Below are 115,343 nucleotides of genomic sequence, written 5' to 3' on the forward strand. Positions count from 1 at the left end.
TGTCGTCTGGATCGCCTTCTCGGCCTGCGGCACGATCCGCTGGTTGCCCTGGACGATGAAGTCCGCGCCCACCGACCTGTCCAGCTCGTCCGTCGCCGAGGCCACCATCGAGGAGCCCACCACCGACAGGCACGCGACCAGCGCGAGCCCGATCATCAGGGCGGCGCCGGTGGCGCCCGTGCGCCGCGGGTTGCGCAGCGCGTTGCGCTCGGCCATGCGCCCCACCGGGCCGAACATGCGCAGCAGCACCGCGCTGATCACCCGGACCACCCCGCCCGCGAGGAGGGGGCCGATCACCACGAAGCCGACCAGGGTCAGCACGACGCCCACGCCGAGCACCAGCGAACCGTCGCTCGCCTTCTTCACGGTCGCCGCCGCGTAGAGCGCGAAGCCGCCGGCGGCCGTCAGGACCAGCCCCACGATCCCCCGTACGAGACCGGCCTTTCCGTCGGCCGGGGTGCCGGCGTCGCGCAGCGCGGCCATCGGGGAGACCTTGCCGGCCCGGCGCGCGGGCAGATAGGCGGCCAGGACCGTCACGACGATGCCCAGGAGCACTCCGGCCACCGGGGTCGTCGCCTTGACCGTCAGGTCGCGAGTGGAGAGGTCCATGCCCATGGACGACATGAGCTTCATCAGGCCGACCGCGATGCCGACGCCCGCGCCGACACCGAGCACCGAACCGACGAAGCCCAGCAGCAGGGCCTCGATCAGCACGGACCGGTTGACCTGCTTGCGGGACGAGCCGACCGCCCGCATCAGGCCGATCTCGCGGGTGCGCTGGGCGACCAGCATCGAGAAGGTGTTGATGATCAGGAAGATGCCCACCAGGAACGCGATACCGGCGAAGCCGAGCATGGCGTACTTGATGACGTTCATGAACGCGCCGACGTTCTTGCGGTTCTCGTCGGCGTTCTCCTTCTGGGTCTGGATCTTGAAGGAGCCGGTGCCGTCCAGCGCCCGGGCGACGTTCCCCTTGAGCTGCTCGTCCGAGACGCCGGGCGCCGCCGTGACGTTCAGGTTGGTGAACCGGCCGGTGGCGCCGAGCAGTTCGCGCTGGGCGGTCGGGGTGTCGAAGTAGACGATCGCGGCGCCCGGGTTGGTCACCTTGAAGGTGGCGACACCGACGATCCGCGCCTTGAGGTCACCGGTGACCGCGATGGTGCGCAGTTCGTCGCCGAGCTTCAGGTGGTGCTTGTCGGCGGTGTCGTTGTCGACCATCACCTCGGTCGGGCCACGCGGGGCGTGCCCCTTGGTGATCTCCATGGACCGCAGGTCGTTCTTCGTCCAGTTGCCCGCGATGGTGGGCGCGCCGGAGGACGACCCCATGTTCTCGTTGCGGCCGTTGACGACGGTCACGTTCATCGAACTGACCCCGCCCTCGGCCGACTTCACGCCCTTCGCCTTGCGGGCACGCTCCAGCACGGAGGCCGGCATCGACTCGGGCCTGCCGCTCTCCGGGGCCTTGTTGACGTCCGACGTCCTCGGCGAGACCGTCACATCGGACGCGGTCGCCGCGAAGAGCTTGTCGAACGTCGTGTTCATGGTGTCGGTGAAGACGAGCGTGCCGCACACGAACGCCACCGACAGCAGGACGGCGACGGCCGACAGGGCCATGCGTCCCTTGTGCGCGAAGAAGTTGCGCAGCGAGGTCCTCAGGACGGTCATGACGTGCGCCCCCGGGCGTCGAAGTCCTTCATACGGTCCAGGACCTGGTCCGCGGTGGGCTGGTGCATCTCGTCGACGATCCGGCCGTCGGCCAGGTACAGCACGCGGTCGGCGTACGAGGCCGCGACCGGGTCGTGCGTGACCATCACGATGGTCTGGCCGAGCTCGTCGACCGAGCGGCGCAGGAAGCCCAGCACCTCGGCGCCGGCCCGCGAGTCGAGGTTTCCGGTCGGCTCGTCACCGAAGATGATCTCGGGGCGAGCGGCCAGTGCACGGGCCACGGCGACGCGCTGCTGCTGGCCGCCGGAGAGCTGGTTGGGCCGGTGCTTGAGCCGGCCGGCGAGACCGACGGTCTCCACGACCCGCTCCAGCCACGCCTGGTCGGGCTTGCGGCCCGCTATGTCCATGGGGAGGGTGATGTTCTCGATCGCGTTCAGCGTCGGGAGGAGGTTGAACGCCTGGAAGATGAAGCCGATGCGGTCCCGGCGCAGCTGCGTGAGCTTCTTGTCCTTCAGGCCGGTGATCTCGGTCTCGTCGAGGAAGATCTGACCGCTGGTCACGGTGTCGAGCCCGGCCAGGCAGTGCATCAGCGTGGACTTGCCGGACCCCGAGGGGCCCATGATCGCGGTGAACCGGCCACGGGCGATGTCCACGTCGACGTGGTCGAGGGCGACGACGCGGGTCTCCCCCGCCCCGTACGCCTTGACGACCTGGCGCGCCCGCGCGGCAACGGCCGTACGCCCTCCAGTGCCCCCGTGCCTGGGAATGGTAACGGCCGATGTCATGGCAACTCTCCTATGTCTGTCAGCTGTGAGGTAAGAAGCGTGCTGTGCTGCGGCATGTCCCGGTCCGGCACGTCGTCGAATTCCGCGCCTCGGTGCCTCGACGAGTCTCGCGTCGAAGGCGGCCCGGCGCGCTGGTGCCCGGCCCCGTCTTCCGCTGGGGAAATCCCCACCCCCTCCGGTGCGGCCGGCACGACCCCCGTGCGTGCCGGCCGCTCCCCAGCGGCGTGAAGCCAGGTTAAGGACGACCCCGGTCCCCTCTCGTCATCCGCCGGGACGAACCCTCCCCGAGCCCGGATACGGAGGTCCCCCTAGGGGCTGTCCATCGGCGGGTGGAGCTTCTCTCAGGGTCGTATCCACCTTCCGACGTAGTCAGCCTCCACCCTCCCGTCGCGTCAGGGTCAAGTGGGAAGCTTGCGTGCGGCGGACAAGTGCAGGGGAGGGCATCCGGTGGGCCGTACACGACCCGCGCTACACGAAGCCGCACAGCGCACCGCACCCGGCCGGCGCGGCGCGGTCGTCGCCGCGCTGATGCTGGCGATGGCGCTGGCCGCGCTGGACTCGACGATCGTGTCGACGGCCGTGCCGCAGATCGTCGGAGACCTCGGCGGCTTCTCCGTCTTCTCCTGGCTGTTCTCGGGCTATCTGCTGGCCGTGACGGTGACGCTGCCGGTCTACGGCAAGCTCGCCGACACCTTCGGCCGCAAGCCGGTGCTGATCGCGGGCGCGTTCGTCTTCCTGCTCGGGTCGCTGCTGTGCGCGCTCGCCTGGAACATGGGGGCGCTGATCGCGTTCCGCATCGTGCAGGGCCTGGGCGGCGGCGCCCTCCAGGGCACGGTGCAGACGCTCGCCGCGGACCTCTACCCGCTCAAGGAGCGCCCGAGGATCCAGTCCAAGCTGTCCACGGTGTGGGCGGTGTCCGCGGTGGCGGGCCCGGCGCTCGGCGGGGTGCTCGCCGCGTACGCCGACTGGCGGTGGATCTTCCTCGTCAACCTGCCGATCGGGGCGGTCGCGCTGTGGCTGATCGTGCGCCATCTGCACGAGCCGCGCCGGGAAGCACCGTCCCGTCCCCGCATCGACTGGGCCGGCGCGCCGGCGGTGTTCGCCTGCGGGGGCGTGCTGTTGACGGCGCTGGTGCAGGGCGGAGTGGCCTGGCCCTGGCTGTCGGCGCCGTCCCTGGCGCTGTTCGGGACGGGACTCGCGCTGGTCGCGGTGGTGGTGGCGGTCGAGCGCCGGGCGGCGGAACCGATCATCCCCGGGTGGGTGTGGCGGCGCCGTACGATCGCGGCGGTCAACCTGGCGTTCGGCGCGCTGGGGTTGCTGATGGTGGCCCCGGCGGTCTTCCTTCCGACCTACGCGCAGGCGGTCCTCGGGCTCGCCCCGGTCGCGGCCGGGTTCGTGCTCTCCGTCTGGACGCTGAGCTGGCCGCTGTCGGCGGCGCTCAGCCAGCACGTCTACCGGCGCATCGGCTTCCGCGACACGGCGGTGCTGGGCATCGGCCTCGCGGCGCTGCTCCTGCTGGCCTTCCCGTTCCTGCCCTACCCCGGCTCACCGTGGCAGCCGGCCCTGCTGATGCTGCTGCTCGGCGGTGCCCTTGGCCTCTTCCAACTGCCCCTGATCGTGGGCGTGCAGTCGACCGTCGGCTGGGCGGAGCGCGGCACGACGACGGCGTCCGTCCTGTTCTGCCGCCAGACGGGCCAGACGGTCGGGGCGTCGGTGTTCGGTGCGATCGCCAATGGCGTCCTGGCGTCCCGGCTGGGCGGCGCGAGCGACCTGGACACGGTGACGCGGGCGCTGGAGACGGGCACCGCGCCGGAGGCGACCCGCCGGGCGATCGCGTCCGCGGTCCACGCCGTCTACCTGGGCGCGTCCTGCGCGGCGGCGCTCGCGTTCGTGGTCCTGCTCGTGCTGGCACCGCGCCGCTTCCCGGTGCTCACGGACTGACGGCAACGACCGGAGCGTCGCCCTGCTGCGCCGCCCGGGCTTCGAGCCGGTGGCGGACTTCGGGACGTACGCCCGCTTCCGGCTCACCTCGGGTGCGGACACCACCAACAGCCCCTCGCCTCACACCCGTTGACTTCCCATTCCGCCGGCTCTACGTTCACCCCGCACACGTTCGGTTCGCCGATCCTTGTTCGACATATCGACAACGATTCGATCACGTCCGGCCGGGAGACGATCCCGCCCCCTCCTGGAACAAGGAGCCGCATGTTTCCCCCTCCCCCACCGCGACCCACCGGGCAGAGCCTCCTGAACCGGTGCGGAGCCGCCGCCGTACGCGCCCTCGCCCTCGCCCTGACCGCGACGGCCGCCCTCCTCTTCGTCCAGCCCCCGTCGGCACAACGCCGCCACGTCCAACGGCACGGCCCTCGTCCTGTGGTCCTGCAACGGCGGCACCAACCAGAAGTGGACGGTGTCGTAGGGAGATCGACGGCGCCGAGCTGACCGTGGTGCTCGGCGGCGCCCGTCTGCCGCACGTCAGGCGGTGGAGGCAGGAGCGGCCGAGCGAGGACCGGGCCGTGCCGGGGGCCTACTCCGCGGGGGTCCGGCCGGTCAGCATGGCCAGGCTGTTGCGCACATGGTCCATCTGCGCCTGCATACAGTCCCGTTCCTCGCCGTGCTCACGCAGCACCCGTTCCGTCTCCCGGGTGATGCGGTCCTCCCGCAGCCGCGCATCGGCGATCACCTCGGCGGCGCGCGCCTGGGCGTCCCGCTGGACCTGCCGGGCCGACTCCTCGGCCTCGGCGAGAGCCCGCTTGGCCTCGGACACGGCGGCCTCCGCGCGCGCCACCCGCTCCGCCTCCGACGCCTCCAGCTCCGCGGCCCGTTCGGCCGCCGCACGCTCCTCGGCCCCCAGGCGCTCGGCCTGCTCCCGCTCCTGCTCGGCGAGCAGCGCCTCGGTGCGCCGACGCACCTCGCGCAGCGCGGCCAGCGCCTCCCCGCGCCCCTCCTTCATCTCGCGCCGCGCCGTGACCCGTACGTCGTCGGCCTCGGCCTGGGCCGCCAGTAGCCAGGCGCGCACCCGTTCCTCGGCCTCGCCGCGTACCTCGTCGGCGTACGCCTGCGCGGCCTCGCGCACCCGCTGTGCCTCCTCCTCCGCCTCGGCGACCAGCTGCCGCGCACCCCGACGCGCGTCCTCCCGGACGGTCCCGGCCTCCTCCTGCGCCAGGTCGAACAGCCGCCGGGCCCGGTCGCCGAGCATCTCGTACGTCTGCGGACCCAGCCGCGCCACCGCCTCACGCAGCCGCACCAGCTCGGCCTCCATCTCCCTGGCCAGCACGGTCAGCCGCGCGGCCCGCTCCCAGGCCGCGTCGCGGTCCCGGGAGAGGGCCGCCGTGTACGCGTCGACCTGATCGGGTCGGTAGCCGCGCCGCACGGACACGAAGCCGTGCGGCGACCCCGATGCGCTGCTCAACGTGGAACCCCTCTCCGCCTGACCCACAACCGGTGATTTCGCGCACATCTTGATGGATCAGACGGAAGTGTTCATAACACGACACTCCGCGCATAAGCAATGGACAAGGCCAGGAACGAAGACGCACGCGGGGTGTTGCGCGCGAGGTCGCACAGGACGTCACGCACGCCGTCGCACACCACAGCGCACACCACAGCGCACGCAAAAGGGCCGGGTGCGGCCGTACGAAGTCGTACGGCCGCACCCGGCCCTTGAGGTCGCGTCAGGAACGGGTCGTCACAGCAGCCCGTCCCACATCTGCTCCAGCAGCACCGACCACCAGCTCTCCGGCGAGCCGAGCGCCGCCGGGTCCAGGGAGGCCAACTGGGCCTGGAAGTCGACGGTCCAGCGGCCCGCCTGCTCCTGGTTGAGCCCGAACCGCAGCCGCCACATCCGCCCGAGCAACGCAAGACAGCGCACGAACTCGGGCAGACCCGTGTTCACGAACTGCGGCGGTACGGGAGCGCCGCCCGGACCCGCCTCCACGGGCACCGCGACGATGTTCGCCGTGCCGTACTGCACACAGATCGCCTTGCCGAAGTCGCTGCCCATCACGAGGTACGAGCCCGCGTCCGCGGCCGGCTGCACCGCGCGCTCCTGCGCCAGTTCGGCCAGCGTCGGCACCGGGCGGCCCGGCTGCGCCTGCGCCCAGAAGAACGGGCCCATGTCGAGGGGCAGTCCGGCCACCACCAGGGTGTGCGCAACGATCGGCGGAACACCCTGCCGGGACACCGCGGCCTGGTCGAACCGGAAGATCCCGGGACCGAAGGCACCGGCCAGCTCCTGAGCGATGGCATCCGGCGGCAGCGGCGGCACCGGCTGCACCGGCGGCAGCGGTGCGCGCACCGGGGCCGGGCGCGCCGGACCGTCCGCAACCTGGTGCAACTCCCCCTGGTGAGCGAGCAGTTGCTGCATGCCCTGCTGACGCGAGGCATGGTCGGTGCCGTACGGGGCGATGCTGGTGATCCGGGCCTGCGGCCAGTTCTCCCGGATCATTCGCGCGCAGTAGGCGCCCGGCAGCGCGCACGACTCGAGCTCCGTGTGCAGCTCCAGCACCTGGTCCGGCGGAACGTTCATCGCGCGCAGCTCATGGAAGATCTGCCACTCGGGGTGCGGGGTGCCCGGCGCCGAGCGCCGGATCAGCTGCTGCTCGGAACCGTCCTGGGCGCGGTAGCGCAGCACGGCCTGGTAGCCGGGACCCACAGTCGGCTGCCCGGAAGGCGGATAGCCGTACGCCGGCTGCTGCCCGGGCATCGGCTGCCCCGGCATCGGCTGCCCGGGCATCGGCTGCGGAGCACCCGGCGGCATGCCCGGCGCGGCCGGGGGCGGCGGAGGCGGAGGCGCACCGGGACCACCGGCCGGCGGCCCGGCCAGCATGGTCTCGGCGTGGTGCACGGCACCGGGGGCGCCGGGAGCGCCGGGGACGCCCGGACCGCCGACCGACGGACCGGCGAGCATCGTGGCCGCGTGGTGCACACCCCCAGGAGGCGTACCACCCGGCGCATTCGGCACACCCGGAGGCTGCGGGGCGCCGGGCGGAGGTGTGCCCGGAGCACCCGGCCGACCGGGCGGGACGGGAGGGTTGGGGGCGCCCGGGGCACCGGGAGGCATGCCCGGCACACCGGGGACACCCGGAGGCTGCGGGACGCCGGGAGCGCCGGGGACACCCGGACCGCCGACCGACGGACCGGCCAGCATCGTGGCCGCGTGGTGCACACCCCCAGGAGGCGTACCACCCGGCGCATTCGGCACACCCGGAGGCTGCGGGGCGCCGGGCGGCTGCGGAGCACCGGGCGGAGGCGTGCCGGGGCCCATACCGGGCCCGTCCGGGCCGAGTTGTGAGACGAGTTGTGTGGGCACATAGCCGCCCGCCGGAGTGCCCGGCGCCGACGGCGGAGGCGTGGCACCCGGCCGCCCGCCCGGCGCGCCAGGAGCGCCGGGAGCTCCCGGGGGATGCAGCGCACCACCGCCGCGCACACCCCGCGGAGGCGCCGCCTTGCTGGTCGCGGCGTCGGCGATGTCCCCGGCGTTCGGCGGGAGCGGCCGCCCGGGCCCGGACGAACCGGCCGGGGGCTGCGGCGAGTCGGGCACACCCGGTCCCCGAGGCGTCCCAGGAGCACCACCGGGCCCTTGCGGATAGCCGTACGACGGCGCACCCGGGGGCGGCGTACCCGGAACACCCGGGGCACCCGGAAGCGGCGCACCGGGCGCGCCCGTCCCCGGCTCGTCCAGTGCCGGAGCCACTGTCGTGCGCGGCAGTTGGCTGCCGCCCGCCATCAGCGCGGTCTTCGCGTCCGGTGCCGACGCGGGCGGCGGCGTACCACCGTCGTCCACGTCGCTCAGCTGCGGCGCGAACACGGTCGCCGGCAGCGGCACCGAACGGTCCTCGCCGGCATCGGCGTTGGTGTCGGTCCCCGCCCACGGCGTCGCCCCCTCGGGCACACCCGGCGCCGCGTCCCGCACTTCTTCACCACCACCTGCGGCAGGCCACGGCATAGCGCCACCCGAGGAGGCCGGAGAGACCGGAGAGACCGGAGGAGGCGAGGGAGCCGGAGAGACCGCAGGAGCCGGAGAAGCCGACGAATCCGCCGCCGCGGTCGCCGCCGGGAGCGCACCCGCTCCCTGCGGCGCCCCGGATGACGAACCGGACGACGAACCGGACGACGAACCGGTCGACGAAGTGTCACCGCGCCGGCGATCCGGAATGCCCATCCTGTCCGCCGCCTCCTGGAGCCACTCCGGGGGGCTCAACAGGAACGAGGTCTGGTTCAGATCGACCCGGGCTGCGGGCGCCGGCGCCGGCTGCGCCGCCGCGTCCTTCGTCCCGTACTCCTCCTCGTACCGGCGGATCACCTCACCCACCGGCAGCCCCGGCCACAGCGTCGCCTCACCGCTGTCACGGGCGATGACCAGCCGCTGCGCGCCCCCGTCCGACCGAGGCCCGTCGGCCCGGTCCTCCGCCCACACCACGAACCCGAGCTCGAACTCCCGCACCAACACCTCACGATGCTGGTACGACGGCACATCCCCGTTGATCCACTCTTCCGCGCGCTCCTGCGCCTGTGCGAACGTCACCATCGCCCGAACTCACTCCCCCACCGAAGACGCCGACGACACCGGCACCGCACGCGCGAACCCGCCGTCCACCATCAGGTTCGCCACCGTCTCCAACTCCGGTGGATCACCCGCGAGCCGGGACAGGAACTGGTCGAAGTCCTCACCGCACGGCAGCAGCAGCCGCTGCACACGCTCCGCCGGCGTCCACGACGCATCCACGTCACGCGCGTCGTCGTACGCGCAGAACCAGACCGAACCGGCCCCGTCACCCTTCACCTTCACGGCCAGCAGACCGCCCTGCACGAAGCCGACGCCCAGGTAATCCTTCGTCAGATGGTCGCGCAGACACTTGTTCACATACACCAGGTCGTTGACCGCCGCCTCGTCGCGCACGGTGAAGAACGGCTGGTCGACCAGCAGCCCCAACTCCGCGTCGAGCGCCGTGCCCACCGGCGCACACCCGCCCGCCGCCTTCAGGAACGAGCGGTAGGCACCTGGCAGCCGGTAGCCCAGATCCTCCTCGACGCCCTGGACCTGCTGCTCCGTCACCGCCACCGAGGCCTTCGGCAGCCCGAAGTGCGCCGGGCGCGTCTCCTGCAACGGCCGCGTCCCCCGCTTGGCCTGGTCGACCCGCGCCGTCGCGATCCCGCCATGATGCCTGAGCAGCGCCTTCACCTCGACCGGAACGAGCTCCAGACGGCGCGTTCCCCGCACGTGATGCCACGTCCAGCCATGCGGCGTCGCCACCGCGGGAATCGTGTCCCACAGGTCATGACCGGACGCCGCCAGCGCCGCGTTCGCCGACACGTAGTCCGTCAGCCGCAACTCGTCCACGCCGAAGCCCTCCGGCGGCTCCGCGATCTCCGCGGCCGCACGCGCGTAGGGCGAGAAGTCCGGATAGCCGTGCGCGTCCACCCGTACCCCTCGCGGGTGACGGGCAGCCCTGACCGGGTCCGGAAAGTGCACGACCTGCCCGGCGTAGGCCGCGTTCGGCGGCGCGGCTTGCTGCCCGAGCCGACCTGTCGTCATGACGGTTGCCCCCTGCGGCGTTCTGTGTGGCCTGTACGGCGGTGTGGATCGCGGACATCGACAGCCTATGCGGTACGACGACACCGGTCACCGGGCCTCCGGTTCCCCCGCTCGACGGCCCACCGACACCGTGACCAGCCGTCACCCCACCGTGACCGTATGCCGAAGACCTGGCGTGTCGTGGTGCCCCAGCTTCCGCACCAGCCACGGCATTTGGCAGTCTGTGTCCCGCCGGGGGGATGCAAGGGAGGGGAAGACGATCATGAGCGCGACACAGACAGGCACCTCGGGCGACCCACGCATCGGCTGGAGCACCACCGAGGCGACCACCGCCCCCGCCCTCCGCCACCGTCGCGACGGCATACTCCCCACTGTCGCCGCCGCCCTCTCCGTCCGCGGCGCCACCCTCACCGGCACCGCCGCCCGCGGCGACCAGCCGCCCGTCCTGCACCCGCTCGTCCAGGACTTCCTCGACACCCTCACCAGCGGCCAGCGCGACCGCTTCACCGGACGCTGCGCCGAGGCGATCCTCATCTCGCGCCACATCGCCGCCGCCGACGCGGCACGCAGCAAGCGCGCCGCCCGCAAACCGATGACGAACGGCGAGGCCCGCAAGGCCCTCAAGCAGGCCAAGCTCACCGCCCGCCGCATCCGCGAGGACGGCGACCCGCTGCACGGCAGCTTCGCCGCGCCCTGTCGCGCCTGCACCGCGCTCAGCGACCACTTCGGCGTACGCATCGTCGATCCGGCGGCGCAGGGCTGACCCTCCCCACCCCACGCGCGACCCACACCACCCGCACCACCTCACACCCCCGCACACCGCACGACGGCCCCCACGCCGGTCCGTGGCACTCGACGAACGAAGGGCAGATGCACGCCGACCGCTCCTCCACCACACGCTTCTCCGTCCCCGTGGACGCCGCGCTGCGCGCCGCGGGCTGGCAACCGGGCCGCTGGGACATAAAGCAGGCGGAAGTCTGGGCCGACACCCTGCGCGGTCACCAATCCCCGGCGGGCCACCGGCACGCGGTGTTCCCCGCGGCCGTCGAAGCGTGGGCGGAGTTCGGCGGCCTGCGCATCAGCGCACAGGGGCCCGGCCGCCAACTCGCCCCCGCCACCCTCCACCTCGACCCCCTGCACGGCCTTCACATGGCCCGCACCCTCGGCGACCTCGGCCGCGCCCTCGACACCGACGTCTGCCCGCTCGGCGAGGAGTCGGACAGCCGCTCCGTGCTCGCCATCGACACCGAGGGCCGCGTCTACGCCCTCGACCACACCGGCGACTGGTACCTCGGTCCGGACATCGACCACGGCCTCACGACACTGCTGGCGGGAATCGAACCGGTACGGCTCACCGCTGGGTGAGGGCGCGGGACATACCAGCGCGCGGGCGTCGCACGGGGCACACGTGCGTACGTCGGCCCAGGTGCGGCAGGACGCCCGTCACGCGGCCCCGGCCGGGATCACCGCCGACACCCGGAACCCGCCGGCGTCCGTCGGCCCCGACACGAACACCCCGCCCAGCGCGCTGACCCGCTCCCTCATCCCGACCAGGCCGTTGCCCCCGCTCGGCAGCCGCGCGGCATGACTGGAACCCGGCTCCGGCGGCGGCTCGTTCTCCACCTGCATCGCGATCTCCGCGGAGCGGTGCGCGAGCCGCACATACGTCTTCGCACCGCCCGCGTGCTTGTGCACGTTGGTCAGCGCCTCCTGCACCACCCGGTACGCGGTCTGCTCGACCTCCGGCGGATACGGGCGCTCCTCACCCTCCACCAGCAGGTCGACCACCATCCCGGCCGCCGCCGACTGCCCGATCAGCTCCTCCAGCTCGGCCAGGCAGGGACCGTCGGAAGGATCGTCGACGGCGCGGGACGCCGCCGCGGCCGCCGCCGCACCCACCGCGGCCAACGGCACGGCCGACCGGGCTGCCCGGCCCCCTGCCCCCTCCCCGGTCCGCAGCACCCCCAGCATCTGGCGCAGCTCGGTCAGGGCCTGGCGCCCCATGTCCCCGACGAGCGCGGCGTTCCTGACCGCCTTCTCGGGATCCTTCCGCGCCACGGCCTGAAGGGCCGCCGCATGCACCACCATGAGACTCACCCGGTGCGCGACGACGTCGTGCATCTCCCGCGCGATCCGGGTCCGCTCCTCGTTCCGCGCCCACTCGGCGCGCTCCTCCGCCCGCTCGGCGAGCAGCATCAGCTCCCGCTCCAGCGAGTCGGCCCGCTCCCGCAGGCTCTCCATCAGCCGCCGTCGGGCGCCCACGTACAGACCGAGCAGCACGGGAGGCGCGGTCATACCGAGAGCGGTGGTCACGGACAGGAACGGGATGAACCCGCCCGCGATCGCCAGATCCCCCCGGACCATCCCCTGATGGGCCCGCACGTACGTCACGATGAACATCCCCAGGAACGACATGCACGCCAGCGCCCCGATGATCCGCCGGGGCAGCTCCGAGGCGGCGAGGGTGTACAGCCCGACGATGCCCATCAGGAACCCCATCTGGGCCGGCGTGATGGCGATGCTCACCAGCACGACGGCGATCGGCCACCTGCGCCGCAGCAGCAGCGTGACCCCCGCGAACAGACCGAACACCATGCCGATGGAGACCGGCAGCCCGGCGTCCCGCGAGAACTGGATCCCCTCCAGCGCGCACTCCACGGCGGACACCGCCGCGAGCGAGATGTCGAGCACGGCACCGCGCCACCGCACCCACCACCAGGGCCCGCCCCCGGCCCCGGTGTGAACTTCCCCCGTCGTGGTCATGCCTCCAGCCTACGGGCGCGGGGCCGGGGATTTCCGGGGAGTTCCGACTGGCGGCCCACACCACACTCCGTAACCGAACAGAAGCGAAAGTCGCCGGAATTGCCGGAATCACCGAATCGCACACCGTTCAACCCGGAGGCCCGAATTCCGCCCCGAGGTCGTGGTCTTCGGCGACGAGATCCCCAAGACGGTCCGCAAGGGTGCGGGCGACCGCCACCGAGGCCGTCTCGCCATCAAAGTCCCGAAGAGGGCCCACTTGGACCGTCGCACGGAGGGCTGCCGGTACGGCATAGTGGACTCCGCACGCGAAGCCGATCAAGTGAATCGGACATAGTGGAATAACCATCCCGGATCGTCTAAGGGCAGGACAAACGGTTTTGGTCCGTTGAATGAGGGTTCGAATCCTTCTCCGGGAGCCCACCGCAGCGGGCCCTGACAGCAGCGTCGGGGCCCGCCCTCATGTCGCTCCCGAAACACCCCGGTATCCTGCGGATGTCCACCCCACCCCATGAAGCCGAAGGGCATCCCCGTGAGTGCCAACCGCCCGGCAGCCGTCGTCGTTCTCGCAGCGGGTGAGGGCACCCGTATGAAGTCGGCCACACCCAAGGTGCTGCATGAGATCTGTGGCCGTTCCCTCGTCGGGCATGTCCTCGCCGCCGCACGCGAGTTGGAGCCCGACAACCTGGTCGTCGTCGTGGGCCACGCCCGGGAGAAGGTCACCGAGCACCTGACGCGGATCGACCCCGGCGTACGCACCGCCGTGCAGGCCGAGCAGAACGGGACCGGACACGCCGTCCGGATGGCCCTCGAAGAGCTGGGTGGGTCCGTGGAGGGGACCGTCGTCGTCGTATGCGGGGACACTCCCCTGCTGACCGGCCAGACCCTGCGCAAGCTCGCCGCCACCCACGGCGAGGACGGCAACGCCGTCACCGTGCTCACCGCCGAGGTGCCCGACGCCACCGGCTACGGCCGTATCGTCCGCGACGGCGCCTCCGGTGCCGTCACCGCGATCGTCGAGCACAAGGACGCCGACGACGCCCAGCGGGCGATCAAGGAGATCAACTCCGGGGTGTTCGCCTTCGACGGGCAACTGCTCGCCGACGCCCTCGGAAAGGTCCGCACCGACAACAGCCAGGGTGAGGAGTACCTCACCGACGTGCTCGGGATCCTGCGTGAGGCCGGGCACCGGGTGGGCGCGTCCGTCGCGGCCGACCACCGTGAGATCGCCGGCATCAACAACCGCGTGCAGCTCGCCGAGGCCCGCCGCATCCTCAACGACCGCCTGCTCACCGACGCCATGCTCGCGGGGGTGACGATCGTCGACCCCGCCACCACCTGGATCGATGTGACGGTCGCCTTCGAGCAGGACGCGATCGTGCATCCGGGTACGCAGCTGCTCGGTTCCACCCGTCTCGGCGAGGGCAGCGAGGTCGGCCCCAACTCCCGGCTCAAGGACACCGAGGTGGGTCCGGGGGCCCGGCTGGACAACACGGTGTCCGACGGCGCCACCGTGGGTCCGCAGGCCTCTGTGGGCCCGTACGCCTATCTGCGTCCCGGTACGCGTCTCGGCCTCAAGGCCAAGGTGGGCACCTACGTGGAGACCAAGAACGCCTCCATCGGCGAGGGCACGAAGGTGCCGCACCTGTCGTACGTCGGCGACGCGACCGTCGGCGAGTACACGAACATCGGTGCGGCGAGCGTCTTCGTGAACTACGACGGACAGGACAAACACCACACGACGGTGGGGTCTCACTGCCGTACCGGTGCGGACAACATGTTTGTGGCTCCCGTCACGGTCGGGGACGGCGCCTACACGGCAGCCGGCTCGGTGATCACCAAGGACGTGCCGCCCGGCTCGCTGGCCGTGGCCCGTGGTCAGCAGCGGAATATCGAGGGTTGGGTGGCCCGCAAGCGTCCCGGGAGCGCGGCCGCGAGGGCGGCCGAGGCGGCTTCGCGGGAGCCGGATGCCGAGGACTGACCAGGAACGGGCGCCTCTGACACGGCGTACCGTGATAAGTGCACACCCGCACCCCGACCAGCCGAGATGGCGGTTCGCATCCGCCGCAACGGCTGGGACGGCCTCTCGACACCCAGCTGAAGACACCTCTGAGGAGACAGTGCTGTGACCGGGATCAAGACGACCGGCCAGAAGAAAATGATGTTCTTCTCCGGCCGCGCCCACCCCGAGCTTGCCGAGGAGGTCGCCCACCAACTGGGGGTCGGGGTCGTCCCGACGAAGGCCTTCGACTTCGCCAACGGCGAGATCTATGTGCGTTATGAGGAGTCGGCGCGTGGGGCCGACTGCTTCCTGATCCAGAGCCACACGGCTCCGATCAACAAGTGGATCATGGAGCAGCTGATCATGATCGACGCACTGAAGCGTGCGTCGGCTCGCTCCATCACCGTCATCGTGCCCTTCTACGGTTACGCGCGGCAGGACAAGAAGCACCGTGGACGTGAACCGATTTCGGCGCGTCTGATCGCGGACCTGATGAAGACGGCCGGTGCCGACCGCATCCTCACGGTGGATCTGCACACGGACCAGATCCAGGGCTTCTTCGACGGCCCGGTGGACCACCTGTTCGCGCTGCCGCTGCTGGCGGACTACGTGGGTCAGAAGGTGGACCGCGAGAAGCTGACCGTGGTCTCCCCGGACGCGGGCCGTGTGCGGGTCGCGGACCGCTGGTGCGACCGTCTGGGCGCGCCGCTGGCCATCGTGCACAAGCGCCGTGACAAGGACGTCGCCAACCAGGTGACGGTCCACGAGGTCGTGGGCGAGGTGAAGGGCCGGGTGTGCGTCCTGGTCGACGACATGATCGACACGGGTGGCACGATCTGCGCGGCCGCGGACGCGCTGTTCGCGCACGGTGCGGAGGACGTCATCGTGACGGCCACGCACGGTGTGCTGTCGGGTCCGGCGGGCGACCGCCTGAAGAACTCGCGGGTGAGCGAGTTCATCTTCACGAACACGCTGCCGACGCCGCAGGAGCTGGCCCTGGACAAGATCACGGTGCTGTCGATCGCGCCGACGATCGCGAGCGCGGTGCGTGAGGTGTTCGAGGACGGCTCGGTGACCAGCCTGTTCGACGAGCAGTGAGGATCCGCCGCGGGGAACCAGGGTGATTCCCCGCGGTGGAGATCCTTTTGGTACGGCCTCCCGCTCCGAGTAGACTGCTGCAGTTGCTCGGCGAGGGAGGCCGTACCCATCGAGGTACGGCGGTCCGTAATCGACGCGCTCTTCGTAGCAGGCCGTTCGTGGCCGGGTGACCACGTCCGTTCCAGTTCCTACGAGGAGTGAACATGTCCGAGGTGAAGCTCGCCGCCGAGGCGCGCACCGAGTTCGGCAAGGGTGCCGCCCGCCGTATCCGTCGCGCCGGCAAGGTCCCCGGTGTCCTGTACGGGCACGGCGTGGACCCGGTGCACCTGACGCTGCCGGGCCACGACCTGCTGCTGGCGCTGCGTACGCCGAACGTCCTGATCTCCCTGGCCATCGACGGCAAGGCCAACGAGCTGGCGATCCCGAAGGCCGTGCAGCGTGACCCGGTGAAGGGCTTCCTCGAGCACGTCGACCTGCTGCTGGTGAAGCGCGGCGAGAAGGTCACGGTCGAGATTCCGGTGCACGCCGAGGGCGAGCTGGCTCCGGGTGGCAACCTGCTGGAGCACGTGCTGTCCGCGCTGCCGGTCGAGGCCGAGGCCACGCACATCCCCGAGGCGCTGACGGTCTCGGTGGAGGGTCTGGAGGCCGGTGCCTCCATCCACGCCAAGGACGTCGCTCTGCCGTCCGGTGTGACCCTGGCCGTGGACGAGGACGCGGTGGTCCTTCAGGTCCTGGCCGCCCAGGCGGAGGAGGCCCCGGAGGGCGAAGAGGCCGCCGAGGGCGAAGAGGCCGCTACCGAGGCCTGATCCTCACCGTCGTCGTTTCGTCAGCCGCTGTTCCCGCGAGGGGCAGCGGCTGGCGCGTATCAAGGAGACATGGACGTGACCACCGCTGCCAACGCCCCCTGGCTCATCGTGGGCCTCGGCAATCCCGGGCCCGAGTACGCCATGAACCGGCACAACGTGGGGTTCATGGTGGCCGATCTGTTGGCCGAGCGGATCGGGGGGAGGTTCAAGCGGGCGGGCAGGGCGCAGGCTCAGGTCGTGGAGGGCCGGATCGGGCCGCCCGGTCCCGGGAACCGTCGGGTGATCCTCGCGAAGCCGATGTCGTACATGAATCTGTCGGGCGGCCCGGTCAACGCCCTGCGTGACTTCTACAAGGTGCCGGTGGCGAACGTCGTGGCGGTGCACGACGAGCTGGACATCGACTACGGCACGCTCCGTCTGAAGCTGGGCGGTGGCGACAACGGGCACAACGGGCTGAAGTCGATCACGAAGGCGATGGGTTCGGACTATCACCGGGTGAGGTTCGGGATCGGGCGTCCGCCGGGGCGGATGCAGGTGGCCGATTTCGTGCTGAAGGACTTCTCGCCTGCGGAGCGCAAGGAGCTGGACTACTTCGTGGACCGAGCGGCGGACGCGGCGGAGTGTCTGGTCATCGAGGGCCTGGAGCGGGCGCAAAGCACGTACAACTCCTGACTTGTCCCCTGCCGGAGTTGACCGGGTGCGGGGGCATGGCCAAGGATCGCCGCCATGCCTTCTGCCCTCTCCTCCTCTCCGGGCACGGTGTCCCAGGGCGCGGTCGCGGTGCTGCGGTTCGGGCGGCTCGCGGCGATGGGTACGGTCGCCGCGCTGATCCTGATCGGTGGCGTCTGGGGTTCCTGGGGCACCGCGCAGCATGTGATGCTGCCCAAGGGCCGCGAGCGGGGCACGATGACGGTGGCCCGGTGTTCCGGCGGTCTGTGCAGTGGCCCGTATGCGCCCTTGTCCGCGGGATCGACGGCGCGGAATCGGGTGGTGATCGACGAGTCGGTGGCCGTGCGGCAGGGCGAGGTTCTCGCGGTCGTGGTGAAGCCGGGCTCCGACGAGGTGGTGCGTTCGGGTCCGGCGGGTGTGCTCTGTGCCTGGCTTCCGCTGGCGGGTGCCCTGCTGCTCGCCTCGGTCGTCGTGGCGGGCGGGCTGCGTATGCCGCGTACGGCCTGGGTGATGGCCGGGTCGGGGATGGCGCTGCTGACGGCGGCGTTCGTCGCCCTCCAGTAGCTCCCGCGGACGGTCGCCGACCATCGGTGCCCCCGTACTCGTCCGGGTGACGGGTACGGGGGCACCGATGGTGTGCGGGGCGGACTCAGCCGGTGTTGCGCAGTCCTGCCGCGACGCCGTTGACCGTCAGCAGCAGTGCCCTGGACAGCAGCGGGTCGGGTTCGGCGCTGCCGGCCGCCGCGTCGCGCTGCCGCTTGAGCAGGGCGACCTGGAGGTAGGAGATCGGGTCGAGGTAGGCGTCGCGGATGGCGAAGGTCTGCTTGAGGACGGGGTTGACGTCCAGCAGTTCCTTCTCGCCGGTGATGCGCAGCACCTCACGGACCGTCAGCTCGTGTTCCGCCTCGATCGCCGCGAACACGTGCTTGAGCTCGTCGGGCACCAGGGTGTCGACGTAGTGGCGGGCGATGCGCAGGTCCGTCTTGGCGAGGGTCATCTCGACGTTGGAGATGAAGTTGCGGAAGAAGTGCCACTGTTCGTGCATCTCGTCGAGCACGGTGTCCAGGCCTGCCTCGCGCAGGGCCTTGAGACCGGATCCGACGCCGTACCAGCCGGGCACGATCTGCCGTGACTGGGTCCAGCCGAAGACCCAGGGGATGGCGCGGAGTCCGTCGAGGCCCGCGCCGGAGTCGGGGCGCCGCGAGGGACGGGAGCCGAGGTGGAGGTCGGCGAGCTGGTCGACCGGTGTGGAGGCGAAGAAGTAGGCGGGCAGGTCGGGGTCCTCGACCAGCTTGCGATAGGCGGCGTGGGCGGCGTCGGAGACCACGTCCATGGCCGCGTCCCAGCGGGCCAGTGCCTCGTCCGACTGGCGGGGGGCCGTGTGCAGGGCGGAGGCCTGGAGGGTGGCGGCGACGGTCAGCTCCAGGTTCTCCCGGGCCAGGGAGGGGATGAGGTACTTGTCGGAGATGACCTCGCCCTGCTCGGTGACCTTGATCTCGCCTTCGAGGGTGCCCCAGGGCTGGGCGAGGATGGCGTCGTGAGTGGGGCCGCCGCCGCGGCCGACGGTGCCGCCGCGGCCGTGGAAGAGCCTCAGCCGTACGCCGTAGCGGTGGGCGACGTCGCGCAGGCGGCGCTGGGCGCGGTGGATCTCCCACTGGGAGGTGGTGATGCCGCCGAACTTGGAGGAGTCGCTGTAGCCGAGCATGACCTCCTGGACGTCGCCGCGCAGGGCGACCAGGCGGCGGTAGGAGGGGTCGGAGAGCATGTCCTCCAGGATCGTGTCGGCGGCCCTGAGCTCGTCGGTGGTCTCGAGCAGCGGCACGATGCCGATCTTGGCCCAGCCGGCGTGCAGGTCGACGAGGCCGGCCTCACGGGCGAGGACGGCGGCGGCGAACACGTCGTCGGCGCCCTGGCACATGGAGATGATGTAGGACTCGATGACGTCGGGGCCGAAGACCTTCAGGGCCCGCTTGACCGTCTCGAACACGCCGAGGGTCTTGGTGCCGGCGGCGTCGAGGGGCGCGGGGGTGGGGGCGAGGGGCCGCCGGGAGCGCAGTTCCTTGGCGAGCAGCTTGTGGCGGTACTCGCGCGGCATGTCGTCGTACCGCCAGGACTCCTCGCCGAGCCGGTCGAAGAGCTGGCCGAGGGCGTGGTGGTGGGCGTCGGCGTGCTCGCGGACGTCCATGGTGGCGAGCTGGAGGCCGAAGGCGGCGAGGGTGCGGATGGTGCGGGCGAGGCGGCCGTCGGCGAACAGGCCGCCGCGGTGGGCGCGCAGTGAGGTCTGGATGATTCTGAGGTCGTGCAGCAGTTCGGCGGTGCCGAGGTAGTCGCGTCCGGGCTCGTGCTGGGTGCCCGCGGCGAGGCGCCGCTTGGTGTTGACGAGCTTCTGCCGGACGCAGGTGGCCTTGAGGCGGTAGGGCTCCTCCGCGTTGAGGCGCTTGTAGCGGGGGCTGATCTCCGGCAGCAGCCTCAGGTCGGCGCGCAGGGACTCCAGGAGCTCGTCGGTGGCGCCGGCGTAGCGGATGGAGTTGGACAGCAGGCCGCGCAGCTCGTCGATCGTGTCCAGGGCGTCGTTGATGCCGTGCTCGTGCTGGAGGATCAGCACCTCCCAGGTGACCTCGGGGGTCACATTGGGGTTGCCGTCCCGGTCGCCGCCGATCCAGGTGCCGAAGGTGAGGGGGCGGGTCTCGTCGGGCAGCTTGACGCCGACGCGCTCCAGTTCGGCGGTGAGGTCCTCCAGGACATCGCCGACGGCGCCGGCGTGCAGCTCGTCGAGGTAGTAGATGGCGTTACGGGCCTCGTCGGCGGGCTCGGGGCGCACGACGCGCAGTTCGTCGGTCTGCCAGACGAGGTCGATGTTCTCCGCGAGGCGGGTGTCGTAGCGGCGGCGGTCGGCCTCCAGGACGGGGGTCTCCAGGAGTGCGGCGATGCGCCGGAGCTTGTTGAGGACGGAGCGGCGCGCGGCCTCGGTCGGGTGCGCCGTGAAGACGGGGCGCACGTTGAGGTTGCGGACGGTGTCGCGCACATGCTCGGGGTCGGCGTCCTTGAGCTGGTCGGCCGTGCGGGCGAGGAGTCCGCCCTCGGCGGCGCGCTTGGCGCGCAGTTCCCGGCCACGGTGGACCTGCTCGGTGACGTTCGCCAGGTGGAAGTAGGTGGAGAAGGCGCGCACCAGCTTGGCGGCGGTCTCCAGTTCGGTGCCACGCAGGAGTTCCGCGGCGGCCTCCCCGTCCTCGCGGGTCAGCCGGCGGACGCGCTCGACCAGTTCCAGGAGCTCGGGGCCCTCCTGCCGGACGAGGGTCTCGCCGAGCAGATCACCCAGTCGGCGGATGTCGGCGCGCAGCTCACTGCTGGTCGTGGTGGTCTGGTCGTCGGCACTGCTCACAGGTGCGGCTCCTTGCAGTGTTGAAGCTCGTCTGGGAGGGGACCCGGACGGGTGCCGCGCGCGGCGGGTGCCGCATACGGACCGGGCATCCGGGAAGAAAACAGAGCGGACCGCGCTGTCCGACCGACTCCAAGGATAGGTGTCCACGCGGACGCGCAGGCTCACGGGCTCTTGCCGCCGCACAACGCACTGCCATACTTACGACGCCGTAGGTTACGGAACCGTAGGGTCTCCCGTCAGCTCCCGGGAGCACCCTGGGACCGTACCCGGGCACTCGCCTAGACCCTAGACCCCACAGGGGACGCCCCATGGCCACAAGCTCCGATGTGATCGAAGACGCCCCGAAGGCACACGACGACACTCCGCTGCCCTCCGCGACGCTGGGCGGCGAGCAGAAGCGCTCGATCGAGCAGATCGCGCTGCTGCTGTTCATCACCGTCCCGTTCCTGGCGCTCGTCGCTGCGGTACCGCTGGCCTGGGGCTGGGGCGTGAGCTGGCTCGATCTGGGCCTGCTGGTCTTCTTCTACTTCCTGGGCTGTCACGGCATCACGATCGGCTTCCACCGCCACTTCACGCACAGTTCCTTCAAGGCCAAGCGGCCCCTGAAGATCGCGCTGGCGATCGCGGGTTCGATGGCCGTGGAGGGCCCGCTGGTGCGCTGGGTGGCCGATCATCGCAAGCACCACAGGTTCTCCGACGCCGAGGGCGACCCGCACTCTCCGTGGCGTTTCGGTGACACGGTTCCGGCCCTGATCAAGGGTCTGTGGTGGGCGCACATCGGCTGGTTGTTCGACGAGGAGCAGACGCCGCAGGACAAGTACGCGCCGGACCTGATCAAGGACTCGACGCTGCGGACGATCTCCCGGCAGTTCATCCTCTGGACGGCGGTGTCACTCGCGCTGCCGCCGCTGATCGGCGGGCTGGTGACCATGTCCTGGCGGGGCGCGTTCACGGCGTTCTTCTGGGGCTCGCTCGTGCGGGTGGCGCTGCTGCACCACGTGACCTGGTCGATCAACTCGATCTGCCACGCGGTGGGCAAGCGCCCGTTCAAGTCGCGCGACCGTTCGGGCAACGTGTGGTGGCTGGCGGTCCTGTCGTGCGGGGAGTCGTGGCACAACCTGCACCACGCGGACCCGACGTCGGCGCGTCACGGTGTGGAGCGCGGCCAGCTGGACTCCTCGGCGCGGATCATCCGCTGGTGCGAGCAGCTGGGCTGGGCGTACGACGTGCGCTGGCCGTCACGCTCGCGTATCGATTCCCGCCGCGTCACCGAGGGGAGCGGCTCCCGGCGCAAGAAGGTGACCGCCGACGCGGCATGATTGACGGCGTGGCGACCGACTCCAGCATCCCCAGCAGCGACAAGCCGCGGCGCGTCCGCCGTACCCGGATGACCGGTGCGGAGCGCCGCCAGCAGTTGCTGGAGATCGGTCGGACGCTCTTCGCCACCAAGGGGTTCGAGGGCACGTCGGTGGAGGAGATCGCGGCGAAGGCCGGGGTCTCCAAGCCGGTGGTGTACGAGCACTTCGGCGGCAAGGAGGGGCTGTACGCGGTGGTGGTGGACCGCGAGATGCGGCGTCTGCTGGACATGGTGACCAGTTCGCTCACCGCCGGGCATCCGCGTGAGCTGTGCGAGCAGGCGGCGTTCGCCCTCCTGGACTACATCGAGGAGTACACGGACGGCTTCCGCATCCTGGTCCGTGACTCCCCGATCCCGCAGTCGACGGGCTCCTTCGCCTCTCTGATCTCGGACATCGCCACCCAGGTGGAGGACATCCTGGGCCGTGAGTTCAAGAGCCGCGGTTTCGACCCCAAGCTCGCCCCCCTGTACGCGCAGGCGCTGGTCGGCATGGTCGCGCTGACGGGCCAGTGGTGGCTGGACGTGCGCCGCCCGAAGAAGGCCGAGGTCGCCGCGCACCTGGTGAACCTGGCGTGGCACGGCCTGGACGGCCTGGAGCCGAAGCCCCGGCTGATAGGCCACCGCAAGAGCTGAGGAGCCGCGTCCGGCCTCCCGTACATCAAGGAGCCCCGCGACCTTCAAGGAGCCCCGGTGACCGGCTCCAGGAACTCCAGCCGGTTCCCCACCGGATCCTCGGAGTAGAACCGGCGGTGCCCCGGCAGGTTGTCGTCCCAGGTGACCGGCGCACCGCGGGCGACGAGCCGGGCCGCGTACCCCTCGATGTCCGTGACCCGCAGCCCGGGATGGGCCTTCTTCGCGGGCCGGAAGCCCTGCTCGATCCCCAGGTGCAGCTGGACGGCCCCGGCCTGGAACCAGCAGCCTCCGCGCGCGGCGAGCACGGGCGGTTTGGGGATCTCGGTCATGCCGAGGACGTCGGCGTAGTACGCGCGCAGCAGGTCCTCGGAGCCGGGCGGCGCGGCGAGCTGGACGTGGTCCATGGCGGTCAGCACCGGTCAGACCCCTTCGTCGCGACGGCGAAGACCCGGCGGAACGGGAACACGGTGCCCTGGTCGGTCGCCGGGTACGCCTCGCGCAGCGCCGTCCGGTAGTCGGCGACGAACTCCTCCGCCTCCTCGCCCAGCTCGGTCAGGACCGGCCGCAGCCCGGTGCCCTTCACCCAGTCCAGGACCGGGTCCTCGCCGGGGAGGAGGTGCAGATATGTCGTCTCCCAGACGTCGGCCGTGCAGCCGAGGGCGGTGAGGCGCTCCAGATACGCCTCGGGCGTGAGCACGGCGTCGTCGTGGCGCAGGGTGCCGGCGAGGCGGTCCTTCCAGCGGGCCGAGTGGGCGAGCTCCCGCATCAGCCGGTGGCTGGGGGAGCCGAAGTTGCCGGGGACCTGGAAGGCGAGGGTGCCGCCGGGGGCGAGGTCCGCGATCCAGTCCGGGAAGCGGTCGGCGTGTCCGGGTACCCACTGCAGGGTGGCGTTGCTGATGATCAGGTCGTACGGCTCCGTGGGCACCCAGCTGCGGGCATCGGCGAACGCGAAGTCGAGACGGCCGCCGCCCGGGGTGGGGCCCTCGTGGTCGGTGAACGCCTTGTCGAGCATCTCGGGCGAGTTGTCGTATCCGGTGATGTGTGCGGTGGGCCAGCGGTCGGCGAGCAGGACGGTGGCGTTGCCGGGTCCGCAGCCCAGATCGGCGATGCGGGGCGGGTCACCGGGCAACTCGGGGACGCGGGCGAGCAGGTCGGCGAAGGGACGGGCGCGGTGGCCGGCGTGGCGCAGGTACTGACCGGGATCCCAGGTGGGGGCGGCGGCAGGCATGGGTGTGGCCCTCCTAGAAGTCGCCGGGTGTCACCTCGGTGCCGACCCGGCGGTGGTGATCCCAGCTTCACATCCGCATATCTCGACGTCAAGACACTTGAAGTCAAGAGACTTCATGTCGACACAACCACTACACTGATCGTCATGGAGGACGAGGTCGATCGGCTGGTCGCGGCGTGGCGCCGGGAGCGCCCGGACCTCGACGTGGAACCGCTCGAGGTGCTCAGCCGGGTGAGCAGACTGGCCCGGCACCTGGACCGCGCACGCCGGCTGGCGTTCTCCGAGCACAGCCTGGAGCCCTGGGAGTTCGACGTCCTCACCGCGCTCCGGCGGGCGGGCAGCCCCTATCAGCTCTCCCCCGGCCAGCTACTGACCCAGACGCTGGTCACCTCCGGCACGATGACCAACCGCATCGACCGCCTGGCGAAGAAGGGCCTGGTCGAGCGGCTCCCGGATCCCAGCGACCGCCGAGGGGTGCTCGTACGCCTCACGGACGAGGGCCGGGACCGGGCGGACCAGGCGCTGGCCGGACTGCTCGACCAGGAGCGCGCGATCCTGTCGGAGCTGAGCCGGGCCCAGCGCAGTGAACTGGCCGCGCTGCTACGCCAGCTGACCGCCCCGTTCGACAATATCCCCGGCTAGGTCGGCCGGCCCGACGCCGGCCCGGCGGGCGAGGGCGACGGCGGCGAGGGTCGAGTGGACGCCCAGCTTCCCGAGGACGTTCTGCATATGGGTGCGGACGGTGTGCGGGGAGAGGAACAGGCGCTCGGCGACGGCCTTGCGGCCCAGCCCCGCGACCATGCACCGCAGCACCTCCCGCTCCCGCGGTGTCAGGGACTCCACCAGGCGCTCGCTCTCGGTGCGGTGCTTGCGGGCCGCGGTCAGCTCGCGCAGGACGCCGGTGAGCAGGGCGGGCGGAAGGTGCGTCTCGTCCCGCAGTACGCCCCGGATGACCGTCAGCAAGCGGGACAGCGAGCAGTCCTTGGCGACCCAGCCGGAGGCGCCGACCCCCAGGGCGAGGGCGGCGCGGCGCGCGTCGTCCTTCTCCGCGAGGACGACGGTGCGCACGCCCGGCTGCGCGGAGCGGACGCCCGCGACCAGGGAGATGCCGTCGACGAGTCCGTCCTCGTTGCCCTCCTGGACGGGGACCGCGGGGCGTGAGCCCGGCACGTTGCCGCCGAGGTCCGCGTCGACGAGCATCACGTCGAATCTGCGGCCCTCGCCGGCCGCCCGCTCCAGACAGCGCAACGCGGCCGGGCCGCTGCCGGCCGCGGACACCTCGACGTCGGGCTCGGCGGCCAGGGCGGCGGCGAGCGACTCGGCGAAGATGCGATGGTCGTCGACGACCAGGACTCGGATGCGAACCACTGAAACCCCCACTGCTCGGGGGACGACCGGCGCGGGTACGGCGCCCGAAGTGCTCCCCGGTTGTTCGCCTGGGACGGGGCGGCGCGACCGCACGGCCGCCGCCGTGCTGGAACTGCTACCCCCACTTCGGGCGTCGTACCCGACTGTCTCGCCCCCTGATCAGCACCGGCCCCCACCGGTGCTGTTCACAGGGTAGGGCCGCATGCCGGGAGCGGGAGGAAATTTGCAGAACTGGTTGGCCAGCGCGTTTATGGTGAGCCGCATGTTTCGTATCGAGACAGAAGTCGACAAGGAACGGCGGGATCTGCTCCGCGCTCGGCTGCACGAGACGAACACGGTGGCGTCGCCGGTACTGCGCGCACTGCGCGGAACGCCCGGTGAACGCGAAGTTCCGCTCCACGTCTGGGCGTTGGACGAGGTGGGGAGTCTGGTGGGCGGACTGGTCGGCCACACCTGGACGGTGTGGCTGCACGTCGCGTACCTGTGGGTGGACGACCGCCACCGGGGCGCGGGCCTCGGCTCGCGCCTGCTGGGGGAGGCGGAGCACAGGGCGCGCGAGGGGCGCGGCTGCACGGCCGCGCGCCTGGAGACCTGGGACTTCCAGGCCCCGGAGTTCTACCGGAAACAGGGCTACGAGGTGGTGTGCGTGATCCCCGACTATCCACCGGGGATCACGGAGTACACCCTGACCAAGCGGCTGCGCTGATCGCTCAGGCGCCGGGCGGCTCGACCAGCCCGTCCGGCCATTGCGGACGAGGCCATGACGAGGCCCTTGAGGACGAGGCCCTTCAGGCCGAAGCCGGGGCCTGGCGGCGGCAGCCCCAGAGCCTCAGCCCAACCGCCGGGCACCCGCCGCAGGAACCGCCACGAACACGCGAGGCGCCGTGAAACGGGCGGAGCCGAACGCCTCCTCGATCGCCTTGGTGATCGTGTCCGTGTCGGACGCCTCCGCGAGGACGATCGCCGAGCCCCCGAAGCCCCCGCCCGTCATCCGGGCGCCGAGCGCGCCGGAGGCGTTCGCCGTGTCCACCACCAGGTCCAGTTCCGGGCAGGAGATGCGCAGGTCGTCCCGGAGGGAGACATGGCCCTGCGTCAGCACGGGGCCGATCGCGCGGACCTGGCCCGCGTCCAGCAGTGAGATGACCCGCTCGACGCGGTGGTCGTCCGAGACGACATGGCGCACATAGCGGCGCACGCGCTCGTCGGACAGGCGCGCGAGCGAGGCGTCCAGGTCCTCGTACGCCACGTCCCGCAGATGCGAGACCCCGAGCTGCCGTGCGCCTTCCTCACACCCCTCGCGCCGCTCGGCGTACGCCCCGTCGCCCAGAGCGTGCTTCACGCGGGTGTCGACGACCAGCAGCGCCAGGCCCTGGGAGGCCAGGTCGAAGGGGACCTGGCGGATCGACAGATCACGGCAGTCCAGATGCAGGGCATGGCCCTCGGTGCAACAGGCCGACGCCATCTGATCCATGACGCCGCACGGCACGCCCACGAAGTCGTTCTCGGCGCGCTGCGCGAGCCGGGCCAGCTCGGGTCGGGTCAGGCCGAGGCCGTAGAGGTCGTTCAGAGCCAGGGCGGTGACCACCTCCAGCGCCGCGGACGACGACAGGCCCGCCCCCGTCGGCACGGTCGAGGACAGGTGGACGTCCGCGCCGGTGATCGCGTGGCCAGCCTCGCGCAGCACCCACACGACGCCCGCCGGGTACGCGGCCCAGCCGGCGTTCGTCAGGGGCGCCAGCTCGTCTACGTACAGTTCGACGATCGGGCCCTCGATGTCCGCCGAGTGCAGGCGCAGCACCCCGTCGCTGCGGCGCGAGACCGCCGCGACCGCCGTGTGCGGCAGGGCGAGCGGCATCACGAACCCCTCGTTGAAGTCCGTGTACTCGCCGATCAGATTGACCCGGCCGGGTGCCGCCCAGACGCCCTCGGGAGCCGTCCCGTACAGCTCCTCGAAGCCCTCGCGTACGTCCACCTACTGCTCCCTCGCGGTGTCCTGTGCGAACTCCCACGCGTCCGCGACGATGCCCGCGAGGTCCGCGCGGGACGGGTTCCAGCCCAGCCGCTCACGGGCCGTGGCCGCCGAGGCGACCAGGACCGCCGGGTCGCCGCCCCGGCGCGGGGCCACGACCTCCGGGATCGGGTGTCCGGTGACCTGGCGCACCGTCTCGATGACCTCGCGCACGGAGAAGCCGTTGCCGTTGCCGAGGTTGCAGATCAGGTGCTCGCCGGACGTGGCGGCGTCGAGGGCCAGCAGGTGCGCCTCCGCCAGGTCCGCGACGTGGATGTAGTCGCGGACGCAGGTGCCGTCCGGCGTCGGGTAGTCGTCGCCGAAGACGGAGATGGCCTCCCGCCTGCCCTGCGCGACCTGGAGCACGAGCGGGATGAGGTGGGACTCCGGGTCGTGCCGCTCGCCGCAACTGCCGTAGGCGCCCGCCACATTGAAGTAGCGCAGGGACACCGCGCCCAGGCCGTGCGCGGCGGCCTCACCCGTGATCATGTGATCGACGGCGAGCTTGGAGGCGCCGTACGGAGAGGTCGGCGCGGTGGGGTCCGTCTCGGTGATCGGAGTGCTGACGGGCTCGCCGTAGGTCGCGGCGGTGGAGGAGAACACGAGCTTGCGCACGCCGGCCTCGCGCATCGCGGCGAGCAGTGCCATCGTGCCGCCGACGTTGTTGTCCCAGTACTTCTCGGGCTTCACGACCGACTCGCCGACCTGCGAGAACGCCGCGAAGTGCAGGACCGCGTCGTACGAGGGGTCCAGCCACTTGGCGGCGTCGCGGATGTCGCCCTCGACGAAGGAAGCGCCCGAGGGCACGCCCTCGCGGAAGCCGGTGGAGAGGTTGTCGAGGACGACGACCTCGTGGCCCGCCTCCAGCAGATGCTGCGCGACCACGCTGCCCACATAGCCGGCACCGCCCGTGACCAGGTACTTCCCACTCATGAACTCGCTACCTCTCGCAGTCGCCGGGCCGCGGCTTCCGGCGGCACGTCGTTGATGAACACGTTCATGCCGGACTCGGAACCCGCGAGGAACTTCAGCTTGCCGGAAGTGCGGCGGATGGTGAAAAGCTCGAGGTGAAGCGCGAAGTCGTCCCTCGTCACGCCCTCGAAGTCCGCCGGCGTCCCGAACGGCGCCTGGTGCCAGGCGGCGATGTACGGCGTCGGAGGCTCGCCCACGGAGTTCTTCCCACCATCCCGGCGATCGAAGATCCGGTCGAAGCGCCTCAAGAGTTCCAGATACACCTTGGGAAACTCTGTGCGCGCCTCTTCGTCCAGCGCGAGCAGGTCTGGGACACGCCGCCGGGGGTAGAGGTGGACCTCGTACGGCCAGTGGGCGGCGTACGGCACGAAGGCCACCCAGTGTTCACCCTCCAGGACGACCCGCTCGTCGGCCAGCTCGCGCTCCACAACCGCGTCGAACAGGTTCTCCCCGCCGGTCGCCTCCTTGTGGGCGGCCAGCGAACGGAGCATCAAGGCGGTGCGTGGGGTGGTGAAGGGGTACGCGTAGATCTGACCGTGCGGATGGCCGAGGGTCACGCCGATCTCCTGGCCGCGGTTCTCGAAGCAGAAGACCTGTTCCACGGCGGGCAGGTGGGACAGCTCCGCGGTGCGGTCGGTCCAGGCGCTCAGGACCAGCCGGGCCTGCTCCTCGGTCAGGTCGGCGAAGGAGGCGTTGTGGTCGGAGGTGAAGCACACGACCTCGCAGCGGCCGGAGTCACCGGCGAGCGAGGGGAAACGGTTCTCGAAGACCACGACGTCGTACGAGGAGTCCGGGATCTCGCTCAGCCTCTCGCCCTGGGAGGGGCACAGAGGGCATTCGTCGGCCGGTGGGAGGTAGGTGCGGCCCTGGCGGTGCGAGGCGACGGCGACCGAGTCGCCGAGCAGCACGTCACGACGGATCTCGGAGGTCGTGACGGTCCGCTCCAGCGGCCGACGGTCCACCGCGTCCCGCACGGCGTCGTCGCGCAGGTCGTAGTAGATGAGCTCACGACCGTCGGCCAGCCGGGTCGAGGTCTTCTTCACGACACCTTGCCTCTCTGCAGCACTGCCCGACTCCTCATCCGCACCCGATCCGCTCTTCAAACATAACTCAACACAACAAACCACGAGCCACCAGGTGCGTCAACATCACAATCAAACAAAGAGCATCATCAGAAGTGTTCAAAGTTCGAACGCGGAGGCGTAGGTTCCGCACTGATTGGTTCACGCAACGAAGCGAGTAATCATGCAGACCCCCACACAACTGGCCCCCACATACCTGGCAGCCGGTCTACGGCTGCCGACCAACGGCCTGGACTACACGATCCTCGGGATCTACTTCGCCGTCGTGCTGGGCATCGGCTTCGCCGCCCGCCGCTCCGTGAAGACCAGCCTCGACTTCTTCCTGTCCGGGCGCTCGCTGCCCGCCTGGATCACCGGTCTCGCGTTCATCTCGGCCAACCTGGCCGCCACCGAGATCCTCGGCATGGCCGCCAACAGCGCCCAGTACGGTGCCTACACCGTGCACTGGTACTGGATCGGCGCCATCCCGGCGATGGTCTTCCTGGGCCTGGTGATGATGCCGTTCTACTACGGCTCCAAGGTCCGCTCGGTGCCCGAGTTCCTGCTGCTCCGCTTCGACAGGTCGGCGCACCTCCTGAGCTCGATCCTGTTCGCCTTCGCCGCCATCCTGATCGCCGGCGTGAACCTCTACGCCCTCGCGATCGTCGTCGAGGCGCTGCTGGGCTGGCCGCAGTGGGTGGCGATCGTGGTCGCGGGCTTCTTCGTCCTCGCCTACATCACCCTCGGCGGCCTGTCCTCCGCGATCTACAACGAGGTGCTGCAGTTCTTCGTGATCCTGGCCGCCCTCATCCCGATCACCGTGCTCGGCCTGCGGAAGGTCGGCGGCTGGGGCGGTCTGACCGACAAGCTCACCACGACCCACGGCCATGACTTCGTCACCGCGTGGGGCGGCACCGGGATCGGTCACCCCAACCCACTGGGCGCCAACTGGCTGACGATCGTCCTCGGCCTGGGCTTCGTGCTGTCCTTCGGCTACTGGACCACCAACTTCGCCGAGGTGCAGCGGGCCCTGTCGGCGAAGAACCTCTCCGCCGCCCAGCGCACCCCGCTGATCGCCGCCTACCCGAAGATCTTCATCGTCTTCCTCGTGATGATCCCCGGCCTGGTGGCCGCCGCCCTGGTGCCCAACATCGGCCAGCCCGGCTCGGGTCTGCAGTACAACGACGCCATCCCCTACCTGATGCAGGAGCTGCTGCCCAACGGCGTCCTCGGCATCGCGGTGACCGGTCTGCTCGCCGCGTTCATGGCGGGCATGGCGGCCAACGTCTCGTCCTTCAACACGGTGTTCACCAACGACATCTGGGCGAGGTACGTGGTCAGGCACCGCGAGGACGCGCACTACGTGCGGTTCGGGCGCCTGATCACGGCGATCGGTGTGCTGGCCTCGGTCGGTACGGCGTTCCTGGCGTCCTCGTTCTCGAACATCATGAGCTACCTGCAGACGCTGTTCTCCTTCTTCAACGTGCCGATGTTCGTGGTCTTCATCGTCGGCATGTTCTGGAAGCGCGCGTCCGCGAAGTCCGGCTTCTGGGGTCTGCTGGCCGGCACCACGGCGGCGATGGTGAACTACTTCGTCATCTACAAGCGCGGCATCATCCACATCCCCACCGACCAGGGCGCCAACTTCGTCTCCGCGATCGCCGGGTTCGTGGCCGGCGCGGTCGTCATGGTGGCGGTCTCGCTGTTCACCGCGCCGAAGCCGCAGGAGGACCTCCAGGGCCTGGTGTACGGCACCCGCTCGCCCGGGATGGCCGAACCGCCGGCCGCGGGCGACGACGCCTGGTACCGCAAGCCGGCCCTGCTCGGCTGGGGCGCCGTCGTCCTCGCCGCCGCCTGCTACATCCCGTTCTCGCTCTGACCGCGGGAGGATTGAGAGACCATGTCCGAGTACTCAGAGCGCGAGGTCCAGCGCGAAGTCTCCGAGCTGGAGCAAGAGTCCACGACCGCGGCCCGGATCTTCGACCTGCGCCGCATCATCGGCGGCCTGTTCGTCATCTACGGCATCATCGTGATGATCGCGGGCTTCACGGCCTCCGACGCCGCCATCCGCAAGGCCCAGGGCGTCAACATCAACCTGTGGACCGGCCTGGGCATGCTGCTCCTCGGCCTGTTCTTCCTCGCCTGGCTGAAGCTGCGCCCGACGGCTCCGCCGATCGCGCCGCTCGCGGACGACGCCCTGGACGAGAAGCCGGAGTGACGTGACCGGGCTGCGGCGGCCGCACGCCTGCCGTGGCCCGGACCCGGACCTGGGCCCGGCCCCCGGCCCCCGCTCACTCCGGCGCCGTGCCCGTCCGTGACGGTCCCGCACGGTCCAGAAGGCCCGTGCGGGCCGCGAGTGCCGCCGCCTCCAGGCGTGAGCCCACACCCAGTTTCATCAGCACCCGCTGGACGTGGGTGCGGGCCGTCGAGGGGGCGATGCCCATGCCGGCCGCGATCAGCCGCGTGTCCTCGCCGTCCGCGACCCGCACCAGGACCTCCACCTCCCGTGGGGTGAGCATCTGCAGCAGCCGCTGCCCCTCGTCCTCCGGCTGCGCCGCGGGATTGAGCAGTTCACCGAACGCGCCCTGCAGCAGCTGCGGCGCCACGGCCGCCTCACCCGCCCGCGCCTTCATGATCGCCCGCTCGACCCCCTCGATGCGCTCGTCGTGGCGTACATAGCCCGAGGCGCCCGCGGCGAACGCCGCCGCGATCCCACGAGGGCTCGGCACCGGCCCGAGGACCAGCACCGCCACCTGCGGGCGCTCCCGCTTGATCCGCACCACCGGGTCGAAGGCCCCCGGCTCCGCGGGTGCCGCCGTGCCGAGCAGGCACACCTCTGGCGCCCTGCTGATCACCAGGTCCGCCGCGCCCACGGCGGGCGCCGCCGCGGCGAGCACCCGGTGCCCCCGCAGCTTCAGTGCCGAGGCCAGCGCCTCGGCGAGCAGCCGGTGGTCGTCGACCACCATGAGCCGCACTCCCATCGAGCAACCCCCCAGTCCCCCCATGGATGCCCACTATGGATGCCCACTGGCCCGCACGGACAGAAGCCCCCCGGCGCACCCCCGCCCTTCATGCCCCCGGAAGCTACACGCTTGTTCGACATTGCGCTTCCCCTACCCGTGAGAAGTGCCCCGGATTTCCGAAATCCCTACCATTCGCGCCTGATGAGGGGTACGCGAAGGGCCCCGCCCCTGAACAGGAGCGAGGCCGTGCCGTGCGCGCCGTATGTGCTACTTCGCGCCGAAGCCGAGCGCGGTGTACGACTTCGCGTCCCCCGAGTAGGGCTTGCTGACCAGATCCTTGCCGAAGAACAGCCGGCCGTCGGTGTAGAGCAGCTCGGCCGACTTGGGGACCATGGCGCTGATGGCGCTGAGCACACCCGGGGAGGCCGGTGTCTCCAGCAGCTCGGTCTGCTTCAGACTCGCGCCGTCGACCGAGATCACCTGGGCGCCCTTGTTGTACGGGCCACTCTTGAATGCCAGCACGTTCCCGCCGTCCATACGGATCGGGAAGACGTCATAGCCGTCGCCGGCGTCGATCTTGTCGCCGGTGGTCTTCCCGGTGGCCAGCGAGAACGAGACGATCTCGTTGGTCCGGCTGCCCGCCGAGGAGCCGTCGTGGTCCTGGGTGGGCACGTACAGCTTGTCGTTGCCGACCGTGATCGCGTGGCAGTCGTGGACCTTGCCGACGCCGCAGTGGTGGTCGTACTTGCCGTCCGCCAGCGTGATCTTCGTACGCAGCTTGCCGCCGTCGTCCAGCGAGAAGACGTCGGTGGCGCCGGACGCCGTGATGCCACCGGAGTCCACACCGAACACCACCGGCTCGGTGGAGATCACCTTGGCGTTGTCGATGCCCTTGGGCAGCGGGTACGACCACTTGACGCCGCCCGTCTTCGGGTCGAGGAGCTGCACCTGGTACGTCTCGTTGCCGTAGCCGCCGCACTTGCGCACCGCGACGAGCTGCTCGCCGCCCGCGTAGCCGACGTCCGTGCAGGAGCCGGTCCTGGGCTGCCACAGCACCTTGCCGCTGGTCACGTCGAAGGCGGCGCCGCCGGTGAAGCCGCCGCCGGCCGCGACCGTGCTGCCGCTGATGGAGACCTCGTCGAACGCGACCGGGGTGTCACCCGTCCTGACCGACTGGGTCCACAGCTTCTTACCGGTGGCCACCTCGAACGCGGTGACCTCGGAGCACGGCTTGTGGTCCCTGGCGTTGGCCCGCTTGGCCGACTCGTGGACCACGGCGGCGATGCCGGACGAGGTGATCTCGGGCGAGCCCGCGCAGGTCTGGCCGTCCAGCGGCAGCGTCCACTTGGTCGCGCCGCTGTCGGGGTCATAGCCGACGATCTTGTAGAGGCCGGCCTTGGCGTAGACGGAGTCGGTGAGCCAGGAGCCGGCGACGCTGTCGATCTCCTCCTTGCCCGTGATCTGCGGTGCGGGCAGCTGGAAGAGCACCTTGGCGCTGGTGTTCGCCGGGACCTTCTCCTTCGCCCCGCCGCCGGAGCCGCCCTTGCCGTCCCGGCCGCCGCTGCCGCCGCTGCCGCCGCTGGTGCCGGACGCGGTGTCGTTCTTGCCCTTGGAGCCGCCGGAGGAGCTGTTCGCGTACCACATCCCGCCGCCGACGATCAGCGCGATGGCCACGACCGCCGCGACGATGATCCACACCTGGGCGGCGGGCACCTTGCGGCCGCCGCCCTGGGGGGCCTGCTGCTGCATGGGGACGGTCGGCGCCTGCGGATAGCCGTAACCGGGCTGCTGGTCGGGGTAGCCGTAGCCGGGCTGCTGGTTCGGGTAGCCGTAGCCGGGCTGCTGGTTCGGGTAGCCGTAGCCGGGCTGCGGCGGGGCGGGCGGCGGGGTCTGCGGCTGCGGATAGCCATAGCCCGGGCCCTGCGCGGGAGGCGGGGGCGTCTGGGGCGGCGGCGGGGGTGTCCCGGGCGTCCGGGGCGGCGTCTGGGGTGCGCCGAAACCTCCCGGCGGCGGCTGGTTGGGGGGCGGGGGCGGCTGGCTCATGACGTGGGTACCTCGAAGGACGGAAGAGGGGTGGGCGGGGCCGGAGGAGTCAGCGGCCGGGTCACTTGCCGTAGGCCAGCATCAGCTTCTCCTTCGACTGCTTGCTGCCCGTCAGCCGGGTCGTGGAGATGTAGAAACGCCCGTCCACGTAGGCGATGGCCTTGGAGAAGAAGCCGCTCTCGATCTGCGCCGCACCCGAGGGGTTCTGCAGCAGCCCGGTCACGCCGTGGCTGCTGCCGCCCGTCGCGATGGACACGATCCGGCCGCCCCCGCCGTACGACGGCTCGACGTACGCGATCAGGTTGGTGCCGTCCGCCTTCAGCGGCAGCATCGACCGGTCCGCCGGGGACTTCACCCGCCACTTCTCCTTGCCGGTGTCGAGGCTGATCGCGACGATCGCGTTCGGTCCGCTCTTCGCCTCGGTCGGCAGGTACAGGGTGTTGGCGTCGGCCACCGTGCCCGTGCAGCCCTGCAGGTCACGGTCGAGGATGGCCCAGGGGCACTCGGGCGCGAAGGACTCCTTGGAGTGGACGTCCGAGCGGGGAGTGCCGTCGTTCTTGAACGTGGAGATGGCCGCCGACTTCTTGTCATCGTTGGTGAGGTACAGGACGAGCGGGTCGACGGAGAAGGTACGCGCGACCCTCCATCCCTTGGGGATCGTCCTCGTCCACCTGGCCTTGCCGGTCGCGGGGTCGAGCTCCTGCACCTCGTCGTGTTCGTCGGAGCCGCCGGCGCCGCAGGAGGCGACGGAGATCAGCTTGGCGCCGCCCGCGAACGCGCTCGGGAAGCAGGCCTCGCCGTACCGCTGCTTGTCCCACAGCTTCCTGCCGCTGGTGACGTCGTACGCCGTGCCGGACTGTGAGCGGCCCACGAGCAGGGTCTTGCCGGAGAGGGTGAGGCTGACGGTCAGCGTGCTGTCGAACAGGGCGCCGTCGGCGACCTGCCCGCTCCAGCCCTTCTTGCCGGAGTCGAGGTCGATCTCCTGCAGCTGGTTGCACTTGGCGTTGTCACTGACGCCGCTCATGTAGGCCACCATGACCTTGTCGTCGGCCGTCTTCTGCCGGGTGACCGCGCAGATCTTCTGCGGGAAGGAGACGGGGCTCCAGGTGGGGTTGCCATCGCCGACGTTGTAGGCGAAGACCTGCTTGTACGCGGCCTTCACCGCCGTCCTGCCGGTGATCCACATGCCGGCGGCGTCGGCGCCTGAACCCGGCACGTCGGGTGCCTCCTTGTACCAGAGGACCTTGTCCTCACCCGCCTTGCGGCCCGCGTTGAGGTTCTGGGGGTCCTGGCCGCCGTTGCCGCTGCCGTCGCCCGGGTTGACCGGGGTGGAGGCCGTCGCGGACGGCGCGGCGCTCTGGCTCTTGTCCGCGACGGGCTTCTTGTCCCCGCCGTTGCCGCTGACCGCGTACACGGTGCCGCCTATGACGAGCAGCGCGGCGACGGCGGCGCCGACGGCCAGCGCCGGCTTGCCCTTGAAGGGGTTCTTGGAACCACCGCCGGAGGGCGGGGTGGGGGCGCCGGGGAACTGGGGCGGCTGCTGCGGGTAGCCGTAGCCGGGCTGGGGGGCCGCGTAGGGGCCGGGCTGCTGGGCGTACGGGCCGGGCTGGGTGTACGGGCCGGGCTGGCCGTAGGGGCCCTGCTGCTGGTACGGGCCCGGCTGCGGCTGGGGATAGCCGTACCCGGGCTGCGGCGGGGCCGGGGGCTGAGCCGGTGGCGGAGGTGTGGCCTGCCGCGGGTCCTGCGGTGCTCCGAAGCCGCCCTGCGGCGGCTGGTTGGGCGGCTGAGTCATCAGCGCATTCCCCCCTGTAACTGATGTGTCCCCACGCCCGTGGTGCTCGGTTTCCGCCACGCCGGTGGTCCTCAGACTGTTCTCAGACGGCCCTTTCTATCACTGCGTCGACTTCGAACACGGGGCCGGTGCTCCCCCTGTTCCCAAGGGAGGACCGGCCCGTGATGCCCTCGTTACGCGTGGCGGATCAGGGGGGGAATCCCCCAGGTGGAACCAACACGCTCCCTTCACGCCGCGCGCACGCCGTCCACCGAACTCCTAGACGTCCTCGGCCAGTTCGAGCCAGCGCAGCTCCAGCTCCTCGCGCTCACCGGCCAGTTCGCGCAGCTCCGCGTCCAGTTCGGCCACCTTCGCGAAGTCCGTCGCGTGCGTGGCGATGTGGTCGTGCAGCTTGGTCTCCCGCTCGGAGATCCTGTCCAACTGCCTCTCGATGCGCTGGAGTTCCTTCTTGGCGGCGCGGGCGTCGGCGGCGGAGACGGCGGGCTTCCCGGCCACGGGCGCCGGGGCCGCGGCGGCCGCGGCGGCCTCCTCCATGCGGTGGCGCCGTTCCAGGTACTCGTCGATGCCGCGGGGCAGCATCCGCAGCGTGGCGTCGCCGAGGAGGGCGTACACCCGGTCGGTCGTCCGCTCGACGAAGAACCGGTCGTGGGAGATCACGATCATCGAACCGGGCCAGCCGTCGAGGACGTCCTCCAGCTGCGTGAGGGTCTCGATGTCCAGGTCGTTGGTGGGCTCGTCGAGGAAGAGGACGTTGGGCTCGTCCATGAGGAGGCGCAGAAGCTGCAGCCGTCGCCGCTCACCACCGGACAGGTCCCCCACCGGGGTCCACTGCTTCTCCTTGTTGAAGCCGAAGGTCTCGCACAGCTGACCGGCGGTCATCTCGCGCCCCTTGCCGAGGTCGACGCGTTCACGGACCCGCTGCACGGCCTCCAGGACCCGCCAGGTGGGGTCGAGTTCGGCGACCTCCTGCGAGAGATAGGCGAGCTTGACGGTCTTGCCCACGGCGATCCGGCCCCCGGCGGGCTGCTCCTCCCCCTCGCTGCGCGCGGCGTCGGCCATGGCGCGCAGCAGGGAGGTCTTGCCGGCGCCGTTCACACCGACGAGGCCGATACGGTCGCCGGGGCCGAGCTGCCAGGTGACGTGCTTGAGGAGCACCTTGGGTCCGGCCTGGACGGTGACGTCCTCGAGGTCGAAGACGGTCTTGCCCAGTCGGGAGCCGGCGAACCTCATCAGCTCGCTGCTGTCCCGGGGCGGCGGCACGTCCTTGATCAGTTCGTTGGCGGCCTCGACGCGGAAGCGGGGCTTGGAGGTGCGGGCGGGCGCGCCGCGCCGCAGCCAGGCCAGCTCCTTCCTGACGAGGTTCTGGCGCTTGACCTCCTCGGTGGCGGCGATGCGCTCGCGCTCGGCGCGGGCGAAGACGTAGTCGGAGTAGCCGCCTTCGTACTCGTGGATCGTGCCCCGCTGCACGTCCCACATCCGGGTGCACACCTGGTCCAGGAACCACCGGTCGTGCGTGACGCAGACGAGGGCGGAGCGGCGTTCGCGCAGATGCTGCGCCAGCCAGGCGATGCCCTCGACGTCGAGGTGGTTGGTGGGCTCGTCGAGGACGATCAGGTCCTGCTCGGCGATGAGCAGCTTGGCCAGCGCGATCCGGCGCCGCTCGCCGCCGGACAGCGGCCCGATCACGGTGTCGAGCCCCTTGGGGAAGCCGGGCAGGTCCAGCCCGCCGAACAGCCCGGTCAGCACGTCCCGGATCTTGGCGTTGCCCGCCCACTCGTGGTCGGCCATGTCCCGGATGACCTCGTGGCGCACGGTGGCGGCCGGGTCGAGGGAGTCGTGCTGGGTGAGCACGCCGATGTGCAGCCCGCCGGAGTGGGTGACCCGTCCGGAGTCGGCCTCTTCCAGCTTGGCGAGCATCCGGATCAGGGTGGTCTTGCCGTCGCCGTTGCGCCCGACGACCCCGATCCGGTCCCCTTCGGACACGCCGAGCGAGACGCCGTCGAGCAGGGTACGGGTGCCGTACACCTTGCTGACGTTCTCGACATTGACCAGATTGACGGCCATTTCACTCCTGCGCACGGTGGACGGTCAGCCTCCCAGCGTAATGCGCGCGGAGAGGGGGCCTGGTCGGCGGTCGGTCGCCGGTGCGCGGGCGCCCCGCGACGGTCGTACAGATGGACGCCTTCCGGTCAGGCGGCGCCGCCCCGCCCCCGCCCGGCCCGCTCGACCAGCAGCCAGCCCGCGAGCGTCATCGCCACGGCCACGGGAGCGGTGACACGGACGGCTATCAGCAGCGCCGTACGCCCTTCCAGGAGCCCGCCGAAGCCGACCGTCGACAGCCCCAGCACCCCGAAGAGACACAGGGTGACGCCGAGCGCGGCGGCGGGTCCCGCCCAGGCGCGCGGCGCACTCGGCTCCCGCACCACCGAGGGTTTCTCGAAGCTGCGGAAGACGGCCACCAGGACCGCGGTGAGCGTCGCGGCGGCCACGATCCGCAATGGTACCTGTATCCACCACGTACCTGACCCGGGCTCCGGCAGCCGGGCGCCCGCGGCCAGCAGCACCCCGTAGACGCCGAGCATCGCCGTGAGGTGCCACAGGAAGGCGGTCATGGAGACGCCGTTGGCCGCGACGACCGCCCGCCACACGCGCGGGCGCCGCAGCCATCGAGTGGCGGGCGCGCGCAGCAGTTCGACCGCACCGACCAGCCACAGCCCGTGGCACAGCAGCGCGAGCGTGGGCGGCGCCATGTTGGAGACCTTCTCGCCGGGCATCCCCACCATCGACAGGGGATACGGCCCGTACGCGACCAGCAGCGCGGCCCCCACGAGTCCGGCGCCGGCGAAGAGGTACGGCCGGGCGAGCCGCCCGTCCGCGCGCAGGAACCCGAGCTGGTGGATCGCGAGCCAGACGAAGGCGAAGGCGAGGTACTCGACGTAGGGGACGCCGAAGCCGAAGCGGAGCAGGTCGACGGCCGCCGCCGCGGCGACGAGACCGCCGAAGGCGCCCCAGCCCCATCGGTCGTGGAGCCTGAGCAGCGGCGGGGTGAAGGCGACCATGGCGAGGTAGATGCCGACGAACCACAGGGGCTGCGCGACCAGGCGCAGACTGATGTCGAGCAAGCCGCCCCCGCGTCCGGCCAGTTGGAGGCCGAGTGCCGCGGCGCCCCACACCCCGATGAAGACGGCGGTCGGCCGCAGCAGCCGCTGGAGCCGGGCGCGCAGGAAGAGGGAGTAGGCCCTGGGGGTTCTGCGGCCGAGCGAGCGACAGGAGAGGGCGTGCGAGAAGCCGCCGACGAAGAAGAACACCGGCATCACCTGGAACACCCAGGTGAGGAGCTGGAGCCGGGGCTGGAGGGCGAGCAGGTTCCCGACCTGGACTCGGCCGTCCGCCCCCGTGGACACGGCCGCCATCAGCCAGTGCCCGAGCACGACGGTCCCGAGCGAGGCCACCCGCAGCAGATCGACGAAGCGGTCACGGGAGTCGGGGGTGGCGGCGGCGAGGTCGCTGGGTCTCATGGGGGTACGGTCGCGCGGACACCGGGTGCCGGGTCAGCGCGCCCGTACTCAAGTTCGGTCTGAGTACATCGAACCGCGGGTATCCGTGCCGTCCCCGCGGCAGGACCGCCCCGCAGCCGCGTCAGACCACCGTCGCCCCCTGCGCCGGTGACACGGCCACCCTCGCCGTCCGGCAGGTACCCGACGCCACCAGTGCCTCCGCGATCCTCTCCGCGTCGGCGGTGTCCCTCGCCAGGAACGCCGTCGTCGGCCCCGACCCCGACACCAGCCCCGCCATCGCCCCGGCGGCCCGCCCGGCGGCCAGCGTCCGCGCCAGTTCGGGGAACAGCGACAGCGCGGCCGGCTGCAGGTCGTTGGAGACCGCCGCCGCGAGCGCCCCGGCATCCCCCTTCACCAGCGCGTCGAGCAGATCCTGCGAGGCGACGGGCTCGGGAACGCGCACCCCTTCGTTGAGCCGGTCGAACTCCCGGAACACGGAGGGGGTCGACAGCCCCCGCCCGGCCATCGCGAACACCCAGTGGAAGGTCCCCCCGACCTCCAGCGCCGTGAGCCTCTCGCCCCGCCCGGTGCCCAGCGCCGCCCCGCCCACCAGGCTGAACGGCACATCGCTGCCCAACTCGGCGCAGATGGCGAGGAGTTCCTCGCGTGAGGCCCGTGTTCCCCACAGCGCGTCGCATGCCACCAGGGCCCCCGCCCCGTCCGCGCTGCCGCCCGCCATACCGCCGGCGACCGGGATGTCCTTGGCGATGTGGAGGTGCACGGCCGCCTCGAGCCCGCGGCGCTCGGCGAGCGCCAGCGCCGCCCGCGCGGCCAGGTTCGTACGGTCGAGCGGCACCTGCGCGGCGTCCGGTCCCGAGCAGGTGACGCGCAGCTCGTCGGCCGGGGTCGCCGTGATCTCGTCGTACAGGCCGACGGCCAGGAAGACGTTCGCCAGGTCGTGGAAGCCGTCGGGCCGGGCGCCGCCCACGGCGAGCTGCACATTGACCTTGGCCGGGACGCGTACGGTCACGCTCACTGCTGGGCCCGCTCCTCGTTCTCGGTGCCACGGTCATCGGCGCCGCGGCCATCGGCGCCACGGCCATCGGCGCCACGGCTGTCAGCGACTCGGTTCTCGGCGACTCGGTTCTCGGCGATGCGGGCGAACTCCTCGACCGTCAGTGCCTCGCCGCGCGCCTGCGGCGAGACACCCGCGGCGACGAGCGCGGCCTCCGCCGCGGCGGCCGATCCGGCCCACCCGGCGAGCGCGGCCCGCAGCGTCTTGCGCCGCTGTGCGAACGCCGCGTCCACGACCGCGAAGACCTCGGCCTTCGACGCGGCGGTCTTGACCGGCTCGGCCCGCCGGACCAGCGAGACGAGCCCACTGTCGACGTTGGGCGCGGGCCAGAAGACGTTGCGTCCGATGGCTCCGGCGCGCCTGACCTCGGCGTACCAGTTGGCCTTCACCGACGGCACCCCGTACACCTTCGACCCGGGCGCGGCGGCGAGCCGGTCCGCGACCTCGGACTGCACCATCACCAGCGTCCGCTCGATGCTGGGGAAGGTGGCGAGCATGTGGAGGAGGACGGGCACGGCGACGTTGTACGGCAGATTCGCGACGAGCGCGGTGGGCGCGGGCCCCGGCAGCTCCCGGACGTGCAGGGCGTCGGAGTGCACCAGCGCGAACCGCTCGGCACGCTCGGGCATCCGCGCGGTGATGGTCGTCGGCAGCGCCGCCGCCAGGACGTCGTCGATCTCGACGGCGGTGACGCGCTCGGCGACCTCGAGGAGCGCCAGCGTCAGCGACCCGAGCCCGGGTCCCACCTCCACGACGACGTCGTCGGGCCGTACGTCGGCGGTGCGCACGATGCGCCGCACGGTGTTGGCGTCGATGACGAAGTTCTGGCCGCGCTGTTTGGTGGGGCGTACGCCGAGGGCCGCCGCCAGCTCGCGGACGTCGGCGGGGCCCAGGAGGGCGTCGGGGGTGGGGCTGCTCACGGACCAAGGGTACGGGGCGGCCCGGGACGGTCGCGCAGGTGTGACCGCGGGCGGGGCCCGGGCCTCCGCTCGTCTTCGGGGCAGCGGCGGCGGCCTCGCGTCCCTTCGCTCACCGGTACAACCGCTTCCCGCAGTGCGGCCAGGGGCTGGTCCCCTGGCGCGCGAACAGCTTCTTCGCGCGGTACGTCTGCTCCTCGGCCGGGGCGTCCTGCGGCCGGCCGGAGCCGCCGAGGCTGTGCCAGGTGCGCCGGTCGAACTGGTAGAGGCCCCCGTACATGCCCGACCGGTCCACCGCGTTCGGCCGGCCGCCGGACTCGCAGGCCGCGAGCCCGTGCCAGTTCAGCCCGTCCGCACCGGCCATCGAGTCCGGATGCGGCTTGGTGCCCACCCTCACCAGCTGGGTCTGCGGCTTGCGCACCACCTCGTCGTCGAGCCGCCTCGGCTTCTGTCTGACCCCGTTGACGGTGCGCAGGGCGTAGGTCACCCGGCGCATGCCCGGCTGCCCGGCGCGCGCCACGACCTCGGTGCCCTTCAGCAGGGTCGGGTCGTGGGTGCGCCGCACGTCGAACGGGATCGGCTCCTCGCGGACCTCCTCGGATCCGGTCACCCTCAGCACGGTCACCGTCTGTCCGTCGCGCGGGAAGCTGCCGGGGGCCACGGACATCATGTCCTGCCCGCGAAGGGTGACCCCGGCCTGCTCGACGGCCTCGCCGACGGTCGCCGCGTTGGTACGGATCGTGCGCGCCCGCCCGTCCGCCAGCACCGTCACCGTGCGCTCGGTGCGGACGTCCAGCGCGAGCCCTTCGCGGCCGATGCGCCGGGAGCGCGATGTGGAGAGGTACGCGCCCTCGGGACGCACCCCGAGCTGCCGGAGTGCGCCGTCGACGGTGTGCGCGGTCGTCCAGACCTGGCGCCGCTGCCCGTCGAGGGTGAGGCGCAGGGGGCGTCCGTAGTGCACCGCGACCTCGTCCCCGCTGGCCAGCGGCGTCCCGAGCGAAGGCGCAACCATGTCGTGCTCCCCTACCCTCACACCCTCCTGGGCGAGCAGCTGACCCACGTCGTCGGCGAAGGTGTGCAGGGTCCGCGGCGTGCCGTCCACGGTCAGCTCGACAGCCTTGTCCTTGGCGACGAACGCGGTGGTGCCGCCGGCGAGGAAGGCGACGACCAGCGCCTGGGGGATGAGACGGAACACGGAGTGGGCGCGCGCGCCGCCCTTCCCGCGCCGCGCGGCGTGCCGGCCGTGCGCGCGCCCTCCGGTGCGCGGGGCGCCGTCCGCCTGCCCGACGAGCCGTGGCGCCGCCGTCGCCCGGGCGCGCGCCTCGTACGCGGGCCGGTAGGTGTCGGCGTACTCCTGGCGGTAATTGTCCGGATAGGGCTGGCGGTACTTGTCCGGATAGGGCTGACGGTGCGTGTCCGGATAGGCCGGATGGGGCCGACGGTACGTGCCGGTATACGCCTGACGGGACGTGTTCGGGTACGCCTGACGGGACGTGTTCGGGTACGCCTGCCCGTACCGCTCGCGGTCCCCGAACGCCGGGGTCGGGCCGTACGCCCCGTACGGCGGGTACTGCCGGTTGCTCACGACGACACGCTCCAGAGAGGGTCCGGGACGGGCGACCAGAACCTAACGGCTGGCCGTCACTCTCCCAAGCAACGCCGTCACGCGGTGTCGCGACACGGTCCCGCGCGGGGAGGCCGGACACCCCGGGGATCGTTATCGGTCAGTAATCGAAGGCGCGTGCCGTGTTCTCCGCGAGCGCCGCCGCCAGCACGTCCTCCTCGACCCCCTTCACCGCGGCCATCGCGCGGACCGTGACCGGAACGAGGTAGGGCGCGTTGGGCCGCCCGCGGTACGGCGCGGGCGTCAGGAACGGCGCGTCGGTCTCCACCAGGACCAGACCGAGGGGCGCCACGGCGAGCGCGTCGCGCAGCGGCTGCGCGTTCTTGAAGGTCACGTTGCCGGCGAACGACATGAAGTACCCGGCCCGCGCGCAGACCTCGGCCATCGCCGCGTCGCCCGAGTAGCAGTGGAAGACCGTCCGCTCCGGCGCGCCCTCCTCCTTCAGGATCCGCAGTACGTCGGCGTGCGCATCGCGGTCGTGGATCACCAGCGCCTTGCCGTGCCGCTTGGCGATCTCGACATGGGCGCGGAAGGACCGCTCCTGGGCGGCCTTGCCCTCCGGCCCGGTGCGGAAGTAGTCCAGCCCGGTCTCGCCGACGCCCTTGACGTGCGGAAGGGCGGCCAACCGGTCGATCTCGGCCAGCGCCTCGTCCAGCGCGGTGTCACCGCCCGGCTCGCGGGCGCCCTGCCGCGACCAGCCGTCGGGGTCGCCGTGGACGATGCGCGGGGCCTCGTTCGGGTGCAGCGCCACGGCCGCGTGCACTGAGTCGTACGCCGCGGCCGTCTCGGCGGCCCAGCGGGAGCCGTTCACGTCGCAGCCGACCTGCACGACCGTGGTCACGCCGACCGACGCGGCCTTGACGAGGGCCTCCTCCACCGTGCCGGACTGCATGTCGAGATGGGTGTGCGAGTCCGCGACGGACACGAGCAGGGGCTCGGGAAGCGGCGGCGGCGCGTTCTTGTCGGACGCTTGGGAGGGCATGCCCCGATCCTACGAAAGGGGCCTGCCGCCCCTCTGCCGCCCCTCGTACGAGAGGACCCCGTCACTCCGCCTTGCGGTGGTGGAAGGGGTGGAGCAGATCCGAGAGGTGCCAGTGGTGCTCCCCGGACCCCCGCGTCGGCGTCCGCGGCTCGTCGAGGCCCTCCCCGACGGCCCGCCCGACGGGGTGGTGCTGGCGGTGCAGGGAGTTCTGCGCGGAGGAGACCTGGCCGGGGCGCATGATGCGCACCACGTGGCTGTCGCAGTTCAGGCAGGTGGGCCGACTCAGCGGCGACGGGACGACGCTGCCGCCCGCCACGTACACGACGAACTCGCGGCCGTCCCCGTCGAGGTGGTGCTCTATCTCGTACGACTGCTCCCATCCGTGCCCGCACCGCATGCAGGCGAAGGAATAGGACTCGTGTATGACGGCGGTCGCCGCACCTCGATCGGTCTGCCCGGTGACCTGACCCGCCGTCGCCATCCGGCCGGTCCGCCCTGCGATCTCACTCATGCCAGCTCCTCTTGTCCGCTGGACAAGCGCCCCGGTGGGGCGGGGTTCCCCCTGAACCCGCGGGGGCCCACTGTGGGCGAGGGACGGGGACGTCCCTTCACCCAGTGGACGCCCGCACCAGGGCGAACGCAGCTATGTCTGTCGAGTGTTGGAGGCGATTTGGACTCTGCTTGCCAAATCCACCCGATCGCACCGGGTCGGCTTTGCCTTCCGCGACAGCGCTTTGCCCACCCATGGGGCGCCCGCTCATGGGAGATGCGCCCTGCTCAGAGGGGTTGCGGCGTCACCCGGCCAGGTCGGCGTTCTTCGCGGCCACCACGGCGTCGAAGACCTCCCGCTTCGGCAGGCCCGCCTCCGCGGCGACCGCCGCGATCGCCTCCTTGCGCCGCTCCCCCGCCTCCTCGCGCACCCGCACCCGGCGCACCAGCTCGGCCGCGTCCAGCTCCCCGGCGGGCCTCTCCCCGGCCCCCTCCACGACCACGGTGATCTCCCCGCGGACACCCTCGGCGGCCCACCGCGCCAGCTCGCCCAGCGGACCGCGCCTGACCTCCTCGTAGGTCTTGGTCAGCTCACGGCAGACGGCGGCCCGCCGGTGCTCCCCGAACGCCTCGGCCATGGCGGCAAGGGTGGCCCCCAGCCGATGCGGGGCCTCGAAGTAGACGAGCGTGCGCCGCTCCTCGGCGACCTCACGCAGCCGTGACAGCCGTTCACCCGCCTTGCGCGGCAGGAAGCCCTCGAAGCAGAACCGGTCGACGGGCAGCCCGGACAGCGCGAGCGCGGTGAGCACGGCCGACGGCCCGGGCACCGCGGTGACCCGCACGTCCTTCTCGACGGCGGCGGCGACGAGCCGGTAGCCGGGGTCGGACACGGACGGCATCCCGGCGTCCGTCACGAGCAGCACCCGCGCCCCGCCCACCAGCGCCTCGACCAGCTCCGGCGTCCGGGCGGACTCGTTTCCCTCGAAGTACGACACGACACGCCCGGCCGGCTGCACGCCCAGCGCCTGGGTGAGCCGGCGCAGCCGACGCGTGTCCTCGGCGGCGATCACGTCGGCGGTGGCCAGCTCCTGCGCGAGCCGTGGCGGGGCGTCCTCGATGTCCCCGATGGGGGTACCGGCGAGGACCAGGGTTCCGGGCGTCACTGTCACGTTTCCATCCTCGCAGGCGCCGTACACGGGACTCCCACAGACGTGTTCCCTACGATGGCGCGGTGACCAGTACCGCGTCCTCCACGGACACCCGGCAGAGCCAGGCGACCGAAGACCCAAGGCCGTCCTGGCAGCAGCGGCTGCGCCGATTCGGATACACGGCGCGTGCGACCAGCGACGTCCGCGACCGGCTGGTGCCGCCGTACACCGAGCCCGGTCCGCGTCTGTGGGCGGCGTTCGGCCTGCACCAGGAGGTCGCCGACCGCGTCACACGCTGGTCGGCGTGGGGCGGCCCGCTGCTCGTGACGCTCATGGCGGGGCTGATGCGGTTCTGGAACCTGGGCAGCCCCAGGGCGGTGATATTCGACGAGACGTACTACGCCAAGGACGCCTGGGCGCTGATCCACAACGGGTACGAGTCGAACTGGGCCAAGGACGCCAACGACCTGATCCTCCAGCACCACGGGCACGTGCCGATCCCGACGGACGCCGCGTACGTGGTGCACCCACCGGTGGGCAAGTACGTCATCGGGCTCGGCGAGCTGATCTTCGGCTTCAACCCGCTCGGCTGGCGCTTCATGACGGCGCTCCTCGGCACGCTGGCGGTACTGCTGCTGTGCCGCATCGGCCGCCGTCTGTTCCGCTCGACGTTCCTGGGCTGCCTGGCCGGGGCGCTGCTGGCGGTGGACGGGCTGCAGTTCGTGATGAGCCGCACCTCGCTGCTGGACGGCGTCCTGGAGTTCTTCGTGCTGGCGGCCTTCGGCTGTCTGCTGATCGACCGGGACAAGGCCCGCGCCAGACTGGCGGCGGCCCTGCCCGCCGACGCGGACGGCCGCGTCCGCCCCGAGGCGCACACGGCGGAGACGACACGCTTCGGATGGCGGCCGTGGCGCTGGGCGGCGGGCCTGATGCTCGGCCTCGCCATCGGCACCAAGTGGAACGGTCTCTACATCCTCGCGGCCTTCTGCGTCATGGCCCTCCTGTGGGACGTGGGCGCGCGCCGGGTCGCCGGCGCCCGCCGCCCGTACACGACGGTCCTCAAGCGCGACACGGGCATCACGTTCCTGGCCACGGTGCCGGTCGCGCTGGTCGTGTACCTCGTCTCCTGGACCGGCTGGATCCTCTCGCCCGCCAACGGCTCCGGCGGCTACTTCCGCAACTGGGCGGCCGCCGACGGCAGGGGCGGCAGCTGGACCTTCCTGCCCGACTGGCTGCGCAGCCTGTGGCACTACGAGCACGAGGTCTACAAGTTCCACGTGGGCCTGTCGTCCCCGCACACGTACCAGTCGAACCCGTGGAGCTGGATCGTGGTGGGCCGCCCGGTCTCGTACTTCTACGAGTCCCCCTCCCCCGGCCAGTCCGGCTGCCCCGCGTACGCGAGCGAGAAGTGCGCCCGCGAGGTCCTGGCGATCGGCACGCCGCTGCTGTGGTGGGCGGCCTGCTTCGCGATCCTGTACATCCTGTGGCGGTGGGCGTTCCGCCGCGACTGGCGGGCGGGCGCGATCGCCTGCGGCATCGCGGCCGGCTATCTGCCCTGGTTCATGTACCAGGAGCGCACGATCTTCTACTTCTACGCGGTCGTGTTCGTCCCGTTCCTGTGCCTGGCGGTGGCGATGATGATCGGCGCCGTCCTCGGCCCGCCCGGTTCGAGCGAACGCCGCCGGATCGTGGGGGCGGCGGGCGCGGGCGTCCTGGTCCTGCTGATCGCCTGGAACTTCATCTACTTCTGGCCCCTGTACACGGGCACCACGATCCCGATCAACTCGTGGCGCGCGCGGATGTGGCTGGACACCTGGGTCTAGCTGGGGGACGGCGCGAGAAGGTCCGACGACCCGACCTCGGCCAGGCCGTCCGGGCGCCATCTTCTGATCACTCTTCGGACAACAATCGAACACAGAGGTCCCACCCTTCCCGGGCTCGCATAGAGTCCGACGCCTACGGGGAGGGGCGACGCGTCATGCGCAGAGGGTTGAAGGCCACCATGGTGGGCGGGGTGTTGGCGGCGATGGTCGGGGGAGCCGGGTACGGGGCGTACAACATCCTGACGGCGCTCCACGACAGTTCGGGAGGCGGCACCGGTGCCGCCTCCGTGAAGACCGGCCCGCCGTCCGCGGGCGAGGTCGAGGACGTGAGCGCCAAGTTCCTCGCCGCCTGGGCGAAGGGCGACGCGGCCACCGCGGCCTCGTACACCAACAACGCCGCCGACGCACGGCAGTTGCTCACGGCGTACGGCACGAGCGCGCACATCACCAGGACGGACCTCACGCCGGGCGCGCGCAGCGGCGACTCGGTGCCGTTCTCCGTGCGGGCGACGGTGTCCTACGGCGGGACGTCCAAGATCCTCGCCTACGAGAGCAGGCTGGCGGTCGTGCGCGGGGTGACCACCGGGCGCGCGCTGGTCGACTGGCAGCCGTCCGTCGTCCATCCCGCCCTGCAGAAGGGCGACACGCTCGTCACCGGTGAGGCCACCGCTTCGCCGATCGAGGCGGTGGACCGGCACGGCGTGGTGGGAGGAATACCCGTCCCTGGGCCCGGTCCTGGACGCGTTGCGCGCCAAGTACGGTGACGTGGCGGGCGGAGCGCCGGACGTCGAGCTGTCCGTCCAGCGGGCCGGCGGCAACGCCCCCGCCAAGACCCTGCTGACCCTCGCCAAGGGCAGGCCCGGCAAGCTGCGCACCACGCTCAGCGCCCCGGTGCAGGCGGCGGCCGAGCGGGCCGTGGAACACTACGCCGAGTCGTCGGTGGTGGCGGTGAAGCCGAGCACGGGCGAGGTGCTCGCCGTCGCCAACCACCGCGGGGACGGCTTCAACGCGGCCTTCGAGGGGCGTCTCGCGCCGGGCTCCACGATGAAGATCATCACGTCGGCGATGCTCATCGACAACGGTGTCACCACGATGAACGGTCCGGCACCCTGTCCGTCCTCGGCCGTGTGGCAGAGCCAGACCTTCACCAACCTCAAGGACATGGCGCCCGACGACAACGCCACCCTGGCCAACAGCTTCATGCGCTCGTGCAACACCGCCTTCGTGAAGCTGATCGACGAGAAGCCGCTCACCGACGGCTCGCTCACGGCCGAGGCCCAGGAGCGGTTCGGTCTCGGGCGGAACGACTGGAAGACGGGCATCGTGTCCTTCGACGGCAGCGTTCCCGCCTCCACCGGCCCGGACCGCGCGGCCAATGCCATCGGCCAGGGCCAGGTCCAGATGAGCCCCCTGAACATGGCGTCGGTCACCGCGACCGCGATCACGGGTACCTTCCGGCAGCCCTATCTGGTCTCGCCGAAGCTGGACGGCCGCCGGCCGGCCACGGCCAAGGGCCTGCCCTCGGGCACGGTCGCCCAGCTGAAGGCGATGATGCGGCTGACCGCGACCCGGGGCACCGCCTCGGGCGTGATGGCCGGGCTCAGCGGCGACATCGGTGCGAAGACCGGGTCGGCCGAGGTCGACGGGCAGACGAAGTCCAACAGCTGGTTCACCGGCTACCGGGGTGACATCGCGGCGGCGGCCATGGCCCAGGAGGGCGGGCACGGTGGCGTCGCGGCGGGTCCGATCGTCGCAGCTCTGCTACGAACCGATGGCTGAAGTCATCCCTGTCACTGCGGGACCCTAGGGTGGTTGTTCTCGTTGGGGAGCGTGAGGGCACGGGGAAACCAGGGGACTGCGGAGGGTCGGAGCTGTGGGCAAGAGAAGGCGCGCCACCGAGCGCAAGAAGGGTGGGCCGCTGGTCATCGGCGGGCTGATCGCCGTCGTCGGCGTGGGCGGAGCCGTCGCAGGCTACAGCCTGACGAGCGGTGGCGCGGCGGCCGACGACGGTAAGAGCGTCAGGGCCGGCCACAAGGCCGTGAAGACGGGCCCGCCGTCCGCGTCCGAGGTGCGCACCACGGCCACGGCGTTCCTCACGGCCTGGCAGCGGGGCGACATCACGAAGGCGGCGGCCGCCACGGACGACTCGGCGGCCGCGACACAGGCCCTGACGGGCTACGTCAAGGACGCGCACATCACCGGTGTGACGCTGACGAGCGGCAGTCCGTCGGGAACCTCGGTCCCGTTCTCCGTCAAGGCGACGGTGTCGTACCGGGGCAAGAGCAAGCCGCTGGCGTACGAGACGAGGCTCACGGTGGTGCGCCGCGCCAAGGACGGTGTCCCGCTGGTGCGTTGGCAGCCGTCGGTGGTGCACCCGGACCTGACCGACGGGGACCGCCTGGTGACGGGCGAGGCGGGCACACCGCCCGTCAAGGCCCTGGACCGCGACGGCGGCGAGCTCACGACGGCCAAGTACCAGTCACTGGGCACGGTCCTGGACGGCGTGCGCGAGAAGTACGGCAAGACGGCCGGCGGCAAGGCGGGCATCGAGCTGCGGATCGTGCGCAAGGCGGCGACGAAGGGCACCCAGAAGACGCCGGACAAGACGCTGGTGACGCTGAGCGAGGGCACGCCGGGCACGCTGAGGACGACACTGAGCCCGACGCTCCAGGCGAAGGCCGAGCAGCAGGTGGGGACCAAGGCCAAGGCGTCCGTGGTCGTCATGCGCCCGTCGACGGGCGAGATCCTGGCGGTGGCCAACTCCGACCACGGCTTCAACGTCGCCTTCGAGGGCTCCCTCGCCCCCGGCTCGACGATGAAGATCGTCACCTCGACGCTGCTGTTCGAGAAGGACCTGGCGAAGGCCGACAAGGCGCACCCCTGCCCCAAGTTCGTGACGTACGGCGGCTGGAAGTTCCAGAACGACAACAAGTTCGAGATCAAGAACGGCACGTTCAAGTCGAGCTTCGCGGCGTCCTGCAACACGGCCTTCATCAGCCAGGCGGACAAGCTGCAGAACGACGACCTCACCAAGGTCGCCCAGCAGGTCTACGGCCTGAGCATGAACGACTGGGCGATCGGCGTCCCGTCCTTCGACGGCGCGGTCCCGGTACAGAGCGCGGCCCAGATGGCGGCCTCGCTGATCGGCCAGGGCGGCGTGCGGATGAACCCGCTGAACATGGCCTCGGTGGTCTCGACGGCGAAGACCGGCGTCTTCCACCAGCCGTATCTGGTCTCCCCCTCGGTGGACAACCGCACGCTGGCCAAGGCGACCCACACGATGTCGGCGTCGACGCAGGCCCAGCTGAAGGAGGTCCTCCAGTACACGGCCGCGGCGGGCACGGCCGCCAAGGCGATGGCGGGCCTGGGCCCGGACTACGGCGCGAAGACGGGCTCGGCGGAGGTCGACGGCCAGAAGCAGCCCAACGGCTGGTTCACGGCCTGGAAGGGCGATCTGGCCGCCGCGGGCGTGGTCCAGGCGGGCGGGCACGGCGGCGACTCGGCGGGGCCGATCGTGGCGGCGCTGCTGCGGGCGGGCGGCTGAGGCACCCATACGGGCGGGTGCCCCGAAACCTCGTCGCAAGCGCCGTACACCCAGCGCTAGCGTGGCGTCCATGACGACCACCGCCGAAGACTCCGGAGCCCATCCGCGTTTCACCGCGGCCCTGGAGGAGCTGGGGCTCGGTGAACTCCGCGCCCGCATCCGCCGCTTCCCCGACGCGACCCGGACCGCTGCCGAGGCGGCCGCCGCGATCGGATGCGAACTGAGCCAGATCTGCAAGTCGTTGATCTTCACAGCCGACCGGGAGCCGGTTCTGGTGCTCATGGACGGGGCCTCGCGGGTGGACGTGGAACGCGTCCGGGAGGAGCTCGGCGCCGAGAACGTGTCCCGGGCCAAGGCCGACGTCGTGCGCGAGACCACCGGGTACGCGATCGGTGGCGTCCCGCCCTTCGGGCACCGCACGAGGACGCGCGTGCTCGCCGACCGCTCGCTGCTGGACCACGACACGGTGTGGGCCGCGGCCGGCACCCCGCACACCGTGTTCCCGATGGAGCCGAAGACGCTGATCGCCCATGCGGGCGGCATCCTGGTGGACGTGCGCGAGCAGTCCGCGTGACACCGGCCGTCACCGCGGCGGTGCTGCCGGCCGCCGTCACTCGTGGGGGCTGCGCGGACACCGGCCGAACCGGGCGGCGATCGGCGCCGCGCTCGCGACGGCGCTGACGATCGCACACGGTGGTGGACGGCTGGGCGTACGGGCGCCGGGGCCCCCTTCGGGTACATCGCGTGGCTCATGGCCGCCCGAGGTGTCCTGTTCCCCTGTAGGCGCCGTACCGGTGGCGCGGCGAACTCACGGGCGCCCTCAGGCCGTTCCCGGCGCCCGGGCCGTTGGGGCGCGGCCCTCCGTCCGTGGCGGCGTACACCCCGGTCCTGCGGATTCGAGGAGCGGTCCGGTCTGCCGCGGATCGCCGCGGCCGGGCTGCCGGTGGCCGGGACGGGCCCGATGCTGCACGCCGCTCAGGGGGTGCCCCGGGGACCCGGTTCCGGCGGGGTCCGCGCCCGTGGCCGGGGGCATTCCCGAGTGGCGGAAGCGGGCACGGCGACCGACGATGCCCGAGAGGAAGGCACACGCCCCCGTACGGGGCCCGGCTCGACGGGCTTGTCCGTGCCGCCACCGGGAAGGCTCGCGCCTGAGCAGCCTGGCAGGCACCGTAATCACCCCATGCATCAGGAAGTTGAGGTCATGACCGACAAGCTCACCGTGAGCGTCCTGGGAACCGGGATCATGGGGGCCGCGATGGCCCGTAACCTCGCCCGCGCCGGACACACCGTCCGCGTCTGGAACCGCACCCGCGCCAAGGCCGAGCCGCTGGCCGCCGACGGCGCGCACGTCACCGACACGCCCGCAGAGGCCGTGCGGGGTGCCGACGTCGTCCTGACCATGCTGTACGACGGCAAGGCGGTCGCGGAGGTCATGCGGGAGGCCGTCCCGGCCCTGCGCAGCGGGCTCGTGTGGGCGCAGTCGACCACCGTGGGGATCGAGGCCGTCGGCGACCTGGCCGCCTTCGCCCACGAACACGGCCTGGTCTTCTACGACGCCCCGGTGCTCGGCACCCGCCAGCCCGCGGAGGCCGGGCAGCTGACCGTCATCGCGGCGGGCCCGGCCGAGGGCCGGGGCACGGTGACGCCCGTGTTCGACGCGGTCGGCTCCCGAACGGTGTGGACCGGCGAGGACGGGGCGGCGGGCAGCGCCACCCGGCTCAAGCTGGTGGCCAACAGCTGGGTCCTGGCGGTCACGGCCGCGGCCGGCGAGATCCTGGCCCTGGCGCGGGCCCTGGACGTCGACCCGGAGAAGTTCTTCGACCTCATCGCCGGGGGCCCGCTGGACATGGGCTATCTGCGGGCGAAGGTCGACCTCCTCCTGAACGACGAGCTGTCCCCGCCCAGTTTCGCGGTGGTGACCGCGGAGAAGGACGCCCGTCTGATCGTCGAGGCCGGGGAGAAGCACGGCGTCCGGCTCGACGTGGCCGCAGCCGCCGCCGAGCGCCTCCGCCGCGCGGCGGCCCAGGGGCACGCCCACGAGGACATGGCCGCCGCGTACTTCGCCAGCTTCGACGAAGAGTCCCGTTCCTGACGCGAAGAGTCCCGTTCCTGACGAGGAAGAGTCCCGTTCCCGACGAGAAGAGCCCCGTTCCCGACGCAGAGGAGTGTCCCCGTGTCCAAGCCGCCGCTGCCCCCCGAGGCGGTCGAACTGCTGCGCCGCCCCAACCCGGCCGTGATCGCCACCCTGCGTGCGGACGGCGCGCCCATCACCACCCCCACCTGGTACCTGTGGGAGGAGGACGGCCGGGTGCTTGTCAACATGGACGAGGGCCGGGTCCGCCTCGGGCATGTGCGCCGCGACCCGCGCGTGAGCCTCACCGTCCTCGACAAGGACGACTGGTACACGCACATCACCCTCATCGGCCGGGTCACCGAGATCCGCGAGGACGAGGACCGGAGCGACATCGACCGCCTCTCCGAGCAATACATCGGCAAGCCCTACCCGGACCGGGTGCGCGACCGTGTCAGCGCCTGGATCACGGTCGACCGGTGGCACGGCTGGGGAGAGTTGAAGGACAGCGACCAGCCGGGGTGAGCCGTGTCCGCGCCGTGCGTCGCGGGGCGATGAGGAGCACCCTGGAATCAGCGGTTCCGGAGGTGATCGTCATGATGCACACCACAGTCGGATGGCATGTGGAGCTCGAATTCCAGGAGGACGACGAACGGACGCGGGCGGCGGCGCTCGTACGGCTTCCCGACGGGAACGAGGTCAGGTCCCACGGGTACGCCAGCCGCCACCGCTCCGACGCGAATCAGCCCCGTGTCGGGGAGGAGATCGCGGGGGCGCGTGCGCTCAACGACCTGGCGATGCAGTTGCTGACGAAGGCGCACGAGGAGATCGACGAGGCGTCGGGGAGAACGTCGCGCCCGCTGACGCACTGAGTGCGTCCCATCGATGCCCGTACACCTCCAGGCGTACGGGCATCACCGCGTACGGGCATCACCGCGGCTACGCGAGTGACGTACGCACCGCCCGCACCAGCGCCTGGGCCCGCGGGTCCGCCGTCACGCTCTTGCGGAAGCCGTTGGTGACATAGCCGAAGGCGATGCCCGAGTCGGGGTCGGCGAAGCCGAGGGCACCGCCGCGGCCCGGGTGCCCGAAGGAGCCGGGGCCGAGCAGCGGGGACGCGCTGCCGTGGAGCATGTAACCGAGTCCGAAGCGGGTGGAGACCACCAGCACCCGGTCGGGTCCGGCCGAGGCCTCCCCGCGAGCGCCCTCCAGCGTCCGCGGCGCGAACAGGCGAACGCCGTCCACCTCGCCGGTCAGGGCCGCGTAGAAGCGTGCCAGGCCCTCGGCCGTCGCGATGCCGTTCGACGCGGGGAGGACCGCCGCGCGGTAGGCGGGGTCGTTCTCGTCGGGCAGCGGGGTGATCGCGGCGAAGGCGCGGCGGGTCAGGCTGCCGGGGTCCGCGTACGCGTCGGCCACCGCGCGCTTGGGCCGGGCGCGCAGGGCGCCGTCCTGCGCCGGCACCTCGACGGGGCCGACCCGGCCCACCCGGTGCGCCTCCGCCTGCGGCAGGCCCACCCACAGGTCCAGGCCCAGCGGACCGGAGATCTCGGCCGCGATCCACTCGCCGATCGAACGCCCCGTGGCCCGGCGCACCAGCTCGCCCGTCAGCCAGCTGTACGTCTGCGCGTGGTAGCCGTGGTCCATGCCGGGCTCCCATGCGGGGGCCTGCGCGGCCAGCACGGTGGCGGCGAGCTCCGGGTCGGCGGCCTCGGCGGGCGTGAGCGGGCGGTCGAGCACCGGGACGCCGGCCCGGTGCGCGAGCACGTGCCGCACCAGCGTGCGCTCCTTGCCCTGCGCCTTGAACTCGGGCCAGTAGTGGCCGACCGGCGCGTCCAGGTCCAACTCCCCGCGCTCGGCGAGCGTCAGCAGGACGGCCGCTGCGACCCCCTTGGTCGCCGAGCGCATGATCTGCGCGGTGCCCCGCTGCCAGGGCGCCGCGCCGTCGGCGTCCCGCGTCCCGCCCCACAGGTCCACGATCTTGCGCCCGTCTCGGTAGACGACGACCGCCGCCCCGCGCTCCCCCAGCGTCTCGAAGTTCCGTATGAACGCTTCTTTGACCGGCTCGAAGCCCTCGGCCACAACGCCGTTCACGTCCACGTCCGCACTCCTCTTCCGACCACCTGCGACGGTGGTGCAACACGTCCGCAGTGCCCCCGATTCCTGTGGCCGAGCACAGCTAGCCCAGCACGATCGTCACATCGATGTTCCCGCGCGTGGCGTTCGAGTACGGGCAGACCTCGTGGGCCTCGTCCACGAGCTTCGCCGCGAGGTCCTGGTCGAGCACCGGCAGCGAGACGCTCAGGGCGACCGCGAGGCCGTAGCCGCGATGCTTGTTGGGCCCGATCCCGACCTTCGCCGCGACCGTGGAGCCGGTCAGGTCGTAGCCCGCTCGGTTGCCGACCAGGATCAGCGCGTTGTGGAAGCAGGAGCTGTAGCCGGCCGCGAACAACTGCTCGGGGTTGGTGCCGTCGCCGTCGCCGCCCAGCTCGGGCGGCATCGCGACCTTCAGGCCGATGTGGCCGTCCTGGCTGGTGACATACCCCTCCCGGCCGCCGTGCGCGGTGGCCTCGGCGACGTACATGATCTTCGTCGGACGGGTGTCGACAGCGGCACCTTCGCTCACGTCAGGACCTCCACCAGAACATACGCAACGGCAGGCAATACAAATGTGTGCCAGTACATCGTGCACAAGGTACCGACCGGTAGGTGCTGATTGGGCCACCAGGGGCGAAACCGTGGGTGACCGAAGATCAGCGGGTGCGGTCCGCCGCCGTCTCCGCCTTCTCCGCCAGCCGCCACAGCTCCTCGCGCAGCCGGGCCACCTCGTCGGCGCCCAGCCCGGTAGCCGTCAGCAGCGCCTGCGGCACGTGCAGCGCGCGCTCCCGCAGCCGCTCGCCCCGCCCGGTGACCGCGACGAGCACCGAACGCTCGTCGCGCGCCGAGCGCTCACGCCGTACCAGACCGGCCGCCTCCAGCCGCTTGAGCAGCGGGGAGACCGTGCCGTAGTCCAGCCGCAGGGCCTCGGCCAGCTCCTTGACCGTGGTCTCGCCCCGCTCCCAGAGGACCAGCAGGACGAGGTACTGCGGATAGGTCAGCCCGAGTTCGTCGAGGAGCGGTCGGTACGCGGCCGTCACCGCGCGCTGGGCCGCGTACAGCGCGAAGCACAGCTGCTCGTCCAGCAGCAGCGACGCGGTGTCCTCTTCGTGGGTCACGCGCCCATTGTCACGGACGGCCCGCGGCCGAGGGAACGGTTCGGGGATCGAAGCCGAACGGCAGCTCCAGCCGGTGCGCGCGCATCAGCGCGTCGTCGGCCAGCAGTTCGCCCGTCTTCCCGTCCGCCGCGATGACGCCCTCGCTGAGGATCAGCGAGCGCGGACACAGCTCCAGGGCGTACGGCAGGTCGTGCGTGACCATGAGGACCGTGACGTCCAGCGACCGCAGGATGTCGGCGAGTTCACGCCGTGAGGCGGGGTCGAGGTTCGACGACGGCTCGTCCAGGACGAGGATCTCCGGCTCCATGGCCAGGACGGTCGCCACCGCCACCCGGCGGCGCTGCCCGAAGGAGAGGTGGTGCGGCGGGCGGTCCTTGAAGTCCGCCATGCCGACCTGTTCGAGGGCCCCGTCGACGCGGGCCTCCAGTTCCGCGCCCTTCAGTCCGGCCGTCGCGGGCCCGAAGGCCACGTCCTCACGGACGGTCGGCATGAAGAGCTGGTCGTCCGGGTCCTGGAAGACGATGCCGACCCTGCGGCGGATCTCGGCCATGTGCTTGCTGCCGACGGGCAGCCCGGCCACGGTGACGGACCCGGCACCACCGGTCAGGATGCCGTTGAGGTGCAGCACCAGCGTGGTCTTCCCGGCGCCGTTCGGCCCGAGCAGCGCGACCCGCTCACCGCGCGCGATGGTGAAGTCGACGCCGAACAGGGCCTGATGCCCGTCGGGATAGGCGAAGGCCAGTCCGGCCACTTCCAGCGAGGCTGTCGAAGGTGTCACAGGGTCCATCCCAGCAGGCATACGACGAGGGCGGCGAGGGGCAGGGCGAGGGCGTACGACCACTGCGCGCGGGAGGCGGTCACCTCGTCGATGACCGGCATGGAGCCGGCATACCCCCGGCTGACCATGGCCAGGTGCACACGCTCACCGCGCTCGTAGGAGCGGATGAAGAGGGCGCCCGCCGACTTCGCGAGCACGCCCCAGTGGCGGATGCCGCGGGCCTGGAAGCCGCGTGACTCCCGCGCGATGCGCATCCGCCGCATCTCGTCGGTGACGACGTCGCCGTAACGGATCATGAAGGAGGCGATCTGCACGAGGAGGGGCGGCAGCCTGAGCCGCTGCAGCCCGAGGAGCAGCTCGCGCAGCTCCGTGGTGGCGGCGAGCAGCACGGAGGCGGCGACCCCGAGGGTGCCCTTGGCGAGGACGTTCCAGGCGCCCCACAGCCCGCCGACGCTCAGCGACAGTCCGAGGACGTCGACGCGCTCGCCCTCCGCCACGAAGGGCATCAGCACGGCGAAGGCGACGAACGGGATCTCGATCAGCAGCCGCCGGAGCAGGAAGGCGGCGGGCACGCGGGCCACATGGGCGACGAGGCCGAGGAGCACGGCGTAGAGGCCGAACGCCCAGATGGCCTCGCGCGGCGTGGACACCACCACCACGACGAAGGCGAAGGCGGCGGCGAGCTTGGTGTGCGGCGGCAGGGCGTGCACGGGCGAGCGCCCGTGCCGGTAGAGCCTGTGTGCGTGACCCGCCCCCATCTCAGCCGGCCTGCGAGGGTTCGTCGGTACGGCGCCTGCGGACGGCCCAGAAGACCGCGCTGCCCGCGACGACGGTGACCCCGACGCCGATCACGCCCGCGAGACCACCGGAGAGGCGGGCGTCGGCGATGTCCTTGACGCCGTAGTCGGCGAGCGGGGAGTCGGCGGCGGCGTGCTTCTCCGCCTTCCGGTCGATGCCCTGGTCGGCGGCGACCTTCTCCAGGCCGTCGGGGCTCGCGGAGGCGTAGAAGCTGACGAATCCCGCGAGGACGAGGGAGGTGACCAGGCCGGTGATCCAGAGCCCCCGGTGGGAGCGAGCGGCGGCGGGCACGGGCTGCGCGTCGGGCGCGTCGACCAGCTCACCGCCCACGCGCAGCTTGAGGCGCTGCCGAAGCCCCCGGGCGCCGTACACCAGGTCCGGGCGCACGGCGATGACGGCGCCGACGGTGAGGGCGGTGATGGTGGCCTCGCCGATGCCGATGAGTACGTGGACACCGATCATGGCGGTGGCGACCTTGCCGATCGCGACGTCGGTGGTGCCGCCGATCGCGTAGATCAGCGTGAAGACGACGGCGGCGGCCGGGACGGAGACCAGGGCGGCGAGGAAGGAGGCGACGGTCACGGAGCGGCGGGTGCGGGGCAGGACCCTGACCAGCCCTCGGAAGACGGCGTAGCCGACGACGGTCGTCACGATGGCCATGTCGGTGATGTTGACGCCGAGGGCGGTGAGGCCGCCGTCGGCGAAGAGGATGCCCTGCATCAGGAGCACGACGGAGACGCACAGGATCCCGGTGAAGGGACCGACGAGGATGGCGGCGAGCGCTCCGCCCAGCAGATGCCCGCTGGTTCCGGCGGCGACCGGGAAGTTCAGCATCTGCACGGCGAAGATGAACGCGGCCACCAGGCCGGCCAGCGGTGCGGTGCGTTCGTCGAGCTCACGCCGGGCGCCCCGGAGGCCGACGGCCAGGGCGGTCGCGGCGATGACGCCGGTCGCGGCGGAGGTGGGGGCATTGATGAATCCGTCGGGCACATGCACCGTTCGAGGATACCGGCCTATTGCGAACCATTCGCAATAGCCAGGGAGAGGTGAAAGCGGCCGACGTCACAGAGCCGCATTCGCCCGCGTATGCGACGCTGGACAAGTAACGGAATGACAACAGCCTCTGCTTAGGTGACGCAGCGTGAGGAGACGTCCGATGTCCGTCGTCGAACAGTACGCACGAGCCCATGTCGTCACGGACTCCCCGGAAGCGCCGGACGCCGTCCCCGTCATCCTGCGCTACGACCCGGACGCGGACCCCCGTTCCGTCCGCGTCGGCCTGCCCGGCCCCCATGAGTGGGCCTTCTCCCGGGACCTGCTGGAGAAGGGCCTGCGCGCCCCGGCCGGCCTGGGCGACGTCCGCATCTGGCCCTGCGGCCGGGTCCAGGCGGTCATGGAGTTCCACTCGGCGCGGGGCGTCGAGGTGGTGCAGTTCGAATCGAAGACGCTGATCCGCTTCCTGCGCCGCACCTACCTGGCCGGCCGCGCGGCCTGACGACAGCGTTGTCACCCCGCACCGAAGCGGGCGTACGGCCTCGGAGCCATACGCCCGCTCGGTGCGGCGCGACCTCAGGCGCGTACCACCTCAGGCGCGTACCAGCTCACGGTCCTGGTCCGCGTCCGGGTCCGGGTGCCCCGCCTTCTCCTTCTCCCGCGTCCGCAGGCCCTCGCCCTCCACATCCACGTTCGGCAGGGCGCGGTCCAGCCACTTCGGCAGCCACCAGGCCTTTCGGCCGAGCAGGGCCAGCACCGCCGGGACGAGCGCCATCCGCACCACGAACGCGTCGAAGAAGACCGCGATCGCGAGGCCGAAGCCGATCATCTTGATCATCGACTCACTGGAGCCGATGAAGCCGGAGAAGACGGCGATCATGATGACCGCGGCCGCGGTGACGACCCTCGCGCCGTGCCTGAAGCCCGTCACGATCGACTGGCCGGGGGTCTCCCCGTGGACGTAGGCCTCCCGCATACGGGTCACGAGGAACACCTCGTAGTCCATCGCCAGGCCGAAGACCACGCCCACCATGAAGATCGGCATCATCGACATGATCGGGCCGGTCTGCTCGACGCCCATCAGGCCGGACAGCCAGCCCCACTGGAAGACCGCGACGACCGCACCGAGCGCCGCCGTCACCGAGAGCAGGAAGCCGAGGGCCGCCTTCAGCGGGACCAGGATCGAGCGGAAGACCACGATCAACAGCAGGAACGCCAGGCCCACCACCAGCGCCAGGTACGGGATCAGCGCGTCGTTCAGCTTCTGCGAGACGTCGATGTTCATCGCCGTCGTGCCCGTGACCAGCAGCTTCGCGTCCGTGTCCGCCGTGATCCCGGCGCCGGCGTCACGGATGCCGTGCACCAGGTCCTCGGTCGTGGTCGAGGACGGCTTGGAGCCGGGGACCACCGTGATCACCGCGGTGTCACCGGCCTTGTTGTACGTCGCCGGCGTCACCGTCACGACGTCCTTCAGACTCTTGACGTCGTTGGTCACCGTCGCGACGGCCGCCTTGGGGTCGTTGCTCGCCTTCGCGTCGACCACGACCATCAGGGGGCCGTTGAAGCCGGGGCCGAAGCCCTCCGAGAGGAGGTCGTAGGCCCGGCGCTGTGTGGTGGACGTCGGCTGCGAACCGTCGTCCGGCAGGCCCAGTTGCAGCGAGGCCGCCGGGACCGCGGCCGCGCCCAGGCCGATGACGCCCAGCACGAGGACGACGACCGGGCGGCGCACCACGAAGCTCGCCCAGCGCGTGCCCAGGTTCGGCCGGTCCGCCTTCTTCGCCCGGCCGCCGCCCAGCAGCCTGCTCTTCTCGCCCGCCGGCTTGACCTTGCGGCCCGCGTAGCCGAGCAGCGCCGGGATCATCGTCAGCGCGATCAGGACCGCGATGGCGACCGTGCCCGCCGCGGCGACGCCCATCTTCGTCAGCATCGGGATGTTCACGACCGCGAGACCGACCAGCGCGATCACCACCGTCAGGCCCGCGAAGACCACCGCGGAGCCCGCCGTGCCGGCCGCCCGGCCCGCCGCCTCCTCGCGCTCGCGGCCCTCGGCCAGCTCCGCCCGGTAGCGGGAGACGATGAACAGTGCGTAGTCGATGCCGACCGCGAGGCCGATCATCATCGCCAGCGTCGAGGTGGTCGAGCCCAGGTCCAGCGCGTTGGCCAGCGCCGTGATCGTCGAGACGCCGATGCCGACGCCGATCAGGGCGGTGAGCAGGGGCAGCCCGGCGGCCACCAGCGAGCCGAAGGTGATGACGAGGACGACCGCGGCGACCGCGATGCCGATGACCTCCGTGGCGCCGGTCTGCGGTGCGGCCGACAGCGCGTCACCGCCGATCTCGACGGTCAGGCCGCCGCTGCGAGCGTCCTGCGCGGCCGTCCTCAGGGCCTCCTTGGAGGAGTCCTTCAGCTGCATGCCGGAGACCTTGTACTTCACCTGCGCGTAGGCGATCGTGCCGTCCTTGCTGATGGCGTGCGCGGTGAACGGGTCGGCGACGGAGACGACCTCGGAGCCGTCACGCAGCTCCCTGACGGTCTTCTCGACGACCGCCTTGTTGTCGTGGGCCGTCACCTTCTGGCCGCCCGGCGCCTTGAAGACGACGCGCGCGGTGGCCCCGTCCGCGCTCATGCCGGGGAAGCGCTCTCCCAGCAGGTCGAAGGCCTTCTGCGCCTCGGTGCCGGGGACGGAGAAGGAAGAGGAGCCCGCTGCGGGGGCGCTGGCGGCGCCGACGCCCGCGAGCGTCAGCAGTGCCACCCAGATCAGGGCGACGAAGTGCCGTCGCCGGAAGGCGAGTCGGCCCAGTCGATAGAGGAATGTGGCCACGGGGGCGTACTCCCGGTCAGGTCGTGGGGTGTTCAGGGCAGGGGTGATCAGCCCGACGACGTGAGCGGTGACGTCAGGTGGGGGCTAGCTGGGGGGACGTCTCAGGTGGTGGGCACGCCGAGGGCGGGGAGGACCACGGCGTCGATGTACGAGGTGAGGAAGGCCTGCGTCGGCGGCTGGTCGTCGAGCAGCGCACGAGTGGCGAATCCGCCGACCAGCATGTGCAGCAGGAAGTCCAGTGCCGGGCAGTCCGGGCGGATCTCGCCCCGGTCGACGGCGCGTTGCAGCATGCTGCGGAACTGCGCCATCTCCGGTTCGACGAGCTGCTCCCGGAACGCCAGGCGCAGATCCGGGTTGTGATGGATCGCCATGGCGACGCCCCGCATCAGCGCGGAGTTCCGCTCCATGGTGCAGTCGTCCTCCAGCGCCACCAGGGCGTGCAGATCGCCCCGGAGGGAGCCGGTGTCGATCTCGTCGACAAGGCCCCGCTTGCCGTGCCGGATGGCCTTCACGACGAGCTCGGCCTTGCCGCCCCACTGGCGGTAGAGCGTGGCCTTGCTGGACCGGGTGCGGGCGGCCACGGCGTCCATGGTCAGGGCGTCGTAACCGACTTCACCGAGCAGGTCGAGCACGGCCTCGTACAGCTCGGCCTCGCGCTCGGGCGTGATCCGACTGCGACGCGCCGTTGCGACCTCAGTCATGTCGCTCACCCTTCCGCTCCGTGCACGCGTTCCCTCGTACTTCTCAGAAGATACCCCGAGGAAGATGCGAAACGAAACCGTTTCGTACGTGTTCTGCATCACCGGTCGGCCGCTCAACCGCGCACCGGGCGGCAACCCGTTCGGCCTACGAGTTGCCTGCGCCCGTCACCCGGCAAAGCATGGGTAGGTGAGCGACACGAGCGGCGTGTACGAGAACGAACCCGGCTACCTCCGCTTCCCGCACCTGCACGGCGACCGGCTCTGCTTCGTCGCCGAGGACGATCTGTGGGTGGCCCCGCTGGACGGGCCCTGCCGCGCCTGGCGGCTCACCGTGGACCGTACGAAGATCGGCCACCCCCGCTTCTCGCCCGACGGTCGCCTCATCGCGTACACGAGCTGGCGCAGCCTCGTCCCGGAGATCCATCTGACGCCGGTGGACGGCGGCCCCGGCCAGCGGCTCACCTACTGGGGCAGCGCCGACACACGCGTGTGCGGCTGGACACCGCCCGAGAGGGACGGGCACACCGACATCCTCGCCGTCGCCTCGCACGGCGAGCCCTTCTCCTACTTCACCTGGGCCTACAAGGTCCCCACCGACGGCGCCCCCGGCGGCAAGCTGCCCTGGGGCCCCGTCTCGCACATCGCCGTCGCCGACGTCGAGGGCGAGCACAAGACCCTGCTGCTGACCGGCTCCGCACCGCACGAACCGGCCTCCTGGAAGCGCTACCGCGGCGGCGCCACCGGCCGGTTGTGGCTGCACGGGCAGCGGCTGCTCGCCGACCTCGACGGCCACCTCGACTCGCCGATGTTCGTCGGCGGGCGGATCGCGTTCCTCTCCGACCACGAGGGCATCGGAAATCTGTACTCGTGCGCCTACGACGGCTCCGACCTGCGCCGCCACACCGACCACGACGCCTTCTACGCCCGGCACGCGTCCAGTGACGGCACACGGGTGGTGTACCAGTGCGCGGGGGACCTGTGGATCGTCGACGACCTCGCCCCGGACTCGATCCCGCGCCGCATCGACGTGAGTCTGGGCGGTCCACGTGCGGGGCGCCGACCGTACCCGGTGCCGGCCGCGCAGCACGTGGACGGCCTCTCGGTCGACGAGACCGGGCGGGCCAGCGCGGTCGTCGTCCGCGGCAGCCTGTACTGGCTCACCCACCGCGACGGCCCCGCCCGCACGATCACGGACACCCCCGGGGTACGGGTCCGGCTGCCGGAGATGCTCGGAGTGGGCGGCCGGGTCGCCTACGTCACGGACGCGGAGGGCGACGACGCGATCGAGATCGCGTATCTGCCGCGGGCCTCGGGCGACCGCGAGCCGCGCCGGCTGGCCTCCGGACAGCTGGGCCGTGTCCTGGAGATGGTGGCGGACGCGCAGGGCGAGCGGCTCGCGATCGCCTCGAACGACGGGCGGCTGCTGCTGATCACCGTGTCCGCGGAGGAGGCCGGGACGCAGGAGCCGGACGGCGAGGTCACCGAGCTGATCCGGTCGATCAACGGGCCTGTGCGGGACCTGGCGTTCTCCCCGGACGGCGCCTGGCTGACGTGGTCGCACCCGGGGATCGGCCGGTCGCTGCGGCAGATCAAGATGGCGCGGACGAAGGACCGGTTGATCGTCGATGTGACCAACGGGCGCTTCGAGGACGAGAACCCGGTGTTCACCCGTGACGGGCGCTACCTGGCGTTCCTGTCCTGGCGCGGCTTCGACCCGGTGTACGACGTGCACACCGGGGACCTGTCCTTCCCGTTGGGCTCCCGCCCCTACCTGGTCCCGCTGTCCTCGGCGACCCCGTCCCCCTTCGCGCTGAATCCCGAGGGACGGCCCGCGGCCGGCGGCCTCGATCCGCTGGAGGAACCAGAGGGCGACGGGGTGGTGACCGTGGAGGTCGAGGGGCTGGAGAACCGGGTGACGCCGTTCCCGGTGACGGCGTCGAAGTACTCGGAGCTGCGGCCGGTCGCGGGCGGCGGTCTGGTGTGGATGCGCTGGCCGATCTCGGGCGCGCTGGGCGAGACGTTCGTGAACCCGGACGACACCTCCGGCCGCCCCGCCCTGGAGCACTTCAACATCAGCAAGGCCAAGAAGTCCGAACTGGTCGCTCATCTGGACTGGTTCGCGGTGAGCGGCGACGGCACGCGGCTCGTGGTCGTGGACGAGGGCGACCTGCGGGCGGTCCCGTCGACCGAGACCGGCGACGCCGACACGACGGTCTGGATCGACACGCGCCGCATCATGCACGTCGCGGACCCGGGAGCCGAGTGGCGGCAGGCGTACGGGGAGGCGGGCCGGCTGATCCGGGCCTACTTCTGGGATCCGAACATGTGCGGGATCGACTGGGACGCGGTCCTGGAGCAGTACCGGCCGCTGGTCGAACGGGTCGCGTCGCCGGACGACTTCGCCGACCTGCTGCGCGAGGTGCTGGGCGAACTGGGCACGTCGCACGCGTACGTGGCACCGGCCCGGCGCAACGAGGGCCCGGCCCACTACCAGCGCTACCAGGGCCTGCTGGGCGCGAACTTCGTACGGCACAACGGCAGTTGGGTGGTGAAGCGGGTCCTGCCGGGCGAGTCGTCGGACTCGAAGGCGCGCTCGCCGCTGGCGGGCACGGGCATCCGGGAAGGAGCCGTGCTGACCCATGTGGACGGGCGGCCGGTGGACCCGGTGAGGGGACCGTATCCGCTGCTGGCGGGGGCGGGCGGTACGACGGTGGAGCTGACGTTCGCGCCCGCGGACGGCGAGGGCGGGCCCCGCCGCGTGGCCGTGATCCCGCTGATAGACGAACGGCCCCTGCGCTACCACGACTGGGTGGCCAAACGCCGTGAGGTCGTACGGGAACTGAGCGGCGGCCGCTGCGGATACCTGCACATCCCGGACATGGGGGGCTCGGGCTGGGCGCAGTTCAACCGGGACCTGAGGATGGAGGTCTCCCGGCCGGCACTGCTCGTGGACGTACGGGGCAACGCGGGCGGCCATATCAGTGAACTGGTCATCGAGAAGCTGACGCGCAAGATCCTGGGCTGGGACCTGACGCGCAACGCCCAGCCGGTGTCGTACACCTCGAACGCGCCGCGGGGTCCGATCGTGGCGCTGGCCGACGAGGCCACGGCCTCGGACGGCGACATGATCACGGCGGCGTTCAAGCTGCTCAAGCTCGGCCCTGTGGTGGGCCAGCGCACCTGGGGCGGCGTGGTCGGCATGACCGGCCGCCACCGTCTGGGGGACGGCACGGTGATCACGGTCCCGATGAACGCGGCGTGGTTCGAGGAGTACGGCTGGTCGATCGAGAACCGGGGTGTCGATCCGGACCTGGAGATCGAGCGCACCCCGCTGGACTGGGCGGAGGGCCGCCACAAGCAACTGGACGACGCGGTCAGACTGGCCCTGGACCTGCTGCGCACCCATCCCCCGGCCAGCCCACCCGACTACAGCGACGTCCCGAACAGAGCCCACCCGAAACTCCCCCCGAGACCGACGGGTTGACGGTGCGACATGCGGCGGTGGGGTGCCCTCCGCAACGAAGGGCACCCCACCTCACGGCCGAAGCCGAGCGCAGCGACTAGGCGTCGTAGTCCGCGTCGAAGCGGTCCTGCGCGTCATCGTGGGTCCGGCGCGTGTCGTTCTGCGCCTGCTGGCCGCGCTGCTGCTGAGCCTGCTGGCCGCGCTGCTGCTGCGCCTGCTGACCACGCTGCTGAGCCTGCTGGCCGCGCTCCTTGGCCTGCTGCTTGCCCTGCTCCATCTTGCGCTTGGCCTGCTGCTTCATCTGCTCGGACTTCTCCTGGAACTGGTCCTTCATGCCCATGTGGGTTCACTCCCGTGGTGGGTGAGGGGATTGGGCCTCGACCAGATTTACACGTGCGGACAAAGCGCGCATTTCGATCAGTAACGGTCAGTTACGCAGCGTACGGCGCTCCTGCTCGTCGGCCTCCCCACCGGCCCCCACGAGCCCCGTCCGCACGCCGTTGAGCCGTGGCTCGAACCTCCGCATCTCGCGCTGCCCCACCGTCGCGACGATCCCCGGCAGATAGCCGCGCACGGCCTGCATCCCGCGCAGCCACGCCTGCCCGTACACATGGCTCGACCGCCGCTCGATCCCGGCCACGAGCCGGTCCACGGCCGGGCCCAGGGGATAGGTCTTGTTGGACGGCCACGGCAGCCGCTGCCGCAGCTCCCGCATCACGTCGTCCCGGTCGGCGCCCCGCACCATGTCCGTGTCGGTCCACGACAGATACCCGACGCCCACCCGGACGCCCCGGTGCGCGACCTCGGCACGCAGACTGTGCGCGTACGCCTCGACGCCCGACTTGGACGCGCAGTACGCCGACATCATCGGCGCGGGCGTGATCGCGGCGAGCGAGGCGATCTGGAGCAGATAGCCGCGGCTCTCGGCCAGCGCCGGCAGGAAGGCGCGGGCCGTCACCGCCGAGCCGATCAGATTGACCTCGATCACCCGCCGCCAGGCATCCGGGTCGGAGTCGGCGAACGGACCGCCGTTCGCCACACCCGCGTTGGCGACCACGATGTCGACCTTCCCGAACCGCTCCTTCACCTCCCGCGCGACCCGCGCCATCGCCTCGTGGTCGGTGACGTCGGCGTACCAGTGGCCGCTGTCCCCGTACAACTGCTCCGAGACCTGCTTGAGCGCGTCCGCCTCCAGACCGACGAGGGCGACCTTCGCGCCGCGCGCCGACAGCTTGCGGGCCAGCAGCTCGCCGACGCCCCGCGCGGCGCCGGTGACGACCGCGACCTGCCCCTCCAGGCTCACCCTGCTCATGCGCCCTCCTTGATCTGCGCGTCCACCGCGTACGCGTCGACGAGTTCCCGGATCTTCCCCGTCACCAGCTCCGGCGCCTCCACCGGAGTCATATGGCCGAGCCCGGGCAGCTCCGTGCTGCCCACGCAGTGCGGCAGCGCCGCGGCCAGCGCCCGCGCGTGCACCGGCGGCGTCATCCGGTCGGCCGTGCCCACCACGACCGCCGTCGGCACCGTCAACTCCCGTACGGCGTCGTCGAGATCCAGCGCCTCGAGCACACGGGACCAGGCGTGGCGCACCTCGCGCGGGCAGGCGTGCACCACCCGTGCGCACGCCTCGACCATCACCGGCGTCGAAGAGGCGCCCATGGTCGCGTACTTGAGGACACGCTTGGCCACCGGCGTGACCGGCCCGAGCGGGGCGCGGGAGCCCAGCACACGCGCCGTGAACCAGGTGCGTACCCGTCCGGCGCGCATCGGCACCACCCGCGCCTCGGCGACCAGGCGCCCACTCCCCGTGCTGCACAACAGGACGGCCGCCGTGTGCGCCCGGAAGCGGGGGCGCGCGGCCGCGGCCAGCACCGTCATCCCGCCCATGGAGTGCCCCGCCACCACGGCCTTCTCTCCCGGGGCGAGTGTGGCCGCGAGCACCGCTTCGAGGTCGTCGGCGAGCGCCTCGACGGTGCACGCGGGGCTCGCGGGACTGCGTCCGTGCCCCCGCTGGTCGTAGGCGATCACCCGGTGGTCGGCGGCGAGGTCCCGTATCTGCGCCGCCCAGAAGGCGGTCGAGCAGGTCCAGCCGTGTGCGAGGACGACCGGGGGCGCGCCCTCGGATCCATGCACCTCGACGTGCAACCGCGCTCCGTCGGCGGAGACGACGGTCAGCTCCCGGGCCGGGACGGGGAGCGCGTACGGCCCGCTCGCCACATGCGTCACCCGGCTCATGCGCGAGCCCGCGCGGTCAGCGTGTTCTCTCCGGCCACCGACGCGGCGGCCGTGTTCTCCGCGGCCGCCGTGTTCTCCGCGGCCTGCGTCTGCGCCTCGGCCGCTTCCGTGCCGCGCGCCGTGGGTGCCCGCAGCACCTGGTACTCCCCCAGATCGACGCGCCTCGTCGCGTTCCGGAACTCCGTCGTGGTGCCGGGCCAGATGGTGGTGTTGCGGCCGTTCGCGTCGAGGTACCAGCTGGTGCAGCCCCCGGTGTTCCACACCGTGTGCCTCATGCGCTCCTGCACCTCGTGGTTCCAGTCGTCCACCGCGCCCTGCCGGGCGTCCAGCGCGACCCGGCCGCCGAGTACGTCCAACTGCCGCAGGAAGTCGGCCATGTAGTTCAGCTGGGACTCGATCATCAGGATCATCGAGGAGTTCCCGAGCCCCGTGTTGGGCCCGATGATCGTCATCCAGTTGGGGAACCCGGAGGCGGTGGCGCCGCGCAGCGCCTTCATGCCCCCGCGCCAGGTCTCCGCCAGCGTGCGCCCGTCGGCTCCGACGACCCGGTCCGCGATGGGCATGTCCGTGACGTGGAAGCCCGTGCCGAAGACGATCGCGTCCACCTCGGCCTCGGTGCCGTCGGCGGCGACGACGGTCGACCCGCGGACCTCCACCAGCCCGCCGGCGACCACGTCCACGTTGGGCCGCGCGAGGGCCGGGTAGTACTCGCTGGACAGCAGGATCCGCTTGCAGCCGATGCGGTAGTCGGGGGTGAGCTTGGCGCGCAGGGCCGGGTCCTTGATCGCGCGGGCCATGTTGCGGCGGGCCAGTTGCTCGACGAAGCCCAGCTCGTTCGGGTGCTTGGTGAACGCCTGGACCTGCAACTCCCGGATGCCCCACAGCAGTCCGCGCCGCAGCTGCGTGGTGAAGGGGAGCGCGCGGTGCAGCCGCCGCTCCAGCCCGCTGATCGCGCGGTCGACGCGGGGCATCACCCACGGCGGGGTGCGCTGGAAGAGGACGAGCTTCGCCACGTCGCGCTGGATGGCCGGCACGATCTGGATGGCGGAGGCGCCGGTGCCGACCATGGCGACCCGCTTGCCGCGCAGGTCGTAGTCGTGGTCCCAGCGGGCGGAGTGGAAGACCTTCCCCGGGAAGCCGTCGAGGCCGGGGATCTCCGGGATCCTGGGCTCGGACAGTGGCCCGGTGGCGGAGACGACGACGTCGGCGGTGAGGGCCCCACTGCTGGTCTCGATCGCCCAGTGCAGCTTCCCGGTGTCCCAGGTCATCCGCTTCACCTCGGAGTTGGTGCGGATGTGGGGGCGCAGTCGGAAGACGTCCGCCACGTGCTCCAGGTAGGCGCGGATGTGCTCCTGCCCGGAGAAGGTGCGCGGCCAGTCGGGGTTGGGCGCGAAGGAGAAGGAGTACAGGTGCGAGGGGACGTCGCAGGCGCAGCCGGGGTAGGTGTTGTCGCGCCAGGTGCCGCCCACGCCGTCGGCCCGCTCCAGCACGACGAAGTCGGTCAAGCCCTCGCGGCGCAGCCGCACGGCGGCCCCGAGCCCACCGAACCCGGACCCGACCACCGCCACTCGTACATGAGGCACATCCTCGCGCTCGGCCATCCCGAAGCCTCCCGGTCCGTACGACTCCGCCAGTGAACACTGGCGCAATGGGAGCGTAGGGCAGCGGCATACCGATGGGTAGGGGGCGGAGCGAGGAAAGTTACCGGGGGTACGACGTAGGGTGCGGGCGTGGCAGACGACGGGGAACGGCGCGAGTACCGCATGGAGGAGCTGGCCGAGAAGGCCGGTATCACGGTGCGCACCCTGCGCTTCTACCGCGAGCGCAAGCTGATCCAGCCGCCCCGCCGCGAGGGCCGCATCGCCTGGTACGACGACACGCATCTGGCCCGACTGCGCACGATCTCGGCGCTCCTGGAGCGCGGCCACACGCTCAGCGGCATCGCGGAACTGGCCGAGGCCTTCGACCACGGACGCGACGTCCGCGACCTGCTGGGCCTGGGCGCGCCCACCGAGGAGATCCCGGTCCGCCTCACCCCGGAGGCCCTGGCCGATGTGTTCGGCGCCGAGGCGACCCCGGAGAACCTCGCGGCGGCCCTCGACCTCGGCTACCTCGGCACGGACGGCGGCGAGATCGTCCACATCAGCCGCCGACTGCTGGACGTCTCGGCCGCCCTGGTCCGCGAGGGCATCCCGCTCGGGGACGTCCTGGCCGCCGGCCGCCGCGTCCGCGAGCACGCGGAGGCCCTGGCAGAGGTCTTCACGGACCTGGTGGCCGCTCAGGACCGCCCCCCGGAGGACGTCCGGCGCCTGCGTCCCCTGGCGAAGAGCGTGGTGGAGGCGGAACTGTCCCTGGCCCTGGACCGACGGCTGCTCGGGCGCGAGCAGCGCACGTAACAGCGCGCCCGGAGCTCTTACAGGTCGTACACCACCGTAACCGGCGCATGGTCGGACCAGCGCGCGGCATGCGTGGCCGCGCGCTCCACGTACGCCTTGACCGCCTTGGCGGCGAGGCCGGGCGTGGTCACCTGGTAGTCGATGCGCCAACCCGTGTCGTTGTCGAAGGCGCGCCCGCGGTACGACCACCACGAGTACGGTCCCTCGACGTCCGGGTGCAGCACCCGCACCACATCGACGTATCCGCCGTCCTGGGGATCGAAGACCCGGCCGAGCCACTCCCGTTCCTCCGGCAGGAAGCCGGAGTTCTTCCGGTTGCCGCGCCAGTTCTTGAGGTCGGCCTCGCGATGGGCGATGTTCCAGTCGCCGCACACGACGACTTCGCGGCCGTCGGCGGCGGCCCGCTCCCGAAGCTCCTTCAGATGACCGAGGAACTCGGCCATGAACCGGACCTTCTCGTCCTGCCGATCGGTCCCCACCTCACCGGAGGGCAGATACAGACTGGCGACGGTGACACCCGGCAGATCGGCCTCGACATACCGCCCACTGCCGTCGAACTCGGCCGACCCGAACCCCACCCGGACCCGATCGGGCTCACGCCGCGTGTACAGGGCCACCCCCGCGCGCCCCTTCGCGGTGGCGGGCGCGTGCACGACGTGCCAACCCTCGGGCGCCCGCAGACCCTGCGGAATCTGTCCGGGCTCGGCGCGTACCTCCTGCAGGCACAGCACGTCGGCGGAGGTCCCCTCCAGCCACTCCGTGAAACCCTTCTTCGCGGCGGCACGGATCCCGTTCACATTCACGGTGGTCACAGTCAGCACGCGGGAACGATACCGGCACACTGGAAAGGCCCCCACCTCAGATGATGCATAGAAGTACGATACCCAGCATGAATATTCGCCAGGTCTCCTTCGACCACCCAGACGCCGTCAAGCTCAACGACCAGGTCCAGGCCGAGTACGCCGTGCGCTACGGGGACGAGGGCGACGCCACCCCGCTGGACCCGTCGATGTTCCAACCGCCGGCCGGGCTGTACCTGATCGCGTACGACCCGCAGGACCGCCCCGTCGCCACGGGTGGCTGGCGCACCCAGGACGAGAACCCCGAGGGCTACCGGGACGGGGACGCCGAGCTCAAGCGGATGTACGTCATAGAGGAGCTGCGCGGCCGGGGCCTGGCCCGCCACATCCTGGCCGCGCTGGAGGAGGACGCACGCGCCGCCGGCCGCACCCGCATGGTCCTGGAGACGGGCACCAAGCAGCCGGAGGCCGTGGCCCTCTACACCTCCAGCGGCTACGAGCCATGCGCCAAGTTCGGCTACTACCGCTTCCACGAACTCAGCCTGTGCTTCGCGAAGCAGCTGTAGGACACCACGGGGCCGGCGCACCCCGGCCCTGTGCGCTCCCTCACACCCGCCAACTCCTGGTCGCACGGGACGCGTTCGGTGGCCCGGAGCAAAACAGAGATCCCGCCCGATCTTCCGATCGGACGGGATCTCCTCAACTGCCTGATCCTCAGGGAGTTGTTGCGGTGGACCTGAGGGGATTTGAACCCCTGGCCCCCTCGATGCGAACGAGGTGCGCTACCGGACTGCGCCACAGGCCCTTGCAACGAGTGAAACTCTAGCATCCCCATCGGCAGGTCCGGAAATCCGTTCCGCCCCTGGTCAGCCCCGGGAAGCGCCGCGGGCCGCCAACACACCTACTCGTTGGCGGCCCGCGGCCGTTCTCCGTCCTCGTACTGGTCGAACAGCGGTGTACGGCCCCGCTCCCGGGACCGCCGCGCCGAGGCCGCCCGACGGGCGTCGCTCCGGCCGTCGTCCCCGGCCTCGGCCCGCTCCTGCGCCCCGGCCCCGGACTCACCGGAATCCGGCTCCGCGTCGGCCCCGGACACCCCCGGCACCGGGGCCGCCTCCGCGGCACTCGACCGGGCGGAGCTCCAGGAGTCCGGCGCCCCGAGGTCCACGCTCGGCGTCGCCCGCGGGGCGACGGGCGCGGTCACATAGGTCGGCAGCGGTACCGGTACCGGATCCCAGCTCTCCCCGTGGCCGGGCCTGCGCTGCCGCTCGCGCTGCTGGTCCACCCACTCCGCGTGGTCGGTCTGCTCGACGAGCGCCCGGCGGTCGGCGGCGAGCGCGGACAGCCCGGGGTCGCTCCCCGGCTCGGGTCCGTCCTCCGTCTCGTCCGCGTCGGAGTCGACCGGCGGCCGCCGCCTGGGATGGCGCTCCCGCAGTCGCTGCGCCGCCGCCTCGGCCCGCCGCCGGTCCATCGTGTACGTGAACCGCTTGCGCTCCTGCGCCCGCAGATACGCGATGTAGACGCTCAGCAGCACAGCCGGCACGCCGGGCGCCCACAGGAACGCGAGCCCTCCGACCGCGGCGACGATCGCGCCCAGCGTGAACGCCAGGAAGAGCATCACGGTCGTACGGCGGCGGCGCGCGAGCACCTTGGTGCGCCGGGCGCGCGCCTCGGCCTCCGCCGAGGGCGCCTTACGTGCCCGGGGCGCGCCCTTGCCCGCCGACGGCCGCGCGGCCGGGGCCGAGGCGTGGGCGCCGGAGGGCGCCGCCTGGCCTGCCGGATCCCGCCGGGCGGGATCCTCCGGCTCCACCCGCGTCCGCGTCTGCTGCCCGGTCGGGGGCATGGCGAAGGCCCGGACGTCCACCGAGCCGGTGACGCCGTCCGGATCGGCGCGGCGCTCCCCCTCTTCGGCGGAGCGGGCCCGCAGGTCCTTGGCATATCGGCGCTCCATGCCCGCCCGTCCGGACAGGAGCCGGATGGCGGTGCTGAAGCGTTCCGTCGGACGAGACTCGTTCAGTTCGTCCTGCCTACGGAGCCACATCGGCACCAAGTAGGCGGCCCAGGCCCCGACGATGACTGCGTAGATGAGGCCGCTGCTGCTCACGCCTCACACGGTAGAGGGGTTTCCGTGAGGCCATCTGCCAATTGGGCCGGTGTGTCGCACGATCTGGCTGATATTTCGAACTTTTTTTGGGACCGATGCGATCAGCAGGCCAACGGGACGGCTAATTCATTGGCCCGAGACGATCGCCGCCCGGTCAATTTCGAACACATTTCTTATTTCCCGCGGTGCGCCTGCTGCGAGCGTGCCCGGTGCCAGCGCGTGAGCAACCCCTCGGGCACCTCTTCCGCCGTGAGCGCGAAGACGAGATGGTCCCGCCAGGCTCCGTCGATGTGCAGATAACGCGGCCGCAGCCCTTCCTCACGGAATCCGAGTTTCTCCACGACCCTGCGGCTCGGCCCGTTCTCCGGGCGAATACAGACTTCGATGCGGTGCAGCCCGACCGTGCGGAAGCAGTGGTCGACGATGAGCGCCACGGCCGTCGGCATCACCCCGCGGCCCGCGACCGCCTCGTCCACCCAGTAGCCGACGTGGCCGGAACACATCGAGCCCCAGGTGATCCCGGCCACCGTCAACTGCCCGACGAGCCGCCCCTGGTACTCGATGACGAAGGGCAGCATCCGGCCCGCGTTCGCCTCGCCGCGCAGATGCCGGACCATCTGGCGGTAGGTCGGCCGGTGCGCGATCGGGCCACTGGGCGTGGGCGGCGGAATGGTCGCCTCCCATGGCCGCAGCCACTCCCGGTTGCGCCGGTTCACCTCGCGCCAGACCCGCTGGTCGCGCAGCCTTATCGGCCGGAGGACGACATCACCGTCCGCCAGCGCGACGGGCCAGGACGGGCTGTTCAGCTCGCACCCCCACTCGGTCTGGAGCGGTCCTCGCCGACCGGGGACCCGCCCGTGTCGGCCCGGGGGTGGTCACCGCCGCGAATCTGGTCGACGGCGTGCACCAACAGGGGTTCCAGGACGGCCAGTCCGTCCTTCACCCCGCCGGTGGAACCGGGCAGGTTGACGATCAACGTCCCGTCGGCCACCCCGGCGAGTCCCCGGGAGAGCGCCGCCGTGGGCACCTTCTCTCTTCCGAACGCTCTGATGGCCTCGGGAATGCCCGGCACCTCGTAGTCGATCACCGCCCGGGTCGCCTCCGGTGTGCGGTCGGTGGGCGAGACGCCGGTGCCTCCGGTCGTCACGATCACGTCGTAACCGGCACGTGAGCCGACCCGAAGCGCGTCCTCCACCGGGTCCCCGTCCGGGACCACCCAGGGACCGTCGACCGCGAAGCCGAACCGGATCAGCGCCTCGGCGATCAGGGGGCCGCCCTTGTCCTCGTACACACCCGTGGCCGCGCGGTTCGACGCGGTCACCACCAGGGCCGCGTACGGCGCCGTCAGGGCGCCGCCGGCCGGCGGCTCGGCCGGTGCCGTCATGCCCGGCTCCAGTCGCCCGACTTGCCGCCCGTCTTCTCCTCGACGCGCACGTCCGTGATCACCGCACCCTTGTCGACCGCCTTGACCATGTCGATCACGGTCAGCGCCGCCACGGTGACCGCGGTGAGCGCCTCCATCTCGACGCCCGTGCGGTCGGTGGTCTTCACGGTGGCCATGATGTCCACGGCGTCGTCCGCGACCGATAGATCCAGCGTCACACCCGACACCGACAACGGGTGGCACAACGGGATCAGATCCGGTGTGCGCTTGGCGCCCATGATGCCCGCGATGCGCGCGGTGGCGAGTGCGTCGCCCTTGGGGACGCCCTCGCCGCGCAGCAATTCGACCACGCGCGGTGAGACCAGCACGCGTCCGCTGGCGCGCGCGGTCCGGTCGGTCACGTCCTTCCCGGAGACGTCGACCATGCGGGCTGCTCCCGCCTCGTCGATGTGGGTCAGTCGGTCCTGCGTACTCATGTGCTGCAGCGCTCCCGGTCCGGGCCCGGCGCGGTACGGCGCACAGGCCTGTTGTGCGCGACACGGTACCGCCAACCCGGCACGAACAGCCGAGCAAGGTCCACGGACCGGACCACCCGACCGACAGAAGACCCACACACCCGACAGCCCACCCGGACGAAGCCCCCGAACCCGGACACTCGACGTACGCGAAGCTCCCGGAAGCGGCCGGGGTTCTCGGCAGGGGCGAGGCGCCGCAGGCGGGGAGGGGTCAGCCGAGAAGGACCACCTCGACCTCGGTGCCCGGCTCGACCGACGTGTCGTCCTCGGGGACGACGATCAGCGCGTCGGCCTGCGCGAGCGCCGCGATCAGGTGCGATCCGGCGCCGCCGACCGGGGTCACCGTGCCGTCGGAGTACTTCCCGCGCAGGAACTGCCGGCGGCCCGCGGGCGAGGTCAGCGCCTTGTCCGTCTGCAGGACGGCCCTGGTGCTGGGACGGGTCACGTCCGTCAGCCCCATCAGCGTGCGGATGGCGGGACGGACGAACAGCTCGAAGGAGACGTACGACGACACCGGGTTGCCCGGCAGCGCGAGCAGCGGCGTGTGGTCGGGTCCGATGGAGCCGAAGCCCTGGGGCTTGCCGGGCTGCATGGCCAGCTTGCGGAACTCGATGCCGCTGCCCGCCTCCTCGGCGTCGCCGACCGACGAGAGGGCCTCCTTGACGACGTCGTACGCCCCGACGCTCACCCCTCCGGTGGTCACCATGAGGTCGGCGCGGACGAGCTGGTCCTCGATGGTCGAGCGGAGCGTGTCGGCGTCGTCGGCGACCGCGCCGACCCGGTAGGCGATCGCGCCGGCGTCCCGGGCGGCGGCGGTGAGGGCGAAGCTGTTGGAGTCGTAGATCTGGCCGCTCGCCAGTTCCTCGTCGGGCTGGACGAGTTCGCTGCCGGTGGACAGGACGACGACGCGCGGACGCGGGCGCACCCGGACCGCGCCGCGGCCGATCGCGGCGAGCAGGGCGATCTGCGGCGGGCCGAGGACGGTGCCCGCCGTGAGGGCCAGGTCACCGGCCTTCACATCGCTGCCCGTCGCGCGCACATGCGCCCCCGCCTCGGCCGGGCGGTGGACCCGCACCTGCCCGGAGGCACCCTCCGGGGACAGGCTGCGGGCCCGCATGCCGGAGACGGGACCGCCGCCCAGCCCGCCGTCGGTCCACTCCACGGGGACGACGGCCTCGGCCCCGGGCGGCAGGGGGGCGCCCGTCATGATGCGCGCGGCCTGGCCGGGCCCCACCTGGAGCAGGCCGTGCGAGCCGGCCGCCACGTCCCCGATCACCGTGAGGACGGCCGGGAACTCCTCGCTCGCGCCCGCGACGTCCGCGACCCGCACCGCGTACCCGTCCATCGAGCTGTTGTCGAACGGCGGCAAGGAGACCGGCACGGTCACGTCGTCGACCAGGACGCAGCCCTGGGCGTCGAGCAACTGCAGCTCGATCGGTTCCAGGGGGCGGACGGTGGCGAGGATGTCCTCCAGGTGTTCGTCCACCGACCAGAGCTGGTCCTGGCCGGTGGCGCGGGTCGCGGCGGCGCTCAAATCGCTACATCTCCTCGGCTACGTAACTGCGAAGCCAGGTCCGGAAGTCCGGGCCCAGGTCTTCACGTTCGCACGCGAGTCTGACAATGGCACGCAGATAGTCGCCACGGTCGCCGGTGTCGTAGCGGCGGCCCTTGAAGACGACGCCGTGCACCGGCCCACCGACCTTCTCGTCCTCGGCGAGCTGCTGGAGGGCGTCGGTGAGCTGGATCTCGCCGCCACGGCCCGGCTCGGTCTTGCGCAGTATGTCGAAGATGTGCGGGTCGAGGACATAGCGGCCGATGACCGCGTAGTTCGACGGGGCGTCCGCCGGGTCGGGCTTCTCCACCAGACCGGTCACCTTGACGACGTCGTCGTCCTCGGTGGGCTCGATGGCAGCACACCCGTAGAGGTGGATCTGCTCCGGCGCGACCTCCATGAGCGCGATGACACTGCCGCGGCGCTGCTCCTGGACCTCGACCATGCGGGCCAGCAGGGGATCGCGCGGGTCGATCAGGTCGTCGCCGAGGAGGACCGCGAAGGGCTCGCGGCCCACGTGCGGGGCGGCGCACAGGACGGCGTGGCCGAGACCCCTGGGGTCGCCCTGGCGGACGTAGTGCATCGTGGCGAGGTCGCTGGACTCCCGGACCTTCGCCAGCCGTTCGGCGTCGCGCTTCTTCTCCAGCGCGGACTCCAGCTCGTAATTGCGGTCGAAGTGGTCCTCGAGGGGGCGCTTGTTGCGGCCGGTGATCATCAGGACGTCGTCGAGCCCCGCGGACACGGCCTCCTCGACCACGTACTGGATCGCGGGCTTGTCGACGACCGGCAGCATCTCCTTGGGCGTGGCTTTGGTGGCCGGCAGGAACCGGGTGCCGAGGCCTGCTGCGGGAATGACAGCCTTGGTGATCCTGGGGTGCGACTCAGTCATGTCCGCAACCATATCGGGTGGGTATGGGCGGAAACTGTGGCTCCGATTAATTTGCTCTCATATGAGCGCATTCAGGAAGGGAGGCCGCTGACCTGTGGGTCCCATGGAACACGAGACAGAGCCTGACAAACGAATGTTGCGGCGAGGAGTCCTCGCGGTGAGAGGCGGGTTGACGGAGGCCGACGTACGCGAGGCGGCGGCCGCGCTCGCCGAGCGGGCCCTGGAGCTGCCCGAGCTGGCGGACGCGCGCACTGTGGCGGCGTACGTCTCCGTGGGGAGTGAACCCGGCACCCTCGCGCTCCTTGACGCGCTGTACGCCCGGGGCGTGCGCGTGCTGCTTCCGGTGCTTCTGCCGGACAACGACCTCGACTGGGGTGCGTACGCCGGGCCGGACTCCCTGCTGCGCGTCCGGCACGGCGGGAAGATGGCCCTTCTGGAGCCCGCGGGCGAGCGCCTGGGCCCGGAGGCCGTCCGGCATGCCGACGCCGTGCTGCTGCCCGGCCTGGCCGTCGACGCGCGCGGTATGCGCCTGGGGCGCGGCGGAGGCTCGTACGACCGGGTACTGGCCCGCCTGGAGGGTGCGGATGCCGAGCCCGCGCTGGTGGTGCTCCTGTACGACGCGGAGGTCGTCGAGCGCGTCCCGGCGGAGGCGCACGACCGTCCGGTGCACGCGGTGGTCACACCGTCGGGCCTCCGCCGCTTCCGCCCGTCCTACCCCTCGTCCCACGGAGATCCGTCTAAAGGGCGCTAGGGGTGCTCGGCACCGCTCGGCACGCCCCGGCACGAAACCGGCCCTCCACGCGCGCGTGGAGGGCCGGTTTCACGGTGCGGGGTCCGTCAGGGCTTGAGCACCAGCGTGTCCGTCGTGCTGCCGTCGACCGCGCCCTTCGAGAAGTGCCACGACAGCAGTTCGCCGTTGGCCCACTTGTCCGTCTGGTCGGTGTAGTGGGCGCTGTAGGCGTGACCCGAGGCGCCGGAGAGGTTGATCCACTTGGACTTGTCGAGGTCGTCCAGGTTGACCACCATCCGCATCGACGGCACCCAGACCGCGCCGTAGCCGCCGGCCGCGTTCCAGCCGGTGGCGTTCACGGTCGCCTCGCCGCCGTCGAGCTTCCAGGGGCCGCGGTTGAGCATGTACTGCAGTATGCCGGGGCCCCCGGTGCCCAGGGTCTGGTTCTTCAGGAACAGCCGGTGCAGCCGGCCCCAGCTCCAGGTGTCGATGTCCTTGCCGAGCTTGGCGGTCAGCTCCCAGCGCGCGTCCTTCAGGGCCCGGGCGAACAGCTCGTCGCGTGTCGTCGTGGCCTTGTCGGTGCGCGTCGCGGGCGTCTGCCACCAGTCGTTCTTCTGGTCGTCGATGATGTTGCGCACGACCTCGAACCAGCGGTCGCCGCCGTCCGGCTGCGCCTGGTCCGTGTCGCGCTGACCGCACTCGCGCACCTTCTGGTTCGCGTCCGCGGGCCCGGTGGTGTCGGCCGGCTCGACCCACAGGCACTGGCCCTTGACCCGCAGCTCCTTGGGCAGCTTGTTGCCGAAGGCGAGCTTGAGGATGTTGCGCCAGACGGCGTTGAAGTACGCGGCCGCCGCCGAGTCGGCGTCCTGGGTGTAGTCCCAGCCCTCCAGCAGCTTCTGCGCCTGCCGGACGTTCTTGTCGGAGACGTCGATCTTCAGCAGCTTGGGCACCAGGAGCTTGGCGATCTCGCTGCTGTTGTCGAGCTGCATCTGCCGCATGTCGTCGGTCGAGACCTTGCCGCCACCCTTGATCTTCGACTCGATCAGGTCGGCGATCCGCTGGCTGCGCGTGCCGTAACCCCAGTCCGTGGTGAGCGTGTAGGGGTACTTGCTCTTGTCGGTCACGGCCTGGTTGGCGGTGACGATGTAGCCGCGCTGCGGGTTGTACTCGTACGGCAGCGCGTCCTGTGGGATGTAGCGGCCGCTCCAGGCGTAGCTGGAGTCCCAGCCCGGCGCCGGCAGCGAGCCGTCCTGCTTCTTCGAGCGCTGCGGGATCCTGCCCGGCAGCTGGTAGCCGATGTTGCCCTGGGTGTCGGCGTAGACCAGGTTCTGCGAGGGCACGTCGAAGGACCGGGACGCCTTGCGGAACTCGCTCCAGTTCGACGCCTTGTCGATCTGGAGGACGGCGTCCATGGAGGTGCCCGGGTCCAGCGCGGTCCAGCGCAGCGCGATCGCGTAGCCGTCGCCGCGGTCGGGGGCCACGGTGTCGACGGCGGCCTTCTTGCCGACCTTGACCAGCTCGTCGTCGCGGTCGGACAGCAGCGGGCCGTTGTTCGTCTCGCGGACGACGATCTGCTTGGACGCGCCTCCCGCGATCTTGATCGTCTCGGTGCGGGTGGTGAACGGCAGCACCTTGCCGTCGTACAGGTAGCCCTCGCCGGACAGCTTCTCCAGGTAGAGGTCGGTGACATCGACGCCCGAGTTGGTCATGCCCCAGGCGATGTGCTGGTTGTGGCCGATGATCACGCCAGGCAAGCCCGCGAAGGTGTAGCCGGTGACGTCGTACTGGCACGTGCTGGAGAGCGTGGTGCAGTGCAGACCCATCTGGTACCAGACCGAGGGCAGCGTGGCCGACAGGTGCGGGTCGTTGGCCAGCAGCGGCTTGCCGGTGATGGTGTGGCTTCCGGCGACGACCCAGGAGTTGGAGCCGATGCCGTTGCCGTTCACGCCCACGGCCGTGGGCACGTTGTCCAGGACCTTGTAGAGACCCGCCAGCTGGCCCTGCAGGGCCGAGGACGAGGACGAGGAGGACGAGGAGGAGGAAGCCGAGGTCGAGGAGGAGGAAGCCGAGGTCGACGTCGAGGTCCCGGTGGCCGGCTGCGAGCCCGTGGCGCCGTTCTGCTCGAACGTCTTGGTGAGGGCGCTGTACTGGCCCTCCTGGATGATCGGCTTGTTGCGGCCGTAGGGATACTCCGGGTACAGGTCCGCGATCTGCTTGGGGCCCAGGCGGCTGGTCATCAGGGAGCGGTCGATCTCCTCCTGCATGTTGCCGCGCAGGTCCCAGGCCATCGCCTTGAGCCAGGAGATCGAGTCGACCGGGGTCCAGGCCTCGGGCCTGTAGTCGTTGGTGAGCCCCAGGGCCGCGTACTCCAGGGAGATGCTCTTGCCGTCCTTGCCCTTCAGATAGGCGTTGACTCCCTTGGCGTACGCCTGGAGGTACTTCTTCGTGGAGGCCGACAGCGTGGTGTCGTACTCCTTCTGCGCCACCCGGTTCCAGCCGAGGGTTCGCAGGAACTCGTCGTTCTTGACCTGGCCATTACCGAACATCTCGGACAGACGTCCGGACGTCATGTGCCGGCGCACATCCATCTCGTAGAACCGGTCCTGCGCCTGGACGTAGCCCTGCGCCATGAACAGGTCCGCGTTGGACGAGGCGTAGATCTGCGGGATCCCGTAGGCGTCACGTTTGACGTCGACGGGCCCCGACAGTCCGTCGAGGGTGATGGAGCCCTTGGTCTGCGGGAAGGAGGCACGCACGGTGCTGACGGACCAGTACCCGCCGTACCCGAAGCCTCCCACGAGGGCCACGACCAGGACGATTACGAGCAGACGGGCTCTGCGCCCCTTCTTCCTGCCGGACTTGCCGGGCTTCTGGCCGGAAGAGGCGGTGGTGTTGGGGGGCATCGCTGTCCTTGCTGTCCTAACACGAGCGGCAGGGCGGGCTGTGCTTTCTACTGAGCGCTGGAGCAACCATAGGCGCAGGGCCAACCCCGCCTTGACGCGGAGTCGGGAACCGGCCCGGACCGGAGTTCGATCATGCGCCCCGAAGCGTCAAGAAACCGTCAAGACTTAGGTAAGGTAACGAAGTACCTGCACTGAAGTCCGCGGCAGCACCGGGCTTCATGTGCTCGGATCGAGGTGTCCGCGTCGCGGCGCCCGGATTGGCGAGAAGGGAACGGCCGCTGACTGTCCACCACCTCAACCAGCTCCTGCTCGCCTGCTCGATCGTCCTGCTCATCGCCGTGGCAGCGGTCCGGATCTCGTCGCGCAGCGGGCTCCCCAGCCTGCTCGTCTACCTGGGCATAGGCATCGCGATGGGCCAGGACGGGGTCGGCGGCATCCACTTCAACAACGCCGAGCTCACCCAGGTCATCGGCTACGCGGCCCTGGTCGTGATCCTTGCCGAGGGCGGTCTCAGCACGAAGTGGAAGGACATCAAGCCGACCCTGCCGGCGGCCTCCTCCATGGCGCTCGTCGGCGTCGCGGTGAGCGTCGGCGTGACGGCCGCGGGCGCCCACTACCTGAGCGGTCTCCCGTGGCGGCAGTCGCTCATCATCGGAGCGGTGGTGTCCTCGACCGACGCGGCGGCCGTCTTCTCGGTGCTGCGCAAGGTCCCGCTCCCCCCGCGCGTGACGGGCATGCTGGAGGCCGAGTCCGGCTTCAACGACGCCCCGGTGGTCATCCTCGTCGTCGCCTTCTCCACGGCCGGCCCGGTGGAGCACTGGTACACGCTGCTGGGCGTGATCCTGCTGGAGCTGGCCATCGGGGCCGCCATCGGCCTCGCGGTGGGCTGGCTCGGCTCCTGGGGTCTCAGGCACGTGGCGCTGCCCGCCTCCGGCCTCTACCCGATCGCCGTCATGGCCATCGCGGTGACGGCGTACGCGGCCGGCGCGCTGGCCCACGGCAGCGGCTTCCTCGCCGTGTATCTCGCCTCGATGATGCTGGGCAACGCCAAGCTGCCCCACTGGCCCGCCACCCGCGGTTTCGCCGAGGGCCTCGGCTGGATCGCCCAGATCGGCATGTTCGTCCTGCTCGGTCTGCTGGTCACCCCGCACGAACTGGGCGGCGACGTGCTGCCCGCCCTCGTCATCGGCCTGGTGCTGACCATGGTGGCGCGGCCCCTGAGCGTGCTGGTGAGCCTGGCGCCGTTCCGGCTGCCGTGGCAGGAGCAGGTGCTCCTGTCCTGGGCCGGGCTGCGCGGCGCGGTGCCCATCATCCTGGCGACGATCCCCATGGTGAACGGCGTCGCCGGCAGCCGGCGGATCTTCAACATCGTCTTCGTCCTCGTCGTCGTCTACACCCTGGTCCAGGGGCCGACGCTGCCGTGGCTGGCCCGCACCCTGCGCCTGGACAAGGGAATGGGAGCCGCCGACCTCGGGATCGAGTCGGCGCCCCTGGAGCGGCTGCGCGGACATCTGCTGTCCGTCGCGATCCCCGAGGGGTCGCGGATGCACGGCGTCGAGGTCAACGAGCTGCGGCTGCCGGCCGGGGCCGGGGTCACGCTCGTGGTCCGGGAGGGCAAGTCGTTCGTGCCGCTGCCGACGACGGTGCTACGGCACGGGGACGAGCTCCTCGTGGTCGCCACGGACCAGGTCCGCGACGCGGCGGAGAAGCGGCTGCGGGCCGTCGGGCAGGGCGGCAAGCTGGCCGGGTGGCTGGGAACGGGCAACGGGACGCCGAGCCGCTGAGAGCACCCGCGCCCGGCCCGGCCCGGCGGGTGCGGGCATCCGGCGTCGGGCTTCCGGCATCGGGCTTCCGGCATCGAGGATCCGGCATCCGGCATCCGGCATCCGGCATCGACGGTCGTTACCGGCACGTTTCGTCCGGTTCACACCTCTGGTAATCACAGGTGAAGGACCCCATGGTGCCCCTTTTCACAGGTGTCTCAGTCCTTCACCTCTGTACAATCAAGGCACCCCCTGATCGAACCAACTCTGCCTGACGCAGAGCTGGCGCGACCGTATGGCGGCCGCGACGCCCTCCGCACGAGGCGCCGGCATCTACCGCAGTCCGCGCAAGAGGACAGCTCTCGGCGCCCGAGCCCGATGACGGGCCGCGCTACCAGGCGGCAGAAAGGCACGGGCCGTGGCGTCCACGGTCACCTCGAAGTCGTCCCGTCCGGGCTACGGCCAGCTGCTGCGCACCCGCGGCGCCTGGACGTTCCTGCTCCCCGGCTTCGCGGCGCGTCAGCCCTTCGCGATGCTCACCCTCTCCATCGTGCTGCTCGTGCAGCACACGACCGGTTCGTACGGGGCCGCGGGCGCCGTCGCGGCGGTCACCGGTGTCTCCATGGCGCTGTTCGCGCCCTACAGCGGCCGTCTCGCCGACCGCCACGGCCAGCGGGCGGTACTGCTCCCCGGCGTCCTGGTGCACACCCTCGCCGGTGTCTGCCTGACCGCGCTCGCGCTGGCCCACGCGCCCCTGTGGGCGCTGTTCGCGGCGGCCGTCCCGACCGGCGCCTCGGTGCCGCAGGTCGGTCCCATGGTGCGCGCCCGCTGGGGCGTGAAGCTCCAGGACTCGCCCCTGATGACGACGGCGGCGGCCTTCGAGTCCGTCACCGACGAGCTCACCTTCGTGCTCGGCCCGCTGCTGGCGACGGCCCTGTGCACCGCCGTGGACCCGGCCGCGGGCCTGCTGACGGAGGCGACGCTGACGCTGGTCGGCGGAGTGCTGTTCGCGGCCCGGAAGAGTTCCCAGCCGCCTGTCGCCGGCGCGACGCACACGCGCGTGGAGCACGCTTCCGCACTGCGCGTCCCCGGGGTGCGGGTTCTGGTCGTGACCTTCCTGGGCATCGGCTCCGTCTTCGGCGGCATGCAGGTCTCCCTCGCCGCCTTCAGCCAGTCGATCGGCGAGCCCGGTCTGAACGGCGTTCTGTACGGCGTCTTCGCCGCCGGCAACATGCTGTCCGGCATCGTGTGCGGCGCCGTCGCCTGGAAGGCGGCCCCGCAGCGCCGCCTCGTCATCGGCTACGCGGCCCTCGCGCTGGCCGCCTCCGGCCTGTGGACCGCGCACTCCGTGGTCGTCCTGGCCGCCCTCGGCCTCCTGGTGGGCATGTGCATCGCGCCCGCGCTGATCACCGGCTACACGCTGGTCGAGGCCCTGGTCCCGGCCGGGGCCCGCACCGAGGCCTTCACCTGGCTGACCGGCGCGGTCGCGCTCGGCCAGGCGGCCGCGGTCACGGTCGCCGGGCAGCTGGAGGACCGCCTGTGGAACGGCGCGGGTTTCCTGGTCCCGATGGCCGGTACGGTGCTGGCGCTGGTGACCCTGGTGTCGCTGCGTTCCGCGCTCGAGGCGAAGCCCCACAACCGCACGGTGGCACGTGGCGTCGGTCACCGCTCCCCCGTCGCGGTGGACTGATCCCGGGGAATGCGTCACTATGGATCGTCGTTAGCACTCATCGAGTGAGAGTGCCAGGAGGAAGACAAGTGCCGACCTACCAGTACCAGTGCACCGAGTGCGGCGAGGGCCTCGAGGCGGTGCAGAAGTTCACCGACGACGCGCTGACCGAGTGCCCCAACTGTGGTGGCCGCCTGAAGAAGGTGTTCTCCGCGGTCGGTATCGTCTTCAAGGGCTCCGGCTTCTACCGCAACGACAGCCGCGGCTCGTCGTCGAGCAGCAGCCCGGCGTCGTCGAAGGCGTCGAGCTCCTCGTCGTCGGACTCTTCCTCGTCCTCGGGGTCTTCCTCGTCGGACTCGGGCTCGTCCTCGACCAGCGCCAGCTCCACCTCCGCCGCATAGGACTTCTGCGCGAGGACCCCGCCGTCGTACGACGGCGGGGTCCTCGTGCTCTCCGGGGCCAGCTACTGTGCTCGCCATGGAGAACGCAGAGATCGGTGTCATCGGCGGCTCGGGCTTCTACTCCTTCCTCGACGACGTGACCGAGGTCCGGGTCGACACTCCCTACGGGGCGCCCAGCGACTCCCTCTACCTCGGCGAGATCGCCGACCGACGGGTCGCCTTCCTCCCCCGCCACGGCCGCGGCCACCATCTGCCGCCGCACCGCATCAACTACCGCGCCAACCTGTGGGCCCTGCGCTCCGTCGGCGTGCGGCAGGTGCTCGGGCCGTGCGCGGTGGGCGGGCTGCGCGCCCAGTACGGTCCCGGAACCCTGCTCGTGCCCGACCAGTTGGTGGACCGTACGAAGGCCCGTACGCAGACGTACTTCGACGGGCTGCCGCTGCCCGACGGCACCGTGCCCAATGTCGTGCACGTCTCGCTCGCCGACCCGTACTGCCCCGTCGGCCGCAAGACCGCGCTGGAAGCGGCGCGCGGACGGGACTGGGAGCCGGTGGACGGCGGCACGCTGGTCGTCGTGGAGGGCCCGCGGTTCTCGACCCGCGCCGAATCGTTGTGGCACCAGGCGCAGGGCTGGTCCGTGGTCGGCATGACCGGCCACCCGGAGGCGGCGCTCGCTCGTGAACTGGAGCTCTGCTACACGTCGTTGACCCTGGTCACCGACCTCGACGCGGGGGCCGTGGCCGGTGAGGGGGTGTCGCACGACGAGGTGCTGAAGGTGTTCGCGGCGAACGTGGACCGGCTGCGGGGCGTGCTGTTCGACGCGGTGGCCGCGCTGCCGCCGAACGAGACGCGGGACTGCCTGTGCACGACCGCGCTGGGCGGGATGGATCCGGGATTCGAGATGCCATGACCGGGGGTGCCGGGGTGGGGCGTGCACGAGCGTGGGGGTGGGCGTGCACGAGCGTGGCGGTGGGCGTGCACGAGCGTGGGGGTGGGCGTGCATGAGCGTGGCGGTGGGCGTGCATGAGCGTGGGGGTGGGCGTGCGGAACGTCCCGTTCGGGTGAGCGAGTTGTCCACAACCGGTCGGTAGTCCACGGGCGTCGGCGGACTTGGCCGCGAAGCCTCATCGTGGATCGCGTCTCGATCTCGCGATGCAGGTGGTGGTCAGCATGGCTCAGTTCTCCCCGTCCGTAGGCCCCTCGGCGTCCGTAGGCCCCTGGGCCTCGACCACGGATGTCGTGGTACGGGCGGACACACCTCCGACGTGTGCGGTGCCGCACTTCGCTCCCGTGCGGGTGCGCGGCGGTGGGCAGCGGCTGCGACGTCTCGTGCGCCACCGCAGGCGGGCCGTGGCCGTGGGCCTGGCGGTCACGGCCACCGCACTCGTCGCTGCGGGGCCGGGTGACTCCGAGGGGGCACGGGGGCATCCGGGAGCCGCCGCGCACCCGACGGCCGCGGCCGAGCCCGTGCGGCAGCGGAACCCGGCCGAGACGGTGGCGGCGCCGGTGAGGATCGCGGACGCGGCCACGGCCCGGCTGTTGCGGCCGGGCGACCGGGTCGACGTCATCGCGGCCGACGAGGGTGGCGCGGCCCAGGTGGTCGCCGCCGGGGCGCGGGTGACACGGGTGCTGGAGGCCGACCCGGCTCAGACCGGCGCGCTGGTCGTGCTCTCCGTGCCGCGCACGACGGCCGCACGCCTGGCCGGTGCCGGCGCGACCTCACGGCTGGCGGTGACGCTGTGCTGAGCAGGCCGGGGGAGCCGGCCGCCCGGGCACCGCGCCAACCTTTCACACCAAGGGAGTGGACAGCCGCGGCATGCCCTGACGTAGGTTGCGGAACTGTTCATTCCAAAGCTTGTGCAGTCGAAGAAGGGCCCATTGGTGAGCGAGAAGAAGGTGCCGAACGTCTGGCAGGGCTTCAAGGCCTTCCTGATGCGGGGAAACGTCGTAGATCTGGCGGTCGCGGTGGTCATCGGCGCCGCCTTCACCAACATAGTCAGCTCCGTGGTGAAGGGGGTCATAAGCCCGGTGGTGGGTGCGCTCGGCACCAAGAGCCTGGACAGCTACAGCTCGTGCCTGAAGGCACCCTGCACGGGCACCGGGGACAGCGCGACAGGCGTCCGGATCCTGTGGGGCTCGGTCCTCGGCGCCACGCTCAACTTCGTGATCACGGCGGCCGTCGTGTACTTCCTGATGGTCCTGCCCATGTCCAGGTTCCTGGCACGGCAGGAGGCACGCCGCAAGGCGAGGGAGGGCACGCAGGAGGTGGTGGAGGTCACCGAGCTGCAGGTGCTCAAGGAGATCCGCGACGCCCTCCTCGCCCAGCGCGGCGCGGGCCGGAGCGAGTCCTGACCGCGGGCCGGAGCGAGTCGTGACCCACCGCCGGCGCTACGGCGCTCGACGTGGGCGGACGCTACCGCCGGGGACGGTCACAGCGGGCGTCGGGGACCGTCACAGATGGTGGGGCGGCTTCTCGTCGAGGAAGCGCGCCAGATCGGCGGCGCTGTCGCCGGTGGGCCGCTCGCCCCATCCCTGGTCCGTGTCGTCCGAGGACTGCCGGTTCAGCGGGTCGTCGAAGACCAGGGCGTCCTTGGGATCGGGCTTCTGATCACGCGGCTCTCGGGCGGGGGTGGTGCTCATGCCTCCAGCGTACGTCCGCGTCCGCGGCGGCCGGGGCCGCGGCGCCGGAGCCTCCGGGCGCCCGGCGCACGCGGCACCGGTGGTCACGGCAGTGACACCGACGGCGCGGATCGTCGCACGAGAGGTCGCGACCGGCGGGTGGCCAAGGATCATGAGTGCATGACGGTTGACGCTCTGACAGATGTCATGGGGCTGCGTGTGGGGCATGCCACACGAATCGGGGACGGCCGGCTCACCGGCACCACGGTGGTGCTCGCCCCCGAGGGCGGTGCGGTCGCGGCGGTGGACGTGCGCGGCGGCGGTCCCGGCACGAAGGAGACCGACGCCCTCGATCCGCGCAACGTGGTGCAGAGGGTCGAAGCGGTCGTCCTGACGGGGGGCAGCGCATACGGGCTCGACTCGGCGTCGGGCGTGATGGCCTGGCTGGAGGAGCGGGGCCGCGGGGTACGGGTCGGCCCGGAACCGACGCACGTGGTGCCGGTCGTGCCCGCCGCCTGCATCTTCGACCTCGGACGCGGCGGCGACTTCGGGGCCCGGCCGGACGCGGCCCTCGGCCGGGCCGCGGTCGAGGCGGCCGCCGCGAGCGAACCGGGCACGCCCGTGGCGCAGGGCTGCGTGGGCGCGGGCACGGGAGCGACGGTCGGCGCGCTCAAGGGCGGGGTCGGGACCGCGAGTGCGGTGCTCGACTCGGGGATCACGGTGGGCGCACTGGTCGTGTGCAACGCGGCGGGCTCGGCGGTCGACCCGGCTACGGGCGTCCTGTACGGGGAGATGTTCCAGGGCCGGGTCGACTACCCGGCGCCCGAGGTGCACCGGGCCGCGCAGCGGCAACTCGCCGAGGTGGCGGCCGGATACACGCCCCCCGCGCTGAACACGACCCTCGCGGTCGTGGCGACCGACGCCGACCTCACCAAGGCACAGGCGCAGAAGCTGGCCGGGGTGGCGCACGACGGCTTCGCGCGCGCCGTGCGGCCGGTGCATCTGCTCAACGACGGGGACACGGTGTTCGCGCTGGCGACCGGTGCGCGTCCGCTCGCCTCCACGGGCCCCCTCGCGCTCAACGAGGTGCTGGCGGCAGGCGCGGACCTCGTCACGCGCGCGATCGTACGGGCGGTGCGCGCCGCCGGGTCGGTGGACGGGCCGGGCGGGGCGTGGCCGTCGTACGAGCAGCTGTACGGGGGCCGTTGGGCGCCCGAGGGCGGGTGATTGTCCCGGTTCTGTCACATGAGGGCGTTTCACCGCTAGGGAGGGGAACCCCCCTTCACGACCTTCGCTCTCTCTCCACGTATGTGAGACGGGATCACCCAGCACAACGACTTGGAGAAGCCAGTGACAACGCCGGACATGCGAGCGCGGCGCGCGCTGGGGGCCTGTGCCGCCCTGATGGTCGGCGCCCTGACCCTCACCGCCTGCGGCGGCAGCGCCAACGCCGACAACGCCAAGGGCGGAAAGGACTCCCGGACCAAGACCTCCACCGCCAGGATCACCATCTCCGCGAAGGACGGTTCGACCGACGCGTCGATCAACGCGACCGGGGTGAAGGTCAGCGACGGCAAGCTGACCGAGGTGAAGATGACGGTGGCGGGGGCGGGCACGGCCGTCGCCGGGGAGATCTCCGCGGACGGCACGTCCTGGAAGCCCGACAGGCAGCTGGAGCGCGGCACCAAGTACGAGATCTCGGCCACCGCCAAGGACGTGAACAACCATGTGGCGGCCGCCAACTCCATCTTCACGACGGTCACCTCGGCCAACAGCTTCATCGGGACCTACGCGCCCGACAACGGATCGACGGTGGGCGTCGGGATGCCGGTGTCCTTCACCTTCGACAAGGCGATCACGAACAAGAAGGCCGTCCAGTCGCACATCACGGTGACCTCCAGCAGCGGGCAGCAGGTCGTGGGCCACTGGTTCGGGACACGGCGGCTGGACTTCAGGCCCGAGGAGTACTGGAAGGCCGGCTCCAAGGTCACCATGAAGATCGATCTGGACGGGGTTCAGGGCACGAACGGCGTCCATGGTGTGCAGAAGAAGACCGTCACCTTCACCGTCGGGCGCTCCCAGGTCTCCACGGTGGACGTCGACACGCAGACCATGACGGTCGTGCGGGACGGCAAGACGCTCCGGACGGTCCCGATCTCGGCGGGCAGCCCGCAGCACACCACGTACAACGGGCAGATGGTGATCTCCGAGAAGTTCGTGCAGACCCGCATGAACAGCCAGACGGTCGGTCTCGGCGGCGAGTACGACATCCCGGACGTGCCGCATGCCATGCGGCTGACCACCTCCGGGACGTTCATCCACGGCAACTACTGGTACAACAAGGGCAACCCGCCCTTCGGCCGCCAGGGCACCAGCCACGGCTGTGTGGGGCTCGCGGACGTGCAGGGCGCGCAGGGCGACACGAGCGCCAAGTGGTTCTACGACAACACGCTCATCGGCGACATCGTGATCGTCAAGAACTCCCCCGACAAGACGGTCTCGCCGGACAACGGCCTCAACGGCTGGAACGTTCCGTGGAGCGAGTGGACCTCCGGAAGTGCCCTCTGACCAGGGCCGTCTGACGATCGATCGGGCCGCGCGGGAACTCTCCGCGCGGCCCGTCCGTTTTCCCACCGTACGTTTTCTCGGTTCCCGGACATGATGTCCGACCGAGGGGCTACGGTATGCACCCACAAGGTGACATGCAGCAACGCCGGGAGAGACCTTGAGCGTTCCGTACGAGACGGCAGCGCACGAGCCAGCCGAGTCGCCGGAGTCTCCGGAGGAGCACCTCGCGCGGCTCCTGGGCCGCGCCCTGAACTCCTTCGAGCTGCCCGACGAGACGATCGGGCAGCTCGACTGTGCGCTGGCACACGACAGTTCGCTGCACTCCGCGCACCACAGCGCGGGGCTGCACCGGGAGACGTACCGGCACACATGGCTGCTCGCCGACGGCTGCGCGGTCACCCTGTGGGAGCTCGTCCACAACACGGGACCAGACGGTCACCTGGAGCACGAGGTGTACGTCGACGAGCAGGAACTGCGCGCCGCCACCGCCCGGCTCCCGCTCCCGGCGGACGCGCCCGACTTCGAACTGCCCGTGCTGGTCCAGCTGTCACCCGTCCCCAAGCCCCGCCACGCGTACGTGCCCGACGATTCGGCGGACCACGCACGCCGGCTGCTGCGCCGCGCGGAGAACCCGGACCGGCCGGGCGCGGACCTGGCGACGTTACTGCTGCGCTCGGCGTTCGCGCACGAGATCACACAGTCCTTCGGGCACCCGCGCCGGACCGCTCAGACGGGCTTGTGCTTCTCGCTCTACGAGCACGCGTTCCTGCTGCGGGACGGCCGGGAACTGTCGCTGTGGGAGGTCGAGCACACGGCGACGTCGGACGGACGGCACATGTGCGAGGTGTACGCGACCGAGGAGGCCGCGCGCGAGGCGATGGAACGGCGGGCGACGGCCCTCGGCTGACACCGGGAGACGCCCCGGTCAGCAGCGACGGTCTCCGAACTGCCGTACAAGGCCCGCGAAGGCGTCGCGTTCGGCCGGTGTGAGTTCGACGGACTCCAGGTCCGGGCGGGCCTGCCGCTGCCGGGGCAGGGCCCCGAGCAAGGGGCCATGACGCCGGACCGTGTCCTCGAAGCGGCGTCGGCGCAGAACGCGGCCCAGGCAGACGATCCAGACGGTGACCGCCAGGAGGACGGGCGCACCCAGCAGCTGGAAGGTCGACACGTGCGCAGGCATGCTCCCAGTAGACAACATGATCCGGGCCTTCGGCCCGGACCGTGACGTATCTCGCAGGTGCGACGAGTGCGGCGAAGAGGTCACAGCGGCCGTAACGAGGGCATCCGGACCGCTGTTGGGACTGCCCCTCGGGTCGGCCGCGGCTCCCGAGGCGACCCGCACACGGCCGACGCGGGCGTCCGCCCCTGACATGCCTCGGCCGCAACCCTCACCGGGGTTGCGGCCGACGCACGGTCTGACGTGCTCCGTCAGGCGGCGACCGGCTGCTTGGAGCCGCTCCGGGCCGCTGTCGCCGCTCCCGCGGCCTCATTGGCGAGGCCTTCCGGGCTCTGCCTGCGCATGCCCTTCAGGACCACCACCAGGGCCGTGGTCACGCACACGCCGGCGGCGATGGCGACCAGGTAGAGAAGCGGGTTGCCGATCAGCGGGACCACGAAGATGCCGCCGTGCGGGGCGCGCAGGGTCGCGCCGAAGGCCATCGACAGGGCACCGGTGATCGCGCCGCCGACCATCGACGAGGGGATGACGCGCAGCGGGTCGGCCGCCGCGAACGGGATCGCGCCCTCGGAGATGAAGGAGGCACCCAGCACCCAGGCGGCCTTGCCGTTCTCGCGCTCGGTCTGCGTGAACAGCCTGCCGCGGACCGTCGTGGCCAGGGCCATCGCCAGCGGCGGGACCATGCCGGCGGCCATCACCGCGGCCATGATCTTCATCGCCGAGTCGCTCGGGGTGGAGACCGCGATGCCGGCGGTGGCGAAGGTGTACGCGACCTTGTTGACCGGGCCGCCGAGGTCGAAGCACATCATCAGACCGAGCAGCGCGCCGAGCAGGACGGCGTTGGCGCCGGTGAGCCCGTTCAGCCAGTCGGTCAGGCCCTTCTGCGCGGACGCGATGGGCTTTCCGACGACCACGAACATCAGGAACCCGACGACCGCCGAGGAGATCAGCGGGATCACCACCACCGGCATGATGCCGCGCAACGCCGCGGGGATCCTGACCTTCTGGATCGCCATCACCACACCACCGGCGAGGAGACCGGCGACCAGACCGCCGAGGAAGCCCGCGTTGATGGTGAGGGCGATCGAGCCGCCGACGAAGCCGGGCACGAGACCGGGGCGGTCCGCCATGCCGTAGGCGATGTAACCGGCCAGGACCGGGACCAGGAAGCCGAAGGACACCACGCCGATCTGGAAGAGCAGCGCGGCCCAGCTGTCCGCCTGGGTCCACAGGAAGTGGTCCATGACCGACGGCGCCTTGTTGATCTTGTAGCCACCGATCGCGAAGCCGACGGCGATGAGCAGACCGCCCGCGGCGACGAACGGGACCATGTAACTCACCCCGGACATCAGCCACTTGCGCAGCTTGGTGCCGTAGCCCTCGCCGGAGTCACCGGCGCGCTCGACCGGCGTGCCCGGGGCGGCCGCCGCGGTCACCTCGCCGCGCGCGGCCTTGTCGCGCACCTCGGCGATCAGCTCGGCCGGGCGGTTGATGCCCGCCTTCACCCCGACGTCGACGGTCGGCTTGCTGGCGAAGCGGTCCTTGTCCCGCACGGGGACGTCATGCGCGAAGATCACACCGTCCGCCGCCTCGATCACGGCCGGGTCCAGCCGGGTGAAGCCGGCCGAGCCCTGCGTCTCGGCGACGACCTCGACACCCGCCTCGCGGCCCGCGTTCTCCAGCGACTCGGCGGCCATGTAGGTGTGCGCGATGCCGGTGGGGCAGGAGGTGACGACGACGATACGGAACGGGTGCTCGGCAGCGGTGGCGCCCGGCGCCGGGGCGGCCGCGCCCTCGACGCGCGCGCCCGGCGCCGGGGCCGTGCCGTCCGCGGTGGCGTCGGAGGAGGCCGTTCCGGCCGACGCCACCGCGGAGTCCTCGGAGTCCTCGGGGCCCTCCGTCGCGGTCGCCGCCGCCGGGGCCGCCTGGGTCTCTTCCCCGCGGACGAGCGCGGCCGCGGCCGCCGGGTCGTCCACGGCCCGCAGGGCGGAGGTGAACTCGGCGTTCATCAACTGGCGGGCCAGGGACGACAGGATCGTGAGGTGCGCGTCGTCCGCGCCCGCCGGGGCGGCGATCAGGAAGATCAGGTCGGCCGGGCCGTCCGCCGCGCCGAAGTCGATGCCCCGCGCGCTGCGCCCGAAGGCCAGGGTCGGCTCGGTGACGTGCTCGCTGCGGCAGTGCGGGATACCGATGCCGCCGTCGAGACCGGTCGGCATCTGCGCCTCGCGGGCGGCCACGTCGGCGAGGAAGCCGTCCAGGTCGGTCACCCGGCCCTGGGCCACCATCCGCTCGGCGAGGGCACGTGCCGCCGCTTCCTTGGTGTCGGCGGACAGGTCGAGGTCGACCAGGTCCGCGTTGATCATCTCGCTCATCGCGGGCTCCTTCGCTCGCGTATCGCCCGGGAGTTGGGGTGGGCGGGGGTGGGGACGGGGGTGCAGTGAGGTGTTGCGGGGGTGACGCGAGGGCCGACGGGGCCGGGGACAGCCCGCCTTCCCATGGCCGTGGCGGGGTTGGGGAGGCCCCGCCGGGTGAGGGCCGGTTCGTGGGGTGCGGCGCGGGCGGTCATGACACCGGCTCCCTCAGCGCGCGGTCGACCGGGACCTTCGACGTGACCTTCACGGCGGCGAGGTCCAGGTCGGCCGGGGTCGGCATCACGCTGCCGGGAAGCTGGACCGCCGCCGCGCCGTGTGCGACGGCCGAGGCCAGGGCCTCCGGGCCGCTGCCGCCCGCGATCAGGAACCCGGCGAGGGAGGAGTCGCCGGCGCCGACGTTGCTGCGCACGGCATCGACGCGCGCGCTGCCGAACCAGGTGCCCGCGTCCTCCACGAGCAGCTGCCCGTCCGCGCCGAGGCTGGCGAGCACGGCGCCCGCGCCCATCCCGCGCAGTTCCTCGGCCGCCTTGGCCGCGTCGCCCACGGTGGCGAGGGGGCGGCCGACGGCCTCCGCGAGCTCCTCGGCGTTCGGCTTCACCACGTCCGGGCGCTCGCGCAACGCCGCAACGAGCGCGGGCCCCGAGGTGTCGAGCGCGATCCGGGCGCCCGCGGCGTGGGCGCGGGCCACCAGGTCGGCGTACCAGGACGGGGCGAGGCCGCGCGGGAGGCTGCCGCAGCAGGTGATCCAGGTGGTGTCGGCCGCGCGGTACTGCGCGCGGACCGTCTCCAGGAGGAGTTCGGCCTCGGCGGCGGAGAGTTCGGGGCCGGGCGCGTTGATCTTGGTGAGGGTGCCGTCGGGCTCGGCGACCGCGATGTTGGAGCGGGTGGCTCCGGCGACCGGGACGGGCGCGACCTCGATGCCCTGCGCATGGAGCAGATCGGCGACGAGCGCACCCGGCGCACCGCCCAGGGGCAGCACGGCGACCGTGCGCCGCCCGGCGGCCGCGACCGCGCGCGAGACGTTCACGCCCTTGCCGCCCGGGTCCATGCGTTCGCCGGTGGCCCGGATGACCTCGCCGCGGTCCAGGGACAGAACCTCGTACGTACGGTCGAGGGAAGGGTTCGGGGTGACGGTGAGAATCATGCGCGCACTACTTCCGTGCCGCCGCGTTCGATCGCGGTGGCGTCCTCGGGGCTCAACCCGCTGTCGGTGATCAGCAGGTCCACATCGCCGAGTTCGCCGAAGCGGGCGAAGTGCTCCTGGCCGTGCTTGGAGGAGTCGGCGAGCAGCACCACGCGGCGCGCGGCGCGGATCGCGGCGCGCTTGACGGCGGCCTCGGCGAGGTCGGGCGTGGTCAGTCCATGGTCTGCGGAGAAGCCGTTGGCGGCGATGAAGACGACGTCGGCACGGATCTCGCCGTATGCGCGCAGCGCCCAGGCGTCCACGGCGGCGCGCGTACGGTTCCGTACGCGCCCCCCGACCAGATGGAGCTGGATACCGGGGTGGTCCGCGAGGCGGGCCGCGATCGGCAGGCTGTGCGTGACGACGGTGAGCGCGGCGTCCAGGGGGATGTCCCCGGCCAGCCGGGCGACGGTCGAACCGGCGTCGAGGATCAACGTGCCCTCGCTCGGCAGCTCCGCGAGGGCCGCCTTCGCGATCCGGTCCTTCTCGTCGGCCGCGGTGGACTCCCGCTCCGCGAGGTCCGGTTCGAAGTCCAGGCGCCCGGCGGGTATCGCACCGCCGTGCACCCGGCGTACGAGGCCGGCCCGGTCCAGGGCCCTCAGATCGCGTCGGATCGTTTCGGCCGTGACCTGGAACTCCTCGGCCAGCGACACGACGTCCACCCGCCCGCCGTCACGGGCGAGCCGGAGGATCTCCTGCTGCCGCTCCGGTGCGTACATGTCCGTTCACCTCCGGCTCATGCCCGAACGTGTGGTTTCACTCGGAGGCTACGTCCGGATTTCCGAAAAGTAAACAGGTTCGGGCACCCGAGCGGACACAAACGGGCGACGGATCGGGGGCCCGCACACCGGCGCCCGGCAGGCTCGCGAAACGCGAACCGCCGGGCGCCGCCGACCACCGCTCAGGACACGAGCACCGATCCGGACACGAGCACCGCCCGCCCTGCGGGCACCGCTCGCGGGACACGAGCACGACTCAGGGAACGAGCACCCGCTCCTCGATCACCGGAGTCTCCACCCCGGTCTCCGTCTCCGCGGTCGCGCCCTCCACGTGCTGCGCCGGCCGCTTCGGCAGGGCGAACATCAGCAGGAAGATCACCACCATCACCGCCGCGACCCAGCCCAGCGCGTGCTGGAAGGCGTGGACGAAGGCCGGGCCCACCTGGGCCGGGGTCAGCCGGTCGCCGATCTCGCCGAAGAACACCACCGACACCAGCCCGAGGCCCAAGGCGTTGCCCATCTGCTGCACCGTGTTGATGAGACCCGACGCCGAGCCGGAGTGCTCACGCGGCACCTCGGAGAGCACCGCGTCGGTCAGCGGGGCGACGATCAGGCCCATGCCCGCGCCCATGACCAGCAGTGGCAGCGCCATCTGCCAGGTGGTGATGGAGGAGCCGTAGCGGTGGGCCTCCTCGAGGTAGAGGAGCACACCGGCCCCCATCACCAGCGCGCCCGCCTGCAGCACCTTGCGGCCGAAGCGCGGGACCAGCTTCTGCACGGACATCCCGGCCGCCGTCGAAACCGCGATCGAGAACGGCACGCCCGTCAGTCCGGCCCGCAGCGGGCTCCAGCCGAGGCCGATCTGCATGTACAGCGTCCAGACCAGGAAGAAGACGCCGAGGCCGACGCCGAACACCGTCTGCACGGCGATGCCCGCCGAGAAGCTCTTCACGCGGAAGAGGGACAGTTCGACGAGCGGGGAACCGTCGCGCGCGGCCTTCCGCCTCTCGTACGCCACCAGTGCCGCGAAGACGACGAGCGCGCCCGCCATCGACGCGTACCCCCACAGCGGCCAGCCCAGCTCACGGCCGCGGGTGAGCGGGTAGAGCAGCATCAGCAGACCGAGCGTGACCAGGGCGACGCCGACGAGATCGAGGCGCAGGGCCCGGGGGGCCTTCGACTCCGTGATGTACCGGTGGCCCAGGAGCAACGCCCCGATCCCGACCGGCAGGTTGATCAGGAAGATGGGCCGCCATTCCAGCCCGAACAGGTTCCACTCGGTCAGCAGCGCGCCCAGCAGCGGCCCGGAAACCGCACCCAGCCCGACGATCGCACCGAAGAGGCCGAAGACCTTGCCCCGCTCGTGCGCCGGGAAGGTGGCGTGCACGATCGACAGCACCTGCGGCACCATCATCGCGGCCATCGCGCCCTGCAGGATCCGGGAGGCGACCAGCATCTCCGGGTTCGCGGCGAAGCCGCACAGCGCCGAGGCGATGGTGAAGCCCCCGACGCCGATCAGGAAGAGGCGCTTGCGGCCGTGGATGTCGCCGAGCCGGCCGCCGGTGATGAGCCCCGCCGCGAAGGCGAGGGCGTAGCCCGCGGTGATCCACTGGATCTGGCTGAACGAGGCGCCCGCGTCCCGCTGGATCGACGGGATCGCGATGTTGACGATCGTGACGTCGACCAGGTCCATGAAGGCGGCGGTCATCACGATGGCGAGCGCGAACCAGCGCCGACGGTCGTTCAGGGCGCCCCGGTCCGCCGTACTGCCCGCCGCGCTCCCGTCGGCCGTACTGCTGCTGAGTGTGCTCTCGGTGGAGGTCATGCTCCGAAGCTATGCGGTCATTAGGTCAGATCATGTCCTAGTTCTCCGGCATCCTCGAACTCATGACGACCGACACTCCGGCCCGGCTCCTGCAGCTGCTCTCCCTCCTCCAGACCCCGCGCGAGTGGCCCGGTGGCGAGCTCGCCGAGCGGCTCGGGGTCTCCCGGCGCACCGTGCGGCGGGACATCGACCGGCTGCGGGAGCTGGGCTACCCGGTCCAGGCCACCCAGGGGGCTGATGGCGGGTACCGGCTGGTCGCCGGGAAGGCCATGCCGCCGCTCCTGCTCGACGACGAGGAGGCCGTGGCGATCGCCGTCGGGCTGCGCGCCGGTGCCGGACACGCGGTCGAGGGCGTGGAGGAGGCGGCGGTACGGGCGCTGGCCAAGCTGGAACAGGTGCTGCCGGGCAGGCTGCGCCACCGCGTCACCACGCTCCAGGCCGCCACCACTCATCTGGCCAGCGGCGACGGGGCGAGTATCGCGCCGGAGACACTGACCGTGATGGCCTCCACGATCGCCGGCCATGAGCGGCTGCGGTTCGCCTACCGCTCCGGGGACGGAACGCCGTCGCGGCGCCTGAGCGAGCCGTACCGGCTGGTGTCGACGGGACGGCGCTGGTACCTCGTCGCCTACGACCTGGAGCGCGACGACTGGCGGACGTTCCGGGTGGACCGGATCACCGAGCCGTTCCCGACGGGCGCGCGGTTCACCCCGCGGGAGCTGCCCGCGGGGAGCGCGGTGGAGTTCCTGCGGCAGTCGATGTACCGACGGCAGGAGACGTACGTGTTCGAGGCGACCTTCGCCGCGCCCGCGGACGTCGTCGCGGCACGCCTTCCCCGCTGGTTCGACGCTCCCGAGCCGATCGACGAGCACAGCTGCCGACTGCGCGGCACGGTGACCGACTCCGTGGAGTGGCTGGCGGTTCGGCTGGCACTGGTCGACCGCGAGTTCACCGTGCAGCGGCCGTCCGAGCTGATCGCGTGCGTACGGGACCTGGGGGCGCGGTTGAGCCGGGCGGCGCAGGCACGGCAGGAGTGAGCGGGGCGGCTCAGCAGGTCTCCCAGGCGAAGTCCCGCAGGGCCTCCAGGTTGCGTACGGCGAGACCGGCGGGCCCCTTCGGACCGGCGGCCGGTTCGTCGCCGCTGGCCCAGCTCTCCACGGCCACCCGGACCGCGGCGCCGGCGATGGCGGCTGCGAAACGGGGGCCTGGACCAGGCGCGGCGGCTGCCGCTCCCGCGCCCCCCGACGTGTCTTCCGCGCCCGCCGAGGATCCCTGACCGGTCCCCGCCGACGCCGCCACACCCGACGCCGCCACACCCGATCCCGCCGACGCCGCCACACCCGACGCCGCCGATCCCGCCGAGGTCGACGCCGCCGGCCCCGCAGAGGTCGACGCACCCCACGCCGAGTCACCGGACTCGCCCGACTCGCCCGACGTCGCCGTCAGGGCCGCCAGGCGGTGCGCGAGGACCTCCGCCAGTTCCCGTTCCGATGCCTGACAGATCTCGGCCCAGACCTTGGTGAGCGCGGGATGGGTGGCGGTGAGGCGCAGAAGGGTGCGGACCCACTCCAGGGACGTCGCGGACACGCCGACGCCGGGGGTCAGGGTGTGAACCGCCGCGTGGTGCAGGGCCTCGGCGACGGTGAGGTGGGCCGGGGCGTCGCGGACGGCCTCCGCCCACTGGTGGGCACCGGCCGCGAACAGCGGGGCGAGCGCCTGCTCCTTGGTCGCGAAGTAGCGGTAGAAGGTGCGCGGGGCGACCCCGGCGGCGCGGGCGATGTCCTCGGCCCGGGTGGCGCGCAGGCCGTTGGCCACGAACAGTCCGGCGGCGGCCCGGGCGATCTCCATACGGGTCGCGGCCTTGCGCCGCTCCGTGAGGGAGGCGTCGCGCCCGCCCCCGGACGCGCCCCCGGTTCCTCGCTCCGTGCGACCGGACGAGGTCCTGGTCACACGCTTGGTGCCGGCCACGAACGGCAGGTTATGCCTCTGTGGCAAAATCTGCCATCCGGGTCGCCCCGGTGTTCAGGTCTGGGGCGAGCCGGCCAGCCCGCCCTGCCTTGAACCGGCGGCGGGACATGGGAAGAGCCGGGCTTCGGCGCCAAGGGGGGAGTGGCACCGAAGCCCGGCTCGGGAGAGTCCCGGCGCCGGGGGGAGTGCGTCGGGACCCGGCTTGGGAGGGCGCGGACCGTACGGCCCGGCCCATGCCTGCGGAGGGCCCGGAGGTCTTGTGCCCCGGACCCGGGGTGTTGAAGCGACGGAACGCGCCAACTAGTACGGCAGAGGCGCCGCCGCCCGGCCAAAGACCGGTATCGCCCTGCCACGGGTGACTGGGCCACGGGCGACCGGGCGCGCCCCGCACCGCGGGCCGGCGTCACCGCCGGCCCGGGGTGGGGCGCCGTCACGGCGTCACGCCGCCGCGTCGAACCCCGTCTGCCGCGCCAGCTTCTTCAGCTCCAGCAGGGCGTGCTTCTCGATCTGCCGGATCCGCTCACGCGTCAGGCCGTGCTCCTTGCCGACCTCCGTCAGCGTGCGCTCCCGGCCGTCCTCGATGCCGTACCGCATCTTGATGATCGAGGCCGTGCGCTGGTCGAGCCGGCCGATCAGGTCGTCCAGCTCCTCGCTGCGCAGCAGCGTGAGCACCGACTGCTCCGGCGACACCGCGGACGTGTCCTCCAGCAGGTCACCGAACTGGGTCTCGCCCTCGTCGTCCACCGACATGTTCAGCGAGACCGGGTCACGGGCCCAGTCGAGGACGTCGCTGACGCGCTCCGCCGTCGAGTCCAGCTCGGCCGCGATCTCGGTCGGCTCCGGGTCCCGCCCGTGCTCACGGTTGAACTCCCGCTGCACTCGCCGGATCCGGCCGAGCTCCTCGACCAGATGGACGGGCAGCCGGATGGTGCGGGACTGGTCGGCGATCGACCGGGTGATGGCCTGGCGGATCCACCAGGTCGCGTACGTGGAGAACTTGAAGCCCTTGCGGTAGTCGAACTTCTCGACCGCCCGCACCAGGCCTGCGTTGCCCTCCTGGATGAGGTCGAGCAGCGGGAGACCACTGCGCGGATAGCGGCGCGCCACGGCGACGACCAGCCGGAGGTTCGAGCGGATGAAGATGTCCTTGGCCCGCTCGCCCTCTGCGACGAGGGCCTCCAGCTCCTCGCGGGTGGCGTCCGCCTTGGCCTCCTCCTCGCCGTCGAGGATCTGCCTGGCGAACACACCCGCCTCGATGATCTGGGACAGCTCGACCTCCCTGGCGGCGTCGAGCAGCGGTGTACGCGCGATCTCATCGAGGTACATGCCGACCAGGTCGCGATCGGCGATCTCGCCGCCATGGGCGCGAACACTGTTTGCCGCGTCGTTGGTCTCGCCTTCGGCGGCCTTACGACGGGCGACGGCACGGGTTGCCATGCGTGCTCCCTTGCGATGGTGGGCTGGCGGATGGTCCTGGGACGCTTCGGACACCCTTCCGGGTGCCCGGCATCCGAAGGAAACAACGACTGGAATCAGGACAGAATTCCCAACCCGCCCCTCGATTTTTCTGATCATGCAGTACCCTGTGCCGCCACCAGGGGAGGCCGGATGCCGTCGGAACGCACAGAGGTGCAGGTCAGACCGGGAGCCGAGGGCGACCTCGTGGCCCTCACGGACATCTACAACCACTATGTACGTGAGACGCCCGTCACATTCGATACCGCCGTCTTCACGCCGGAAGAACGACGTCCTTGGCTGCTCTCCCACCCTGAAGACGGCCCGCACCGGCTGATGGTTGCCGTTGCCCAGGACTCACAGGAGATTCTGGGGTACGCCACCTCCAGCGCCTTCCGCACGAAGCCGGCGTACGAGACCTCGGTGGAGGTCACGATCTACCTGGCCCCGTCCGCGACGGGGCGCGGCGTCGGCCCCCGCCTCTACCGGGCCCTCTTCGACGCCCTGGCCACCGAGGACCTGCACCGCGCGTACGCGGGCATCGCCCAGCCCAACGAGGCATCCGTACGGCTGCACGAACGCCTCGGGTTCCGGCATGTGGGCACCTACCGGGAGGTGGGCCGCAAGTTCGGCCGCTACTGGGACGTGGCCTGGTACGAGAAGGAGCTCTAGCACCCCGGTTCCGGTGCCGCCGGGTCGGCAGCCGAAGCGTGGCACACCGTACGAGCCGCTTGTGGCCGTCGCCCCAGCTTCACTACCCGAACTGCACCGACCTCTTCGCCAGCCCCAGCCAGAACCCGTCGATCACCGACTTCTGCGCGTCCAGTTCGCCCGCCGCGTCCGCCGCGCCCATCGTGACGAACAGCGGGGCGAAGTGCTCCGTGCGGGGGTGGGCCAGCCGGCCGGCCGGGGACTTGCGGGTGAAGTCGAGGAGGGCGTCGATGTCGCCGGACTCCAGGGCACGGTGGCCCCAGTCGTCGAACTCCGCCGACCAGCCCGGCACTCCCCCGCCCACATGGCGCAGCGCGGCCAGGTTGTGGGTGAAGAAGCCGGAGCCGACGATCAGCACGCCCTCGTCCCGCAGCGGGGCCAGCTTGCGGCCCACGTCCATGAGCTTCACCGGATCCAGGGTCGGCAGGGAGATCTGCAGGACCGGGATGTCGGCGTCGGGGAACATTTCGACCAGGGGGACGTACGCACCGTGGTCCAGACCCCGGTCCGGGAAGTCCTGTACGGGGATGCCGGGGGCCCGCAGCAGCTTCCGCACGGCGTCGGCGAGCCGGGGGGCGCCCGGGGCCGCGTACCTGACCTGGTAGTAGTGCTCGGGGAAGCCCCAGAAGTCGTAGACCAGCGGAACCGTCTCCACCGCGCCGAGGGCGAGCGGGGCCTCCTCCCAGTGGGCGGAGACCATCAGGATCGCCTTGGGGCGCGGCAGGCCGGCGGACCAGGCGGCGAGCTGACCGGGCCAGAGCGGGTCGTCGGCCAGCGGAGGCGCACCATGGCTCAGATAGAGGGCGGGCATGCGCTCGGGCGCGGTGCGCTCCTCGATGACGGCGGACATGGCGGCGGCTCCTTTCGGCCCCATTGCTTGAATCCTCAAGCTCCTCGAGAGAGTAGCGGGTACTTGTTTAAACTTCAAGAAGGGGCCTCGTAGAGTGGAGTACATGAAGACGGCACCCGCTGAAGACACTCGCTGGCTCACCGACGAGGAGCAGCGCACCTGGCGTGCCTACATGCACGCCGTCACTCTGCTCGAGGACCATCTCGACCGTCAGCTGCAGCGTGACGCGGGCATGCCGCACGTGTACTACGGACTGCTCGTCCAGCTCGCCGAGGCGCCGCGCCGCCGGCTGCGCATGACGGAGCTGGCCATGCGGGCGAAGATCACCCGCTCCCGGCTCTCGCACGCCGTCGCCCGCCTGGAGAAGAGCGGCTGGGTGCGGCGCGAGGACTGTCCCTCCGACAAGCGCGGTCAGCTCGCGGTCCTCACCGACGAGGGGTACGAGGTGCTCGCGCGCACCGCGCCCGGACATGTGGCGGCCGTGCGCCAGGCGCTCTTCGACCGGCTCACCCTCGAACAGCAGCAGTCCCTCGGCGAGATCATGGCGATCATCGCGGAGGGACTGCAGCCCAAGGAGGCGGGGGCGGACCTGCCCTGGCTCCGCTGAACCGGCGGCGTCGCAGACACGGGTCCGCCCGGCCCCGCGGAGTCGCAGACACGGATCCGCCCCGGCCCCGTGGAGTCGCGGACACGGATCCGCCCCGGCCCCGCGGAGTCGCGGAGCCGGGGCGGATCCCCGGAGGCGTACGGACGGGGCGTCCCCACCCCTCGCCCGCACGCGAAGTCCCGTGCGCGGCCCAGGTCCGGTCAGTGGGCGACCACCGGCACCTGCACCTCGTCCTCGACGCCCTCGCCCTCGTCCCGGCCGGAGAACGACGCGGCCCCCGGGCGGCCGGCGTTGACGAGGGTCAGGGCGGCGGCCGCGGCGAGCACGAGGATGCCGACGGCGAACCAGATGGCGTTCGCGTAGCCGTGCACCATGCCCTGCAGCTGGACCAGCTGCTGCTGCGGCTTGGAGGTGGCGGTGGCGATGTGGTCCTTGATGTACGAGGTGGTCGCCGAGGACGCGACCGTGTTCAGCAGCGCCGTACCGATCGCGCCGCCCACCTGCTGCGAGGTGTTGACCATCGCGGAGGCGACACCGGCGTCCCGCGGCTGCACACCGTGCGTGGCGAGGGACATGGCCGGCATGAACGCCGTACCCATACCGAGGCCGAGCAGCAGCATGGCGGGCAGCACCACGGAGGCGTACGAGGAACCGATCTCCAGCTGGGCCAGCAGGAACATGCCGGCGGCGGCGACCAGGAAGCCGGGCCCCATCAGCAGCCGCGCCGGGACACGGGTCATCAGCCGGGTACCGATCTGGGTGGAGCCCGTGATCATGCCCGCGATCATCGGCAGGAAGGCGAAGCCGGTCTTGACCGGCGAGTAGCCCTTCACGACCTGCAGGTAGTAGGTCAGGAAGAGGAACGTGCCGAACATCGCGATGACCGCGAGCCCGAGGGAGAGGTAGACACCGCCGCGGTTGCGGTCGGTGACCACGCGCAGGGGCAGCAGCGGGGCCTTGACCTTGGACTCGGTGGCCACGAAGGCCAGCAGCAGGACCCCCGACGCGACGAACAGGCCGACCGTCAGGGAGTTGCCCCAGCCGTCGGACGCGGCGCGTGTGAAGCCGTAGACCAGGGAGACCAGACCCAGGGTGGAGAGGATGACGCCGGGGATGTCGAGCGGCGAGCGGTTGCGGCCGCCCTCCGGCTCACGGATGACGAAGTACGCGCCGGCCGCCGCGACGAGTGCGAACGGGATGTTGACGAAGAACGTCCAGCGCCAGTCCAGGTACTCGGTGAGGAAGCCGCCGAGGATGAAGCCGACGGCGCCGCCGCCACCGGCGATCGCGCCGTAGATACCGAAGGCCTTGGCGCGCTCCTTGGCATCGGTGAACATCACCGCGAGCAGGGAGAGCGCGGCGGGCGCGAGGAGCGCGCCGAAGACGCCCTGAAGGGCGCGCGCGCCGAACATCATCGCCCCGGTCTGCGCGGCGCCCCCGATCGCGGAGGCGGCGGCGAAGCCGGCCAGGCCGATGACGAAGGCGCGCTTGCGGCCCCACAGGTCGGCCACCCGGCCGCCGAAGAGAAGGAGACCGCCGAACGCGAGGGCGTAGGCCGTCACGACCCACTGGCGGTTGCCGTCCGATATCCCCAGGTCCTGCTGGGCGGAGGGGAGCGCGATGTTCACGATGGTCGCGTCGAGGACGACCATCAGCTGCGCGAGCGCGATGAAGACGAGCGCGCGCCAGCGGCGGGGGTCGGAAGCGGAAGCGTCGGGGACGCTTCGGGCTGTTTCAGACATGGGGTTACCCACTTCGGGACTTCATGACGGGAATGTCGGAATCAGGTGGAACAGGGCGTGGTGGACCACGGCTCGTCGCCCGTGACGGCCGGGAGGCCTGCCGCCGGTACGGACGGACGCCGGTACAGACGGATGGAGTGCGCGGAACTCATCGCTCGAGGTCCGCGGAACGAATGGCTTGAAGTGGTTGATGCGCTCGGAAGTACTTGAAGTGCTTGATGCGCTCGGAAGTATCGGAACTACCGGATCTGTCGGAACTAATCGCTCAGGACTGGCGCAGCTCCTCCACGGTCACGGGAGCACCCGGAAGTTCGGAGCGGGCCGGAGCCCGCAGCCCGTCCAGGAACAGCTGCAGATGGCGGTGTACGAAGCGGTCGGCGCTGAGGCACCCCGTACCGGCCGGGGGCCGGCTGAGCTGGGCCACGGCGACCATCAGGTCGCCCACACCCACGTCGGGACGGAGCTGACCGGCCTCCTTGGCTCGGTTCATGACCTCCTCGACGAGCCGCTCGACCCGCTCACCCGCGGCCTCCAGGTCCGGGTGGTGCTGGTCGAACGTGCTGGAGACCATCGGGCACAGCGCGCTGATCCGCTCTCCGGCGGCGGCGTGCACGAAGCGCTCCAGCGCCTCGAAGGCGTCACCCCTCTCGGCGAGCGCCCGCTCCGCCGCCTCGGACGTGCGGTCCAGGACGGAGCAGACGACCTCACGGACGAGTGCGTCACGGTCGGGGAAGTTGCGGTACACCGTGGCGTTGCCGACACCGGCCCGGCGGGCGATCTCGTCGAACGGCACATCGGGGCCGAACTCGACGAACATCTCCCGGGCGGCGGTGACGATCCGCTCCCGGTTGCGCAGGGCATCGGCACGCGGCCGGGGCGCTCGGCGCTGCACGGGGCTCGCGGTCTGCACGGCGTACTCCTCGGGTGAGTGGAGCGCGATCCGGGGAGCCGGTCCCCGTTTCGCTCGGACACAGCCCTAAACGGGGAATCCATCCCCGGTTATTTCCCGGCGCGACAGCCATTCCATGTGACCTGACTCACTCCTCATCTTTCATCCACCCCGGAGCGGAGCGGCCACACCTCCCGGTCGGGGTCATCACCCCTTCCGTGCCGGAGAACCCCTCGTTCGGACCGCTCCAGCGCGCGCCCCAACACCCCCTCGACACAGGGTGATCGCAAGGGTGCAGCCGGTGACCTGCGGCTGCCCGTGGAGCGAAGGGCCACCGCATGCAGCCGTCACGCCGCCGGATACGCCCGCGCCGCGTCGCCTCGCTCGCCTCGGTCGCCGTTCTCACGCTGGCGATATCCACCTCCGCCGGCACCGGACACCTGATGGCGGGCTCCGCGACGGCGGGCCCCATAGCACCGGCCCGTTCCTCGGCGCTGCGCCCCTGCATGATCCGCGGCCACGCGGGGGTCCAGATGCCCGAGGGCATCCCGACCCCCACCGGCTACGCCCGCTCCACCGGCACCGTCCACGCCCTGAACCTGATGGTCGACTTCTCCGACGCGCCCGGCCAGGGCAGCGCGCTCGACCGGCTCGCGGAGTTCTTCCCGCAGACCCAGCAGTGGTTCGCCACCAGCTCCTACGGCCGCCTCGACTACCGCCCGGAGGCCCCGATAGGCCACTGGCTGCGGATGCCCAAGCCGTTCAAGGCATACGGGATAGAACGCGGCGCCCCCTTCGACCCCGGCTACCGCACGCTGGTCCAGGACATCGTGGCCGCCGTCCACTCCGAGGTGGACTTCCGCCACTACGACCTGGTGAACGTACTGGTCACCCCGAACGCCGGCCCCTCCGCCCTGGACACCGTCCTGTCGGTGACCTTCGCGGGCAACGGCGAGGCACCGAAGGCCGACGGCGTGCCGATCTCCAACGCGTCCTTCATCTACAGCCGCCAGGACGACGGCTCCGGCTCCTACGCCCTGACCGGCTACCGGGTCCTGCCCCACGAGAACGGCCATGTCTTCGGGCTGCCCGATCTCTACACCCAGGAGGGTGGGGGCGCGGTCGGGCACTGGGACATCATGAGCGAGGACTGGGGCGCCGACAACGACATGCTCGGCTGGCACAAGTGGAAGCTCGGCTGGCTCGACGACTCCCAGGTCGCCTGTGCGACCGCGCACGGCACCACCGAGTACACGCTGACCCCGCTGGCCCGCGCCGGGGGCCGCAAACTGGTGTTCGTCCCGGTCAGTGCCACGAGCGGGTTCGCCCTCGAAGTACGCATCCGCGAGGGCAACGACGCGGCGGTGTGCCGGCCCGGCGTCCTCGTCTACCGGGTCGAAGCGGACGTCGACACCGGCAACGGCCCCGTCACGGTCTACGACTCCCGGCGCAACAGCGGCGGCTGCACCCGCAGCCCGAACGTGCAGGCCGAGCTGTCCGACGCCCCGTACACCCCCGGGGAGACCTTCACGGACCCCAAGACCGGGGTGGTCGTCTCCGTCGTGGGGACAGATCCGTCCGGGAGCTACCGGGTGCGGGTGACACACCGATGAGGGACCCCGCCGGGGGCATACGGAGTCCAGGACGCCCTACGGCGTGGACGAACCCGCCGAATGCGGCCGGCCCGGCATTACGGTGACCCCATGCTCCCGAACGTCACACCGGCCCCGGACACCGCCGTCCCCGACGAGGCGGTCGCGCCCCTCATGCGCGGGCTCACCGTGCTGCGGCGGCTCACCGAAGCCGACGGCAGCTGCACCCTCAGCGCCCTGGAGCGGGCCAGCGGGCTCGCCCGGTCGACGGTCGACCGGATCACGGCGACGCTCGCGCGCATGGGATACATACGGCTCGACGGCCGGGACGCCGTGCTCACCCCGCGGCTGATGGAGCTGGGCAACGCCTACCTGGCGGCGCTGCGGCTGCCCAAGCTGCTGGATCCGCATGCGGACGCGCTCGCCGACGAGCTGGACGAGTCGGTGTCGCTCGCGGTCGCCGACCGGGACGGCATCCGCTTCATCCACCAGGCGACCCGGCGCCGCGCGATGTCGCTGAGCTTCCGCATCGGCGATCTGCTGCCCGCCGAACGGACCGCGCCGGGGCCGGTGTTCGCGACGGAGTGGGACGAGGAGGACTGGGCGCGATGGCGGGCCCGGCGGGCGACGGACCCCGAGGACCGCGGCTTCCCGGCGGTGCCGGCGCGCAGCCGCCCGCTCGACGGATCCGACGCCGGCGCCCCGGACGACGACTTCGAGGAGCGCACGCAGCGTGCGCGGGCCCAGGGGTGGGCGCTGGACGACCAGTTGATCGAGCCGGGTCTGGTGGCGCTGTCCATGCCGGTACGCGGGGACGGCGGCCGCATCGCCTGTGTCGTCAGCGTGGTGAGCCACACCAGCCGGCACACGGCGGACGATCTGCGCCGGGCACTGCTGCCGCGGCTGGGCACGGCGGTGGCCGCGATGGAGCGGGAGCTGCGCAAGGCGCCGCCCGCCGTGCCCGCCGCCCCGTCCGGACTCGCGACCTGGACGGGCGCGTCCAAGCAGGAGCTGGGGCGGGAGTTCGTGGAGTCGCTGGCCCGCGGGCTGACGGTGATCACCTCGTTCGGGGAAGGGCGTTCCGCGCTGACGCTGACCGAGGTCGCCGAGGCGACAGGGCTGCCCCGGGCGACGGCGCGACGGGCGCTGATCACCCTGGAACACCTCGGGTACGTCACCGCGCACCAGCGCGCCTTCCGGCTCACGCCGCGCGTCCTGGGCCTCGGCTATCCCCCGCTGTCCCGGTGGACGCTGCCGGACATCGCGACCCCGCATCTGCGGACCCTCTCCCAACTCCTGCACGAGTCGGCCTCGTTGGCGGTGCTGACGGGCGACGACGTCCAGTACACGGCCCGGGTGGCCCCGAACCGCATCATGAGCGTCAACATCACGCCCGGCACCCGGCTGCCGGCGTATGTGACATCACCGGGCCGCGTGATGCTGGCGGACCTGGCGGAGCCGCCGCCGCCCGGGATCGCTCCGCTGACGCCGCGGACGGTCACGGATCCGGCCGAGCTGAGGGCCGTGCTCGACCGCGTGCGGCGCGAGGGATACGCCCTCGTCGACGGCGAGTTGGAGGAGGGGCTGCGGTCGATCGCGGTACCGGTGCGGGAACACGGGGGCCGGGTGGTGGCGGCGGTGAACGTCGCCATGCACAGCAGCCGCCGTACGACCGAGGAATGCGTGAGTGAGGTGCTGCCGGAACTGCGCACGGCGGCGACCCGGATCGAGGCGGACCTGCGGGTGGCGGGACGGTTCGGGAAGGTGCCGAGCAACTGACGCGCCCGCGCGTGGGCGGCCCCTGGGCCCGGTACGGCGGCTCAGCCCGGATCCCGTCTGCCCCCGATCCCGTCTGCCCCCGATCCCGTCTGCCCCGCCCCGCGATCCGTATCAGCTCGCCTCCGCTCTTCTCCCCGCGGCCACCACGCCCCGCACGGCCGGCGCCGAGGCGATGCGAGGCAGCAGCAGCACCCAGAAGCGGGTGAGCGTACTGCGGGACAGCCAGCGCACGTCGTGCCCGCCGAGGGCGGCGAAACCGACCGTCGCGCCGACCACCGTGGCCACCAGGTCCCGGGGCGCGACATCGGAGAGCAGCCCCTCCCGCGCGGACCTCAGGACGGCGTCCTCCACCCACGCATGCCACAGCTCGTACAGATCCTCCCCCGAACGGGCCCCCTCCCCACCGTCACTGAGGTCGAATCCGGCGCGCAGGACGACATCGTGACCCAGGCCCTGCAGGAGGGCATGGCTCGTGTCGACGAGCATCTGGAGCGAACCACCGAGGTGCGGCGCCGGCCGCTCTCCGGCGGCGATCCGCCGGAAGCGCTGGGCCGCCGCGTCCCGCACCGCCGCCGCGAGGGCCGCCTTGCTGGGGAAGTGGAAGTGCAGCGCACCGTTGCTGACCCCGGCTCTGGCGCTGATCGTCGACAGCGTGACCACCTCGAAGCCGTCCCGGCTGAAGAGCTCGGCGGCGGACTCGATCAGAGCATTGCGCGTTCGAACCGCGCGTTCCTGCTTGGCCATCGGGAAGCTCCGTTGCTGCTGGGGGTCGGGAGCTTAACAGACCGCACGTGCGGTTTTCTATCACGCGTCCAAGGCCTCCACCGGACGAGACAGCCGCAGCACGACGGGCAGCGTCGCATACCCGTTGACGATGAAGGACCTCACCGGCTCGACCCCATCCAGCGGAAGAACAAGCTCCAGATCTGGGAACCGACGGAAGAGCGCCGCCAGCGCGACGGTCGCCTCCAGCCGGGCCAGCGGCGCACCCAGACAGCGGTGCACCCCGAACCCGAAGGCCAGGTCGTCGCGTCGGCCGGTCCTGAGCACCTCGAAGACGCCGACGTCGTCCCCGTACGCCTCGGGGTCCGAGGCCGCACCGGCGAAGGAGACCAGAATCGGGTCGCCCTTGTTGATGCGCACGCCGTCCAGTTCGATGTCCTCCACGGCGAAGCGCATCGGCGAGTAGGCGGCGGGCCCGTGCGTGCGCAACGTCTCGGCGACCACGTCGGACCAGTCGGCGCGTCCCTCCCCCACATGCGCCCGCTGCTCGGGGTGGGAGCACAGCGCGGCGATGGCGTTGGTGATGAGCGTGCAGGTGGTCTCCTGGCCGGCGGCGATCATCAGATAGAGCGTGCCGAGGAGTTCCTGCTCGGTCAGCCGGCCGTCGTCGCCGTCGTGGACCTCGATCAGCGCGGTCGTCAGATCGTCCCCCGGCCTGGTCCGCTTCCCGGCGGCGAGCTCCGCCAGCTTCCCGTAGACCCTCCCACGGGCCGCGGCCATCTCCTCACCGGAGACCGCCGTGCCGAACACCAACTCCAGGTCCGCGCAGATGGGTTGGCGCGCCTCCTCGTCGACCCCGAACAGCTCACAGATCACCCGCATCGGCAGCACCTTGGCGAACCGCTCCCGCAGATCGACCGGTTGGCCCTCCGGCACCGCGGCCAGCCCGTCGAGCAGCCCCTCGGCGAGCTCCTCGATCCGGGGCCGCAGGGCCTCCGTGCGCCGGGCGGTGAAGGCGGCGGCGACCAGGCGACGCAGCCGCGCGTGGCTGTCCCCGTAGGCGAAGAGCATGTTCTCGTTCGCCACCCAGGGGTACAGCGGCCACTCCTCGCCGATGCGGCCCGCCATGAAGTCGGGCCAGTGCTGCCGGGCGTCCTTCGACACCCGCCGGTCCATGAGGAGCTGTTTCACGTACTTCTGCCGCACGACGGCCCAGGCGCGCACCCCGCCCGGCAACTCCACCTCGACGGCGGGCCCCTGGGACCTCAGCCTCGCGGTCTCGCCCGCCAGATCACGCCCGGTCACATCGAGGGCGTACGGGCACCCGGTCATCTCCATCCGTGCACTCCGTTCCATCCGTGCACTCCGTTCGGTTGGTCGATCCGTTCGGCATTCGCCGCGGCGCCCGGCCCGGCGCACCACGGAGGAACGCATACGCGGTTACGGAGGAGACACAGACCCCCTCCCCCACCGGGACGGCACCGGCACCCGCCCGGCTCACCTCACCCGGCGGCCCGCACCGGGCCGGTCACTGCGCCGCCTCGGCCGCTTCCGTCTCACGCTGCCTCAAGCTCAGGGCGGCCTCGTACACCTTCCGGCCCCGCTCCGGGGAGAAGTCCAGGCGCACCAGGACACCCGGCACCGCGACGGAAGGCATCAGATAGCGGTAGAGGTCGGCCACCCGCTCGGCCAGATCCGCCCGCTCGGTCATGATCCGCGACAGGACCTGGACACCGGTGAACGCGCCGACGAACAGCCGTGCGAGCGCGGCGACATCGGCGTGCGGGAGGATCTCCCCCCGCACCTTGGCCTCTTCGAAGACGGAGCGGGTGTGCTCGGTCCACGCCTGCATCGGCACCCGCCGGTTGAGATGGTCCTTGGGCGACCCCTGGTCCACGGTCAGGCGCACGCTGCCCTGGACCATCGGGTCGCCGGTGTCCTTCCTGAGCAGATGGGCCAGCAGCAGCGCCTCGTCCAGCGACTCCTGCAGCTTCAACTCCTGCTCCGGGACACGCGGGAGCGAGGAGACCTGCGCGGCCAGGACCGCCTGGGCCAGCTCCTCCTTCGACGGGAAGTGGAAGTAGAGGGCGCCCTTGGTGACCCCCGACCGCTTGAGCACGTCGGAGATCGTCGCCGCCTCGTACCCGACCTCGTCGAACACCTCGGCGGCGGCGACCAGGATCGACTGTCGCGTCCGAATGGCCCGCTCCTGCTGTGCCACCAGCACCCTCCGTACCGAGCGGTTCGCGCCGAGTGCGACGCATGCAACAGGACAATAAAACCAGCCGAACGGTTTTTCAACCCTGAAGCATCCGCTCCGCAAACCGCCCAGACGTCCTCAAATGCCCTTATCAAGAGCCCTGTATGGACCGCGAGGCGCGCCAGAGGGGGCTTGAAAACAGAACCGGGTGGTACGTATCTTCAGCCCCGTGCCTCACACCTGACCGAACCCACACCAGGGGTAAGCTCGATGACTATCATGACGTCCGGGGTGCCCGCCTTAGGGGCTCACGTACCGCACCAGGCCGACCCGTCGGACCTGACCGGTTCCCCGGCCCCCTCCGCACCCGCCCTGGAACACCCGGTCGCCGCCCACCTGGCACACCTCCTCTTCGAGGGCGCGGAGCGCGACCGCAGGCATGGCACCTGGCGCGCGATGATCTCGGGCCACGCGTTCTCGTACCGCCCCGACCTCTCCCCGGCCGACCGCGCGGCTCTCTCGTACGACCGCCTGCGCCTCCTCAACGGCGTCCTCGACGACCCGGCGCGCTTCGCGGCAGACCCGCACCGGCTGGCCGCGCTGCACGAGTGGATCGGACCGGTGGACGGAGGCCTGACCACCCTCGCGAGCATCCACTACAACCTGTTCCTCGGCAGCCTCGTCGACCATGACGACAAGGGCCGGGACCTGTCCGCCTTCACCTCGCTCCAGCGCACGGGAACGTTTCTGTGCACGGAGCTGGAGCACGGCAACGACGTGGCCGCGATGGAGACCGTCGCGGTCCACGACCGCACGAGCGGCGGCTTCCACCTGCACACGCCGACGCCCGCCGCGCGGAAGTTCATGCCCAACACCAGCCTGACCGGCGGCCCCAAGACCGCGGTCGTCGCGGCCCGTCTCATCCTGGACGACGAGGACCAGGGCGTCTTCCTCTTCCTCACCCCGCTCAGCGACCACAACGGACACCTGCCCGGAGTGACGGTCCACCGGCTGCCGGAGCGCACCGGCACCCCCGTCGACCACTCCCTCACCTCCTTCGACCACCTGTGGCTGCCCCGCCAGGCGCTCCTGGAGGCCGAGCACGGCCGCCTCGACCCCGACGGCACGCTGACCAGCAGCCTCGGCAACAAGCGCAAGCGGTTCCTGCGCTCCATCAACCGCGTCACCATGGGCAAGCTCTGCATGAGCGCCGGGACCCTGGGCATGGCGCGCGCCGCCCTCACCATCGCGGTCCGCTACGCCCACAGCCGTCTCGTCGCAGGGCCGAGGCCCGGCGAGCGCATACCGATCGCAGCCCACCGCAGCCACCACACCCGGCTGCTCGACGCGCTGGCGACGGCGTACGCGATGACGTTCCTGCACCGCACGGTGGTGGACCGGTTCGCCGCGCACACCGAGGAGGACCGCGAGGAGATCGAGCGCCTCGCGGCGATCGCCAAGGGCTGGATCACCTGGCAGGCACGGGACATCACCACCGAGTGCCGCGAACGCTGCGGCGCGCAGGGCCTGTTCCCCGCCAATGGCATCGCGGACCTGCCCGCCAACATCGAGGGCGGCATCACCGCCGAGGGCGACAACCTGGTCATCTGGGTGAAGGCCGCCTCCGAGATGGTCTTCGGGCACCGCTCGGCGGCACCCGACGCCCTTCCGGCCGGCGACCTGACGGACCTCCCGTTCCTGCGGGGCCTGCTCGCCCAGGTCGAGGCCATCTGGCAGGCGCGGGCCCGCACGGCCCTGCGCGAGGGCCCGTCCGGCGACCCGGTCGGCCGCTGGAACGTCACCTCGTCCGCCGCCCTGGAGATGGTCTCCGCGCACGCCCGCCTGCGGGCGGCGGACGCGTTCGCCGCCGCGGCCGAACAACCGGCGGACCCGAGGGCACGCCGACTGCTCGGCTCCCTGTGCCGCCTGTTCCTCCTGCGCCAGATCGACGCTCACACCGGCGACCTGCTCGCCGACGGTCACATGACTCCGGATCAGGTACGGGCGCTGCCGAAAACCCTGGACACACTCGTCGCCGACCTCGCGCCGCACATGATGACCCTGGTCGACGCGTTCGACTTCCCGGCAAAGATGCTGTCGGCGATTCCGATCGCGAGCGGCGGATCGATCGTACGGACGATGCGGGAGGGCGAGACGGGGACGCGAGCGGAGACGGAACCGCCGCTGGGGGCGGTGCCTGGGTCGCTGCCGGGGGCGGGGTCTGGGTCGCTGCCGGGGGCGGACGCGGGGGCGGTGCCTGGGTCGCTGCCGGGGGCGGGGTCTGGGTCGCTGCCGGGGGCGGACGCGGGGGCGGTGCCTGGGGCGCTGCCGGGGGCGGACGCGAGGTCGGGGCCTGGGGCGCTGCCGGGGGCGGACGCGGGGTCGGGGCCTGGGCCGCTGCTGGAGGCGGGCGCGAGGTCGGGGCCTGGGCCGCTGCTGGAGGCGGGGGCGGGGTCGGGGCCTGGGGCGCTGCTGGAGGCGGGGGCGGGAACTGGGTCGCTGCCGGGGGTGGTGCCTGTGCCGGAGCGGGGGTGGCGCTGAGGTGGTGGCGGGGCCCGAGCCGCGGCCGTCGGTGGTGCCGGGGCACGAGCAGCGGCCGACCGTCCGTGGTGCCGGAGCCGGGGCAGGGCCTGAGCCGCTGCTGGTATCGCTGTCGGTGCCGGGGCGGGGCTGAGCGTACGGCGCCCAGCCTCCACCGGGGGCGGCGGGCCGGAGCCCGTAGCCTGCGGATCCGATCGCCGGGAGGGCCCGTCGACCACATCCCGACGGGCCCCGGCCTGCGCGACGGCCGGGCGGCAGGGGTCCCGACACGGCTTCGACCGGGTACTGGGCGGCATGGAGATACGACTCCGGCAGATGTGGGGCGACCACCATGGAGGGCATCCGCTAGGCTGTCATCGGTCGGTTGCCACCCGCGACGCCCTCACAGGGCGCGCCCAGGCCAAGCCGACCACCGGATCA

98 protein-coding genes, 2 tRNA genes and 1 pseudogene (1 of these 101 cut by a window edge) are annotated in these 115,343 nt (G+C 71.5%); 42 read left to right on the plus strand and 59 right to left on the minus strand.

The window, feature by feature from the left end:
• Positions 1-1,665, minus strand: partial view of an ABC transporter permease gene (locus tag ASC56_RS06560; protein WP_055490272.1) — the 5' portion only. 906 nt of this gene lie to the left of the window's left edge; only the first 1,665 of its 2,571 coding nucleotides appear in the window; the start codon lies at positions 1,663-1,665; its stop codon lies beyond the left edge, outside the window.
• Positions 1,662-2,450 (minus strand): ABC transporter ATP-binding protein, encoded by a 789-nt coding sequence (locus ASC56_RS06565; protein WP_055490273.1) that lies wholly within the window; start codon positions 2,448-2,450, stop codon positions 1,662-1,664. The genes ASC56_RS06560 and ASC56_RS06565 overlap by 4 nt, the downstream gene beginning before the upstream one ends.
• A 447-nt stretch (positions 2,451-2,897) precedes the next feature.
• On the opposite strand from ASC56_RS06565, the gene ASC56_RS06570 reads away from it, so the two are divergent.
• Positions 2,898-4,391: an MFS transporter gene (locus ASC56_RS06570; protein ID WP_055490274.1), complete on the plus strand. Its 1,494-nt coding sequence runs from the start codon at positions 2,898-2,900 to the stop codon at positions 4,389-4,391.
• Positions 4,392-4,977: 586 nt separating this feature from the next.
• Here ASC56_RS06570 and ASC56_RS06575 read toward each other — a convergent pair.
• From ASC56_RS06575 to ASC56_RS06585, 3 genes are all read right to left on the minus strand, one after another.
• On the minus strand, positions 4,978-5,862 hold the full coding sequence (locus tag ASC56_RS06575) for a cellulose-binding protein (protein WP_055490275.1): 885 nt from the start codon (positions 5,860-5,862) through the stop codon (positions 4,978-4,980).
• Between the two features lie 276 nt (positions 5,863-6,138).
• Positions 6,139-8,979: an SUKH-4 family immunity protein gene (locus tag ASC56_RS06580; RefSeq protein WP_055490276.1), complete on the minus strand. Its 2,841-nt coding sequence runs from the start codon at positions 8,977-8,979 to the stop codon at positions 6,139-6,141.
• A gap of 9 nt (positions 8,980-8,988) precedes the next feature.
• Complete coding sequence (locus tag ASC56_RS06585) at positions 8,989-9,987, minus strand: SMI1/KNR4 family protein (RefSeq protein ID WP_079102331.1); 999 nt, start codon at positions 9,985-9,987, stop codon at positions 8,989-8,991.
• A 262-nt stretch (positions 9,988-10,249) separates the two neighbouring features.
• Here ASC56_RS06585 and ASC56_RS06590 point away from each other — a divergent pair, with 262 nt between their 5' ends.
• Entirely contained in the window at positions 10,250-10,750 is a 501-nt protein-coding gene (locus tag ASC56_RS06590) for a YwqJ-related putative deaminase (protein ID WP_055490278.1), read from the plus strand.
• Positions 10,751-10,857: 107 nt separating this feature from the next.
• On the plus strand, positions 10,858-11,352 hold the full coding sequence (locus ASC56_RS06595) for an SUKH-3 domain-containing protein (protein WP_055490279.1): 495 nt from the start codon (positions 10,858-10,860) through the stop codon (positions 11,350-11,352).
• Between the two features lie 78 nt (positions 11,353-11,430).
• On the opposite strand, the gene ASC56_RS06600 is transcribed toward ASC56_RS06595, so the two are convergent.
• Positions 11,431-12,750, minus strand: coding sequence for a sensor histidine kinase (locus ASC56_RS06600; RefSeq protein ID WP_055490280.1), 1,320 nt, complete (start codon positions 12,748-12,750; stop codon positions 11,431-11,433).
• A 345-nt stretch (positions 12,751-13,095) separates the two neighbouring features.
• Between ASC56_RS06600 and ASC56_RS06605 the strand changes: the two genes are divergently transcribed.
• The 6 genes from ASC56_RS06605 to ASC56_RS06630 all read left to right on the plus strand — a co-directional run bounded on the left by ASC56_RS06605 (position 13,096) and on the right by ASC56_RS06630 (position 17,886).
• A tRNA-Gln gene (locus tag ASC56_RS06605) sits at positions 13,096-13,166 on the plus strand.
• Between the two features lie 113 nt (positions 13,167-13,279).
• A complete protein-coding gene (glmU, locus tag ASC56_RS06610; RefSeq protein ID WP_055490631.1) occupies positions 13,280-14,728 on the plus strand; it encodes a bifunctional UDP-N-acetylglucosamine diphosphorylase/glucosamine-1-phosphate N-acetyltransferase GlmU in 1,449 nt (482 codons plus the stop codon).
• 144 nt (positions 14,729-14,872) lie between these two features.
• Entirely contained in the window at positions 14,873-15,847 is a 975-nt protein-coding gene (locus ASC56_RS06615; RefSeq protein ID WP_055490281.1) for a ribose-phosphate diphosphokinase, read from the plus strand.
• 203 nt (positions 15,848-16,050) lie between these two features.
• Positions 16,051-16,653: a 50S ribosomal protein L25/general stress protein Ctc gene (locus tag ASC56_RS06620; RefSeq protein WP_055490282.1), complete on the plus strand. Its 603-nt coding sequence runs from the start codon at positions 16,051-16,053 to the stop codon at positions 16,651-16,653.
• 69 nt (positions 16,654-16,722) lie between these two features.
• On the plus strand, positions 16,723-17,325 hold the full coding sequence (gene pth, locus ASC56_RS06625; RefSeq protein ID WP_055490283.1) for an aminoacyl-tRNA hydrolase: 603 nt from the start codon (positions 16,723-16,725) through the stop codon (positions 17,323-17,325).
• Between the two features lie 54 nt (positions 17,326-17,379).
• Positions 17,380-17,886, plus strand: coding sequence for a hypothetical protein (locus tag ASC56_RS06630; RefSeq protein WP_055490284.1), 507 nt, complete (start codon positions 17,380-17,382; stop codon positions 17,884-17,886).
• An 85-nt stretch (positions 17,887-17,971) separates the two neighbouring features.
• Here ASC56_RS06630 and ppc read toward each other — a convergent pair whose 3' ends face one another.
• The gene (gene ppc, locus ASC56_RS06635) at positions 17,972-20,704 is read right to left on the minus strand and encodes a phosphoenolpyruvate carboxylase (protein ID WP_055490285.1); all 2,733 of its coding nucleotides are present in this window, start codon (positions 20,702-20,704) and stop codon (positions 17,972-17,974) included.
• Positions 20,705-21,012: 308 nt separating this feature from the next.
• On the opposite strand from ppc, the gene ASC56_RS06640 reads away from it, so the two are divergent.
• Both ASC56_RS06640 and ASC56_RS06645 read left to right on the plus strand, forming a co-directional pair.
• On the plus strand, positions 21,013-22,023 hold the full coding sequence (locus tag ASC56_RS06640; RefSeq protein ID WP_055490286.1) for a fatty acid desaturase: 1,011 nt from the start codon (positions 21,013-21,015) through the stop codon (positions 22,021-22,023).
• Complete coding sequence (locus tag ASC56_RS06645) at positions 22,020-22,694, plus strand: TetR/AcrR family transcriptional regulator (RefSeq protein ID WP_055490287.1); 675 nt, start codon at positions 22,020-22,022, stop codon at positions 22,692-22,694. Before ASC56_RS06640 ends, ASC56_RS06645 begins: the two co-directional genes overlap by 4 nt.
• A 44-nt stretch (positions 22,695-22,738) precedes the next feature.
• Here ASC56_RS06645 and ASC56_RS06650 read toward each other — a convergent pair whose 3' ends face one another.
• A complete protein-coding gene (locus ASC56_RS06650) occupies positions 22,739-23,110 on the minus strand; it encodes a VOC family protein (protein ID WP_055490288.1) in 372 nt (123 codons plus the stop codon).
• Positions 23,104-23,922 carry a trans-aconitate 2-methyltransferase gene (locus tag ASC56_RS06655; protein WP_055490289.1) on the minus strand — a complete coding sequence of 273 codons (819 nt, stop codon included), beginning with the start codon at positions 23,920-23,922 and terminating at the stop codon, positions 23,104-23,106. Before ASC56_RS06655 ends, ASC56_RS06650 begins: the two co-directional genes overlap by 7 nt.
• Positions 23,923-24,066: 144 nt before the next feature.
• On the opposite strand from ASC56_RS06655, the gene tamR reads away from it, so the two are divergent.
• Positions 24,067-24,564 carry a MarR family transcriptional regulator TamR gene (tamR, locus tag ASC56_RS06660; protein WP_055490290.1) on the plus strand — a complete coding sequence of 166 codons (498 nt, stop codon included), beginning with the start codon at positions 24,067-24,069 and terminating at the stop codon, positions 24,562-24,564.
• Here the strand turns inward: tamR and ASC56_RS06665 are convergent.
• A complete protein-coding gene (locus ASC56_RS06665) occupies positions 24,523-25,290 on the minus strand; it encodes a response regulator transcription factor (RefSeq protein WP_055490291.1) in 768 nt (255 codons plus the stop codon). The genes tamR and ASC56_RS06665 overlap by 42 nt on opposite strands.
• Positions 25,291-25,540: 250 nt before the next feature.
• Between ASC56_RS06665 and ASC56_RS06670 the strand changes: the two genes are divergently transcribed.
• Positions 25,541-25,996: an N-acetyltransferase gene (locus tag ASC56_RS06670; RefSeq protein ID WP_055490292.1), complete on the plus strand. Its 456-nt coding sequence runs from the start codon at positions 25,541-25,543 to the stop codon at positions 25,994-25,996.
• Positions 25,997-26,119: 123 nt separating this feature from the next.
• Here the strand turns inward: ASC56_RS06670 and galK are convergent, their stop codons facing one another.
• The 3 genes from galK to galT are packed head-to-tail and all read right to left on the minus strand — an operon-like array spanning position 26,120 to position 29,313.
• Positions 26,120-27,262, minus strand: coding sequence for a galactokinase (gene galK / locus ASC56_RS06675; protein WP_055490293.1), 1,143 nt, complete (start codon positions 27,260-27,262; stop codon positions 26,120-26,122).
• On the minus strand, positions 27,263-28,231 hold the full coding sequence (gene galE / locus ASC56_RS06680) for a UDP-glucose 4-epimerase GalE (protein WP_055490294.1): 969 nt from the start codon (positions 28,229-28,231) through the stop codon (positions 27,263-27,265). It abuts the gene before it with no gap.
• A complete protein-coding gene (gene galT / locus ASC56_RS06685; protein ID WP_055490295.1) occupies positions 28,228-29,313 on the minus strand; it encodes a galactose-1-phosphate uridylyltransferase in 1,086 nt (361 codons plus the stop codon). Before galT ends, galE begins: the two co-directional genes overlap by 4 nt.
• 202 nt (positions 29,314-29,515) lie before the next feature.
• Between galT and ASC56_RS06690 the strand changes: the two genes are divergently transcribed.
• Positions 29,516-31,210, plus strand: coding sequence for a sodium:solute symporter family protein (locus tag ASC56_RS06690; protein WP_055490296.1), 1,695 nt, complete (start codon positions 29,516-29,518; stop codon positions 31,208-31,210).
• 21 nt (positions 31,211-31,231) lie between these two features.
• Complete coding sequence (locus ASC56_RS06695; protein ID WP_055490297.1) at positions 31,232-31,549, plus strand: hypothetical protein; 318 nt, start codon at positions 31,232-31,234, stop codon at positions 31,547-31,549.
• A 73-nt stretch (positions 31,550-31,622) separates the two neighbouring features.
• Here the strand turns inward: ASC56_RS06695 and ASC56_RS06700 are convergent, their stop codons facing one another.
• From ASC56_RS06700 to rsmI, 11 genes are all read right to left on the minus strand, one after another.
• Positions 31,623-32,312, minus strand: coding sequence for a response regulator transcription factor (locus ASC56_RS06700; protein ID WP_079102332.1), 690 nt, complete (start codon positions 32,310-32,312; stop codon positions 31,623-31,625).
• A gap of 249 nt (positions 32,313-32,561) precedes the next feature.
• Positions 32,562-34,337, minus strand: a complete 1,776-nt coding sequence (locus ASC56_RS06705; protein WP_055490299.1) for a PQQ-binding-like beta-propeller repeat protein — start codon at positions 34,335-34,337, stop codon at positions 32,562-32,564.
• A 61-nt stretch (positions 34,338-34,398) separates the two neighbouring features.
• Complete coding sequence (locus ASC56_RS06710; RefSeq protein ID WP_055490300.1) at positions 34,399-36,129, minus strand: PQQ-binding-like beta-propeller repeat protein; 1,731 nt, start codon at positions 36,127-36,129, stop codon at positions 34,399-34,401.
• A gap of 258 nt (positions 36,130-36,387) precedes the next feature.
• Positions 36,388-38,193, minus strand: a complete 1,806-nt coding sequence (locus ASC56_RS06715) for an ABC-F family ATP-binding cassette domain-containing protein (RefSeq protein ID WP_055490301.1) — start codon at positions 38,191-38,193, stop codon at positions 36,388-36,390.
• Between the two features lie 125 nt (positions 38,194-38,318).
• Positions 38,319-39,647: an acyltransferase gene (locus ASC56_RS06720; RefSeq protein WP_055490302.1), complete on the minus strand. Its 1,329-nt coding sequence runs from the start codon at positions 39,645-39,647 to the stop codon at positions 38,319-38,321.
• 121 nt (positions 39,648-39,768) lie between these two features.
• Positions 39,769-40,662, minus strand: coding sequence for a 4-(cytidine 5'-diphospho)-2-C-methyl-D-erythritol kinase (locus tag ASC56_RS06725; protein ID WP_055490303.1), 894 nt, complete (start codon positions 40,660-40,662; stop codon positions 39,769-39,771).
• Positions 40,659-41,621, minus strand: a complete 963-nt coding sequence (gene rsmA / locus ASC56_RS06730) for a 16S rRNA (adenine(1518)-N(6)/adenine(1519)-N(6))-dimethyltransferase RsmA (RefSeq protein WP_079102333.1) — start codon at positions 41,619-41,621, stop codon at positions 40,659-40,661. Before rsmA ends, ASC56_RS06725 begins: the two co-directional genes overlap by 4 nt.
• Positions 41,622-41,730: 109 nt before the next feature.
• Positions 41,731-43,203 carry a resuscitation-promoting factor gene (locus ASC56_RS06735; RefSeq protein ID WP_234376861.1) on the minus strand — a complete coding sequence of 491 codons (1,473 nt, stop codon included), beginning with the start codon at positions 43,201-43,203 and terminating at the stop codon, positions 41,731-41,733.
• A 139-nt stretch (positions 43,204-43,342) separates the two neighbouring features.
• Positions 43,343-44,224, minus strand: coding sequence for a TatD family hydrolase (locus ASC56_RS06740; protein WP_055490304.1), 882 nt, complete (start codon positions 44,222-44,224; stop codon positions 43,343-43,345).
• Positions 44,225-44,285: 61 nt separating this feature from the next.
• On the minus strand, positions 44,286-44,735 hold the full coding sequence (locus ASC56_RS06745) for a hypothetical protein (RefSeq protein ID WP_055490305.1): 450 nt from the start codon (positions 44,733-44,735) through the stop codon (positions 44,286-44,288).
• A 283-nt stretch (positions 44,736-45,018) separates the two neighbouring features.
• On the minus strand, positions 45,019-45,882 hold the full coding sequence (gene rsmI / locus ASC56_RS06750) for a 16S rRNA (cytidine(1402)-2'-O)-methyltransferase (RefSeq protein WP_055490306.1): 864 nt from the start codon (positions 45,880-45,882) through the stop codon (positions 45,019-45,021).
• Positions 45,883-45,944: 62 nt separating this feature from the next.
• On the opposite strand from rsmI, the gene ASC56_RS06755 reads away from it, so the two are divergent.
• The 7 genes and pseudogenes from ASC56_RS06755 to ASC56_RS06785 all read left to right on the plus strand — a co-directional run bounded on the left by ASC56_RS06755 (position 45,945) and on the right by ASC56_RS06785 (position 54,171).
• Positions 45,945-47,684, plus strand: a complete 1,740-nt coding sequence (locus ASC56_RS06755) for a dolichyl-phosphate-mannose--protein mannosyltransferase (protein WP_055490307.1) — start codon at positions 45,945-45,947, stop codon at positions 47,682-47,684.
• 155 nt (positions 47,685-47,839) lie between these two features.
• Positions 47,840-49,463, plus strand: a pseudogene (locus ASC56_RS06760) (penicillin-binding transpeptidase domain-containing protein).
• 94 nt (positions 49,464-49,557) lie between these two features.
• Positions 49,558-51,228, plus strand: a complete 1,671-nt coding sequence (locus tag ASC56_RS06765) for a penicillin-binding transpeptidase domain-containing protein (protein WP_055490308.1) — start codon at positions 49,558-49,560, stop codon at positions 51,226-51,228.
• 70 nt (positions 51,229-51,298) lie between these two features.
• On the plus strand, positions 51,299-51,802 hold the full coding sequence (locus tag ASC56_RS06770; RefSeq protein ID WP_055490309.1) for a YbaK/EbsC family protein: 504 nt from the start codon (positions 51,299-51,301) through the stop codon (positions 51,800-51,802).
• A gap of 627 nt (positions 51,803-52,429) precedes the next feature.
• Positions 52,430-53,320, plus strand: a complete 891-nt coding sequence (locus tag ASC56_RS06775) for an NAD(P)-dependent oxidoreductase (RefSeq protein ID WP_055490310.1) — start codon at positions 52,430-52,432, stop codon at positions 53,318-53,320.
• An 81-nt stretch (positions 53,321-53,401) separates the two neighbouring features.
• Complete coding sequence (locus tag ASC56_RS06780) at positions 53,402-53,824, plus strand: PPOX class F420-dependent oxidoreductase (protein ID WP_055490311.1); 423 nt, start codon at positions 53,402-53,404, stop codon at positions 53,822-53,824.
• A gap of 71 nt (positions 53,825-53,895) precedes the next feature.
• Positions 53,896-54,171 (plus strand): DUF1876 domain-containing protein, encoded by a 276-nt coding sequence (locus ASC56_RS06785; RefSeq protein WP_055490632.1) that lies wholly within the window; start codon positions 53,896-53,898, stop codon positions 54,169-54,171.
• Positions 54,172-54,238: 67 nt separating this feature from the next.
• Here the strand turns inward: ASC56_RS06785 and ASC56_RS06790 are convergent, their stop codons facing one another.
• The 6 genes from ASC56_RS06790 to ASC56_RS06815 all read right to left on the minus strand — a co-directional run bounded on the left by ASC56_RS06790 (position 54,239) and on the right by ASC56_RS06815 (position 59,083).
• Positions 54,239-55,396 (minus strand): serine hydrolase domain-containing protein, encoded by a 1,158-nt coding sequence (locus ASC56_RS06790; RefSeq protein ID WP_055490312.1) that lies wholly within the window; start codon positions 55,394-55,396, stop codon positions 54,239-54,241.
• A gap of 79 nt (positions 55,397-55,475) precedes the next feature.
• Positions 55,476-55,922 (minus strand): organic hydroperoxide resistance protein, encoded by a 447-nt coding sequence (locus ASC56_RS06795; protein ID WP_055490313.1) that lies wholly within the window; start codon positions 55,920-55,922, stop codon positions 55,476-55,478.
• 127 nt (positions 55,923-56,049) lie between these two features.
• Positions 56,050-56,511 carry a MarR family winged helix-turn-helix transcriptional regulator gene (locus tag ASC56_RS06800; protein ID WP_055490314.1) on the minus strand — a complete coding sequence of 154 codons (462 nt, stop codon included), beginning with the start codon at positions 56,509-56,511 and terminating at the stop codon, positions 56,050-56,052.
• 10 nt (positions 56,512-56,521) lie between these two features.
• Positions 56,522-57,310, minus strand: coding sequence for an energy-coupling factor ABC transporter ATP-binding protein (locus ASC56_RS06805; RefSeq protein WP_055490315.1), 789 nt, complete (start codon positions 57,308-57,310; stop codon positions 56,522-56,524).
• A complete protein-coding gene (cbiQ, locus tag ASC56_RS06810; RefSeq protein ID WP_055490316.1) occupies positions 57,286-58,047 on the minus strand; it encodes a cobalt ECF transporter T component CbiQ in 762 nt (253 codons plus the stop codon). The genes ASC56_RS06805 and cbiQ overlap by 25 nt, the downstream gene beginning before the upstream one ends.
• Before the next feature lies 1 nt (position 58,048).
• A complete protein-coding gene (locus ASC56_RS06815; RefSeq protein ID WP_107309196.1) occupies positions 58,049-59,083 on the minus strand; it encodes an energy-coupling factor ABC transporter permease in 1,035 nt (344 codons plus the stop codon).
• A 160-nt stretch (positions 59,084-59,243) separates the two neighbouring features.
• Between ASC56_RS06815 and ASC56_RS06820 the strand changes: the two genes are divergently transcribed.
• Positions 59,244-59,582 (plus strand): SsgA family sporulation/cell division regulator, encoded by a 339-nt coding sequence (locus ASC56_RS06820; RefSeq protein WP_055490318.1) that lies wholly within the window; start codon positions 59,244-59,246, stop codon positions 59,580-59,582.
• Positions 59,583-59,672: 90 nt separating this feature from the next.
• Here the strand turns inward: ASC56_RS06820 and ASC56_RS06825 are convergent, their stop codons facing one another.
• Both ASC56_RS06825 and ASC56_RS06830 read right to left on the minus strand, forming a co-directional pair.
• The gene (locus ASC56_RS06825) at positions 59,673-61,901 is read right to left on the minus strand and encodes an MMPL family transporter (RefSeq protein WP_055490319.1); all 2,229 of its coding nucleotides are present in this window, start codon (positions 61,899-61,901) and stop codon (positions 59,673-59,675) included.
• 101 nt (positions 61,902-62,002) lie between these two features.
• Positions 62,003-62,602 (minus strand): TetR/AcrR family transcriptional regulator, encoded by a 600-nt coding sequence (locus tag ASC56_RS06830; protein ID WP_055490633.1) that lies wholly within the window; start codon positions 62,600-62,602, stop codon positions 62,003-62,005.
• A 187-nt stretch (positions 62,603-62,789) separates the two neighbouring features.
• Here ASC56_RS06830 and ASC56_RS06835 point away from each other — a divergent pair, with 187 nt between their 5' ends.
• Positions 62,790-66,086 carry a S41 family peptidase gene (locus tag ASC56_RS06835; protein WP_234376862.1) on the plus strand — a complete coding sequence of 1,099 codons (3,297 nt, stop codon included), beginning with the start codon at positions 62,790-62,792 and terminating at the stop codon, positions 66,084-66,086.
• 76 nt (positions 66,087-66,162) lie between these two features.
• On the opposite strand, the gene ASC56_RS06840 is transcribed toward ASC56_RS06835, so the two are convergent.
• The 4 genes from ASC56_RS06840 to ASC56_RS06855 form a co-directional block, all read right to left on the minus strand.
• Complete coding sequence (locus ASC56_RS06840; protein ID WP_055490321.1) at positions 66,163-66,405, minus strand: hypothetical protein; 243 nt, start codon at positions 66,403-66,405, stop codon at positions 66,163-66,165.
• 87 nt (positions 66,406-66,492) lie between these two features.
• Complete coding sequence (locus ASC56_RS06845) at positions 66,493-67,377, minus strand: SDR family oxidoreductase (RefSeq protein ID WP_055490322.1); 885 nt, start codon at positions 67,375-67,377, stop codon at positions 66,493-66,495.
• The gene (locus ASC56_RS06850) at positions 67,374-68,300 is read right to left on the minus strand and encodes an alpha/beta fold hydrolase (RefSeq protein WP_055490323.1); all 927 of its coding nucleotides are present in this window, start codon (positions 68,298-68,300) and stop codon (positions 67,374-67,376) included. The genes ASC56_RS06845 and ASC56_RS06850 overlap by 4 nt, the downstream gene beginning before the upstream one ends.
• Positions 68,297-69,901 carry an NAD(P)/FAD-dependent oxidoreductase gene (locus tag ASC56_RS06855; protein ID WP_055490324.1) on the minus strand — a complete coding sequence of 535 codons (1,605 nt, stop codon included), beginning with the start codon at positions 69,899-69,901 and terminating at the stop codon, positions 68,297-68,299. Before ASC56_RS06855 ends, ASC56_RS06850 begins: the two co-directional genes overlap by 4 nt.
• Positions 69,902-70,063: 162 nt before the next feature.
• Between ASC56_RS06855 and ASC56_RS06860 the strand changes: the two genes are divergently transcribed.
• On the plus strand, positions 70,064-70,696 hold the full coding sequence (locus ASC56_RS06860; RefSeq protein WP_371330043.1) for a MerR family transcriptional regulator: 633 nt from the start codon (positions 70,064-70,066) through the stop codon (positions 70,694-70,696).
• A gap of 17 nt (positions 70,697-70,713) precedes the next feature.
• Here the strand turns inward: ASC56_RS06860 and ASC56_RS06865 are convergent, their stop codons facing one another.
• Entirely contained in the window at positions 70,714-71,538 is an 825-nt protein-coding gene (locus tag ASC56_RS06865) for an exodeoxyribonuclease III (protein ID WP_055490326.1), read from the minus strand.
• A 47-nt stretch (positions 71,539-71,585) separates the two neighbouring features.
• On the opposite strand from ASC56_RS06865, the gene ASC56_RS06870 reads away from it, so the two are divergent.
• The gene (locus ASC56_RS06870) at positions 71,586-72,062 is read left to right on the plus strand and encodes a GNAT family N-acetyltransferase (RefSeq protein ID WP_055490327.1); all 477 of its coding nucleotides are present in this window, start codon (positions 71,586-71,588) and stop codon (positions 72,060-72,062) included.
• A 165-nt stretch (positions 72,063-72,227) separates the two neighbouring features.
• Here the strand turns inward: ASC56_RS06870 and ASC56_RS06875 are convergent.
• The 7 genes from ASC56_RS06875 to galU form a co-directional block, all read right to left on the minus strand.
• Positions 72,228-72,301, minus strand: a tRNA-Ala gene (locus ASC56_RS06875).
• A 96-nt stretch (positions 72,302-72,397) separates the two neighbouring features.
• On the minus strand, positions 72,398-73,597 hold the full coding sequence (gene glpR, locus ASC56_RS06880; RefSeq protein WP_055490328.1) for a gephyrin-like molybdotransferase receptor GlpR: 1,200 nt from the start codon (positions 73,595-73,597) through the stop codon (positions 72,398-72,400).
• 173 nt (positions 73,598-73,770) lie between these two features.
• Entirely contained in the window at positions 73,771-74,403 is a 633-nt protein-coding gene (locus tag ASC56_RS06885) for a GNAT family N-acetyltransferase (protein WP_079102335.1), read from the minus strand.
• Positions 74,400-74,981: a molybdenum cofactor biosynthesis protein B gene (locus tag ASC56_RS06890; protein ID WP_055490330.1), complete on the minus strand. Its 582-nt coding sequence runs from the start codon at positions 74,979-74,981 to the stop codon at positions 74,400-74,402. The genes ASC56_RS06885 and ASC56_RS06890 overlap by 4 nt, the downstream gene beginning before the upstream one ends.
• Positions 74,978-75,457, minus strand: a complete 480-nt coding sequence (gene moaC / locus ASC56_RS06895; protein ID WP_055490331.1) for a cyclic pyranopterin monophosphate synthase MoaC — start codon at positions 75,455-75,457, stop codon at positions 74,978-74,980. The genes ASC56_RS06890 and moaC overlap by 4 nt, the downstream gene beginning before the upstream one ends.
• Positions 75,458-75,707: 250 nt before the next feature.
• Positions 75,708-77,030, minus strand: coding sequence for a gephyrin-like molybdotransferase Glp (gene glp, locus ASC56_RS06900; RefSeq protein ID WP_055490332.1), 1,323 nt, complete (start codon positions 77,028-77,030; stop codon positions 75,708-75,710).
• 4 nt (positions 77,031-77,034) lie between these two features.
• Positions 77,035-77,937: a UTP--glucose-1-phosphate uridylyltransferase GalU gene (gene galU, locus ASC56_RS06905; protein ID WP_055490333.1), complete on the minus strand. Its 903-nt coding sequence runs from the start codon at positions 77,935-77,937 to the stop codon at positions 77,035-77,037.
• A 133-nt stretch (positions 77,938-78,070) separates the two neighbouring features.
• Between galU and ASC56_RS06910 the strand changes: the two genes are divergently transcribed.
• The gene (locus ASC56_RS06910) at positions 78,071-78,688 is read left to right on the plus strand and encodes a 5-formyltetrahydrofolate cyclo-ligase (protein WP_055490334.1); all 618 of its coding nucleotides are present in this window, start codon (positions 78,071-78,073) and stop codon (positions 78,686-78,688) included.
• An 86-nt stretch (positions 78,689-78,774) separates the two neighbouring features.
• Here ASC56_RS06910 and ASC56_RS06915 read toward each other — a convergent pair whose 3' ends face one another.
• A complete protein-coding gene (locus ASC56_RS06915; RefSeq protein ID WP_055490335.1) occupies positions 78,775-81,570 on the minus strand; it encodes a penicillin acylase family protein in 2,796 nt (931 codons plus the stop codon).
• A gap of 218 nt (positions 81,571-81,788) precedes the next feature.
• Between ASC56_RS06915 and ASC56_RS06920 the strand changes: the two genes are divergently transcribed.
• From ASC56_RS06920 to mscL, 6 genes are all read left to right on the plus strand, one after another.
• The gene (locus tag ASC56_RS06920) at positions 81,789-83,354 is read left to right on the plus strand and encodes a potassium/proton antiporter (protein ID WP_055490336.1); all 1,566 of its coding nucleotides are present in this window, start codon (positions 81,789-81,791) and stop codon (positions 83,352-83,354) included.
• Between the two features lie 397 nt (positions 83,355-83,751).
• Complete coding sequence (locus ASC56_RS06925; protein WP_055490337.1) at positions 83,752-85,023, plus strand: MFS transporter; 1,272 nt, start codon at positions 83,752-83,754, stop codon at positions 85,021-85,023.
• A 68-nt stretch (positions 85,024-85,091) separates the two neighbouring features.
• The gene (locus tag ASC56_RS37620) at positions 85,092-85,403 is read left to right on the plus strand and encodes an FmdB family zinc ribbon protein (RefSeq protein WP_079102337.1); all 312 of its coding nucleotides are present in this window, start codon (positions 85,092-85,094) and stop codon (positions 85,401-85,403) included.
• Positions 85,404-85,479: 76 nt separating this feature from the next.
• Positions 85,480-86,313 carry an S-methyl-5'-thioadenosine phosphorylase gene (locus ASC56_RS06930; RefSeq protein WP_055490338.1) on the plus strand — a complete coding sequence of 278 codons (834 nt, stop codon included), beginning with the start codon at positions 85,480-85,482 and terminating at the stop codon, positions 86,311-86,313.
• Positions 86,314-86,573: 260 nt separating this feature from the next.
• Complete coding sequence (locus tag ASC56_RS06935) at positions 86,574-87,149, plus strand: hypothetical protein (protein ID WP_234376864.1); 576 nt, start codon at positions 86,574-86,576, stop codon at positions 87,147-87,149.
• Positions 87,150-87,284: 135 nt separating this feature from the next.
• Entirely contained in the window at positions 87,285-87,755 is a 471-nt protein-coding gene (gene mscL / locus ASC56_RS06940) for a large conductance mechanosensitive channel protein MscL (RefSeq protein ID WP_055490635.1), read from the plus strand.
• Between the two features lie 99 nt (positions 87,756-87,854).
• On the opposite strand, the gene ASC56_RS06945 is transcribed toward mscL, so the two are convergent.
• Complete coding sequence (locus tag ASC56_RS06945; RefSeq protein WP_055490339.1) at positions 87,855-88,043, minus strand: hypothetical protein; 189 nt, start codon at positions 88,041-88,043, stop codon at positions 87,855-87,857.
• Between the two features lie 159 nt (positions 88,044-88,202).
• Here ASC56_RS06945 and ASC56_RS06950 point away from each other — a divergent pair, with 159 nt between their 5' ends.
• From ASC56_RS06950 to ASC56_RS06960, 3 genes are all read left to right on the plus strand, one after another.
• Positions 88,203-89,249, plus strand: coding sequence for a P1 family peptidase (locus ASC56_RS06950; RefSeq protein WP_055490340.1), 1,047 nt, complete (start codon positions 88,203-88,205; stop codon positions 89,247-89,249).
• 123 nt (positions 89,250-89,372) lie between these two features.
• Entirely contained in the window at positions 89,373-90,590 is a 1,218-nt protein-coding gene (locus tag ASC56_RS06955) for an Ig-like domain-containing protein (RefSeq protein ID WP_079102338.1), read from the plus strand.
• Positions 90,591-90,747: 157 nt separating this feature from the next.
• Complete coding sequence (locus tag ASC56_RS06960; RefSeq protein ID WP_055490341.1) at positions 90,748-91,497, plus strand: DUF6227 family protein; 750 nt, start codon at positions 90,748-90,750, stop codon at positions 91,495-91,497.
• Positions 91,498-91,515: 18 nt separating this feature from the next.
• Here the strand turns inward: ASC56_RS06960 and ASC56_RS06965 are convergent, their stop codons facing one another.
• The 5 genes from ASC56_RS06965 to ASC56_RS06985 form a co-directional block, all read right to left on the minus strand.
• Positions 91,516-91,770 carry a hypothetical protein gene (locus ASC56_RS06965; RefSeq protein WP_055490342.1) on the minus strand — a complete coding sequence of 85 codons (255 nt, stop codon included), beginning with the start codon at positions 91,768-91,770 and terminating at the stop codon, positions 91,516-91,518.
• A gap of 248 nt (positions 91,771-92,018) precedes the next feature.
• Positions 92,019-94,139 (minus strand): fructose-specific PTS transporter subunit EIIC, encoded by a 2,121-nt coding sequence (locus ASC56_RS06970; RefSeq protein WP_055490343.1) that lies wholly within the window; start codon positions 94,137-94,139, stop codon positions 92,019-92,021.
• A gap of 190 nt (positions 94,140-94,329) precedes the next feature.
• Positions 94,330-95,283, minus strand: a complete 954-nt coding sequence (pfkB, locus tag ASC56_RS06975; protein ID WP_055490344.1) for a 1-phosphofructokinase — start codon at positions 95,281-95,283, stop codon at positions 94,330-94,332.
• Positions 95,280-96,041, minus strand: a complete 762-nt coding sequence (locus tag ASC56_RS06980; protein WP_055490345.1) for a DeoR/GlpR family DNA-binding transcription regulator — start codon at positions 96,039-96,041, stop codon at positions 95,280-95,282. Before ASC56_RS06980 ends, pfkB begins: the two co-directional genes overlap by 4 nt.
• Positions 96,042-96,297: 256 nt before the next feature.
• The gene (locus ASC56_RS06985) at positions 96,298-97,866 is read right to left on the minus strand and encodes a DHA2 family efflux MFS transporter permease subunit (protein ID WP_055490346.1); all 1,569 of its coding nucleotides are present in this window, start codon (positions 97,864-97,866) and stop codon (positions 96,298-96,300) included.
• A gap of 62 nt (positions 97,867-97,928) precedes the next feature.
• On the opposite strand from ASC56_RS06985, the gene ASC56_RS06990 reads away from it, so the two are divergent.
• Positions 97,929-98,903 carry a YafY family protein gene (locus tag ASC56_RS06990; RefSeq protein ID WP_055490347.1) on the plus strand — a complete coding sequence of 325 codons (975 nt, stop codon included), beginning with the start codon at positions 97,929-97,931 and terminating at the stop codon, positions 98,901-98,903.
• Positions 98,904-98,913: 10 nt separating this feature from the next.
• Here the strand turns inward: ASC56_RS06990 and ASC56_RS06995 are convergent, their stop codons facing one another.
• Both ASC56_RS06995 and ASC56_RS07000 read right to left on the minus strand, forming a co-directional pair.
• Positions 98,914-99,714 carry a TetR family transcriptional regulator gene (locus tag ASC56_RS06995; protein WP_055490637.1) on the minus strand — a complete coding sequence of 267 codons (801 nt, stop codon included), beginning with the start codon at positions 99,712-99,714 and terminating at the stop codon, positions 98,914-98,916.
• 558 nt (positions 99,715-100,272) lie between these two features.
• Positions 100,273-101,271 (minus strand): RNA polymerase sigma factor RpoD/SigA, encoded by a 999-nt coding sequence (locus ASC56_RS07000; RefSeq protein WP_055490348.1) that lies wholly within the window; start codon positions 101,269-101,271, stop codon positions 100,273-100,275.
• Positions 101,272-101,442: 171 nt separating this feature from the next.
• Between ASC56_RS07000 and ASC56_RS07005 the strand changes: the two genes are divergently transcribed.
• Positions 101,443-101,961 carry a GNAT family N-acetyltransferase gene (locus ASC56_RS07005; protein WP_055490349.1) on the plus strand — a complete coding sequence of 173 codons (519 nt, stop codon included), beginning with the start codon at positions 101,443-101,445 and terminating at the stop codon, positions 101,959-101,961.
• A gap of 82 nt (positions 101,962-102,043) precedes the next feature.
• Here ASC56_RS07005 and ASC56_RS07010 read toward each other — a convergent pair whose 3' ends face one another.
• Complete coding sequence (locus tag ASC56_RS07010; RefSeq protein ID WP_055490350.1) at positions 102,044-102,850, minus strand: dioxygenase; 807 nt, start codon at positions 102,848-102,850, stop codon at positions 102,044-102,046.
• 103 nt (positions 102,851-102,953) lie between these two features.
• On the opposite strand from ASC56_RS07010, the gene ASC56_RS07015 reads away from it, so the two are divergent.
• Positions 102,954-103,457 (plus strand): MarR family winged helix-turn-helix transcriptional regulator, encoded by a 504-nt coding sequence (locus tag ASC56_RS07015; RefSeq protein WP_055490638.1) that lies wholly within the window; start codon positions 102,954-102,956, stop codon positions 103,455-103,457.
• Positions 103,458-103,657: 200 nt separating this feature from the next.
• On the opposite strand, the gene ASC56_RS07020 is transcribed toward ASC56_RS07015, so the two are convergent.
• Together ASC56_RS07020 and ASC56_RS07025 are read right to left on the minus strand one after the other, a co-directional pair.
• Positions 103,658-105,199: an MFS transporter gene (locus ASC56_RS07020; RefSeq protein WP_055490351.1), complete on the minus strand. Its 1,542-nt coding sequence runs from the start codon at positions 105,197-105,199 to the stop codon at positions 103,658-103,660.
• Between the two features lie 265 nt (positions 105,200-105,464).
• Positions 105,465-106,109 (minus strand): TetR/AcrR family transcriptional regulator, encoded by a 645-nt coding sequence (locus ASC56_RS07025; RefSeq protein WP_055490352.1) that lies wholly within the window; start codon positions 106,107-106,109, stop codon positions 105,465-105,467.
• Between the two features lie 317 nt (positions 106,110-106,426).
• Here ASC56_RS07025 and ASC56_RS07030 point away from each other — a divergent pair, with 317 nt between their 5' ends.
• Positions 106,427-107,701: a M6 family metalloprotease domain-containing protein gene (locus tag ASC56_RS07030; RefSeq protein WP_055490353.1), complete on the plus strand. Its 1,275-nt coding sequence runs from the start codon at positions 106,427-106,429 to the stop codon at positions 107,699-107,701.
• Between the two features lie 90 nt (positions 107,702-107,791).
• Entirely contained in the window at positions 107,792-109,459 is a 1,668-nt protein-coding gene (locus ASC56_RS07035) for an IclR family transcriptional regulator C-terminal domain-containing protein (protein WP_055490639.1), read from the plus strand.
• Positions 109,460-109,570: 111 nt separating this feature from the next.
• Here ASC56_RS07035 and ASC56_RS07040 read toward each other — a convergent pair whose 3' ends face one another.
• The 3 genes from ASC56_RS07040 to ASC56_RS07050 form a co-directional block, all read right to left on the minus strand.
• Positions 109,571-110,203 carry a ScbR family autoregulator-binding transcription factor gene (locus ASC56_RS07040; protein WP_055490354.1) on the minus strand — a complete coding sequence of 211 codons (633 nt, stop codon included), beginning with the start codon at positions 110,201-110,203 and terminating at the stop codon, positions 109,571-109,573.
• 60 nt (positions 110,204-110,263) lie between these two features.
• A complete protein-coding gene (locus ASC56_RS07045; protein ID WP_055490355.1) occupies positions 110,264-111,520 on the minus strand; it encodes a cytochrome P450 in 1,257 nt (418 codons plus the stop codon).
• Between the two features lie 190 nt (positions 111,521-111,710).
• Positions 111,711-112,403 (minus strand): ScbR family autoregulator-binding transcription factor, encoded by a 693-nt coding sequence (locus ASC56_RS07050; RefSeq protein ID WP_055490640.1) that lies wholly within the window; start codon positions 112,401-112,403, stop codon positions 111,711-111,713.
• Positions 112,404-112,652: 249 nt separating this feature from the next.
• On the opposite strand from ASC56_RS07050, the gene ASC56_RS07055 reads away from it, so the two are divergent.
• Positions 112,653-114,923, plus strand: coding sequence for an acyl-CoA dehydrogenase (locus tag ASC56_RS07055; RefSeq protein ID WP_267887606.1), 2,271 nt, complete (start codon positions 112,653-112,655; stop codon positions 114,921-114,923).
• Positions 114,924-115,343 lie beyond the last annotated feature (420 nt).

Source organism: Streptomyces sp. TP-A0356 (assembly GCF_001417775.1).
Taxonomy (GTDB): Bacteria; Actinomycetota; Actinomycetes; order Streptomycetales; family Streptomycetaceae; genus Streptomyces.

Excerpts from the sequence above, each read along its gene's own strand:
- ASC56_RS06565 (WP_055490273.1), bottom strand. The coding sequence starts at position 2,450 with ATGACATCGGCCGTTACCATTCCCAGGCACGGGGGCACTGGAGGGCGT.
- ASC56_RS06580 (WP_055490276.1), bottom strand. The coding sequence starts at position 8,979 with ATGGTGACGTTCGCACAGGCGCAGGAGCGCGCGGAAGAGTGGATCAAC.
- ASC56_RS06585 (WP_079102331.1), bottom strand. The coding sequence starts at position 9,987 with ATGACGACAGGTCGGCTCGGGCAGCAAGCCGCGCCGCCGAACGCGGCC.
- ASC56_RS06590 (WP_055490278.1), top strand. The coding sequence starts at position 10,250 with ATGAGCGCGACACAGACAGGCACCTCGGGCGACCCACGCATCGGCTGG.
- ASC56_RS06595 (WP_055490279.1), top strand. The coding sequence starts at position 10,858 with ATGCACGCCGACCGCTCCTCCACCACACGCTTCTCCGTCCCCGTGGAC.
- ASC56_RS06600 (WP_055490280.1), bottom strand. The coding sequence starts at position 12,750 with ATGACCACGACGGGGGAAGTTCACACCGGGGCCGGGGGCGGGCCCTGG.
- ASC56_RS06620 (WP_055490282.1), top strand. The coding sequence starts at position 16,051 with ATGTCCGAGGTGAAGCTCGCCGCCGAGGCGCGCACCGAGTTCGGCAAG.
- pth (WP_055490283.1), top strand. The coding sequence starts at position 16,723 with ATGGACGTGACCACCGCTGCCAACGCCCCCTGGCTCATCGTGGGCCTC.
- ASC56_RS06630 (WP_055490284.1), top strand. The coding sequence starts at position 17,380 with ATGCCTTCTGCCCTCTCCTCCTCTCCGGGCACGGTGTCCCAGGGCGCG.
- ASC56_RS06640 (WP_055490286.1), top strand. The coding sequence starts at position 21,013 with ATGGCCACAAGCTCCGATGTGATCGAAGACGCCCCGAAGGCACACGAC.
- ASC56_RS06645 (WP_055490287.1), top strand. The coding sequence starts at position 22,020 with ATGATTGACGGCGTGGCGACCGACTCCAGCATCCCCAGCAGCGACAAG.
- ASC56_RS06655 (WP_055490289.1), bottom strand. The coding sequence starts at position 23,922 with ATGCCTGCCGCCGCCCCCACCTGGGATCCCGGTCAGTACCTGCGCCAC.
- tamR (WP_055490290.1), top strand. The coding sequence starts at position 24,067 with ATGGAGGACGAGGTCGATCGGCTGGTCGCGGCGTGGCGCCGGGAGCGC.
- ASC56_RS06670 (WP_055490292.1), top strand. The coding sequence starts at position 25,541 with ATGGTGAGCCGCATGTTTCGTATCGAGACAGAAGTCGACAAGGAACGG.
- galE (WP_055490294.1), bottom strand. The coding sequence starts at position 28,231 with ATGAGTGGGAAGTACCTGGTCACGGGCGGTGCCGGCTATGTGGGCAGC.
- ASC56_RS06690 (WP_055490296.1), top strand. The coding sequence starts at position 29,516 with ATGCAGACCCCCACACAACTGGCCCCCACATACCTGGCAGCCGGTCTA.
- ASC56_RS06695 (WP_055490297.1), top strand. The coding sequence starts at position 31,232 with ATGTCCGAGTACTCAGAGCGCGAGGTCCAGCGCGAAGTCTCCGAGCTG.
- ASC56_RS06700 (WP_079102332.1), bottom strand. The coding sequence starts at position 32,312 with ATGGGAGTGCGGCTCATGGTGGTCGACGACCACCGGCTGCTCGCCGAG.
- ASC56_RS06705 (WP_055490299.1), bottom strand. The coding sequence starts at position 34,337 with ATGAGCCAGCCGCCCCCGCCCCCCAACCAGCCGCCGCCGGGAGGTTTC.
- ASC56_RS06710 (WP_055490300.1), bottom strand. The coding sequence starts at position 36,129 with ATGACTCAGCCGCCCAACCAGCCGCCGCAGGGCGGCTTCGGAGCACCG.
- ASC56_RS06715 (WP_055490301.1), bottom strand. The coding sequence starts at position 38,193 with ATGGCCGTCAATCTGGTCAATGTCGAGAACGTCAGCAAGGTGTACGGC.
- ASC56_RS06720 (WP_055490302.1), bottom strand. The coding sequence starts at position 39,647 with ATGAGACCCAGCGACCTCGCCGCCGCCACCCCCGACTCCCGTGACCGC.
- ASC56_RS06740 (WP_055490304.1), bottom strand. The coding sequence starts at position 44,224 with ATGCCCTCCCAAGCGTCCGACAAGAACGCGCCGCCGCCGCTTCCCGAG.
- ASC56_RS06745 (WP_055490305.1), bottom strand. The coding sequence starts at position 44,735 with ATGAGTGAGATCGCAGGGCGGACCGGCCGGATGGCGACGGCGGGTCAG.
- ASC56_RS06770 (WP_055490309.1), top strand. The coding sequence starts at position 51,299 with ATGACGACCACCGCCGAAGACTCCGGAGCCCATCCGCGTTTCACCGCG.
- ASC56_RS06775 (WP_055490310.1), top strand. The coding sequence starts at position 52,430 with ATGACCGACAAGCTCACCGTGAGCGTCCTGGGAACCGGGATCATGGGG.
- ASC56_RS06785 (WP_055490632.1), top strand. The coding sequence starts at position 53,896 with ATGATGCACACCACAGTCGGATGGCATGTGGAGCTCGAATTCCAGGAG.
- ASC56_RS06805 (WP_055490315.1), bottom strand. The coding sequence starts at position 57,310 with ATGCCTGCTGGGATGGACCCTGTGACACCTTCGACAGCCTCGCTGGAA.
- cbiQ (WP_055490316.1), bottom strand. The coding sequence starts at position 58,047 with ATGGGGGCGGGTCACGCACACAGGCTCTACCGGCACGGGCGCTCGCCC.
- ASC56_RS06820 (WP_055490318.1), top strand. The coding sequence starts at position 59,244 with ATGTCCGTCGTCGAACAGTACGCACGAGCCCATGTCGTCACGGACTCC.
- ASC56_RS06830 (WP_055490633.1), bottom strand. The coding sequence starts at position 62,602 with ATGACTGAGGTCGCAACGGCGCGTCGCAGTCGGATCACGCCCGAGCGC.
- ASC56_RS06840 (WP_055490321.1), bottom strand. The coding sequence starts at position 66,405 with ATGGGCATGAAGGACCAGTTCCAGGAGAAGTCCGAGCAGATGAAGCAG.
- ASC56_RS06845 (WP_055490322.1), bottom strand. The coding sequence starts at position 67,377 with ATGAGCAGGGTGAGCCTGGAGGGGCAGGTCGCGGTCGTCACCGGCGCC.
- ASC56_RS06850 (WP_055490323.1), bottom strand. The coding sequence starts at position 68,300 with ATGAGCCGGGTGACGCATGTGGCGAGCGGGCCGTACGCGCTCCCCGTC.
- ASC56_RS06855 (WP_055490324.1), bottom strand. The coding sequence starts at position 69,901 with ATGGCCGAGCGCGAGGATGTGCCTCATGTACGAGTGGCGGTGGTCGGG.
- ASC56_RS06860 (WP_371330043.1), top strand. The coding sequence starts at position 70,064 with ATGGAGGAGCTGGCCGAGAAGGCCGGTATCACGGTGCGCACCCTGCGC.
- ASC56_RS06870 (WP_055490327.1), top strand. The coding sequence starts at position 71,586 with ATGAATATTCGCCAGGTCTCCTTCGACCACCCAGACGCCGTCAAGCTC.
- ASC56_RS06890 (WP_055490330.1), bottom strand. The coding sequence starts at position 74,981 with ATGACGGCACCGGCCGAGCCGCCGGCCGGCGGCGCCCTGACGGCGCCG.
- moaC (WP_055490331.1), bottom strand. The coding sequence starts at position 75,457 with ATGAGTACGCAGGACCGACTGACCCACATCGACGAGGCGGGAGCAGCC.
- galU (WP_055490333.1), bottom strand. The coding sequence starts at position 77,937 with ATGACTGAGTCGCACCCCAGGATCACCAAGGCTGTCATTCCCGCAGCA.
- ASC56_RS06910 (WP_055490334.1), top strand. The coding sequence starts at position 78,071 with ATGTTGCGGCGAGGAGTCCTCGCGGTGAGAGGCGGGTTGACGGAGGCC.
- ASC56_RS06915 (WP_055490335.1), bottom strand. The coding sequence starts at position 81,570 with ATGCCCCCCAACACCACCGCCTCTTCCGGCCAGAAGCCCGGCAAGTCC.
- ASC56_RS06920 (WP_055490336.1), top strand. The coding sequence starts at position 81,789 with ATGTGCTCGGATCGAGGTGTCCGCGTCGCGGCGCCCGGATTGGCGAGA.
- ASC56_RS06930 (WP_055490338.1), top strand. The coding sequence starts at position 85,480 with ATGGAGAACGCAGAGATCGGTGTCATCGGCGGCTCGGGCTTCTACTCC.
- ASC56_RS06935 (WP_234376864.1), top strand. The coding sequence starts at position 86,574 with ATGGCTCAGTTCTCCCCGTCCGTAGGCCCCTCGGCGTCCGTAGGCCCC.
- ASC56_RS06945 (WP_055490339.1), bottom strand. The coding sequence starts at position 88,043 with ATGAGCACCACCCCCGCCCGAGAGCCGCGTGATCAGAAGCCCGATCCC.
- ASC56_RS06950 (WP_055490340.1), top strand. The coding sequence starts at position 88,203 with ATGACGGTTGACGCTCTGACAGATGTCATGGGGCTGCGTGTGGGGCAT.
- ASC56_RS06965 (WP_055490342.1), bottom strand. The coding sequence starts at position 91,770 with ATGCCTGCGCACGTGTCGACCTTCCAGCTGCTGGGTGCGCCCGTCCTC.
- ASC56_RS06970 (WP_055490343.1), bottom strand. The coding sequence starts at position 94,139 with ATGAGCGAGATGATCAACGCGGACCTGGTCGACCTCGACCTGTCCGCC.
- pfkB (WP_055490344.1), bottom strand. The coding sequence starts at position 95,283 with ATGATTCTCACCGTCACCCCGAACCCTTCCCTCGACCGTACGTACGAG.
- ASC56_RS06980 (WP_055490345.1), bottom strand. The coding sequence starts at position 96,041 with ATGTACGCACCGGAGCGGCAGCAGGAGATCCTCCGGCTCGCCCGTGAC.
- ASC56_RS06985 (WP_055490346.1), bottom strand. The coding sequence starts at position 97,866 with ATGACCTCCACCGAGAGCACACTCAGCAGCAGTACGGCCGACGGGAGC.
- ASC56_RS06990 (WP_055490347.1), top strand. The coding sequence starts at position 97,929 with ATGACGACCGACACTCCGGCCCGGCTCCTGCAGCTGCTCTCCCTCCTC.
- ASC56_RS06995 (WP_055490637.1), bottom strand. The coding sequence starts at position 99,714 with ATGGAGATCGCCCGGGCCGCCGCCGGACTGTTCGTGGCCAACGGCCTG.
- ASC56_RS07000 (WP_055490348.1), bottom strand. The coding sequence starts at position 101,271 with ATGGCAACCCGTGCCGTCGCCCGTCGTAAGGCCGCCGAAGGCGAGACC.
- ASC56_RS07005 (WP_055490349.1), top strand. The coding sequence starts at position 101,443 with ATGCCGTCGGAACGCACAGAGGTGCAGGTCAGACCGGGAGCCGAGGGC.
- ASC56_RS07010 (WP_055490350.1), bottom strand. The coding sequence starts at position 102,850 with ATGTCCGCCGTCATCGAGGAGCGCACCGCGCCCGAGCGCATGCCCGCC.
- ASC56_RS07015 (WP_055490638.1), top strand. The coding sequence starts at position 102,954 with ATGAAGACGGCACCCGCTGAAGACACTCGCTGGCTCACCGACGAGGAG.
- ASC56_RS07020 (WP_055490351.1), bottom strand. The coding sequence starts at position 105,199 with ATGTCTGAAACAGCCCGAAGCGTCCCCGACGCTTCCGCTTCCGACCCC.
- ASC56_RS07030 (WP_055490353.1), top strand. The coding sequence starts at position 106,427 with ATGCAGCCGTCACGCCGCCGGATACGCCCGCGCCGCGTCGCCTCGCTC.
- ASC56_RS07035 (WP_055490639.1), top strand. The coding sequence starts at position 107,792 with ATGCTCCCGAACGTCACACCGGCCCCGGACACCGCCGTCCCCGACGAG.
- ASC56_RS07040 (WP_055490354.1), bottom strand. The coding sequence starts at position 110,203 with ATGGCCAAGCAGGAACGCGCGGTTCGAACGCGCAATGCTCTGATCGAG.
- ASC56_RS07045 (WP_055490355.1), bottom strand. The coding sequence starts at position 111,520 with ATGGAGATGACCGGGTGCCCGTACGCCCTCGATGTGACCGGGCGTGAT.
- ASC56_RS07055 (WP_267887606.1), top strand. The coding sequence starts at position 112,653 with ATGACTATCATGACGTCCGGGGTGCCCGCCTTAGGGGCTCACGTACCG.